Below are 112,837 nucleotides of genomic sequence, written 5' to 3' on the forward strand. Positions count from 1 at the left end.
CACGGCCGTCTCGGCCTCCGCGGCATCCGCCCGCAGGAGGTCGATCTGCTCGGCGGCCCGGACCGCCCAAGCGTCGTCGAGGCGGGCCTCGCCGCAGACGGGGCAGGCGGGATCGCCGCGGTGCCGCTGGTGGTGCCGGAGCGCCCTGTCCAGCAGGTCGGCGCGGGCGCGCGCGTCACCGGCGTCGGTGAGGCGGGCGTCCGCGGCGTCGGCCGCCGCGATCCGCAGCCGCTCCGCCGCGCGGGCGACATCGTCGACGCGGGGTCCTTCCAGCCCGGCCAGGCGCCGCAGCCGGATCGGCTCCGCCGCGTCGGCGGACCCGGCGCCCGCGAGCAGGGCCCGTACCCGCTCGGGGTCGACGGGCCTGGCCAGCGCGGCGAGTGCCGTCCGCGCCCGCGGGTCGTCGGTCTCCGCCAGGGCCGCGAGGAGACTGTCCAGTCCGGCCTTGGCCCGCTTCTCGGGCTCGGCGAGCTCCTTCTCCCGGTCGGCGAGGCGCTGCCGGGCGTCGGAGAGCTGCCCGAGGCCGAGGATCGTGGCGAGGGCGTCGTACATCCGGACCGGCTTGGCGGTCAGCATCTGGCCGAGTTCGCTGTACGACAGGATCGGGCGGTACGTACGCAGCGCCTCGTCCCAGCCGAGAGCCGACGCCGGTACGGGACCGGGGCCGGGCCCGGGGCCGAGGCCCTCGGCGACGGCCTGCGAGTCGGTGAACGCGTCCCCCGTCCACGTCCTGGTGATCGTGACCGGAGAGCTCCGGCCGGGCACCAGCACGTCCAGGTCGATCCGCGGGTCCCGCGGGTGGTGCAGGTTGCGCCAGCCGCGCTGCTGGAGGGGGTGCGCGGGCTTGCCGTCGTCGCCGAGCCAGCGGCGGTTGGCACCGGTGAGGGCCACCTCGATGGCCTCGGCGAAGCTGGACTTGCCGCTGCCGTTGCGTCCGGTGATGACGGTCAGGCCCGGCCCGGGCGGGAGTTCGACGGTGCGGGACGGGCCGATGCCGCGGAAGCCCCGCACGGTGACGGAGCCCAGCACGGCCCCCTTCCCGAGGGAGGCGGCGGGCGAGCCCGTGCCGGTGCCCGGGGCGGCCAGCGAGTCGGCGACCAGGGACCGCACGGTGTCGTTCAGCCCCGAAGCGTCCAGTCGCCGGGTGACCTCCACGAGGAGGCCGCCGGCGGCGCCGTCCTCGTCCGTACGGGTCTGCTCGGCGGCGCCGTCCTCGGCCGTACGGGCCTGCTCCGCGGCTCCGGCGCCGGCCGCGTTCTGTGCCGGGTCGGCCATGGTCAGGCCACCTTCTTCCAGGTCTGGCAGCCCTGGGTCTTGAAGACCTCGCCCATGCGGACGGTGACGCGGCCGCTGCCGCTGAGGTTGTCGTTGGCGATGATCGAGTCGAACTCGCCGCTGGAGTCCTTGTCCCGCTCCCAGTAGCAGCCGAAGTCCGCGGGCCCGGCGGTCCTGTAGGTGCCGGCGGCGATGTCCTCGCCGACCAGGTACTCGCCGTCCCCGTCGAAGGACGTGGGCGGGCCGGGCTTCGCGGTCGGCTTCGGCTTTACGGCCGGCTTCGTGGTCGCCGGCTTCGGGGCCTCGGTCGTCGGAGCCTGGGTCGTCGGGGTTTCGGTCGTCGGGGTTCCGGTGCTGGGGGCGGCCGTGGGCGCCGGCGACGGCGCGGTGGCGGCGGGAGCCGTGGCCGCGGGACTGGTCGTGGTGGAGGCCGCGGCCTTCTTCCCGTCGTCCGCCGAGCCTCCGCTCTGGCCGATGCCGACGCCGATGACGAGCGCCACGAGGGCGACGGCGCCGTGCGTCAGCACGGGACGCCGCTTCTTCGGGGCGATGGGGGAGGGGACCCCCGGACCCTGCGGGCGCGGGGCGGCCGGCGGGCCGGAGGGCGTCGCCCAGGTCGGGCCGGAACGGGGAGCGGGGGGCGGGGTCGGGCCGTCGGTCATCGTGCCGGCTCCTTCGCGAGCGGTGATCGGTGGTCAGTGGTCGGCGGTGGTGGCGCTCACCGAGGAGCGCGGGAGATCCGGGCAGGCGCGAACGCCGCGTGCGGCGAGTCGATTCGAGAAACCTGCCGGGCGGGGCAATCGGACCCTGGGGTCGACTGCAAGCGGGACCAGGTAAGCATGACAGTGAAAGCACTGTCAATCACTATCGGGGCTAGCGGTGATGGTGTACGGTGTGACCACAGCACGTGACCCCGAACGTCAGGAAGGCCCATGCCGAAGCCCTCCGCGCAGGTGACCGCCGCCGAGATCTCCCGGCTGGCCGGGGTGACGCGCGCCACCGTGAGCAACTGGCGTCGCAGGCACCCCGACTTCCCGGCCCCGAGCGGCGGTACGGACGCCAGCCCGCTGTACGACCTGCGGACCGTCCGCACCTGGCTGGCGGCGCGCGGCCACGGGGCCGCCGCCTCGCCGGCCGAGGAGTTGCGGTCCGCCCTGCGCCTGGCGCCGGGCGGCAGCGCGACCCGCCTCCTCCCCTTCGTCCTCGCCGCCGCCCGCGGCGGGAAGGACGACCTCACCGACCTCGCCGCGCTTTCGGACGCCGACCTCGCCGCCCGCGCCCGCGGGTCCGTCGCCGCGCTGGGCGACTCCGTCCCCGCCTCGGACGGCATCGCCTACAAGGCCGCCGACGCCGGTCTGCTGCGCGGCGTCGTGCACTGCGTACGCGACGAAGGCGGCCAGAGCGCCCTCGATGTCCTCGCCGAACGCGAACTGGAGGACAGCGCCGCGACCGGGGCCTACCGGACCCCCCTGCCCCTGGCCGACCTCATGGCCCGCCTTGCCGCGCCGGCCGCGAAGCCGTACCCGGCGCGGGTGCTCGACCCCGCCTGCGGCAGCGGCTCGCTGCTCGCGGCTGCCGCCCGCCTCGGAGCTCGGCACCTCTACGGCCAGGACGTCCTCCCGGTCCAGGCCCAGCGCAGCGCCGTGCGGCTGCTGCTGACGGCGCCGGACGCCGAGGTGGTCATGCGGAGCGGCGACAGCCTGCGGGCCGACGCGTTCCCGGACGTGGCGGTGGACGCCGTGCTGTGCAATCCGCCCTATGCCGACCGCGACTGGGGCCACGACACTCTCGCCTACGACCCCCGCTGGGCGTACGGTGTGCCGCCCCGGGGCGAGTCCGAACTCGCCTGGAACCAGCACGTCCTGTCCCACCTCGGCTCCGGCGGCCTCGCGGTCATGCTGCTGCCCCCCGCCACCGCGGCCCGCCCCGCGGGCCGGCGCGTCCGCGCCGAACTCCTGCGCGCCGGCGCCCTGCGCGCCGTGATCGCGCTGCCGCCCGGCGCCTCGGCCCCGCTGCACATCGGGCTGCACCTGTGGGTCCTGCAGCGCCCGGAGCCGGGCGGCCCCGACCACGCCCGGGTGCTGTTCGTCGACACCGCGGACAGCGCGGCAACCGAGCAGCGCGGGCGGGACGACCGGGAGGGCGGGACCGTCGCGCAAGCCCCCCGGCCGTCCCTCGACTGGGACGCGCTGACCTCGAACGTCCTGCGGCACTGGCAGGCGTTCGACGCCGACCCCGAACGGTTCGACGGTGAACCCGGCACAGCGCGGGCGGTGCCGGTCCTCGAACTGCTCGACGACCTCACCGACATCACCCCGGCCCGCCATGTACGGACCACTCCGGGAGCCGTCGACCCGGACGAGGTCGCGCACCAAGCCGACGACCTTCACGAACAGTTGACGGACAGCGTCACGGCACTCGGCGCAGGGACGGCCGCCGTCAGCACATGGCGGTCCGCGGGAGCGGCCTCCCGTTCCTGGCGCACGGCCACCGTCGCCGACCTCGCCCGCGGCGGTGCGCTCACCGTGCACCGGACGGCACGTGCCGCCGGGCAGGACGCGGAGGTCCCGGCGGACCACGCCGGGCGTGCCGTCCTCACCGCACGCGATGTCGCCGCCGGCACCCGCGCCTCGGGAGCGGCCGACGGCCTCGCCCTCGCGCACGCGGTCGTCATCGAGGAGGGCGACGTCCTCCTGCCCGCCGTCGGCAGACGGCCCGTGACGGCCCGTGTCGCCGACGCGCAGGACGAGGGCGCGCTCCTCGGCCCCAACGTCCACCTCTTCCGGCCCGACGCGGAACGCCTCGACCCCTGGTTCCTCGCCGGTTTCCTGGCCGCGAAGGACAACGTCAGCAGCGCCACCGTCGGCAGCACCGCCGTCCAGATCCAGGCCCAGCGGCTACGGCTCCCCCTCCTGCCACTGGCCGACCAGCGGCGGTACGGCGAGGCGTTCCGCCGCCTGCACCAGCTCGGCGCCGCCACCCGGCGGGCCGCCGACCTCGCGGGCCGGACCACCGACCTGCTCACCACGGGCCTCACCAGCGGGGCCCTGCTGCCCGCCGACAGCGATTGACACCGCCTGACACCGCCTGACACCGCCGATACCGCCCGGAACCGGCCGGGAGCAGAACTGCTCCCGGACCGACGCGAATCCCGCACGATTCCGCGGATTGCGCGCCGGCGCCCGCCCGATGTCGGCGACATCGACCACACTGGCTCATCCGCCCCTTTCGGACGGAGAAGTGAAGGGAACCCGAGCCCGTTGAACAGCAGCAAGCACACGGAGCTGGCGAACCACGCCTGGTCCGTCGCCGACCTCCTGCGCGGCGACTACAAGCAGTCCGACTACGGCAAGGTCATCCTGCCGTTCACCGTGCTGCGCCGCCTGGAGTGCGTCCTGGCGCCCACCAAGGACAAGGTCCTCCAGGTCGCCGAACAGTACAAAGGCTCGGAGATGAACCCGGACCGCTTCCTGCGCAAGGCGTCCGGGCACAGCTTCTACAACACCAGCCCGTACACGCTGAAGGCCATCGCCGGCGACCCCTCGCAGGTCGCGAAGAACCTCCAGGCGTACTGCGCCGCCTTCTCGCCCAACGCGCAGGAGGTGCTGGAGCGCTACGAGTTCGCCCAGCAGATCAGGAGGCTGGACGCGGCGAACCTGCTCTACCAGGTCGTCGGGCGCTTCGCCGACCTCGACCTGCGACCGGTGCGGACCGACGCCGAGGGCGTGCCCGTGCTCGGTGAGGACGGCCGGCCGGTCGAGGTCGTCTCCAACCACCAGATGGGCTATGTCTTCGAGGAGCTGATCCGGCGCTTCGCCGAGCAGTCCAACGAGACGGCCGGTGAGCACTTCACGCCGCGCGAGGTCATCCGCCTGATGGTCAACCTGCTGGTCGCGCCCGACAGCGACGTGCTGGCCCTGCCGGGTACGGTCCGCACGGTCATGGACCCGGCCTGCGGCACCGGCGGGATGCTCAGCGCGGCGGAGGAGCAGATCAAGAGCTTCAACCCCGACGCCACGGTCGGCGTCTACGGCCAGGAGCTCAACCCGGAGTCGTGGGCCATCTGCCGTTCCGACATGATGATCAAGGGGCAGAACCCGGAGAACATCAAGTTCGGCAACTCCTTCAGCGACGACGGCCACAACGGCGCCCACTTCGACTACCTGCTGGCCAACCCGCCGTTCGGCGTGGAGTGGAAGAAGGTCAAGGACGAGGTCGAGAGCGAGCACGAACGCCTCGGCGAGAGCGGGCGGTTCGGCGCCGGCCTGCCGCGCATCAACGACGGCTCGCTGCTGTTCCTCCAGCACATGATCTCCAAGATGAAGCCGGTGGACGCGAATGGCGCCGGCGGCAGCCGGATCGCGATCGTCTTCAACGGCTCGCCGCTGTTCACGGGCGCGGCCGAGTCGGGGGAGTCCCGCATCCGGCAGTGGATCCTGGAGAACGACTGGCTGGAGGGCATCGTCGCCCTGCCTGACCAGCTCTTCTACAACACCGGCATCTCCACGTACTTCTGGGTCCTCAGCAACCGCAAGGCCGTCGACCGGCGCGGCAAGGTCGTCCTGCTCGACGCGCGCGACTACTGGCAGAAGATGCGGAAGTCGCTCGGCGACAAGCGCAAGGAACTGGGCGAGCAGCACATTGCCGAGATCACCCGCCTCTACACGGAGGCGCTGGCCGTGGTGGACGCGGCCGAGCGCGGCGACGGCCACGACCTGATCGAGAAGGCCGGGAAGATCAAGGTCTTCAGGAACGAGGACTTCGGCTACCGCCGGATCACGGTCGAGCGGCCGTTGAAGCTCCGCTTCGAGGTGACGGACGAGACGCTGGCGTCGGTCGCGGCCTCGAAGCCGATCGCGCGGGCCACGGACGTCGAGGCGTTCGTGGCGGCCCTGCGGCCGCTGGTCGGCAAGTCCTGGCCGACGAAGTCCGACGCGTGGATCGACCTGAAGGACGCGGTGGTGGCGGCGGGCCGCCTGTGGCCGACGGGAGCGCCGTTCGCCAAGGCCCTGCGGGAGGTGGTCGGCGTCCGCGACCCCGAGGGCGAGGTGCAGATGGTCAAGGGCGAGCCGGAGCCGGACCCGGAGTTGCGGGACTACGAGAACGTCCCGCTGGACGAGGACGTGGACGAGTACCTGCGGCGGGAGGTGCTGCCCCATGTGCCGGACGCGTGGATCGACCACACGAAGACGAAGGTGGGCTACGAGATCCCGTTCACACGGCACTTCTACGTGTACAAGCCGCCACGGCCACTGGCGGAGATCGACGCGGAGCTGAAGTCGCTGGAGGCCGAGATCCAGGCGTTGCTGGGGGAGGTGACGGCGTGAGCAATCCCGCCCATCGCAGTTATTCGCAGTTCCCACTTCGGCGTTTCGTCCACGAGATGACCGATGGCCCCTTCGGGAGCTCACTAACCAGCAGTCACTACTCTGACGAGGGTGCTCGCGTCATTCGACTCGGCAACATCGGATCAGCGCGCTTCAAGAACTCCGATGAAGTATTTATTTCCCTGGACTACTTCAATGAATTGAAGCGTCATGAAGTCAAATCCGGAGATCTGCTTATCGCAGGACTCGGCGACGAACGGCACCCCGTAGGGCGTGCCTGTATTGCGCCGGACGACCTTGGTCCTGCCATCGTAAAAGCGGATTGTTATCGAGTTCGATTGGACGAGAAGAGGCTCACGCACCGATTCGCCGCTTGGGCTCTCTGCTCGTCATACGTCGCGGATCAAGTCTCGGCATCGAGTCGCGGATCCACGCGCTCGCGGATCAACCTTGAAGTGGCGCGCGAGATCGTCCTGCCTGTGCCGCATGTAGAGGAGCAGCGCCGTATTGCCGACTTCCTCGACGCCGAAACCGCCCGCATCGATCGCCTATCCAGCTTGCAGCAACAGGTCGTGCATCTCCTGGACGAGCGCGAATCGGCCCAACTGGACCTTGCCATTGACGAACTCGTGGGGCGGCATAGCGATGTGCCGCTTCGGCGCTTTCTGTGGGGAGTCGACCAAGGAACCAGCCCTCAGTGTGAAGCGGTCCCCGCCGGGGAGAATGAGTGGGGCGTTCTCAAGGTCAGCAGCCTGCGCCCGGGGCTCTTCCTGCCTCATGAAAACAAGCGCCTTCCCGAAGGTGTGGAGCCCGATCGTACAAGCGAGGTCCACGACGGCGATCTGCTGATCACGCGGGCGAATACGCCTCAGTTGGTCGGTTCAACGGCGGTGGTTCGGGGCGCCCGGAGCAAGCTGCTGCTCTCCGACAAGATTTTCCGGGTCCGCTTGACCCGTGAGATGTCTCCGGACTTCGTTGCCGCCGTGGCACGCGGAAGTCGGATCCGAGCGCTGTGTGCGGCTGGCTCTAATGGCGCTTCACAGTCGATGGCCAACATCAGGTTCGATGAGGTGAAAGCATGGCCTCTCCCGGCAGTTGGTCCGGATCTGCAACGCGACTTGGTGCATAGATCTTCTAGAGCCCGAGCGCAATTGGATGCCCTGCGAAAAAAGGTCAATCGTCAGCTCCACCTCCTCGCCGAGCGGCGCCAAGCGCTGATCACCGCCGCCGTCACCGGTCAGATCGACGTGTCCACTGCCAGTGGCAGAGATATCGAGGACTGAATGTTCGCAGTTTATAGACAGGTCACTTGGATCCAACGCGCAAACAACCAGAAATGATCTGGTCAAAGTCAATGATATTTGGATATGTTGACCGTGGTGTCATCGAGTCCAATTCAGTGCGAAGGTGGGGGGATTGTGGCTACAGCAAGGGATGCAGAACGCTTCGCACGCCAGGTGGCAGTTGCGCTGGAACGGGATTACGTTCAGCACCTTGACATCAGTGACATTGCGTCGCTCAGTGAGGAAGCGCGAAGTCCGCGTGTGCTATCCCGAGCGATGGCCGCCCTCGCCGTGCGCAAGGTGACTGGCTTCTCTCCCGAGAACGCAGCAGCGTGGGTCATCGACGGTGTGAACGACCAGGGTTTGGATGCCATTGCCATCACAACCAATCCCGAGCATGTCTATCTTGTCCAGGCGAAGTGGAGTAAGAAGGGCACAGCTACGCTGGACCGAGCGGCCGCACGAGAGATGATCGGCGGTCTCGACCTCATCGACCAGGAGAGGTTCGACCGGTTCAACGCCCGTGGTGAACGGCTCGCTGAAGAGGCCAGCCAATTGATGATTGACGCCATGGCGCCCGCCACCCTGGTTATCGCTCTGATGGGAATTCATGAACCAGGGCCCGGTGCCACGCAATTGTTCGAGGATGTGCGGGCCAGGTACGACAATGTCGGCCGTCCACTTCTCAATGTGCGCTATCTCTACGCGGAAGACCTCGTCGCGCAGATCCGCGATGATCTCGCGCCAGCGCCGCTGGACCTCGACATCGAGATGGAACGATGGCACAAGCACGACGGTGTGCACGAGTCTTTCGAAGGCGTCGTGCGTGTTGAGGATGTCGCTCAGTGGTACGAGGAACACGGGAGTCAACTGTTCAGACTCAACATCCGCAACCCGCTCGGCACCACGCTCACCAATCGCGGCATTGTGGAGACACTAGAAAAATCTCCCGCGCATTTCTGGTATTTCAACAACGGCATCACGCTGCTGTGCGACACCATTCAGGCACGTTACAGGTCACGATCCGCTCCGCAGGGCGCACCCGTCTCTCTCACCGCAGGGAACGCGAGTATCGTCAACGGTGCTCAGACGGTCCGGGCCATTGCACAGGCGATGGAGTCCAGCCCGGCCACAGCAGCCAACGCGCATGTCACTGTGCGTGTTATCGCCACGCATGGCGTCGCTGAGTTCGCGAACGACGTTACGGAGGCCACGAACCAGCAGAACAAGGTGGAACCGCGGGACTTCGTTTCGCTCGATTTGGCTCAGAGTGTCATCCGGGATGATCTCGCGGCAGAGTTGGAGAAGGAGTACACGATCAAGCGTGGCGCCCCGGATCCGGCGCCAGAGTCCGGCTGTTCTATCACGGAAGCGGCGTTCTCACTGGCGTGTTTCCACCCTGATGCCAAGTATTGTTGTCTAGCGTCTACCTCTCCTGAGCTTCTGTGGGAACGCGGAAATCGCGGTATCTACGACGTGCTGTTCGGCGCGCGCCCCACGGCCTATCAGGTATGGCGGTCGGTGCTCACCGTGCGAGCCGTCCGTGCGGCTCTGCATGTGTCGCGCGCCACACGGGAAGGTCGCGCGGACACTTTGGCCCAGAAGGGCGCCTACATCATCGCGCATCTTGTCATGCAGGTGCTTGGCAGGGATGACATCGCCGAACCTGGGTTTGACTGGGATGACGAAGTCCTTCGAAAAGTACCGACGGTCACGGACACGGTGCTGGCGTGGCTCATACATCATATCGACGCAGAGTGTGGAACGGACGTCCATATCGGCCGTATCATCACGGATTCGGAGCAGGTATCCACGCTCGCCGAACTGGTACTCAGCGACGTGATGGCTGGCGCCATCGTTCCGACCCTCCAGGCCGCCTACATCAAGGAGAGGAAACCCCGTAAGCGCCGACGTCCCAACACCGTGCCCTACCTCGTCAAGGCGCGGGCTGTGGCTGAGGGGGCGGCTCTCGTCTATGTCCCGTTGAGCAGTACGGAGCGGGAGGCCGAGGAACTGGTGGCATGGCTTTCCGCCGACCCCCGCCGTCGCCGGGCGATCTGGACGAACGACAGCAGGCGTCCTCTCCTGTGGGAGGCGGACCGGAAACAGTACGCACCGTCGGCGCTCGTTCAGGAGATGTGGCGACTCGCCGGCTGGAAGAAGCAGCCGGTAGCTAACCAGGGCACAGCACGGTGGCGTGTTGAGGGGGGCGAGACGTTGTGGGAGTTGGCGTTGCGGCTACAAGCAGAAGAGGCTCCGGACAGCGACTAGAAAACCGGTCCTCGCCACAGCCATAGCCCTCAGCTTTCGGCGTCTGAACCGTTCACTAAATGAGAACATGGATACGCATTATGGCCGTACACCACGAATCCGCCTTCGGTAACGCCATCGTCGCCGCCATGCTGGAACGCGGCTGGCGCGAGGCCGTCGCACAGGACTACAGCCCGGACCTCGGCCTCGACACCGGACAGCTCTTCGCGTTCATCGGCGCCACCCAGGCCGACGAGTTCGAAGAGCTCAAAGCCCTCTACGGCGGCGACCCCGACGCCGCCCAGGCCGGGTTCGCCAAGCGGGTGGACAAGGCCATCGCGGAGGACGGCGTGCTGGACGTACTCCGGCAAGGCGTCAAGGACCACGGCGTACGGATCAAACTGGCCTACTTCAAGCCGAACCTCGTCGCCTCCGACGCCATCCTGGACGACTACCGGGCGAACCGGCTCACCGTCGTCCGGGAGCTGGAGTACGCCACCAAGCAGGCGGACAAGGGCAACCGCCTCGACCTGACCCTCTTTCTCAACGGCATCCCGCTCGCCACCGCCGAGTTGAAGAACCCGCTGACCAAGCAGGGCGTGGAGCAGGCCAAGGCGCAGTACCGCCTCGAACGCGACCCCACCGAGCTGATCTTCACGCGCCGCGTGATCGCGAACTTCGCCGTGGACCCGGACCTCGTCTTCGTCGCCCCCGAGCTGAGGGGCAAGCCCACCCGTTTCCTGCCGTTCAACACCGGCTCCGAGGGCCCGGGCAGGCCCGGCGGCGCGGGCAACCCGGCGCCCACCATCCCCGGGACGTACGCGACCTCGTACCTCTGGGAGCAGATCTGGCAGCCGGACACATGGCTGGACCTGATCGAGCGGTTCGTGCACCGGAGCAAGGAGAAGGGCCCGGACGGCAAATCCCACAAGCGGCTGATCTTCCCGCGCTACCACCAGTGGGACATCGTCACGAAGCTCGCCGCGCACGCGGCCCGGCACGGGGCGGGCCACAACTACCTCGGGATGGCGTCGGCCGGCTCCGGCAAGTCGAACACCATCGCCTGGCTGGCGCACCGCCTGTCGTCCCTGCACACGCCCACCGACCCGGCCGCGCTCGACCCCGACGCGCTGGCCGCCGGCCTCAAGCCGGGCGTGCCCGTCTTCGACAAGGTCGTCATCATCACCGACCGCCGCAACCTGGACGCCCAGCTCCGGGAGACCGTCGGCAGCTTCGAGAAGACCGCCGGACTGGTCGTGAAGATCGACGAGAAGCACGGCGCGAAGTCCGACCAGCTCGCGAAGGCACTGTCCCGCGAGACCGGGAAGATCATCACGGTCACGCTGCACACCTTCCCCGCGCTCATCGACTACCTGCGCCGCAACCCCACCGAGATCCAGGGCCACACCTTCGCGATCGTCGTGGACGAGGCGCACTCCTCGCAGTCCGGCGACGCGGCCACCGCCGTCCGCGCGGCCCTGCGCGAACTCGGCCTGGACTCGGACTCCGACGACGCCGGCGCGACCGAAGAGGCGGCGGAAGGCGCCGCGGCGACCACCGACGCCAAGCTCGTCAAGAAGGCCGTCCAGCGCAGCCAGGCCAAGAACCTGTCCTACTTCGCGTTCACGGCCACGCCCAAGGCGAAGACGCTCGAACTCTTCGGCACCCTGGACACCGTCGACGGCAAGCCGGCGTACGTGCCCTTCCACACGTACTCGATGCGCCAGGCCATCGAGGAGGGCTTCATCCTCGACCCCCTGCGCAACTACGTCACGTACAGCACCTACTGGAAGCTGGTGAACAACAACCCGGACGAGCGCGAGGTGGACCCGTCGAAGGCGAGCAGCCTGCTCGCCCGGTTCGCGTACACCCACGAGTCCACGGTGAGTCAGCATGCCGAGGTGATCGTGGAGCACTTCCGGGCGCACACCGCGGGCCGGCTCGGCGGGCGCGCCAAGGCCATGGTGGTCACGGGCGGCCGGGACAGTGCCGTGCGGATGTCCCGCGCGATCAAGCGGTACATCGGCGACCGGGCGTACGCCGACCCCGGCGTACTCGTCGCGTTCTCCGGCAGCCTGACGTACGACGGCGAGGAGACGACCGAGCCGAAGGAGAACGGCGGCCTGGCGGAATCCGCGCTGCCGAAGGCGTTCGCGTACACGCGCAAGGACGACAAGGCCGTGCGCACGGGCGCGAAGGCGACGCAGCGCGAGTACCGCATCCTGGTCGTCGCCGAGAAGTACCAGACCGGCTTCGACCAGCCGCTGCTCACCACGATGTACGTGAACAAGAAGCTCGCGGGCATCAACGCCGTCCAGACCCTCTCGCGCCTGAACCGCACCGCCGACCGCAAGTCCCAAGCCGACCTGGCGGTCCTGGACTTCGTCAACGACGCCGAGGACATAAAGGCGTCCTTCGTCCCGTACTTCGAGGAGGCGAACACCCTCCCCTCCGACCCCAACCTCCTCTACACCGCGCAGAGCCGGGTCATGCGGCCCGACATCCTCGTCGACGCGGAGATGCGGGACTTCGCCGAGGCGTACCTGGCGGCCGAGGAGAAGGCGGCGGGCTCGGCGGCGCGCTGGGAGAAGCTGCACGCGGAGCTCTACCGGCTCCTCGCGCCGGCCGTTTCCCGCTTCACCGGCCTGCTGGACGCCAAGGACGAGGCCGGCGAACTGGACGAGGAGGCCCGGGAAGTGGCCGAGGAGTTCCGCGGCGACCTCAACGACTACGTACGCAAGTACGGCTTCCTCGCGCAGATCGTCCCGTACCGCGACGCCGACCTCGAACGCCTCTACCTCTACGGCCGCCACCTCCTCAACCGGCTGCCGAGGCGCGGTGACGGCGGCGTGGACATAGGTGACGTCGACCTCAGCCACCTGCGGGTGCGGAAGACCGGTGAGCACGACCTCGCGCTGACCGCCGAGGGCGCGGCGGAACTGCCCGGATTCGGCGACGGCCCGGGCGGGGCGAAGGAGCCGGAGAAGTCGCCGCTGTCGGAGCTGATCGAGAAGTTCAACGAGAAGTTCGGCACCGACTTCACCGAGCAGGACGTCATCACGCCCTTCACGGAGGCGAAGGCCGACCCGAAGGTCCGCGCCGCCGCCGTCAACGACGAGGAGAACTTCGGGCTGGTCTTCGACGAGGTCTTCGAGGACAAGATGGCCGACCACATCGACACCATCGCCGACATGGGCCGCAAGTACTTCAGCAACGACGACAGCTTCAAGCGGACGCTCAACCGCAGCGCCCGCCGGGCCGCGTACCAGATGATCCGCCGCGAGGAGAACATCGACGGCGACGCCGCCTGACCTTCATTTTGGCCGGCCGCCCCGGTGGAGCGGGAGACCGGCGACCACGGAGGTGCCGCGAACCGGGCGGGGGACGACGGCCCAGGCCGCCGCGAGCGCGTCGACGAGGAGCAGGCCGCGGCCGGCCTCGGCATCCGCGCCCGGGTGCCGCGGCTTGAGGGTGCCGTCGGCGCATCCCGTTCCCGGGTCCGAGACGGCCAGCCAGTAGTGGCCGTCAGCGGGCCAGAGGACGAGTTCGACGAGAGCGTCGTCCTCCGGCCGCGCGCCGTACCGGATGGCGTTGGTGACCAGTTCCGATGTCAACAGGCCGAGGTCGTCGCCCAGATGGGGCCGCAGGCGGCGCGGGAGCGCTTCGGCGACCGCCCGCCGGGCTCGCGACACGGACGCGGGGTGCGCCGGGAAGCGCCAGAGGGAGGGGACGGAGGGGATGTCGGGCATGGCGAACTCCGTTGTGGTGCTGAGGGTTTGGGGCCGCCGGTGGCCTACCGCCCTGGTCGCGGACACCCCCGCCCCAGGGCAGGCGGGCATGTTCGCGCGGTGCGCTTCCGGCATTGCGGTGTGTTGCTTGCGCGCTACTTACAGTAGGACATGAGGGAGTACATGTGCTACCTAGACTGGGATGTCCGTTTGGACCCCGCTCAGTACCGCGAGGCAGACTGAGCCGCACGCAACGAGAGGGAGGCCATGCCGCCGAGAAGCCATCCGACTGCCCGCCAGCAGCGTCTGGGCACGGAGCTTCGCCGACTCCGGGAAGCCGCTGGGCTGTCGACCGAGCAGGCCGCGGCCCTGCTGGACACGAAGCGGACGGTCATCACCAGCACCGAAGCGGGACGCCACGGGGTCAGCGCGGAGCGTGTGCGGCGCATCGCGTTCGAGTACGAATGCACCGACCAGACTCTGGTGGACGCGCTGGTCAACATGTGTGGTGACCGCACGCGCGGCTGGTGGGAGGAGTACCGCGACATCCTGCCGGCGACGTTCCTGGACATCGCGGAGCTGGAGTGGCGTGCGGAGGGCTTGCGCGTGAGCACGATGACGCACATGCCGGGGCAGTTCCAGACCGAGGCTTATGCGCGGGCTCTGTTCGAAGCCGCCATCCCGCCTTTGCCCGCGGCCGAGTTCGAGGCAAGGGTGGCTCATCGCGTCCAGCGGCATCAGGCGGTCGACCGTCCCGAGGCTCCACCGTACGTACTGATCATCCACGAAGCCGCGCTGCGCATCGAGGTTGGCGGGAGGGGTGTGCTCCGAGACCAACTTGCTCACCTTATGGAAGCCGCTGATCGCGACAACGTCACCATCCAGGCCATCCCCTTCTCAGCCGGTGCGTTTCCGGGCTCGGGTCAGGCCATCCTGTACGCCCAAGGCGAGGTGCCGCGACTGGACACCGTCCAACTGGATCGCACCTCGGCTGGGGAATTCCTGTATGCCGAAGCGCACTTGGACAAGTACCGGCTGCAGCTCGACGAGATGCAGCGGATCGCGCTTGCGCCCAACGAGACCCTCGACCTCATCCACTCCATTACGCAGCAGCTCTAGGAGAGCCCGCCATGCCTGACATCACCTGGGAAGCCCCCTTCTGCCAGGACGCCAGCAACTGCTTCCGCATCGGCACCGACGCCGAGGGCAACGGCTACATAGCCGTCGCCGGGCAGGAGGACCGCCCCCTCACCGACTCCGTCGACGCCCTGCGCACCCTGATCGTGGACATCAAGGCGGGCAAGGCGGACCACCTGCTCTGAGCTTGGCGTTCAACCTCGGCGGTGACCCGAGCTGCTGCTATTGGTCCCTGTACACCCGCGGCGATGCGCTCTTCGAGCTGACCGGCGCGGTGCTGTGTGCGGACGGTCCGGTCAAGTCGCTGGTGGAGCTGAGGCCGGCGGCCGAGCACCGGCGCGGGGCGATGTACGACGCGGTCGATCACGGCCGGCTGGAGCCGGGCCGGCCGCGCGGGCTGCCGGTCTCCATGAGGTCGTCACATCCAGCGGATTCCTTGTGGCCGGGACGGCCGGACCGTATGTTGATCGGCGCCAACAGTCCACAAAAGTAGGGGAGTTCAGGAGTATGAGTATGCGTCGAAGCGTCACGGCGTTGGCCGTTGCCGTGGCAGGGACGACAGCCATCGCCCTCGCGCCTGGTACCGCCTACGCCTCGACGGGCGGCGGCTGCATGACCAATGGACCGCTGAGAGCCTGCATCAGCGCCAGCGGCAGTAACGTCGAACCCGACTTCTACATCATCGCCCCCACTCCGGGATGCACGCACCTCAAGGCGGAGGTCGATGACATGACGACAAATACGGAAAAAGGAGAATGGAACGAGTGGGCCCCGTGCGGGCCCATAGGGCACTTCGGCCCTTGGCCGTTCGCGGGTCAAAACGGACACTCTTACCAAATTTCCCTCACGGAGAGCGGCGGCGGTGAGTACATAGTTTGGAGTCCATATTTCGTGTTCTCGAATTGATGGGACTGCGGGACGACATGAACCGCCTGGGCCCGGTTCGTGACGCGGAGGAAGCCGCCGAACTTTCGCCAAGAGCCTCGTCCTGGACAGGCTGAGGTCCGCGCGCTGATCGCCCCCCGGGGGCCTTCTGGAGCTGGTCGGCCGGGTTCGCAGCCCCGGGCTGCCACGAGGCCCTGCCCCGATGCCCCGACCACCGCCACGTCACCCGAACAGGACTCCTGTTCGGCTCAACCGCACCGCCGAACGGTGAGCGGACGGTTTCCGAGGCGTGACTCCCGCCGGTCAGAGCTCCGCGGACCGGTCCTTGGCCCACCACAGGAACGCGGAGGCGTGCTCCTGGTCGGCGAAGCCCTCGCCGGCCAGGGTGCGCAGTACGTCGTTGCTCCACAGGATGAGCCGTCCAAGGGTCCAGTTCACCGACTCGGGCGCCGGCAGCTCCAGCCCGTAGACCTTGTGGGCGATCTCGCGCTTGCCGCCCGCCTCCGTCGTGTACTTGAGGATCGGCAGGAACGCGTCGGGCTGCACCACGCACAGGACCTTGGTGAGGAGGGCCTCCTTGAAGCCCTTCATGGCGAAGGGCTTGGCGCCGGCCAGCAGGTGCTCCAGCCGGTCTTCGAGAGGGACGGAGTCAGGCCCGTACAGGAGGTACTCGATCGTCCTGCGGGTGGACTCCGCCGCCGCTGCCTCACCCATCTCGTTCCACGCGGAGTTGAACACGGACTGGTTGCCGGGGTGCGCCCCCACAATGGTGTTGGCGAAGTCCTTCAGCAGCCGCGGCTCGCACGTCCACAGCCCGCCGGGGGAGAAGACCTCCTGGTACTTCGCCCAGTAGGCCGTCACCTTCGGGTCGGTGCCCGGCCTGGTGGTGGCGAGGTACCGCGCCTTGAGCCGGTTCACCCGCTCCATCCGCTCCGGGTCGACGTCCTCGGGCTTCGGGAAGCGGGCCTTGAGATCGTTGAACAGGTAGGACGGCTTCTTCCCTTGAGCGAGGGGCTCTCCGTCCGCCCACTCCAGGCCGCACCGGTGTCTCATCAGCCGGCGCCCGTCGTCGAGGACGCGGACCGGCTCGATGTCCTCGTCGTCGCAGCACACCGGGCACATGGCCAGCCCCATGGTCCACCCCACGTTCCCGCACGCCGTCGCCCCACCGCGAACCGGCGCACTTCACCGGCCGGCCGCGCTCCCACCCTAGGCCACGGCGGCGACCGCCGGGGCGGTTCCGCGCGCGAGAGGCCGACTTCGCACGCGGCAGGCGCCCGCTCGGCCATCATGGTCGGTGCCGCGCGAAAGGCATCGCGCCGACGGGTCGTCCGCCCGCCGGACCGGCCCGGCGGGCGGCGGCGGAAGAACGGGAAACGGGAGAGCGGGACGAGGGGACGGCGGGCACACGGCGTGGCGCAGGCACCGAGGATCGGGGACCAGGGCCGCTACGAGCTGATCGAGGAGATCGACTCCGGCGGCATGGGGATCGTCTGGCGCGGCTACGACACCGTCCTCGACCGCGAGATCGCGGTCAAGATCATCCGCCCGGACGCGATCGGGTCCCCCGCGCACGCCCGGGAGTTCGCGCTCCGCTTCCGGCGCGAGGCGCGCGTCACCGCCCGGATCGGCCACCACGGGGTGCCGCAGGTCTTCGACGCGCTGCTCGACCAGTCCTCGTACGACCGCCTGTACCTGGTGATGGAGTACGTACGCGGAACGTCCCTGCGCACGGTCCTCGCGGGCGCGGGCGCGGGCGCGGGCGCGGACGGTTCCGGGACGTCGCTGCTCCCGGTGAGCTGGGCCGCCTCGATCGCCGCGCAGATCTGCACGGTCCTGTCGTACGCCCACGCGATCCCCGTCGTGCACCGCGACCTGAAGCCGGACAACGTCCTCATCGCCGCCGACGGCACCGTAAAGGTCCTGGACTTCGGCATCGCCAAGATCCTGCGCTCGGACGTCACCCGGCTGACCGCCACGGGCAACCCGATCGGCACGAGCCGCTACATGTCGCCCGAGCAGATCAACTGCGGGCGGATCACCCCGCTCAGCGACCTCTACGCCCTGGGCTGCGTGCTGCACGAACTCCTCTCCGGGCAACCGGTGTTCAGCGGTGACAGCGACTTCGAGCTGATGCGCCGGCACGTGGACATGCCGCCGGAGAGGCTGCGCACCCTGCGCCCCGAGGTGCCGGAGGGGCTGGAGGCACTGACGCTGGAGCTCCTGGCCAAGGCGCCCGAACAGCGGCCGGCCGACGCCTACGCGGTGTACGAGCGGCTGGTCCCGCACCTGCCGCTTCCGGGGACGGACGACGGGCTTTCGGCGCTCCCCGGCATGGACGGCCGCGCACCGGCCGGGGTCGCCGACCCGACCGTCGTCTACCGGCAGCCGAACGCGCCCCTGCGGCGTACCGCGGTCCCGTCACCCGCCGCCGAGCCGGCGCCCCCGGTACCCCCGGCACCGGCCCCCGTACCCGCCGACACGGTCCTGCGGGACGCGATCCGGGACGCGTACGCCCGCTCCGCGGACCTCGCCGACGACGGCCGGTTCACGCAGGCCGCGGACGTCCTCAAGGCGGTCATCGGGCCCGCGGCCACCGCGCTCGGCGTGCAGAACCGGCGGGTGCTCGGCCTGCGGCGCCAGCGTGCGGCCGTTCTCATGGCGGGAGAGGACTACCGGCGCGCGCTCCCGGAGTTCGAGGCGCTGGCCGCCGTCTACGCCCGTACGGCGGGGCCTTCGAGCCGCGAGACCCTGGAGTGCCGCCGGTCGGCCGCCGGCTGCCGGGCGAACCTCGGTGAGACGGCGGCCGCCCTGCGCGAGTTCCAGGAGGTCCTGGAACTCGTCATCAGCGCCGAGGGAGACGCCTCCGTGACGGCCATCGACCTGCGCCGCAACATCGGCATCCTGCTGTACACCGAGGGCGACCGGGTCACAGCCGAAGGCGTCCTCGACGCCCTCCATGAGGACATGTGCGTGGTCCTCGGCGAGGACGACGAGGAGACCCGCGAAATCGCCGACCTCCTCCTCCGGCTGCGCCGGCCCGAGGGCTGAGCCCGCGCGACGAGACGCTTTTCCCCTTCTCCCTGATCACGCTCGCGCAGACCGCCAAAGCGCTGGAGCCGCCGAACGTCACCGTCGAGGTCGTCGGTATCCCCGAGGCATTGCCCGCTTCGAGTGGGCGACAGCAGTCGCCCGCCGCCGCGTAGCCGACGGTGAACCCCGGGCTCGGTAGCAGTGTCGCTCGCTGCGGCCCCAGTCCAAGAGGGCGGCGGCGATCAGATCACCTTCGCGGAGCGGATCGAACGCGCCTGCCCTCCCGCGAGGAGGTCTGGTGCGTCAGCGGTGCCCGACCCGTTCGTGATCACGACCAGTCGGCCGACGGCTTCGAGGGGGCCGTGCAGGTGACACCGCACCCGGTCAGGCCGAGGCCGTCACCAGCAGGGTGCCGGCGCTGCGTGGTCCGTCGGCGGAGGCCGGCAGAACGTCGGTGCCGACGTCGGAGAAGCCCGCCTCGTACAGGAGCTTGGTCCATACGTGCTCCTGGAGTACCCAGCGGCGCATCGTGGTCGTCCCGCCGTCGGGCGTTCTGGCGGGGATGTCGGCGTGCGTGACGTCGGTCCTGGCGGGGGCGCCCCCCAAGCCGTGGGCGAGGGTGGAGAACACCAGGCGGCCGCCGGGCCGCAGCGCGCCGGCGGCCGCCGGCAGCAGAGTGCGCGGCTCGGTGAAGTCCACGGCACCGAAGACGGAGTACAGCACGTCGTAGGCGCCGGCCGCGGTCCGCAGGTGGTCGACCACGTCGGACCGCACGATGCGCAGGCGCGGTGCGAGATCACCGAACAGGTCCGTGGCCATGGCGTGCTGCGCCGTTGAGGCGTCGACCGCGTCGACTCGGCCGGGCCGCCCCGGCGCCGAGGTCGCCGACACCCCGCCGTCCCAGGACGCCGGACCGCTGGACGTTCGCCTGGCGACCGCCCGCGGCCTCTACGACTGCGGCGCGCACGGCAGACTCCTGGCCGCTCTGCCCGGTCTCATCGCCGACGCCCATTCCGCCGCCGCGACCCGCAGGAGCCCGGACCAGGCACGGCTGTCAACTGTGTACAGCCTCACCACCGCCGTCCTGGTCAAGATCGGCTCCCACGACCGCGCACGTCTCACCGCCGACCGCGCCCGCACCTGGGCCGAGATCTCCGGCTCCCCACTGGCCGCGGCAGCCGCCGCCCGCGAACTCGCGATCGTGCTCCGCCACCAGGACCGGAATGCCGCTGCCCAGCGCATCATGACGAGAGCCGCCGCCGACCTCGAATCCACGGGCCTGCGCACCGACGCCTCGACGTCCGCGTACGCACAGATGCTCTGCACCCTCGCCTACACCGCCGCCCGCGGCGGCAGGCGCTCCGAAGCACTGACGCTGACCGAAGAAGCCCGCCGAGCCGCCCGCCGGCTTCCGACAACCGCCCCCGCCGGCCGCCTGTTCCCCCTCACCCCCGCAGCCGTCGACCTCTACGCCGTCAGCGTCCATTGGGCCCTCGGCGACGCGGGCGCCGCACTGGAAGCCGGAAGGAACCTCCGAGCGGAGCAGTTCCCCACAGCCGAACGCAAGGCCCGCATGGGCACCGACATGGCCAGAGCGTGGTGGGCCTGGAACCGGCCCGAGCAAACCGCCCGCGCGCTGCTGGACGCCTACCGCGCCAGCCCCGGCGAGGTCCGCGACCGGCCCGCGATCCGCGCCATCGTCCACGAGTTGGCGGACCGCCACCCCCACACCAGCGGCGCCGCGAACTGCGCGCCGCCGTGGCGCGGGCCGTCTGAATTTCCACCTGATCACCCGGGCGTGGCAGCGCCTGGCGCTGCGCTCGCGGGGCGGCCATATTGTGCCGGAACATCGTCTTCCGCCCGTGTCGGCGGATCAGAATGGTGGGCATGGTCGCGATCATCAGGTGTACAGAGGCCGAGACGAAACATCTCGAATTCAAGGAGAGGCTCTACCCGCCCGCCGGACGCCATGAGTGGGTCTGGACGACCACACGGCCCAAAGAGTTCTGGACCAAGGGGCGTCACATCACCCTGGTCGCTACTCCGGACAGGTACGGCCGACCGATGGTGAGCCGACTCGGGCACACCAAGCGGTTGCACCAAGCGGCCGATCTGGAACAGAAGCTGGAGATTTCGCAAATCACAGTGCTCACCCATGCGGTGCCGCTGGACGATGTCCTGGGGATGCTGAGCGGGCGCCACAGCGCCCATCTGGTCGCGGAAGGCCAGCAGACGGAGGCCACGGGCGAGGCGGTGCTCGCCGCCCTGGCCGAACTGCGGCCCGAGGCCGGCGATGTGATCAGTGGCCTCAGAGCAGTGATCGACGGCTATCGCGTGCGGCCCGGTTCCAAGGCCGACGAGGCACTGGCGACCCAGCGGGACGCCGTCCTGGGGCTCGGGCGCATGGCCGGTATGACCATCCCGCAACTCGCCCGCTGGGATCCGCCGGCGGAAGCGCTGTACGACGACACCCCACCGCCCGCGTACATCGATCTTCTGAGCCGGACGGGACGGGACGCTCACCCGGACGCCAGTGCTTCGCAAAGAACGGCGGCCCCTGAGCACGACATCGCGATCGAGGACCATCACATCGGCCGGGACTTCGAGACCTTCATGGGCTGGATCGGCGAGAACACCGGCCACGTGGCCTGGCGGCGGTTCCACCAGAACGGCCAGTCGCTGCTGATCGCCAACGTCAACCGCACGAGCGCAGAGGCCATCTCCGGCGCGGACCTGCTCTACTACCACGAGACACGCGGCAGTCTGATCCTCGTCCAGTACAAGAAACTGGACCGGCACGTCGGCGGCTACTACTACCCCGACAGCGACCGCAATCTGGCAAAAGAGCTGAAGCGGATGCACGACGTGGACACGTACGCGGCCGTGCTCAGGAAGCCGACGGACGACCACCGGCTCAACGCCGATCCGAGCTGGATCAAACTGTGCCCGCCCGAAGGGGTCATCCCGCAGGCGAACGTCATGGTGCCGGGCATGTACTTCTCCCGGCAGCACTTCGAGCGCCTTCGTGACGATCCCCGCCTGCGGGACGGCCGCACGGGCGGGCCTCGCTTCGGGTACGCCAACGTGCCCAGCTACCTCGACAACACCATGTTCACCAGGCTGGTTGAGACCGGAATGATCGGCACGACGGGAGCGAGCACGGAGCTGGTGCGGCAGCAGGCCACCCGGAGCGTGAACGAAGGCCGCATGCTCATCGCGGGCCTGGTCATGGGCGAGGACCAGCCGCAGTCGGCACGCAACACCGCTCGCCGGCAGGGCCGTTGATCGTTCCTGAACCGGCATGTGCCCGTCGAACTCGGCGGCTCAGTGGAGGTCGGGGCCGCCTGCCTCGGTGAGCTCGCCGAGGACGCTGACCTCTTCGCCGGCGTCGTCCTGGACGTCGTCCGTGCCGGCATTCGAAAACGGTCCGGACGCTTCCGTGTCGGCGAGGTGTGGGTACTTCTCCAGGAGGAACCGCCGCCGGAACGCCATGTCGGCGAGGTCGACGGTCGACTCCAGCGTGGTCCAGTTGAGGGCGCTTCCCACGATGATCCCGACTGCCGGTACGGCCTTGCCGAGGCCCTGCTTGGTCAGGCGGAACTCGAAGGCCTTCGCGAACTGCACGTAGACCTTGGCGACGACCGCGTCGTTCAGGACCTCCCACGTCTTGCCGCGGACGAGCGCCTGGGTGAGCCGTGAGATGTCGCGCATGGCAGCGGTCTTCGCGGTGGCCGTCACGGCCGTCCCGGCGTTGACTACCGACATAACGAAGAGCTTTTCGGCGGGCTCCTCGGGGTCGTAGCCGTAGCGCAGCGCGATCTGGCCGACGGAGCGGGAGACGAGCCCGAGGACGGCCGCGGCATCGGCAGCGAGAGCACCGACGATCGCGCCCCCCGAAGGCGCGGCCGCGGCACCGGCGGAGACCGTGATGACGAGCTCTCCTCCCGAGATCACCAGCGCCGCCGTCGCTCCTGAGAGCGCCGCGGCGGCCGGGTAGTACCAGCTCGCTGCCCGTCCGCGCACAGCGTCTATCTGCTCCAGGTCCAGGCGGCGCAGGTCGTGCAGCGAGGCGACCTCATGCCCGCGCTTCTGGTGGAGCGTCACCACCCTTTTCGGGGACAGCCCGGCTCGCGAGACCCGCCCTACCGTCTTCCGCAGGGACTGGAGAGCGGTGTCGCTCCATTCCGGGAGGGCGTCGGCGGCTCCGCGCGCCCCGGCGCTGACCTTCTGAGCACCCTTGGCGACGAACTCCTGCCCACGCGAGACCGCCGACTGCGCCCGCGGGTGGTTCTCCAGGCGCTTGGCGGCACGCCTGCCGAGTTCTGCGGCGCCATGGGCCATGCGCTCGCCGGCGATTTTCTGAACTCGCGACAGCGGACGACCCTTGAACCGCTGAATGTCACGCCATGCGTCGAGCTCGTAGTCCGAAGGAATCGCCATACCGCGATGGTAGGGGCCGGGGCCTTCGCGTAAGGCCGTAATGGTGCACAACGGTGCACTCGCACCGGGGGGTTGCCGAATCGCGGGCCGGGTGGACGCGTCCGTGTCCTGTCTTCGCCGTCCACCGCGCGGCACCACCCGCACGGACGTGGCCTGCTCCAGCCGGCCCGGAGCGCGCCGGCCAACAGCTGGTCCTCTGTCGTGGGCAGCCCGACGGGGTCCTGGCCGTGCGTTCGAGGCTCAACGCGGGGCGAACTCGCACCAGACGACCTTGCCGGGCACCCGCTCGCCGACGTCCCACTTGTCCGCGAGCACGTTGACCAGGAGCAGGCCGCGGCCGGACTCCCGTTCCTCCGGGGCTGCGGGGCGGGTCTCCTCCGGCGGGATGGGCAGGTGGGGGTGGCCGTCGCCGCTGTCGTGGACCTCGACCCGCACGACGCCGCCTACGTGTCGGCTGAGGCGGAGCAGGATGCCTCCCCCGTACGCCGGGCCTTCCGGGCGGCGCTCAGCAAGGCGGAGGGGACCGATGCTGCCGAGTGGACGCCTCGGGAGCTCCGGCACAGCTTCGTGTCGCTGCTCTCGGACAACGGGGTCCCGCTGGAGGAGATCTCTCGGCTGGTCGGGCACTCCAGCACGGCCGTCACGGAGGAGGTCTACCGGAAGCAGATCAGACCCGTGATCCAGACGGGAGCGGTCGCCATGGACAAGCTTCAAGCGTGATCCAAAACCGTAGACACTCACTTTGACACTCAACGCAGGTCAGGCCCGGTTCCTCTTTCGAGAAACCGGGCCTGACCTGCGTTTTCACCAGTCGGGGTGGCGGGATTTGAACCCACGGCCTCTTCGTCCCGAAATATGGATGCTGCGTAAAAAGTCGAGAGCCGCAGCACTCTGACCTGCGGCCTGACACCACATAGTGGCAGGTCAGAGGCGTGCGTTCAAGGTTTCCGCCCGGCTGTCGTACCTATCTGCGACTCCTCGGATACTTCTCGCGTACGTCTCGATCCTTCAAGATCACACCCGGTTCACACCCAGAATCGGCAGAGGTACCCCAGAAGTAAGCCCAGGTCAGCGAGCCTGCAACGCGGGCGCCCACCCCGGGACCGCACCCCGAATCTGGGTGCCACACCCGGAACGCGAAGGCGCGGCCGCCCCCGTGGGAAAGTGGTGGCCGCGCCGGTCTTGCCCTACGAGCCCATACACGCCGGCCAGGCTCGCGGCGACACGGCCGCGCAGCGTCTCGTCCTCGATGTTGCCGACCGGTCACCAGGTATACCCGCTGACCTCCTCCTTCCGGAGCCGCACGTCCGCGCTCCGGTCCAGCCGGAACCCGAACCGGAAGTCGGCGTGGAAGTGCACCGGCTCCCCCTTCGCGTCGCTCGCCGGGATCGGGTGCACGTCGAGTTGTAGCGGTGTCCGAGGGGAAAAAGGAACAAGTCTATTACGCGGACTACCAGCTCAGTACGTTGGAGGCGCTGACGCGCATGCTGGCGGAACGCGCCCAGGAGGCCCAGGACGGCCACACCCCAACCGCGGCGGTGCACGGCATGTGACCAGCTCGTAATATCGGCCGCGCAGGCCCGCCTGGCCACTCAGACCGCGACGGCGCGCAGGCGGCTCCCAGCGGATCTCCTTTGGATCCGCAGGAGCATCCGGGGTTACGCGATTGTCCCCCAGAGCTTGGCGACGGCCGAGTTCAACCGGCCCCGACCAGGGGCATATGACCTTCGTAGGTCAGGTAGCAATAGGCCCCCCAGACGCTGCACCAAACAGTGCAGGCGATGGCTTGATGGCGAGCACGGGTCGCGGACGGGGTGGAGGCGATCAACCACGTGCCGACCGCCACGCCAACGAGCGGCGAAACCCACCACAGGTACTGCTCCACGGATAGGTACTTCCACGCGCGCTGGCGAAGCATGATCACGTAGACGCAGTAACTGATGGGAGCTGTGGCGTAGCCGAAGCCCAACAGGTTGCGCTGCCAGCGGCGGAGTCCCGGTTGTCTTGGCGGCCCGGATGGCCGGGGCGGTGCTGCCGGAGGCCGGGGCGGCGGCGTGCTCCGAGAGGGCGTTGCCGGGTGCTGGGAGACGGGAGGTGTTATGGCTGCCGTGGTGGCCTCGTGGCCGCCCGCCGCTGGGAGGAAGGTGAAGGCATCGTGGATGTCGGTGACCGCACGCAGCTGCTGCGGGTTGCCTCGCTTCTGGTACGCCTGGTGAAGTAAGGACACCCGTTCTTGGGTGATCTGTCTGAAAGCGTCCAGGGTGAGCGCGCCCTGGTGGGAGGCGACGACGTCCGAGACCGCGCGGGAGAAGAGGCTGAATGACTCGCCGGGGACCGTGCCGTACGTGACACCGTCGACCATGGCTTCGTGATCGCGTACGTAGAGGGAGAACTGGGCGGGGGAACAGCCGTAGACGTACCCCACCTTCCGCCGTAAAGCGGCGGCCGTCTTCTGCCGCCCCCATTCCGTCACGCCTGCCACGCTCATTGAGGCAGTTGCTTCGATGCCTTCCCGGCAGGCATCGATGAGGAAGACCACATGGTCGGCGAGTGTCTCGTCCAGCTGTGGCCGCCAGTCGATGGGCACGCAGCCGGACTCGAAGGGATGTGTGTCCTCGTCAATGTCCTCGGGGACGAGGTAGTCCCTGCCGGCAGCGTGAACACCATGCCCGCTGAGGAAGATCACCAGGGTGTCGCCTCTGCCTGCGCGGCGCAGGAATCCGGCGACGCGGGCATTGATGAAGTTGGCCGAGATCTGTTTGCCGCCCTCCCGTTGGGAGAGTATCTGCACATCGTGGAAGCCTCTGCGCCGGAAGGCCGAGCCGAGGCGCGCAAGGTCGGCGGGGATGAAGGGGAGTGAGTGGATTCCCCGCATGTCGTAGTTGCTAGCCCCGATCAGCAGGGCGCGGTGCTGTGGCATGACTGACTCGCCGGCGCTTACGGGCGCTTGAAGGTCAGGGTGAGGCCGCGCGTACCCTGCACCTGGCCGGTGCCTATGAATTGAACACCGCCGGTCGCAGTGACTTGGAAGGACAGCTGTGCCTCGGCCAGCGGCAGGGTGCCCCCGCGGTTCGCCACATCAGCAAAGACCTGTTGCAAGGCGTCAACCGCCTCGGCGAGATTTTGACGCAGCGGGCCAAGCGGGACGGGTCGGAGCACCGCGTCCCCATTGCGGTTGAACAGACCCATTGAGTCGTGGTCGGCGTGTTCGTCCTCGTCGGTGACCTCGACCCAGAAGGGAAGGGTGCGCTCGTCGAGTTGCGTGAGCCGATCCGCGCCTTCCATGTCATACCCCCCAGTAGGTGTGGCGGCGAAGCGGAAACATATTACCGATCAGGACTTCCAGTTGGGCCCCCAATCGTCCGCTTACAGGCGTTCCTCCTGCGCACCCAGAAGAGCGGCCAGGCCCTCATCCGAGATCAGCCGTTGATGTTGATTGGACACACCCATCCCCTGCGCCATGATCCACTCCGTGGACTGGGCGGTGTGCTCGTGCATCTTCGGCAGCCCGATCTCGCCGGCCGCCGCCCGAGGCCGCCGGTGCGCGCGACGGTCACCCCCAGAGCGCGCAGCTCCATCTCGATCCGGCGCAGCAACAAGGTCTTGCCGGTGGAGTGCGCACCGGTCACGCCGATACGCACAGGCGTCTTCACCACAGCGTTGGATCCTCTTCTGATTGGGGGGCACCGGGCAGGCCGGCAGGCACGCCCGCGGCAGCGAGCTGCTCCCACGTCGGGAAGTGCTCGGCCAGGGCCACCAGCAGCAGCGCGGTGGCGTAGGCGTCATAGCGCGCCCGGTGCCGCTGGTCCGGTACGTGGCTGAGGTCGGGCTTGAAGTGGCCGATCAGGGCATCAAGGCGGTACGAGGCAAGGCCCGGCCACGCGACCCGGGCCAGGCGCAGGGTGTCCAGGACGCCGGCAGGCTGCCAGCCGGGCAGGTGCGCGGACAGCACCCGGTAGTCCACGTGCGCGTTGTGAGCGGCGATCCACGCGCCGCCGAGCTTTCCGCGCACCTGCCCGGCGATCTCCTGCCAGGAGGGGCAGGAGGCCAGCACCTGGTTCGTCAGACCGTGCACCTGGACCGCGAAGGGCGTGACCGGCCGGGGCGGGCGGATCAGCCAGGCCCCTGCCGTACTCACGTCCGGCGCGCCCCCGACGACGGGCAGCACGGCGACCTCCACCAGATCAGGCGGGTTGGCCCCGTTGCCTTCGACATCGACGACGAGCAGGGGCGGCCAGGTGCTGAAGTTCATGACGCGGTAGGTCCGTTCTCCGCCTCCCAGCCGATGGGCGCCCGGCCGTGCTGGCGGTAGTGGTGGGGCTTGCTGCGGTCATGGCACTGGAACCCGTAGCCGTGCTGGAGGTAGTAGCGCGGCGGCTCGTCCAGGCCCTCCACGATGATGGCCCGCTCATCGACCTCGACCCGGCCGGTCGCGCCGAGCTCGCGCGCCGCCGCGGTCACTTCCTCAAGGTCCGGCCGCACCCACGCGCCCCGGCAGCGCTCCACCTGCGCAGGTGGGCAGATGTCGCACAGCTCCTGGATGCCGAAGTGGCCGTTGTAGTCGGCCTCCGCGTGCGCGTAGGCCACCGCGCAGCTCGTCTTGCGGAACAGGGCACCCCACGGGGCCTCGGCATGTTGCGGCCGGTGGAAGTAGTACAGGATGCGCCGCTCTGCGACCTCCGGCATGATCTTGCGGCGCGCGGTGTCCTCGTACGGCACCGGCAGCCCGTGCGCGGCGTAGTAGTCGGCGATTTCCTGCCGGAAGAACAGGCCCGTGAACACCGTGGCGTGCGCGTGCGCGGACAGCTCCCGAGCGCGCTGCAGGTGGGCCTGCGAATCGTTCAGACCCGGCACGATCGGCCGCCAGTACAGCACCGTGCGGTACCGCTCGGCGTGCTCGTACAGCGTGCGCAGGCTGCCCGCGGCAATCTCGGAGTCCACCGGCTCGATCGCAGGGTGGTCGATGCCGGAGTGCGTGACCAGGACCGTCAACCGCAGGTTGCGGAAGGAGTTGAGGACGGCGCAGTCCTCGGCGTCCACGCGCCACCGGGTGATGATCAGCACGTGATTGGTCAGGCCCTGGTCGTCCAGGGCGCGCAGCACCGCGAACAGGTGCGGCTTGACGACCGGCAGCATCGGGTCCGTGGCCCTGTTCAGGAGCTGGATCGGCGTCTTGTGCGGCCGGAAGTACCGGTGGCCGGTCAGCGCGGTGACAGCGTCCTCGTCGCTCATCAGCCGCCGCGGCACCTTCATCTCGAAGTTGTCGAACAGGTGCCGGACGCAGTATCCGCAGTCCAACGGGCAGCCGACGATCCAGTTCAGCGACAGCCCGGACTTGCGGTACTCGATCACGTCCGCGAGGGACGGCCGCAACCCGGCGATCTGCTCACCGGTCAGCAGCGGGAGCGGTCGCCGGGCGTGCGGGGCAGGTGTGTACATGGCACCTCCAAGGCAGGGGGGATGGTCAGGTCGTGGCTGCGCGCTGGTGCGGGATGAGCAGGGCGCGGCGGCCGGCCCCGAACCAGATGCCGAAGTCCCGGCACGCCGCGGCCGGGTGGTCGGAGGTGTGGACGAGGTTGCGGACAAGCCGCTGCTCGGCAATGGCGCGCGTAAGCGAGTCCTCGCCGAGATCGCCGCGGATTGTGCCGGCCGCGGCCACCGTGGGGTCGAAGTGGCCCAGTTGGTCGCGCATCCAGCTGTGGACACCGCGGCGGCCGTACGCGAGCGCCACCACCACCGTGCGGCCGGCGTACTCCGCGTCCAGGCACGCCGGGATGTCCCGGCCGGGGAACCAGTCGCGGTCCACGAGCAGGTCCCAGTAGTGCACGTGGATCTGCCACGGCTGCACCTTCACCGTCATCCGGGCGATGATCTCCACGCTTGGCGCGGCCAGCCGGCCGAGGACGTCGTCGACCAGGCCGCGGTCCACGGCGTCGGGCTTGCACAAGATCACCGACCAGCGTTCCCAGTCCACGCCGTCCACGACCGCGCCGCTCTGGCGCGGCTTGCCATTCACCGGACGCCCTCGGGCCCGGCGCACGCCGCCCAGCGGTGCCCCACCAGCCAGCGCAGCCCCGGCTCCAAAGCGGCCAGCACACCGGCGTCGACGAGGCCGACCTGGTCGTGCGTGATCTGCCGATGCACCTCGAACAGCAGCAGTACTTGCTGCCAGTACGGGTCCAGGTCGAGCGAGGCGATGTCATCGACGCTGTAGGCGGCCTGATTCGTCCGAAGAGCCAGCTCGTGCTCCAGGACCTGGGCAATGGTGTCCGGCCCCGTTGTCGCCGGCATCGGCGGGAACGGGAAGGCGGAGGGAGCCGGCCGTGCGGCCACTTCGGCCATGATCCGTCCGACATCGTCGGCGTTGACGTCGTTGACGTGCGCCGACCCCATGTAGTGGGTGTACGTGCCCAGCTCCAAGCCGAGCTGCACCGCCGCGTACTCCTGGATCACCGTGAACGAGAAGACGTCGCTGACCAGCCCGCGGTACAGGTCATTCGCGCGCATCGAGCAGACCATGTGCAGCCGCCCGTCGCGTGGCAGGAAATGCAGCCCCGCCAGGCACGGCATGTCCGGGTTGGCCTCGATTCCGGCCAGGTCCCCCGGGTGGAACACTGGGACGAAGGCTCGTTTGCTGTCCGGCTCGCGCCGCAGCAGCTCCAGGACACGGTCGAACGCCGCCGTCTCCTCACCAGGGGCCGGGGCGAAGATGCGGTGGCCGTAGGCCGAGCCGTCGATGGTGAGGCCGTCTCGCGAACTGGTCGCCAGCCGCGGCGCGTAGTGTCCGATCATTGCGAGATCCGTGCGGCCGGCCAGGTACCACAGGGCCTCGGCCCATTGGAACACCGGGTTGGCCTTCCGCTCCGCCAGGTAGAGGAGCCTCTGCCGCGGGTCCGTCAGTCGGAAGGCCACGCCGATCACCTCGTTCGCGGCATTTCCGCGCGGCGAGACGCGGAACTGGTGCGCGTCGGTGGCCAACCGCAGTAACTCCACGTAGGCCGCCTCAAAGCTCGCGAAGCTGACAGGCGCCAGCGCCTGAGCTTGCCCGGGCCGGTTCGGAAGCGGTTCCATACAACCTCCTGGAGGGGACGAGATAGCAGGCCCTGCCTGTCGGGGCGGCCCGATGGGCATAGGAGTGGCCGAAGCGGATAACGGCGCGGTCGCCGTGCGCACCGGTCACGGGGCCGGCATCACGGAGAACACCAGCAGCGTGTCGGTTGCGGAGACGTAGACCGGCGGGTGCCCGGTCAGCTCCACCAGGCGGGCGCCCACGCCGACCTGGCGGAGGTTGACGATCCGGTAGGCCTGACCGTCCAGGCACACCCACTGCCGCAGATGGAGAGCCGTGGGGCCCCGTGGCTCGGGGTTGACCAGGTACGAGCCGTCGGACAGGGCCCAGCCTCTTGGCTGCTGGCCGGTCTGCACGTGCTGATTTCCTTCCTGACGGAACGTGGGGGACCGTGTCCGGCACGCGTCGCCGGCGCGGTCGGCGCCCTTCCCCGGTGCGGCCGGCCCTTCCCCCGGCCGCCGGGCGCTGGTGGCGGCGTGGGGAGACAGGGCGGGGGTCAGGCGGGCAGGGCGATGTCCATGAAGTGCGGCAGGTGGTCGGACAGGGTGAAGCCGGTGCTGAACGGGTGGGTGAAGACCTGCCGCACGTCCAGCCCGGCGACCAGGGCGTAGTCCAGGGCCCAGGGCACCCGTTCGGTCGGGAAGAAGTGCCCCACGGTGGGCTGACGGGGCAGGCCGAGGAGGTCGTGCGGGTCGCGCCAGCCGCTGTTCAGCAGAGCTCGTACGGCGCGCCGGTCGACGGCGCCGAACGAACCGTCGTTCAACACCAGTCGGTAGCGGCTGTGGAGGTTCGTCGGTACGGCGGTCCACGACACCGGTTCACGGTCGGGGGTGTTCAGGTCGCCGAGGAGGACCGCCCGTGGCGGGAACTTGGGGGACTGGCCGGCGTAGTCGGTCATCCACCGGGCCTCGCCGAGCCTGGCGCCCGGATCGAACGGGTTGAGGTGGGTGGCCAGCACCACGAAGTCACCGCCTTCGTCGGCCACGCCCGCAGGCCGGAACACCGCGCGGATCAGGGCGTGGTGGAAGGCTTCTTCGGCGCGCCGCACCGGCTCACCCACAAGGCGCACCTTCTCGGAGTTGAACATCAGCGCTGTGGCGTTCACGCCCTGCCCGGTGGCGGAGCGGGCCAGCATCGCTGTCTTCAGCCCGGTGGCGTCCTCGGCCAGGTGCAGCAGCCGATCGTCCTGTTCGTGCCAGCGCGCGGCCTCCGGCAGGCACAGCACGTCTGGCGCGTACGCGCTGATCAGCGTGAGCTGATCCAGCAGGCGGTCGCTGTTACCGTCGTCGAGGCCGCCGAGCAGCAGGTTCCACGTCATGCAGCGCACCGTGTTCTCCGACGGCGCGGGAACAGTCATGTTGATCCAGGTCACGGATGGTTCCCCTTTCACGGGGTTCGGGTGGTGGCCGGGGTGAGGACTTCACGCAGAATGGTCAGGTCGAATCGGCCCAGGACCAGGGCGCGTGATCGGAGACGGCCTTCACGTCCTCGTCGTCGACGACCTCCAGCGGCGCCAGCGCGTCGGCCACATGCGCCGTCGCGTAAGGGTGGTCGATACGGATGCGGCGGCCCTGGCCGGTGCGCCACCGGGGATTCGATCTCGACCATGAGCTGTTCGCTGATGCCGCTCTGGCGGGCGGGTGCGGGACTCGGTCATTGCTCGTGTGCTGCGGGGTCCCAGGGATCGTCCACCTGCCACGTGTGGCCGCCACCGTGGGACTCGTACTCGGAACAAGCCGCGTTCTGCTCGGGGTCGGTGGCGGGGCAGTCAGGCAGGACGAGGACGATCTCGGGGCCGGCGTTCTCATTCCATCGGGTCCACGCGCTGGTCGCCTCGGCGGTGTCCACGATGAACCCGTAGTGGTCGCCAGTCGGATGTGCCTGGAGGGTGCAGCGCACGTTCCGAATCTCGGTCGGATCGATTACCGGGCGGCTGGCGTACCGCACTGCGGTCATGGCGACGCTGGTGGGTATGGTGACCAGCTCTCCGCAGATGGGCGGCCGGCCGGCGTCGGGATCGGTGGGCTGCTTGTCGGCCGAGCTGCGAATTTCCTCGGTGGTGATACTTGCCATCGCGGTGAATCGGTCCCTCGAATCGGTATTCCGGTGGAGCCCGGCCTCGGCTGATGGAACGTCAGCCAGGTGGGGCCGGGAGTCATTCAGCGCTGCCCGGCCGCCGGAGCGCGTCGGCGGCCGGGCGCGAACCGGTCCCCGGGGACCGGTTGGGCCCACCCCGGCCCTGCCACGGGGGGAGGCAAGTGGCCGGGGTGGGGGTCTCATCTGACGGTGACGTCGAGCGCCAGGGCGATCACCATGCAGACCGCGGCCACCATGCAGACCATGTGCTCGGTGCGCTCGTTCACAGCGGCCCTGCCTTGACGACGTGCAGGTGGCGGCCGTCCTCGCCGTGCAGCGTGGCCAGCCAGCACCGGCGGCAGGCGTGCGACTGGTAGCCGGCGCCGCTGGCCGCGGCGAACTCCTCCACGACCACCGCGTCGCGGGTCGGCGTACCGCAGTACCGGCACACCGTGAGCGGGCCGAGCCGGGCGGCGTCCTCCAGCGGCCCCGCAACGAACTCGATCGCCGCGCGCAGCAGGTCAGGATCGGTGAACAGCCGGCCGGGGATCGGTGGCCGCAGCCACCGGGTGCCGTCGTGATAGCCGCCCAGGCCGGGCATCACGAGAAGAGCGCCAGGCCCGTGCCAGGTGATGGCCGCAGCACCAGCGTCGGGCCAGGACGCGCCGCCACCGGGCGGCAGCGGCCACGTCAGCAGCCGCAGCGCGGGATCCTCCATGACCGGCCCGCCCTGCTCGCCCAGGACGTCCACGACGAGTCCGCCCCACACCGACGGCACGGACACCGCGGTCCACGACCGATCGACCTTCATCTGTGCGAGCGGGACACCACCCGGCGGCAGATACGGGGCCGTCATGACGCAGCCTCCAGCACGGACCACACCCGCTTGCCGCCCGGCAGCATGTCCACGCCCCACGCGAACGACATCGCCTCGACCAGCAGCAGCCCCCGCCCGGACACCCCGTCCGGTGTCGGCGGCTGGACCTGCGGCCGGGTGGGATCCCGGTCCAGGACAGCAAGGTGGACCCGCCCAGTGGGCAGCCGGTGCACGGTGATCCGCATACCCTCACCGGTCGCATGCCTGACCGCGTTGGACACCAGCTCACTGACCACCAGCGTCGCCGGATCGGCCAGCTGCGACAGCTCCCAGGCATCCAGAGCAGTGCTGACCAGGCGACGGGCAGCGGTCGCGGCGCCCGGGACGCGCTCGAAGTTCTCGGCGTACACAGCCGGCACACTCGGCGGGGCCAGATGAGATGCCAACCGGACCCTACGCACGGCTGTCCCCCTCCAGGGCGGTCCACCTGGCCAGCAGCGAAGCCAGAAGCGCCGGAGTGCACAGCGTGCCGGCGCCATCAGGAGGCACCACCCACCACGGGCCGTCCTCGGCCAGCTCGCACCTGTCCGGAGCCGGCACCAACACCAAAGCGACCTGCGGCACCACCACCGTGCCGCGCACCCGCCACACCCGCGAAGCGCTCGTGGGCAGCAGCACCGTGTACCCGGCCTCGGGCCCGAACTCGTTGAGCCGGTAGAACACCGGCCCGTCCAGGACAGCCGCCAGAGCGGGCGCTGACTGCCCCGGGTCGGGCTTGCAGACTGCACCGTGGATCAGGTCGGCCCTGACGATGACCGCGGTGAACAGCGTGCTCGGCCGGAGCCAAGCCGCCCCCGAGGTGGCCCACTGTGCGCGGGTCTGCGAGCTGGACGGCGTGGCTGATGTCAGCCACTCAGCGACGTCGTGGCGTCGCGCCTGCGGTGTTCGCTCTGCCCCGGGGGCATGAGCCGATCGCACGGACGGTCGGGCTCTGTCCTTCATGGGAAGCTCCAGTGACACGGTCGATCACGCTTAGACCGTGACGCTACGAGCAGCAGAACAGCCCCAACAGGCACGCCCCGTAGCCATTTGCGTTGCCCAACAGCCATAGGGGCTACGGAACATGCACCTTCATGGTGTGTCGAAGAAAGCCGCTAGAGCACGATGCCGGTTCGTCACTCGGCCGCTCATATGCTGGATCTGCTGAAAGATGGATGTAGCCATCTGCTGATGCCTCAACCAAGCCGGCGTCTCGGCGCGCAGCCGCTCCAGGATGCCCGTTGCCTCGTCCCTGTGCTTGAGCATCACGTGGGCCTGGGCCACGTCCAGGAGGTGCCGTCGCATGAACACCGTATCCCCGGCGCCCTCGACCCGTTCTGCCAGGCGCAGCACCCGCTCCGGGCGCTCGGCGACGAGCTGGTTCTCGATGTGCTGGAAAACCACCGTGCGCCAGTCGAAGCGCCCCCAGCTCGACGGCGCGACGGCGGTCTTCCCGGCGAGCGCGGCACTGGCCGTGCGGCCCAAGGTCAGCATCTCGCGAGCCTCCCGCACCCGATTGTTCCTCGATGCCGCTGCGCTCGCGTGAACCAGGAGCTTCCCCCACGCGCCGAGGTCCTTCCGAGACGCCCGGGAGATCCGCGGCTCGACGGCTTCGGCTGTGCTGATGCTGACCGCCTCCGCCTCGTCGAGGCGCCCCTGACGCATCAGCAGCCAGCCCTGCTGGTAGACGGCGCTCGCAACCGCATCAAAGGCGCCAGCGGTCAGGGCGTCATTGGTGGCGTCCCGCAGCGCCACGTGCGCCAGATCGTAAGCACGGACCTGTGTCAGGTAGCGGCCGGCCATTTGCAGGACGTCGGAGCGGATCCGAAGGGCCTGCGTGTGGTCGGAGCCCGCACTGAAGTGCGCGACGGCGACGTGGGCGGACGACACGAGTGGCGGCAGCAGCTCGGCAACCTGGGCGTAATCATCGGTGTGATACGCCAGCGCGACCGTGCCTGCGGTCTCGCCCAGGCGCACGAGATCCGGCTCCGGGTCGAGGCTGGACTGCGCCGCGACGGGGCCAAGCGCTCCGACCGGCGGGGTGATGACCTGCCGGAACGACAGCAAGTCGATCTTGTCGGCGTCGCTGCGCCGGACCTGGTGCGGGCCGGCCGACTCCAGCAGAGCAGATGTGCGCACGTTCAGGGCGCGCGCCAACGCATGGTAGGTCTCCAACCGGCCTGTGCCTCCACGCTCGAGTTTCTTGATCACACCAACGCTGAGACCGGCTCGTTCGGCAAGGGCTTCTTGGGTGAATCCGCGGCGCACGCGGGTCGCCCGAAGGCGCTCCCCGGGGACCGAGCCCACCTCGTACATGGGGTATGGCATGCTGGCTCCGTTCTGACCTCGACACTCAGAACGCTACTCCGGACTGTGCCTCCGTGGCTCCCGAGCTCACGGAGGCACGTCCTGAGGGCCTGCCGGTGCCGCACCCTACGGTGCGAGCTGTGCCCTGTTCGCTCCGGACTCGCGCCCGTCGCGCCCCACCGCATCCACCGAGGTGAACGACCGGATCCGCCGTCTCATGGACCGGCCCAACGGCGACGAGCGTGCCCAGGAACACCCAGCTTCTCGCGCTGCAAGCGGAAGCTACCGCTGCGCGCACTGACTGGGACACGCGGCCTGACTCCCCTCGGCATCCCCAGCGTCCGTGCCCGGCGCGGCCTAGGAACACCGCTGAAACAAGGCCGTTCCAGCTTCAGGATTCGAGAGAGCCATCCATCTACGCAGTGCCGGCTTCCTGCTGCGGTTCGTCCGGGCCCGGCTCCGGGTCGTGATCCGCCGGGCATGGCGGCTCGTCGTCGCCAGCCATCGACGCCGTCCGGCAGTCCACGCGGTGGATCGCGTCCCGCAGGCTCGCGCCGCCGTTCGGCCGGACCTCGTGCGCGACGACGCCCATCATGCGCTCGATGGTGTCCAGCCGCTCCATCACTCCCGGCCGCGCCTCGACTCCGGGCCGGCCGGGGACGCCCAGCCAGTCGTCGATGAACTCGTCCACGCGGTGCGCAATCTGCCGCAGCCGCCGAAGCCGCCGCCACCGGTTGGCGACCACGCCGAGCACCGTCACGATCGCGGTCGCCCACATCGCGGCGGCATCCAGCGCCCCCACCCCGGTGCTCTGGGCGTCGCCCAGGGGCCACATGGCGGTCAGCTCGCGGGGGCGGCGGCCATCGCCAGCACCGTGGAGATGGGGAACGCGCCCGGGTCACCGTGGTCGTTCTCCGGCACATGACAGTGCCCGGCGACACCCTGGAAGGCAGTCCAGGCCGCTAGGGACATGCGCGCCGAGGTGGCTCCATAAGCGGCGGGCACGACTCCGGACCGACGAGAATCCGGGCCATAGGCCAACCACAAGGCCGGGGCCACCAGCGGTACACCGTGGTTCGCGTGCAGCCAGCGCAGGAAGTCCGCGACGCCCTGCAGCGCCCAGTGCGGGGCATGCGGCCAGTACACGTAGTCGAGGCCGGCGTGCTTGGTCCCCCACAGGGCACGGTGGGCGTAGTCGCAGGTGCCGCCGAGTTCGAGCTGGGCGACGTTCAGCGTGTTCGTCTGCACTCCGCCGGGCTTGTTGGCCAGGGCGCGGGCGGACACGTCGATGTCGAAGTGCTGCCACCAGATGAGCCGCTGGGCCTTCATGTCCGGCATTGCTGTCAGCGTCGGCGCTACGGCGCCTTGCTCGTAGTCCGGAAGACCCATGGTCTCGGTGGTGTGCAGGACCAGCGTGTTGACCGTCATGTGGTCGCCGGGCCAATCGGCCTGCCACCAGTAGTCCGTGCGGGCCCCCGGGTACCGCTGCGGGCGCGTCATGGCCGCTCACCTCCGTTGACGGGCAGGCACACCGGCCCGCCCCAGCCCTGGTCGTCCTGATAGGCCGACAGGCACCTTGCGGTCGGCGGCGCGACCCCGCCAGCCGCGATCGGCGCCCGGTCCTCCTGCTTCGCGGACTGGCCCACCGCTTTGACCGGCGCCAAGCACGACCCGTCGCCCGACAGGCCGCAGCGGACGTTGACCATGGCGGCTCCAGCCGGCGCGAACAGCCCACCGTCTGACCGCAGTATCACGTTTCCAGTTGGCCCAGGCACGGCCGCGCCGGCTTGGTCGTAGGCGCCCGCAGTCGTGCCGTGCAGGCAGGACCGCACCTGCGTGCAGTCGGTCTGCCCGTTGATGACGTACGGAGTCGCCGTGGACCCCGTGCCGCTGACGGCCGCGTTGTCGCTGGCGAGGTTCGAGTACCCGCACTGATTGTCGCCGCATTCGCATCCGGCCAAGACGACCACCTCTCGGTGTCTCGGCCCGGCCCACAACCAGCAGCTCACCGCAAGTGTAAGCCCCTAGGCGGGGGCTGGTCCGGCTTCAGCCGTACAGCTCCACGATCACCAGGCCCGCGCCGCCGTCCGCCCCGTTCACCGGGTGCCCGAACGACAGGGCGCCGCCCGCACCGCCACCGCGCCCGCGGGGCGCTGTGCCGCCGCCCTCACTGGCCCGCGGTGTTCCGCCCAGGCCGAGTTGGCTGTCGCCGCCGGCTCCGGCCAGGGCTTGCGTACCGGACATCCGGATGGCGCCCCCGGAGTTACCGCCGCCGCTGGTCATCTGGCCCGTACCGCCCGTCGGGCCGACAACACCCGACGTTGCCTCCATGGACGTGCCGGTGCCCATGACGGCCGTGCCTCCCGCACCTCCGGGGGCGAGGAGGAAGCCGCCGAAGCTGCTGTTGCCGCCCTCGCCGCCGGTCTGGTTGCCGACCCCGCCAGTGCCCGGTGCGCCCACCACGATCGTTTCCACCGCGCCGAGCGCGGAGACCTCGATCACGGACATGGACCAGCCTCCGCCGGTGGCGCCGGGGCGGACGATGCATTGGCCGGCGGCGGCGTCCGCGCCCGCCGAACCGCCGCCTGCGCCCTGCACCTGGACGCGGATGCGCGCCAGCCACGGGTAGTCCGCTTTCTTGAACTGGAAGGTGCCGACGTTGTCGTAGACAAGCATCTGCCGAAGTCCCATCGAGCCCGGTCTCAGGCACAGCTCTCCGGCGTCGTCGACCACGAAGTAGTGGGGGCACACACAAACCTTGGACACCAGGGCACCTCACAGCAGTACGCGAGAGCCCGGCCCACAACCAGCGGCTGGCCGCGATTTTAGGCCGGGGTCGCCTGGACGGCCCGCAGATGCACCGTCACCCCTGGTCCGGCCGGCAGGCCCGGGGCCGCCCATACCCGCACTGTGGCCGCCTCGGCGGTGACCTCCTCCACCACGGCCAGGTACGGCCCGTCCGCGACAGGCAGCGCCGAGAGGACAGGCACGTCGGGGAAGGCGACGCGGAACGCCCATACGATGCGGCCGAGGCTGTCGGTTGCCAGCACCGCGGCCGCCGCGGCCGGCTGCCTCGCCCACACCGGCTCCTGCTGCTGCGGCCCCCGTGGGTTCTCGGCCGCGACTCCAGCCGCCGGGCCGGCGCGCCGACGGGTCGTCGACCTCGTACGCCGGTCAACGTCCCGCAAGATGCCGCCCAGCGGGTTGCCGACGATCCGCCGCGCCGCACTGCCACGCAACCCCATCAGCCTGCCTCCGCGCCCGTGACCGCCACCTGTACCTGCACGCTCTCCCCGCCCGGGTCGCCGTCGGTCCCGCCGTCCTCAGTGACCTTCAGGCCGACGATCTTCAACCGCTGGGCGATGTTCCGGCACGTCAGCGTCGTCGTCACGTCCAGGCACCAGCCGGGCACCAGGTCCGGGACGCGGATGGCGGCTTGCGGGTCAATCGTTACCTCCTGGGTGTCGATGAACACCGGCACCGGCATGCTCGTGCTCACCTTGGAGCGCGCGGCCTGGATAGCCGAGTCGTCGGTGAGGATCGACGTCTGCTCCTCGTACCGCTCCAACAGCCCGTAGTACGGGTCGGTGCCTCCGGAGGACCCGAGCACGTCGCCCTTGTCGTCTCCGGCGATGACCCAGCGGGTGGCGAGGCTCGTACCGTCCTCGGCCACGACCAGGCCGTCCGGCATGTCGGCATCGGTCAGCCGGCCCACGCTGACCGTGTGATTCTCCGGCAGGAGGATGATCGTGGACCCGACGGCGGTGTAGTCCAACCCGGTCTCGGCCAGGTCCCGCAGGTGGTCGCCTGTCTGCCCCGCGTCTTGCGTGTAGGCCCGGCCGCCGGTCACCCCGGCCGGGCCGACGACCTGCACCGTGTGCCCGGGGTCGTCCGGCGCGAAGCCGTCCTCGATCAGCCACTGCGCGATCGTCGTCAAGTCCTCGCCGTCGAAGCTGATCGACTGGTGCGGCACCCGGCGGTCCAGCCACCCCAAGACGTCGTGTGCGTTGATCTCCACCTTGCCCAGCGACCACTCGACCTGGGTGATCGGCCCATCCCACACGGGCTTGCCGTCACGCCAGATCAGCAGCCGGTGCCGCCAGGAGCGGACATCGGACAGGCCGCGGCAGCAGCCCACGTCAGGATTGATCACCACCCGGGCCGTACTGACCTCGTCCAGGACGCGGGTCCACTCCACATGAGTCAGTACGTCGGCTGCCGACACGGTCGCACCTGACCGGTCGATGATTGCGGCCGCGTGCCTGCCGCAGCCTGAAACAGACATGAGCCGGGGCTCCTCCCTCTGCTAGAGGTGTTGGCCCGGCCCACAACCAGCGGCAGGCTCAGGTTAAGGGCTGTCCCGTAACTGCTGGTCGCAGTGAGCCGGTACCGACCGCGTGAGCTAGCCGAAGATGAGGTCGACGTCCTTCTCGATGCAGAGTTGCAGGACGACCACCAACTGGCGGGCGTCGTCTATGTGCCGTTGGAGAAGTGGGGCGGTGCTTGCGTCTTGGGGCTGGCCAGCGATCTCCTGCAAGCGGGGCAGGATCGCGGCGCACTGGGTCGGTGTGAGGTCGGGGCCGTCGTCATCGGGATGGTTGAGGAGTGGTTCCAGGGTGGTGAAGACGTCGTTCCAAGGGCGCTGTCCGCCGAAGCCGTGCATCTCCTCCAGCGTGAATCCCTCGGTCTGTGCCAGCCACCGTCGGAACACCCCAAAGCCGGTGTAGGACCAGGAGACGTCCGGGCTGGTGATGTCATCGTCTCCTGGGAACAGATTGAGTCCCACCAGCCCCTCCTCGTTGACCGAGTACACAGGATCGGCCGCAGGAAAGGTCGACGGCAACTGGAATGATCTCGCCGTGGCTGGTGTTATCACGGCGTCGCAATCGTCTTGGGAAGCCCCGTTCACCGGGTTGAGCCCTCAGCAGTTCGGCAAGCCGGAGCCAAGGCAGTCGTGGGCAATACCCTCACGATCGCCGACGGCGGCTATCCGGGCACCGGACTGCTCATCCCACACCGCCGGCAGCGTGACCAGACGGAAAGCAGCCAGAAGATCAGCGTGGTGATTCGATCTCCTGGCAAGCGGAGAGTGAGGAATGCGCTTACGGTAATTGGTGTAGCTCAATTTGCGCACACCCGGCTCGAACAATGTCAGTATCCGCGTCCCGAGACTCCGACCGTGATCACCGCGTCGGCCGCCGGGGGGTTGGCGACATCCGATTCGATGCACAGGCAGTACTGCTCGCAGTCCAGCACGGCGAAGCTGGGCGGGGCGCCGTCGTGACCGTACACGTCCGGGCTGGACTCGCAGGTGCCGGCGCACTCGACGGTGGCCCGGCCGACCTGCCCGTCCAGGGTCACCGCCCCGCCGGCCGGTACGTACTTCACGACGTACACCGAGTGCGGGTCGCACCGGTTCGTGCTGGCGATCTCCTCGCACGATAGTGCCGCCTGCTTGTCCTCGTGCTCGTAGAAGGTGAGCACGAGGTTGCGCAGGTCGCTGCTACCGGCCCGGATCGTGATGATTGGCGCGTCGGAGGACCACAGCGGTCGGTGCGTCAGGTCGATCGCGTGACAGTCCCGTTCGACGGCCAGCGGCAAGCAGAAGCATGTGTCGAGGGTCTGCACGGTGGGCGGCGTCGGAGGGCGGCACGAGGGGTCGGCGCAGGCCGTTGCGGGGTCCGGGCAGTCCGCCAGTCGGCACCCGCCCACACACCCCGGGTCTGTGTCGTGCAGGCACCACGTCACGCAGGTATCCGAGGAATCCGCCGGTGGCGGGACCTCGAGGACCGGCATCGTGTCGGTGTAGAGCCACGGCACGGCCGCGGTGATGACGAACTCCACGGTCAGGATGTCGGCACCGATCTGGCAGGCGCCGGCAGAGCAGCCGTCGCCGGTGCGGGCGGTGACGCTCGGCCCGAATGCGAGCGCCGCCCGGCGCAGGGTGCGCCGGTGCGCGGCGTTGAAGTCGGCGGCCGTCATGGTTTGGCCGGGGCAGCAGTTGTACAGCGTCAGGCAGCTGCCGTCGCGGTTGCCCTGCGTACGGCCGGCCAGGGCCTCGCTCAGCCAGTGCAGCCCGTAGTCGACCGCGCAGCATGTCGCGCCGAGCAGGATGCCGGTGACGGTGATGGTGCGCGGCTGCACCCGAGCCGGGCCGATGGATGCGCCGCCGCTGACTGCCGCGGTGGTCGACCGCCGCACCGGGTAGTCGTTCAGGCCGTCGACGCTGAGGACCATCAGCCCGGCGAAGTCCGCGGACTCCGGGACGTCCGGGTCGTACCAGGGGGCCGGGTCGGACACCGGGTCGTCGTACGGCGGGTCCCCGACCAGGTCGGCGGTGAACGTCGGGCAGTCGCACGCCGAGGACGACGTGAGCGGTGAGCCGACTGACTCCAGGTACGCCTCCAGGCGGGCGTGGTTGGCGATCTCCACGCCGTTCATCGACAAGTACCAGTTCAAGGCCATCTACCTATAGCCACCCTCCTGCCGTGGCGAGTCGCGAGACGACGCGGTGCGCGGTCACGTGGCCGTCGCCGACCTCGTGGATCGTGAAGTGGTTGACGATCTGCGGCCCCACGGCCCGCTGCCCGCCGTTGCGACCAGGCATCGTGTTCAGCAGCGCCGTCAACCCGGACTGCTCGGCGAGCTGGACGGCGCGCTGAGGTCGCGTCAGCGGGATGATCACCTCGGGGCCCGCCTCACCCGCCAGGAGCTGGGTGGGGCCGAACACCATGCCGCCGTTGGCGAAGCCGGGCAGCAGATTACGGACGGCGGACGGCAGCCCGGACCTGATCTTGCTGGCGATCTGGCTGCCGATGTCGCCGATCGCGCGGGCGACCACCCCGGGCAGGCCGGAGAAGACGCGGGCAATCGCGGAGATGAGGCGAGCCGCAGCGCGGCTCGCGGCCCCTGTCGCCGAGGAGATCGCGCTGCTGATCCGGGAGCCTAGCCCGGAAAGGGCCGACCCAACGCTACGGGGCAGGCCAGACAGATACGACACGACCTGGGCGGTCAGTGTCGACGCTGCCTCGAGCGCCGCCGACCCGGCCGACCGGAAAACGCTGGCGATCCGGCCGGGCAGGACAGCGATCGCCCCGGCGATCCGGCCCGGCAGCGCGGCGAAGAACTCCGCGGCCTGGCCGATGAACCGGGTCGTCGCCGTGAGCGCCGCGGTGAACCCGCGGGAGAACGCCAACGCGATGATCGAGCCGAGCGACACCAGGGCGTTCGTGATGTCCCCGGGCAGTCGGAAGAACAGGAACACCAAGCCGGCCAAGGCGGCCAGGACACCGATCACCGCGAACGCGATCGCCGAGGTGAAGGCACTCAGCAGCAGGCCGGGCAGCGCGACCAGGCCGGCGACGATCCGGCCCGGCAGCGCCACGAAGAAATCCACGACGACCTGCAGACCGACACTCACCGCGGTGGCCGCCGCGGACATCGCCGCGGTGAAGGCACCGGCGATCGCGGAGCCGAGCGCGGTCAGCCCGGTCACCACCAGCCCGGGCAAGGCTTGGATGCCGTACAGAACCGCGGTCAGCCCGGTGGCCAGACCGGCCAGCACCGACACCAGCCCGGACACCAGTGGGACGACGGTGCTGATCCCCAGCCAGGCCGCGAACGCGGCCGCGATCTGGAGGATCGGCGCCTCGATCCGCAGCAGCAACGACACCAGCGGCACCATGGCCGCGACCAGATCAGCGAAGGGCGGCAGGAGCGGCACGAGCGACATCACGAGCGCGTTGAAGAGGTCGACCAGCGGCGGCAGCACCGGCAGCAGGCTGGCCAGGATCAGCCCGACGAACGGAGCCAGCGCCGCGACGACGTCCGACAGCGCCCCGCCGACGCCGTGCAGCAGCGGCACCAGGGACTGCGTCGCCGAGGCCAGACCGTCCCCCAGGGCCGCCGCTACCTGAGTGAGGACCGGTACCAGCGGCAGCAGCCCATCTGCCAGGTCGGCCGCGAACTCCACCAGCGGAGTCAGCAGCGGAACCAGGGTCCGCATCGCCCCGCCGAGGAAGACGGCCAGGAGTCGGCCGACCTGCGTGATCACCGGGGCCAGTACCACCCCGAGAAGCTGCACCAGTGGGGCGACCGCCGTGACCACCTGGGAGAACGCGGGCAGCAGCGAGCCGGTCAGCACCGGCACGAGCTGAAGCAGAGGCGGCAGCAGCGCGGCGAGCGCGTCGGCGATGCTCTGCCCGAGCTGGGCCGCGATCGGGGCGAGCGCGGACGCGAACGCCCCCAGACCCGTCATGAGCTGCGGCAGCAGCGGTACGAGCGTCTCGGTCAGCGCGTCGACCACCGGACCGATAGCCGCCGCCAGGACCTTCAGCGCGCCGCCCAGGGCGATGTTGGCGAGTGCCGACAGCTCGGTCAGCAGCGGCAGCAGCGGCTGCAGTGCCGTACGGATCGAGCTGAGGACCGCGGCCAGTCCCGCGAGCTGCCCGCCGCCAGACGCCTGGAGGGCATTGAAAACGTCGGTGGCGATCCCGCCAACCTGAGACAGGACGGCGGAGAGCCGCTGGAAGACCGACAGCGCGCCGGAGACCCACGAGACGGCCTGGCCCCCGATGGCGATCTGCTGGAGGAACGAGCCCACCCGGGTACCGATCGTGGCGATCAGCGACCCGAGCTGCCCGCCGAAGGTCTGGGCGATGATCCCGCCGAGCTGGAGGAACCCGGAGACGACCGGCGTGATCGCCGTGGCCAGGCCCCGGGTGGCGTCCTGCGTGCCGGCGAGGACCTGCCGGATCGACGTGATCACCGTCGCCGACCTCAGCACACCCGCGATGGACAGGCCGACCGCCGCGAACTGGCCGGCGATGCCGGTCAGGCCACTGCGCAGAGTCCCGTTCAGGGCGTCCGCGACGGCCGTGATCTGCCCCGCGAGAGGGGCGAACAGGGCGTCCTGGACGCTGTTGCGCAGGGAGTCGAAGGCGGGCTTGAGCGCCCGGACTTCCTTGGCGGCGGCCTGGGCCTTGGGCGACAGGTCGGCCAGGGCCTTGGTGAAAGCCTTCGGGTCGTCCCCGAGGGCCGCCGTGAATGCGTCCGAGACGCCGAGCAGCCCCAGCCGCAATGCGCCAAGTGCGGCCTGCGTGCCGAGGATCGCCGCGGGCAGGGCGGCGAGGATGCCGGCGGCCGGGGCCAGCGCCGTCGCCAGCGACGCGATGTTGCTGGCCGCCGACAGCGCCCCCGCGCCGATCGCGCCCAACTTCAGGACCTTGCCGAGAGCCCCGCCGACGCCGCCCGCGAAGGACAGCAGAGTGCGCAGCGAGCGGGTAAAGGCGTTGGTGTCGGCGGTGACCGACACCGACAGCGTCGGCAGGTGGTGCGCCCGCAGCCGCGCGTCGAATCCCGTGAGATCGGGGGCGACCGGGATGCTGATGCTGCCGATTCCGCGCAGCCCCGCCAGAAGCTGGGCGTCAAAGCGGGCCAGGTCCGGCGAGACCGGGAGGTTGATGCTGCCCAGGCGGGACAGACCCGCCAGCAGCTCGGCCTCGAACCGCCGCAGGTCCGGGGAGACCTGGACCCGGATGCGGACGGTGCGCAGCTGCCGTTCGATGCTGCGGCCGAGGCCGTCGATCTGGCCGTTGATCGCCGCGGCGATCCGGTCGCCGAGCGCGCGGGCCTCGGCGGGAATGCCGGAGTCGTCGAGCTCGATCCGGATCCGTGCCGAACCGTCGACGTCGTCGGCCACCGGGCATCTCCACGTGTGACGTGGTGGATGCCCGGCCCACAACCAGCGGCAGCCCGGCCTTCACGGCCGGGCGGTATGCCCAGGTTAGCGGCCCGTCTGGCGCATGGCAGCAAGCTCGGCGTCCTCCGCGGCGACCTGGGCGAGCAGCGCGGAGGCAGGCAGGCCGCCCAAGGGCGGACGACGGACGGCAGCCCTGTGGCCAGCGGGCGGGGCGTAGAGCTGGGCGCGGATACGGGCGCGCTCCGCGTCGTCCTCAGCCGCCTGGTACATCGCCACCTCGGCCGCGTTGAGCAGGCGCCTCAGCGTCCACGTACGGGGGTCGATGCCCTCGAGCGCGAGGACCCCGTCCCAGGTGTCCCAGCCCGCGGCGATGTGGTCGCAGAGGCGGGCGACGACGTAGGAGGGCGCTGGCCGTCATTACCCCCGTAGATCTCCATCGCCCACTCCAGCAGCTGCATGACGATCCGGTTCGGCAGCGGCGTGCTCTCGAACCGGGCCACGGAGCCCGGCAGCATCAGCGAGCCGAGGAAGGCGCGCACGGCGCCGATGGCCTCACGCAGATCACTGGTCTCGATCGAGCCCAGGTCCCCGCCGGCGAGCTGCAGGCCGCTGTAGCGCTCCTTCAGCGCATCGTAGGCGTCCAAGAACTCGTCGCCGTCGACTTCGGGGCGGAACTCGAAGGCCAGTTCGTCGCCGATCTCGGCGACGTGCGGCTCGGTGTGCAGGGAGAAGCGTTTCGTGGCCATGCGGCATCTCCACGTATGGCGTGGTGGATGCTCGGCCCACAACCAGCAGCACGGCAAGAGTATCGCCATCAGGTCAGGTGATCCGGCACGAGTTTGTGGTCATTTCCGATAGCTTTCTGACATGTATGTGCAGATAGATCCGGGGCGGGCTTGGGACAGGCTGAGGGGCAGCCGAGCCAACCCGCCAGGGCGGGCAACCCGCGGAGCCCGAGCCAAGACTTACTCCACCTCGTTGGAGCAGGCCCAGCAAATGTTCCACGCTGCTGAGGGAGCGGGACCTCAGACCCGGGCTCTGCTGATCTTCTACGGGTTGAGCCAGGCTGGGCGGGCGATCGCCGCAGCGGCCGTCGACCTCAAGGACCAGGCGTCGTGGAACCTGAACGGACACGGCATCCACGCCTCCGGATTCGGCAAGACATTCGCGGAGATCGAACTGCGGACGGAAACCTCTGGCAACGCCGGGAGCTTCGTGCGGCTCAGCGAGTTGCTGCAATCTCCCATCTGGCCCAAGAGCACCGTGATCCGGCTCGGAGACGTGTGGGACACCCTCCCGCTTGACATGCCGTACCCACTGACGAAGGGCGACCGTACGCCGCCCCTGCACGCCAGCCCCAGCGTCAGCGAAGCCGCTCACCCGCTGCTCACCGCGTACGTGGAGGGGTTCCCGGACCACGTCGTAAAGGCAGGCACGCGGATCGCGCTCGACGAGTTCCTGACGGCGTACCTCGGAACAGTCGGGTACGACAGCTACGTCAGAAGCGGGATGGGCAGCGAACCCCCTGATTTCGAACGCCTCGGCCCAGATAGCAGCGCACTGTTCATGAACTGGAGCATGGGCTGCGCAGACGGGTTGGGCGCGCTTGGCTCGGAGAGGATGCAGCGGCTCCACTCCATGACCCGTGGCTACGCCGGGTACAGGTTCTTCTTCCCCACGATTAAAGGACTCGTGCGCGACCTCCACCCGCTCATGGCTTGGTGGGCCGTGCTCTACACGCTGTCCATGCTGACCCGCTACCAGCCCGCGCAGTGGGCCGGCCACATCAACATCGACGCCGCGGCGGAGGCTATCCTCATCGAGAAGCTCCTCGCCTTGGCCATGGAACAACTGCCGGCCCTGATTGTGGACACGATCGACGAGGTCGCGGCCTGGCCGAAGGATGACGCGGCCCAAGACGATCGATAGCCGAGATTGCCTGGCGCCAGCCCCGGCCGCAGTCGGCGCCACACCTGGAACTGGGGAGATTCGCCCGGAAGGACGTACACGTCGTTCGAGGCCCGCCACCTGCCGCTCGGCCGATCGGCATGCCCGCTGAACTGCGTTGGGACGGGTTGCGTCAGAATGGCCCCGCGTCTCGTTCGCCGCACGTCTTCCACCGGCGTTGCGGTCTCAGCAGAGGGAGTGGAATGTCCGCAGCACCGCAGAGCAGCCTCGAAAAGCTGCTGGCACGGCTCATCGACCGCAAGCCCATGCGATCCGAGGCCACGCTGCAGGCGGACGTCAGGCAACTACTACTTGAGGGCGACCTGAATCTTGACGAGAATGACCTCAGCGTCGACCTGGAGGCCCAGGTTGGTGACGGTCGGCGGATAGACATCGAGATTGGCTTCACGGCCATCGAGACGAAGAAGGACCTCCGCAGCGCCAAGATCCTCAAGGACGCGGAGAAGCAGCTCGAAGGGTACGTGCGCACCCGTACCGACCAGGTCGGCCAGCGGTACGTCGGTATCCTCACTGACGGTGCTGACTGGCGTGCCTACAGCCTCACTGGCGACAAGCTGGTCTTGGTCAGCCGTTTCGAGGCCAAACAGCGCACAGCGCCGACCGACCTGCTGATCTGGCTTGAGGGCGTTCTTGCGACTTCGGAAGGCATCAAGCCGACCCCTGAGGTCATCGAGGGCCGCTTGGGCGCTGGAAGCGTGTCTCACCGGCTCGACTACGCCACGTTGGGGGCGCTGTACGAGGAACACAAAGATCGCCCCACGGTGAAGCTCAAGCGTGATCTGTGGGCGCGTCTGCTGCGTAGCGCGCTGGGCGCCCAGTTCGAGGACTCCGACGAGCTGTTCATCGAGCACACGCTGCTGGTCAACACCGCGGGGATCATCGCCCATTCGGTCTTGGGCTATGAGGTCCGGAACATCCCTCCAGCTACCCTCGTCCTCGGCCAGCTCTTCGAGCAGTCTCAGATCTACGGAGTGGTCGAGTCCGACTTCTTCGGCTGGCTGATAGAGGTCCCAGGCGGTGACGACTTCGTCCGTCTGGCGGCCCGCCGACTGTCCCGCTTCGACTGGTCAAGCGTCGAGCACGACGTGCTCAAGGTGCTTTACGAGTCGGTGATCGCGCCGGAGACGCGGAAGAAGCAGGGCGAGTACTACACGCCGGACTGGCTGGCCGAGAAGATGGTGTCTGATGTTGTGACCGATCCGCTGAACCAGCGGGTTCTCGACCCGTCTTGCGGCTCCGGTACGTTTCTCTTCCACGCCGTACGCCGCTTTTTAGACGCCGCCGAGGCAGACGGTCGACCGCTGGGGCAAGCTCTTGATGAGGTGAGCGACCACGTTGCCGGGATTGACCTTCATCCGGTGGCGGTGTCTCTGGCTCGAGTCACCTATCTACTTGCCGTCGGCAATGAGCGTCTGCTGTCCCCAGAGCGCCGTCAGATAAGAGTCCCGGTCTACCTCGGCGACAGCGTCCAGTGGCAGCAGCGGACCGACTTGTTCGACCACGGTCACCTGGTGATCCGTACGGGCACCGGCGACACGCTCTACGAGCGCGAGTTGCGATTCTCCGAGCACCTGCTGAAGGACGCCTGGCGTTTCGACCGCTTGGTCAACGATCTCGCTGACCGTGCCGCGAATCCCAGTCGCCAGGCGGGGAGCAAGCCATCGTTGTCGAGTCTGTTCAACGTGCTCGCCATCGAGAAGGACGATCAGGAACAGATCACCGCGGCCTTCGCACTCCTATGCGACCTCGTCGATGAGGGGCGCAATCACATCTGGTCGTACTACGTCCGCAACCTCGCCCGCCCCATGTGGCTGTCTATGACAGAGCATCGTGTAGATATCCTGATCGGCAACCCGCCGTGGCTTTCGTACCGGCATATGCCCACTGACATGCAGGACCTCTTCAAGGAGATGAGCCAGTCCCGGAACCTGTGGCGGGGCGACGAGGTAGCAACTCACCAAGACCTTTCAGGTCTTTTTATCGCACGAGCCGTGCAGCAGTACCTCAGAGTGGGCGGCGGCTTCGCATTCGTCGTGCCGAACCCGGTCCTGGACCGACCGTACTGGAAGGGTTTCCGGGCTGGCGAGTATCCGGACCCTAACGAGCCTGTGCGGGTCCACTTCACTGGCTCATGGGATCTGCGACGGCTAAGGCCACACTTTTTCCCGCGTGGCAGCGCGGTGATCTTCGGGCAGAGGATCTCGGCGGCGGTCGGCGACTCTGCCCTCGACAATGTCGCGGTTCCCCTCCCTAAGGCTACCCAGCGGTGGACCGGGAAGATCTCGCCGACGGCTCACGACTGGGCGCAGGTCCAGGAGTGGGTGACGCGGGGGACCGCCGAGCTGCGGTATGTGGGCGAGGATTTGATCTCGTCGCCGTACAGGACACGATTCTGGCAGGGCGCGACCATTGTGCCGCGTGTGCTTTTCTTCGTTGAGCAACAGGAAGCCGGGCCGTTGGGACTCGGCGGGGGGCGTGTCCGCGTCCGATCCCAGCGCAGCAGCACCGAGAAGCCTCCGTGGAAGGATCTTCCGGCTCTGGAAGGTGTGGTGGAGGCGCAGTTCGTCCGACCAGTTCTGCTCGGTGAGAGCGTACTGCCTTATCGGCTCCTTGCCCCACGCAAGGCGGTCCTGCCCATCGAGGGCAGCACGACACTTCTCCACGGCGAGCACGAGCACATCGACCGCTATCCGGATCTCGCGAGGTGGTGGCGCGGAGCGGAAGAGCTCTGGATAGCGCATCGGAGCAGTGAGCGGCTGACGCTCCTTGACCAGCTTGAGTTCCGCCGGAAGATGTCCATGCAGCTTCCTGGAACTTCATTGCGTGTCGTGTACGGTAAGGCCGGGATGCATGTTTCGGCTGCGCTGGTGGACGATTCGAGCGCTGTCATCGACCACAAGCTATATTGGGGAACGGTGTCGAGTCGCCAAGAGGGCATGTACCTTTGTGCCATCCTCAACGCCCCGGCGCTGACCGAAATCGTGCGCCCATTGATGTCGTATGGCAAGGACGAAAGGGACATTGATAAGGCTGTATGGCAGCTTCCCATTCCTCAGTTCGACGTAGCCAATGTCAATCATCAACGTCTCGCCGAAATCGGCGCGGCGGAGTCTCAGCGCATTGCGGCCTTGGAGCTGGACGAGACTAAGAACTTCGTCAAATTGCGGCAAATAATCCGCTCGGTCATCATGGATTCGCCGGACGCTGAAGAAATCGACCAGTTGGTCCGTCTGCTGCTGGAATAATAGCCCGGTTGGGGCTGGCAAGTTCAGGATGAGTGTCACCAACGCCGGACCAGGGCTTCGCGCAAGGCCCTGCCTAGGAAGTCGTTGGGCCGTGTACCTGGGTGCCGTACATACGCCGCGTACACCACCCGTCCGCCCACCTCGAATCGCAGGGCCCGGGTGCGGCGGGGGCGGATGATGTGCGGCCGGGTGCCGTGGATGACGTACTGGCTGGCCGGGTGTTCGGAGACCACATAGGCGGCAAGACCCCGGGCGGTGCCCTCCATGTGGGTGGTGATGTGGTCTTTCATCGTGCCGGGTGCGAGTTCGCGGGCCCGCTGAGCGACCCGCTCGGCTCGGCGCAGCAGCAGGCGCTCGCCGATGCCGCCAGGCCGGCGCAGGGCCTGCTCGATCAGGGTGGGGTCGATGGTGACGGTCACGCTCACGGCGGCTCCTGGCTGGTGCAGGTGTAGCAGCCGGCCAGGGCGACGGTGACGCGCTGCTCCACGCCGACGCAGCCGCCGTCCGGGCCGAGGACGCGGGATGGGCCGAGGACGAAACGGCGGCCGCGCGGCGTCGTCCCGGGCAGGCAGCAGGTGAGGGTGTTGGCAACGGTCGCCATGTCTGTGTAGAGGATGCGCGCGGAGGAATCCAGGGCCTCGCACGGCGGCGGGCACCCGTTTTCGTCGAGGGTGGGGGTGCACCGCAGCAAGATAACGACGATCTCCGCAGCGGTCGTCGTCGGCTGGGTGAAGCCGCGCAGGCCCAGCACCGTCTGGTCGACGGCGGGGAAGTTCGTGGACGGGTAGATGCGAGCCACATTGACCGTGAGCTGCCCGCACGAGCCGAGCCCGTCACAGGCCCCGTCGCAGCCGTCCCACGCCGGCGGACCCGGCACGACGCAGGACCGTTGAGGGCAGCCGGGCTGCCCTGGGACCACGCCTGCGGCGGCGTCGAGTTCGGCGCACACGGAGCCGAGGACGACCTCCGCCAGGTCGTAGATGGCGGTCGGGTTCAGGGCCATTGCCGCATCCTGGGCCGCCGCATGTCGGGCGAGTAGGCGCGGGAGGCGTACGGCTGCCCGTACGGGTTCACCGAGGCGATCCACAGGTCCACGGCCGGAAGTCCGGTACGGCCCTCGGCGAACACCGCGGTCGGATCGAAGCCCTCCACGGTCACGCCCTGCCGGTACGCCAGCACCGACCCCTGCCGGGCGAGCCTGGTCGTGTTCCCGGGCAGCTTGCACTGCTGCCCGGGAAGGCACGCCTTCACCAGCTCGCACGTCAGCTCGCTGACGGCGGCGATCGCGGCCTCGTCCAGGCGCAGGCCGGTTCGGTAGGTCACGCACACCGTGCCGGGAGATCCGCAGGGCTCCGCCATCTCCTGGCGCGCTGGCCAGCGCTCACCGTCCGTACGCACCAGCAGGTTCGGCACGTCCACCCGGTACGCCTCCGGCACCAGCGCCTCGCCGTCGACCAGGACCTCGACCACGTCGTACACCGGCCCGTCCAGGCGCATCTCGGACACCTGGGAACGGGAGCAGTGCGTGCGGAAGCCGCACACCCCCGCGTTGAACCGCTGCCCGCCGACGCCGAGGTACGGCACTAAGCCGCCGGCCTGCACCCCGGCCGTCGTCCACGTCCACGGTCCGTCACCGCGGGCCCGGCCGCACAGCCGCACCGTCACCGGGCACGACGGGCCCCAGCGGCGGCCCGACAACCGCCACAGCGTGATCGAGGCGATGCGTTGCCACCGCTCGGTCAGTTCGGGGTCGGTGCCGTCCGGCAGGTCGCAGCAGCGGGGGTCGAGCGGCCACGGGTCGCACACGTCGGGGTTCATCAGGACCGCCCTGCCTCGTAGGGGCCCGGCGCCGCGAACTGCCGGCGGATGAACTGGCCGACGGAGCCGGCGGCGAACGTGTCGGGCGCCGTGGACAGGAACGGCGCGTTGTGCGGGAAGCGCGGCGAGCGGGTGAGGACCTTCGGGTCGAAGATCTGACGGCCCCCGACCTGATGCAGGTTGCCGTACAAGGTCCGCTTGTGCAGCAGCTGAAGGCGCTGCCCGGCCTCCAGCGTCTCCCGTGCGCGGGTCTTGCTCATCGGCATGGGAACGTGCAGCTCGTACGACAGGGGCCGTTTGTGCCCCAGGTCGGCCAGCAGGGCGCGGGTCTCCCGCAGCCCCTGCGCGTAAGAGCCGGTCGCTCGGTGGGCGCAGCGTCGCTCCACCTGCTCCAGTGGCCCGCGGTGCAGCACCGGCATGGCCTCGACCGGCTGCATGACGAAGAAGTCGTCGTTGAAGTACAAGAATTCCTCGGCGATGTCCGGGTGCTCCACGGCCGCGCGCAGGTTGGCCGTGGAGCTCAGGTACTTCGTGGGTTGCGGCGGCACCGGGATGTGGCCAACTCCGCGCACCCACGGCGGCATGTGCCCGGCGATCCACACCCGGCCGTGCGGCAGGTTCGCCAGGCTGCGCAGGGAGTAGCGCAGTTCGTGGTTGTCGTCGCCCGGCCGTACCGGGTAGACGATGTCAGGTGGGGTCATGGTCGTCAGGAGGCGGAGTCGCAGAGAACGGGCAGGTAGTCGGCGGACGGCTGCGGTGGGGCGACGGTGGTGATGAGGATGCGCCGGTGGCAGTCCGGCCCGAGCGGGGCCGGCATGGGGCCTACGGCGCCGGTGGCGTCCTTGGCCACTACGTCGTATGGGCCCACTCCCCACCGGCCGCCCGCCCTGGTGGCGCCGGTCAGCGACAGGTTCACCGCGGAGTCGTTCAACGTGAGGTCGCCGATCTGCCCGTTGGTGACCCACGGCACCAGCAGGTAGATCCACGCGCCGTCGCCGGTGGATTCCTCCGGGCACACGTCCTCGCCGAGAACGTCCGCCCACACCTCCAGCGCGAAGCCCGACCGGCACGGGATCGAACAGGAGTCGAAGCCGATCGGCTTGCCGTCGAAGCCGAACACGACCGGCGCACCGGTCATGATCTCGATCATCTCCGGTGACGCCTGAAAGAAGGTGTACGTGATGTCGAAGCCGTTGAAGGTCGGGCAGCCCTTCTTGTACCCGCAGGTGCGGCCGTTGGCTGCCGTGAACTTCACGTCGGCGCCGTCGTCCACGTTGGCCTTGTACTCCACCGAGGCGAAGCAGTCGGTCACGTACGAGTTCTCCGGCCCGCACACCGGCCGGCCGCAGCCGTCCACGCGGGTGATCCGCACCGTGGCTGCATTGGAGATCAGGGGTCCCGACATAGGGGGCCTCCACCATGTGACGAGGTTGAGGCCCGGCCCAGAACCAGCGGCAGCCCGGCGGTTGACTGCCGGACGATACTCCCAGTTTATCGGGACAGCCCGAGCCCACGTGCGGCCGCATGCCGGGATCGCAGGCTGAGACAGGCGGCTTCGAACTCGGCGAGGTTGCCGGGGTAGTCGAGGACGGCGACGTGCGCCTTGGCGCGGGCCGAGGCGGTGGCGTAGGCGCGCGGTGCCGACAGGCGGCGGATCTCGCGCACCCACCCGTCGATATCCTCGGGCGACACGTACACAGCGGCCTCACCGAACGCCTCGCACATGCCCGCCAGGGGAGAGGCGATGACCGGAATTCCCGACAGCATGGCCTCGACACCGACGCGACCGTACGACTCCGTCGCCGAGGGCATCAGCAGAAGACGCGTCCGGGCGTAGAGCTCCCGCGGCGGCAGGCGGTCGATGACGCTGACGTTCGGCGGGAACGGTCCAGCTGGGTGGCCGGCGGACCGGACGACGAGGAACGGCAACTCCGGGATGCGCTCCGCGATGGCGGAGAGCACGTGCGCCCCCTTGGCACGCGTGGACCCGTTGAGGGCAATCATCTGTCCAGGGGTGGTCCGGTAGCGGTCCGGATTGATCGCCGGCGGCAGGACGAGGGACGGCCCCCGGTAGGCGTAGTGATCGCGGCAGGCCTGCGAGGGGAACCAGGCCAGGCGGGGCCGGCGAAGGTTTCGGTCACGGGCCATTCCGTGGACCATCAGCAACTGCGGGACGGTACCCAGCTGAGGGACGAGCTTCGCGGCGCGGCGGTCGCCGTGGTGGGTGATGACCAGCTCGGGCTTCAGCTCCTGTGCGGTCTGCCACCAGTACGGAAGCGGCCACACGGATACCCCCTCGTCGGTACGGGGTTGGCCGGGCTCGGCGAGGCTGGTCACCACGTGGACGAGGTGGCCGCCGGCTGCCAGGGCTTGGAGGTACTCGCGGGTGGTGACGAAGGCGCCCGTCGGGTCTGCCGGTCCGTATACCGGCAGGAAAGCCAGGACGCGCATCGGGGCGGGCGCCGTCATTTACGCCTCCGGGTGGGCTTGGCGGCGGGCAGCGGACCGGCCTCGATCTGTGCCGAATCTGCGCGAGCACATCCCGCACCGGTCGTTCCGGGAACGCTGCCGGTGGCGGCCCGGCCCTCGCTCTCAAGGGGGTCTGCGGGAGGCGCGACATCTGTGCCGCCCATCGGTGCCGGGCTGGGTCTCGGGCCCAGCGGCTTCGGCTCTGCGGCCCCGGGCTCAGAGGCCCCGGGCGGGGCCGCGCCGTGGACGGTGTCGTCGGTTGGGCTGACGTAGCGGTGGCCGTCGACCATCGAGCCGGTCAGCAACTCCTCGGGCACGATGGACAACAGTCCGGCGGGAACAGCGAAGGCATGTGCGCTGATCGTCCGGACCTTCGGCCTCTGCGCGGTTGCCCAGCGGGCGAAGTCGCGGCGGCGAGCCGGGACGGGGTGGACTTCGACCACGGGTTTCACGGGCGGGTCACCACGTGGACCGCGGAAACTGTGCAGGTTGTGGCCACCACGTAGGTGCGTTCGACGAGGACCCGCCTGTCATTGATGCCGGTGTTCACGGACGGCCCGGGCTGGTCGGGCAGTGTCTCGGCCGGGCCGCGGCGGATCACCAGCGGTCCGGTGGCGTACAGCCATGTCGTGCCAGGCGGGGCTGGCAGGTTGCCGGGGCCGGTGTTCATGGCCGAGTAGCCGGCACCGACGACGACGCCGTTCCCGGCAAGGGTGCGCAAAGTGCCGGTTGCCTGGTCCTGGTGGACGAGGTTGTAGCAGCTCAGGAGGGCGGCGCCGCCTGTTGGAACGTGCAGCACGCCCTGGCCTCCGTACGTCTCGGCCAGGAAGGCTTCCAGCCTCGCCACGCCTTCCGCGATGTGGACCGGTCCCTCGCGGGGGGTGAGGTCGGCTGCGGCCATGGCCAGCGTGTTCGTCCAGAACCCGGCCTCGACAGCTCCCTGCTCACCGAGGAGGAGAGAGGCTTGAGCATGGGCGCGGGCCTCGGCGTAGGTCGAGCCCAGGGCGCTGCACTCGGCCCCCGCGTACACGGTGATCGGCTCGGCGTGCTCGGCCCGCGGCCGGCAGAACTCCTTGCGAGCGGGCTCCCCGGGAGACTCGTCCCCCGGGGACTCCTCATCGTCCAGGCAGGGATCGTGCCAGACGTTGACCGGGCAGCAGCCGAGCGCCAGCCACTCCACGCCCAGTAGCTCGTGGACATCGGTGACGTCGCGGATGTCGGCGCAGCCGCCGAGGATGCCGTGGGGCAGGGGCTTACCCGGGATGGCCTCGACCGCTTTGAGCATGCTCGCCACTGGCCACCTCCTCTCAACTCGGGGGCCGGCCCGTACACCCGTGCGGGCCGGCGGGACAGGGGGATACATCAGGCAGCGGGGCAGGACACCGGGGTCTGGGCGCCGGTCTCGCCGCTCGGACAGACGGGTACGGTCACCAGGCGGGTATCCACCGACCTGTCCACGAGCGCGATGCACTCCTCCGCGAAGAGAGCGGTGTAGTCGTTGGTGCTGAACTTGGCCGAGTCGTGGATGACGCCGAGATTGACCTCCTCGCCGCGGCCGATGACCAGGCCGCCGGCCGGGTAGATCAGGAACTGCACCTGCGACGGCCAGACCGTGGCAGGTGTCGTGCCGCCGATGCCGGTCGGCGTCGCGGGGGACAGGCCCCGCGCCCACTGGATACGCACGCCGAGTGGGGTGAACAGGTCCTGGACTTGCGCACTGGTGACGTCGTCGACCGAGACGCCGTTGCGGCGCGCGAGATCGGTGAGGAAGAGGTTCTGCGACCACCAGGGGAAGACGACCTCGAGGGCGGTCGTCTCACACAGGGAGTGCCGCTCGATGACGTCGGCGGCCTGAAGAGCGACCGCGGCGTACACCGCGGACAGTGCGCCCATGGTCTGGGTGAGGGTGACCGGGGTGGCGGTGGTGAGGGCCTGCTGGAAGAGGACCTGCCGGACGCGGATCTCCTGGGCGACCATGGCGTTGCGCAGGTACCAGTTGATCAGCTCGGGGAAATGGCGGGCGGTGAGGATGCCGGATTCCAGGCACACGCCGACCGCGTCACAGCGGACCTCGACCGGCGAGGGGCAGGGGATGCGGAAGCACGGCTTGGTGTTGCCGGCGATGTCGTCGGCCTCGGTGTGCACCCACGTCATGCTGGCTACGTCCAGGCTCAGCGGCTTGTAGTAGCGCAGGCCGCCGCGGGCGAGCTGGATCTCGGGGGCGTCCCACAGCATGTCCGGGCACGAGGTGTCGGTCAGCTCGTACAGCGTCTCCGAAGGGGCGCACCAGCCGCCGGACGCGACCAGGTCGCCCTTCGGCAGCCGCTTCTGGCTCGACGCGGCGAGCGCCACGGTGGTGCCCTCCGGCGCCGAACTGGAGTCGGTGACGATCAGCTCCTGCGGGTACGGGTGCCGGTAGGAGATGACCTGGCCGACGCCGCCTCCGGCGGTCTTGAGGGCGGTCGCACGGGAGTTGATGCCGCGCACCACGTCGTCCATGTCCAGGCCCGCGCCGGGCGTGTAGCCGGGCACGTCGACTGCGGCGGTGATGACCGTGCCTGGCGCCGGGGGCTCGGGCAGGACGCGCGGCTGGCGGCGCCGTACCCCGGACAGGTCCAGGGCCGGGCGCTGGATTACTGCGGCGGCCACGACAGGGGCGGGGTCGGGCTCGGCGACCGGCTTGGGCTCGGCCGCCGCGGTGGCCTCGTCTTCGTCGGCCCCGCCGCCCTCGCGGTCGCCTCCGCCGCCGGCCGGTTCGGCGTCACCGCCGCGGACCTGCGCGGCCAGCGCGTCGATCTCGGCGGCTGCGGCCTCCGCGGCCTCGTGACGGGCGGCTTGCTCGCCGCGGATCGACTCGATGCCCTTCGCGAGCGAGCGGAGCGCTTCGAGGTCCTTCGGGGTGATGCTGGTGGACTGGCTCTTCGCGTCGAACGCCTCGACCGCGCCAGCGAGAGCGGTACTCAGCTCCTCGTCGTTGAGGGCGGTGATGTCCTCGGGAAACTCGAACTCGGCCATGGCCGGGCACTCCGTAGATCTCGTGGAAGTGCCCGGCCCAGAACCAGCAGCAGAAGGGGGCGGTCGGCTCTGTGACCTGCGACGCCCCGCGGGGCTCAGTGTAGTCCTGAGGCGCCGTCGGCCAACGCTTCGCGAGCGCAGCGTGATGCAGCCCAACGTCCACTGGCCTGCACGACGGGTCAGTCACCGTAGAAACCGGAGGGCCGAAGGTACGGCAGTAGCTTAGGAACGTCCTCTGCCAGACGGTCGGCCAGGCGCTGTGAATCCTGGTCCGTCCACCGATAGCAAGAGTCGATCATCAGGGACTCAGAAGCAGCTCGAACACGGTCATATAGTTCAGTACGGTAGGAGAAACTGGGCCGGGCGAGGGTGACACACCAGGTCAGCTGGGTCGGACGTGGCAAGATCAGTACCGGATGACGGGGATCGAGGCCCGTCCTCGGTTCTAGGGGAGGCGCCCCCCAATCCACCTGATCGGCCCAAGTCCACAACTGGTTATTGAATTCACACCCGAGGTGGTCTCTGAGCAAGTACAAGAGGCTGCCGTCGACTGCGACACCGGCGTTGATCTCTATCCAGTCAGCGGCACTCTCGAAGTCCGGGCCCATACGCAGGTCCCAGGTGCCAGCTTGAAGCCCTTCCTCACTGCCCCAGTACGTCACTCGCGGCGCGGCGCTGTCCATGCGCAGAGGGGCCAGGACCCTCTCCAGAGGGTCGAGTAAGTCGGTGTACGCCGCACGCAGGGCTTGCCCCGCGGAAAGCCTCAGGGTGTCCCCTACATGAGGCGCGACGAGCCACGGCTGTTCTGAGGGGACTGCACAGCGCAGGTATTGCCAAATCTGTTCGATAACCGGCGGGTGGCTGGCCGGGCCACGCCGCTCGTGTTCGGACCTGGGCAGGAGCACTCGCCATTCGTACGAAGCGTCGGAGTCAATCTCGTCGCTCTGGTACAGGAGTTCGCAACCCAACGAGGTGACGAGCTCCTCCAGCTCCGGCGACTCTGCCGCTATCTCCCAGGAACCGAGGAGCGGTTGCCGTGCCGTGAACTCCCACACGACCGGATCACAACCGGCCAGAGCATCTAAGTCAGAGTGCATGCCTTCCATGCTTCCCCGTGACCGCACTTCTTGGGCCTTGTTGGTAAAAATCTCGGCCGCCACGGCACGCAAGCTGTCGCCGACGATGTGATGTCGTCGCGAGCTGGCGACGGGCGGCCGATCAAAACGACCGAGAACCGGAGACAAGCGATCAGCTGGCGGGCCCGTTAGCAGGGGCCTGCTGGGATGGCTCCGTTCCCTTCTTGCGTACGACGCTGTTGGTATAGCGCTTGGACACGGCTTGCGCGGTGGCCTCGGTGCCGGTGAACAGCACCTTGCCGGTGCCACCGTCGGCGACGACCTCCCACTGCGCGCGCTTTCCTCCGCATGAGCAGCCCATCAGCTGGTCCCTTCCTGGGTGATGGTGCGGCCCGCGACGAGGTCCGCGCGGGCCGGGGCGACGATCGAGGTGGCCAGCGCGGCGGCCTCGTCGCGGGCGGCCTGCTGCCGTTGCTCCTGGCGCCGGTCCAGGGCGGCCAGAAGCTCGTCCAGGAACCGGCCGTCCGCCAGCAGGCCCGCGGGGTCCTGGCCGGGCCGGACAGGGGTGTCCGGGTTGTCCGGACGGTGTCCTCCCAAGCCGCTGGGGATGCGCCCGTTGGCGTCAGCCCCGGCGTCCGCCCTGTCCGCAGACGTGTCCGGGCTGTGTCCGGACAGGTCCGGGACGGTGAGGGCGCCGGCGGTGGACGCCGCGAGCGCGAGGTTGGACCGTTCGGCGACGGCCACAGCGGTGGCGAGCAGCGGCGAGGAGTGCCCCGGGACGGGGACGGACAGCACCGCGCGGAGCTGCCACCTGCCGTCCCGGCCCTGCTTCATGTGGTAGCTGGGCTGGCACGCGGCGAACACCTGCCGATCCCATTCCGACAGCCACGGGGCGGCAGCGCCGGAGAACCACAGCCCCTTGTCGGACATGCCCACGGTGACGATCCCGGCGACGGTGCGGGTGTCATCGAACTGGCAGGCGGCGGATTCGCACTCGGCCCCGTCGCGGTGGTGTGGGGCGTTCATCGTGAACGCCCCAGCGCGAACCTCCGAGCCGTCGTCCAGTCGGAACCGGGCCCGCAGGAAGTGCGTCAAGTCCAGGTCTCCGAGTGACTCGATGGTGAGGTTGCGACCGGTGTACCCCGCGTGCGGCTCCCCGGCTTGCGCCACCCACCCGTACACGCGGCCGTCTGCGTAGTGCACCCCGCCCGACCCGGGCGGTAGTTCGTCCTCGGTGGGCTCGCGGAACCAGGCGGCGGGCATCGGGTCGGCAGCCTTCATCGCCGACCACGCCGACGCTTCCAGATCCTCCAGTTCCGTCCCGCTGGTGGCCGACAGGTCCGCGTCGGGGCCTTCGGTGACCGGCCCCACGTACAGGCCCATGGCGATCCGCACGATCCGCCCGGCCTTCGCCGCCCGCGCCAGGTGCCCGCGGGCGGTCTCCATCCGCATGCCCAGGCCCTTGGCTACGTCGCGGGCACCGACCGGCACGGGGGAGCTCTTCACGTAGCGGACGACTTCCCTGTGGGCGTCGCTCGGCCCGGATGCCGCTGCGATGGCCTGGGCGCCGGGTTCGGCAGCGTCGTCCAGAACGATCCGGGCCTGGGCGTAAGCGGGCATCGCCACCAGGGTCGCGCCGCGCAGCCGGGCCCGGGTGATGCGCACGATGAAGTCGCCGGACTCCTCCGAGTGCACCAACACACCGTCTGGGCTGTCGGGATCGCCGGCCGCCGCGGTGAGCCGGCTGCCGAATGCGGCTTCCAGCGCCTCGCGGGTGACGGTGCCGCCGGGGCCGGTGATGAGCTGCATCCCGGTCGAGGTGCGCGACAAGGTGGCGCCGGACGCGGTCCACTCGGCAGTGGCGGTCGCGGTGATGGCCCAGGAGCCGTCTTCCAGGCGCAGCAGCGATCCGCACGGCAGTGACGCCAGGAGCACCAGGTCGCCGTTCTCGTCGGTGCCCAGCGTGCGGTCCACGAACTCCATGCTTACGTCGTCCAGGTCCACGGAGACACCGAGCGGGGCGCCCTCTTCGAGGAGCATGAGGGCGTCGGCGCCGGCCGGGCGGCCCGGGTAAAGGACGCCGGTTGCGGTGATGCGGTCGCCGTCGCGGGCGAGGGCCTGGATGGATCCGGCGAGTTCGGCTCCCTGGTGGCCCATCAGCATCTCTTCGGCGTGCTGCAACGGCCACGGGCCGGGCCCTTCCCAGTACAGGGCGCCGGGTGCGAAGACGCGGCCGTCGCCGGTCTCCTGGTTCTCGAACGCGATAGCCGTGTCGCCGGGTGTGGACCAGACGCGGGGCCCGGCGTCCGGCGGGGCAGTCACGTGCTCGCTGGGCTGATCGGCCACGGCTGTCTCCTGGGGCCCGAGGGGAATATCTGTGGTATCGCCGGCGAACGCGACCCGCAGCCGGTCGAAGCGGATCGGGCCGAGGCGCTGGTTCATCGCGGTCAGCAGGGATGGGGAGCGGGTGTATGCCGCACACACATGGGGCTGCCACGGCGTCTGCTGCGCCGGCAGTTCGGGCTGGCGATGCATGTCCTCCAGGGCGTAGGTCGCTGCCCACCGGGCCGTCTCGAGTGTCGGGGCGTCCTGTGGGCGGTCGCGGTCGTCGCCGACGGACCACACCCAGCACGGTTCGTCGCCGTCGGCGTTCCACTGGTTCGCGCCGAAGGCCCGCGCAGCGACCGCCTCGCCGACGTCGGGGGCGCGGGCACGTAGCCGGTCGATGAGGTCGGCGCGATGCTCGTCATCCCAGTCGGCACCCTCGCCGAGGTAGAACAGCGTCAGGTGCAGCTCGTCGGCCGGCTCGGAGCCGGTGGCGTTGAGGGCGAGGCGCTCGGCGTCCTCCGCGGTGGGCATCAGGGCGATCATCGCGCCGGTGTGGCCGCCTGCTGCTGCGGTCACCGACCGGGAGACTTCCACACTGCCCTCATTGGCCCGCTTGTCGATCACGACATCTCCGTCCTGCCAGGTGACCCGCTCTTGGAAGCCGGGATCTCCCGCTGCAGCGCTGACATCTGTCCTCGGTGCCCGTGGGCTACCGAGGGTGGAGGTCACGGCGTTGATGACCTCGACCTCGTACCGGCGGGGCTGGGTCGGGTCGTTATCGCCGACTTTCCGCACCCGGAACTTCGTGCCGGGCGGGAGAATCACCTCGGCTTCGTCGTCGTCCTCACCGACCGAGGCCACGTCCAGCATCTGCGCCCCCGCGGGCACCGTGATGGTGAAGAGGCTGTAGTTCGGGTCGTCGGCGTCCATCCCGGCGATGCCGCCGATGTCACTTCGGGACGACGTGGACAGGAACCCCCGGTCGTGGAACTCGTCACCCTCGTTCAGCTCCAGGCGATGGTTCTCCATGCGCCGATACAGCGTCGTTTCGGACCTGCTCGGGTCCTGAATGTTGATCAGGTCGTTGAGGGCAGCCACCCGCTGCTCGACGAGCTGCTGGGACTGCTCGTTGTCAGATGGGGTCCGCGTGCGAAGCCAGCTGTTCATGCGGCCGTACCAGCTGCGCGTGTACCGGTAGACGGCCTGCTGATGCTCCTCCTCCGTGAAGCGGCTGCTGCCGAGCCATCCGCCGTTCTCGTGCAGGGTCTTGCGGCTGGCCCGGGCACCGCCCTTCCCACCAGGGTGGTACTTACGGTAGCTGGGGCGTCCTTGGGTGCCGTGAAAGGACATTGCTGATTCCCTAGGTCCCGCCGCAGAGCGCACCTCCAATCCGTAGGCGCATGCGCGCTGCTGGGGTGCCACTGCAAGGCGACAGCGGCAGTGGATGACGAGGGAGGCGGGCGCGGCCGGGTCGCCAGGGTGCTGCATCGGCACCCCGCCCACCATGAACGCCTCATTGAGGAGGCGGAGCTGACCGTCGGCGTCGCTGTGCGCGGTGCGCACCTTTCTGTCGTGCCGGGTGATCCACTGCTTGACGACCGGCCGGCCCGGGCCGGCGGCGGCCTGCGCGGCCGCCAGCGTCGCCGCGTTCCACACCCTGCTTGCCTCGGTGCGGGCGATGCGGGCCTCCCGGCCGGCCCCGAGCTGCGCCCCCTCCCGGTCGAACGCCGCCCGCAGGCGGTTGTGCAACTGGGCGATGTCCTCCCCGGCGTCCAGGCCGGTCGCCAGCTCCCGCCGCGCGGCCTGCGCCAGGCGGTCACCGACCGCCCGCAGCAGGTGCTCGGTGACGGTCACGTACTGGGCCATGCCGTCCGGCAGCGGCCGCCCCTGGCCGTACCGGCCGGGCAGGTCGTCCCACCCGGCGGGCAGCTCGCCGTGGACATCCTCGGCGGCGGCTCCGGCGGCGGTCTGCGCTGTCCCCAGCAAGCGCCGCACCAAGCCGTGCACTCGGCCGGTCCACATGCTGGCGATGCGGCCAACCGAGAAGCGGGCCGCGACCAGCTCGCTCGCCTCCCGTACGGCGTCGGCGAACTCGTCGGCGGTCGCGGCCAGAGCCTGCGCCACGGCCTGCGCGAAGTCCTCCTCGGCTCGTGCGAGGTCGTGTTCGCGGTCAGCCATGGGCGGCCTCCAGTGTCGGATGCGGAGTGGCGCCGCAGGCTTGGCGCACCGCCCACCCGCCCGCGGCCCGCGAGGTGCCGTCGCTCGTGAAGGGGAGCATCGTGAGCCCGTTCAGCTTGTTCCGCCCGCAGGTTGGGCATGGCTGGTCGTCCTCGGCGCCGGCGGTCAGGTCGGTCACGCCGCTTCCCACATGTAGCGGGTGATGTTCTCCGTGCCGGTGGGTTGCCGGGGCCGTGACGGGGTGTTCCAGCCCGGCCGGGGGCGTCGCTCGGCGACCAGGGCCCAGCCCGCTGCGCGCAGGCTCGCCCCGGTCTCGCCTTGCTGGGTGTACGTGATCAGCCGGGTGTATCCGAGAGCGAGGGACGCCCGCCTGGCCGCCCCGTACAGCATCGAGTTGCCGTTGAACACTCCGTCCGTGGCGACGCGGGTGACCTCCAGGGTGCGGCCGTTGTCGTAGTGCCGGGCGACGGGCCGGCCAGCGACGAGGACGCCCCGCAGGGCCTCTTCGTCGTCGACGACGCCCACGGAGAAGATCAGGCCGCGCGGCGGGCCGTGGTGCCGGTGGTGCTCGGCGACGAACGCCACCGCCTGCCGGAACCGCACAGGAACCAGGTGCAGACCGCCCGTCATGCCGCCGGCCCGATGCAGGAGGTCAGGACGGCCGGCACGAGCCGGTATTCGTGCTCGACCCCCGCCGCGATCAGCTCCCGGGCGTAGTCGTCCAGGGACGCTGCCAGGCACTCCGGATCCAGGCCGTAGCGGGCGGCGATCTCCGGCACGCGCGTCCACGCCCCGTCCAGGAGCCGCCACTGCTCGACCTGGCCCGCATCCACAGTCAGGAGCGTGTGGAGGCGGGCGGCGTCGACATCGCGAGCCCGTGTCCGTTCCGAGCGCGGGCAGGCCGGGGTGCGGCGCAGCTTCTCCCCGGCAGTGGTCAGCGCACCCCAGATCAGGCCGTCCGCGGCGGCCACCAGGCCGACACCGGGCCGCGTTGGACCCGCGGCGGCGGGAAGGGTGTCGGGGTCGTTCTGCGTCTCGTCGACCGGCAGGTCGGGTGTGGTGGCGGGCGGGTTCGGCTGGCTGCTGCTGTTCTGCTTCTGCCGTTCGGCGACCTCGGCCGGCGTGGGCTTGTCGGCGTCATCGAATCCGGTCTCACGGCGCAGCGCCTCGGCGGAGATGACGCCCCGGTCGTACGCCTGCAGGGCGGTCTCGGAGCGGTTGGTGCGCACCCGCAGCGGGGCGGTGTCGTACCAGACCAGCCACCGGTGCCAGTCCTCGACTCTCTCGGCCTCCAGGATCGGGCGGAGCCACTGCTGCGTGAGCGCGTACGAGACGGTGGCCAGCTTGGGTTCGATCCCGAGGCGGATGGCCTCGGAGGTGAGCGCCCACTGCCCCCAGTGGTTGACGTCGCCCATGCCGAGCAGGATCTCGGCGGGGATCTCCAGGCCGGTCGCGAAGCGCTTCACGGCCTCCTCACGCAGCTTGATCGCCAGGTCGTCGAAGTCCGACTCGAACGTGATCAGCTTCCAGTTGGCGATCGTCTCGGCCGGGACCTCCAGGATGATCGGCACCGTGGCGGCGGCGCTCTCCGGGTCGCGGATCGCCGTCTCGGCGATCTGCATGAACACTTCGATCAGGTCGTCTTCGGCGTCCCCGGCCCCGCCGGGTCTGGTCGGGAAGCGGGTGCCCTTGGGGATGAGGAGGACACCGCGGCCGGTGATCCGGGACCGGGCGATGGCCTTCACCGCGGCGTTGAGGAGCAGCAGCTCTTCCAGTAGCTCCAGGCTGGCCCGCACCGGTGAGTCCGCTTCGATGGCCCGCTCCGGGTCCGGCTCCCACACACGGATAGCCACCGGAGCGTTGGGGTCCATGCTGTCGGGGTCGCCCTCGGGAACGGCGACTTCCTCACCGTCGATTTCGGCTGTGAGTTTGCCCGCGGAGGCGTGGACCTCTCGGACGGACAGAACTCGCCAGTCGTGACCGTCCTCGGTGGCGTACGGACTGAGCACGTCGGCGTTGGGGCGGACGATGATCCACCCCTCACCGGGCACGGTCAGGTGCTTGCCGAAGGAGCCGAGAAGCTTGGACTGCCCGTCGGGGCCGCCGGCGATCTGGGACACGATCTCGGCGGCGCGGTGGTTGTCGGGCGCGGCCTCGATTGTGCCGTCGTCGGCGCGGCGCCCGGCGAACAGGCGGGCACCGGACATGGCGTTACTGATCCATGAAGCGGCGAACCTGACCTCGGGCACCAGGTGGTACATGTCGTAGGCGCGCTGCTGCCACGACTGGTCACCGAGCCCGCGCCCGCGGATCTTGCGGGAGGTGTAGCGGGACGCGGCCGCGGTCAGCTCGGCCCGGGGCATCAGCCGTTGTCCTTGCGGGAGTCGTCCCAACGGTTCAGCAGCGCAGCGGCGCCCGCGACGGCCAGCCACTCCACGCCGTGGACGACGAGGGGGGCGTTGTCGAACTGGCCAGCGGCGAGCAGCCAGGTCGCCAGGAGCGCCCCGGACACCCACCAGCCGGTGCAGTAGACGCAGGAGATCAGCGTCACCACCGCCTCGCGGGCCGCCGAGTCGGGCCGGTGTTGCTGCCAGACGTCCACGCGCTCGCGGGCTCTATCGAGGATCGCGTCGTGGACGAAGAGTTGCGTGCCGCGGTACCCGGCGAGCGCCAGGGTGGCGAGTTCTGCGGAACTGATCATGTGCGTCCCCTGTATGGAGATCATCCGGCCGATGCCAGCGGTGCATGATAGGCCAACTCGAATGATCAGTTCCGGCGGGAACGTCGCAGTTCAAGCCCAGTTTTTCAGATCACAAACCGTGGGCTTGGGCGATTCTGGCGGAAGCAGCTCCGACGCCCTTTCCCGCTCCTGTGCACCCCCCGCACCGAGGTAAGAGGGGCGCCCGCAAGCTCTCATACGGCCCACCCACGGCGCTGGCGTTCGGCCCCCCGCCAGGACAGTCAGACCCGGACAGTGAAATCCGGCCTCATCCGTCCAGCGGTCCGTTTCCCTGTGCGCAGCTGGTCATGCTTGCTTGGCCATTTGCGTGAGGTCCCCCAACGTACGGACGCATTCGCCAGGATGCGGCTTCTTGAAGCGCCTGGCGATCGTGGCCGCGGTCATCGGGCTCGTGCCTGCCCGTTCCCCGAGACGCGGCCCCGGAGGCCGGAGCGTCGCAGGTGAACAAGTACGTTGGCCCACACAGGTCTTCGGGTTCGCAACCGGAGGAGATTGGCTACTGAGTCGACACTTCGCTCACCGGCGGTTCCCCGGGCTCGGATTCGAGTAGCCAGAGGGAACGTCCGTCGCCGCACACGACCTGAGGCCCGTCGCCGGGTTCGAGGCTGGTGCGGATGATGTGCAGCCATTCACCGTCACTGGTCCGCGCGAGCGGGTGGAGGGCGGATCGCATGTAGCGGTGGGTTCGGACTTGATTGTGGATGTCGCGTGCGCTGTGCGACCAGTTGATGACGGAGAAGGCGTCCTCCATGAATCCCGCGTAGGTAGCTGCGTCGTCATCCTGCGGCTCGCCGGCGCAGCCGTCGGCGGCCAGATCGAGGCATTTCCTCAGCAGGTTGTAGATGACGGGCATCGCGACGTCGCAATAGTTCTTCCAGGTGATGTCGTCGGCGAGGGGAATGCCGTCCTGCTGAGCGAGGATGTTCCCTGTGTCGAAGTCTTCGTCCATCCAGTGCACGGTTACCCCGCCTGTCGCATCACCGTTACGGATCGCCCACAGCAGCGGAGCGGGCCCGCGGTATTTCGGCAGCATGGATACGTGGACGTTCATCACGCCGAGCCGCGGAATCGTCAGGACAGCCCGCGGAAGCTTCCAGCCGAAGCCGAAGACGATCACCAGGTCAAGGTGATAGCTCTCCAGGGCGAGAGCGAGTCCGTCCATGCTCCCTGGGAGCAAGAGGTCCATCCCTGGCGGCACGGCGTCGAGGATCTCCGCGGTCGTCTCGGCGGCATCGCTCAGATTCGGCCCCCCGGAGCGAAGGGACCGGCCGTAGAAGTAGGCGACCGGAAGGTGCCCGGCGTCGGCGCACGCGGCATGGATCGTAGCGAACTCGGTAGGACCGGAGGAGATCACGCCGATCCTCAGGGGCTGTGGCAAGCTCTCTCCTCAGCTTGAGTGGGTCTGAACTCACGACGGGATGTGCACCCCGTCTGCTCAGGTCAGCTTGTACTCGCTGTGGGGGATCCCTAGCTTCCAGACGCTTTCGAACGCGTCTGCGCAGAGCCTCGCCACCTCGGGGTCTGTGGTCAGTTCGTTGCCGACCCAGCCTCCGTCTCCGCTGAAGTGGTTGAACAGCACTGTCCTGCTGTCGAAGACCCAGCAGTCGTTGCCGGGCAGGGCAAGCGCGGAGGCTCGGGTACGAGGCAGCCAGCGCACGTCTTCTCCCGCTGCGATGTTCTGCGGCGTCCCTTCGTACTCGAAGCGGATGTACTCCGATACCGGCTCGGAAACGATGCGCGCTCTGCGCAGCCTCACGCCCCGGGCTGCGGTGGCCCTCATCAGGTCGAGCCAGCCTGCCTTGCTCTCTGCGTCCTGCTCAGGTCCCCACTCGCCGGCGCGCCACTTCTCGATGTCGGACTGCTCTTCCTGCACCGCATAGCTGTCGCGCATCTCGAGGTGGCTTGCGGACCGGCGGCAGGCGCTGAACAACCGGGCCCAGCCGTCCGCGTCAAGAGACTCCACGTGCACCGTCCTTCGGCAGGTAGGCGAACAAGGATGCGGGGACGCGCACGACGGTTTCGCCGGCGGGGATCTTCATCTGGTCCAGGTCGGACGGATCATCGATGACGTAGCCCTGCACGATGAAGTCGCCGCTCTCCTCGTCCCGGTACAGCCGCGGAGAGCCGCCCTGACCTGTGGAACCACCGACAAACTCAATCTTCATGATCGATCCTCATGTCTCAGCACGGATCCGGGCGGGCATGGCGCAGGACGCCTGACGTCGCTGCGACGGCGCACTTGACGCATCGATCAGCACACCCACCCACCGCACGCTGCGGCCTGATCCGGTATTGCAGAGACGGAGAGTGTGTGTTGCTATCACCAAGAGCGATGTTAGCCAGTCACCGGATCCGGCAAACGCCGTTCACGAGGATGTCCGGGGTATTTGCCTCAAACTCGTACCTCGGGGGAGGGGTCACTTGACGGGGGAACCGAATGGTCCCAGCAGTGCGCCAGCGCCCATAGAACATCATGGGACACGATCCGAGATGTCAGGTTCTGCGGGCAACCTTGTCCAGGGCCGGGACATCAGCGGGGGCGTCCACTTCCACTCCTCTCCCGTCACAGCCGGACCCCGCCCGGCGCAGCTTCCCGGAGAGGCAAGAGGATTCGTCAACCGTATCCGGGAGCTGGAGAGCCTTGACGCCGCTGTTGCGAGTGCCGCAGCCCGGGGAGGAACAGCGCTGCGTCTTGCCTTGATCGTCGGCACCGCAGGAGTAGGCAAGACGTCCCTCGCGGTTCGCTGGGCCCACCAGGTCAGAGACCTTTTTCCCGATGGTCAGTTGTATGTCAATCTGCATGGATACGACCCAGGACCGCCTGTCGCTGCGACGGATGTACTCGTACGGTTCCTGCGCGCCCTGGACATCCCGGTGGAACGCATTCCCACCGGAGAGGAACCGCGGGCGGAGCTCTTTCGCTCCTCCATGGCCGAACGCCGTATCCTGATTGTCCTGGACAACGCCGCCACGGCAGGACAGATCCGTCCGCTGCTGCCCGGGGCCCCGAACTGCCTGGTGGTCATTACCAGTCGCACCCGCATGTCGGGACTGGTGGCACGGGAAGGGGCATATCGCGTGAGTTTGGAGACTCTCTCGCAGAGCGCCTCGGTTCAGTTGCTCCGCACCGTCCTCGCGGCATACCGCACCAGCGACAATGACGAGGAACTCGCTGAGCTGGCCCGTCTGTGCGCCCGGCTGCCACTGGCGCTGCGTATCGTGGCGGAGCGCGCCGCCGCCCGGCCACGGATGCCGCTGCGCGACCTCATCGCGGACCTGCGTGATGAGTCCGGCCTGTGGGACGCACTGTCGGCTGAGGATGAGCAGAACCCGGAACAAACGGATGCGGTGCGTACGGTCTTCGCGTGGTCCTACCGTTCGCTCACGCCCCAAGCGGCACGTATGTTCCGGCTCCTGGGACTGCATCCCGGACCAGACTTCAGCCTCGAAGCCGCAGCGGCCCTCAGCGCTGTCCCTCCCGTCACGGCGCGTCGACAGCTCGACACTCTGGCAGGCGCGCATCTCCTGGAGGAGAGCGGACACCACCGATATGAGTTCCACGACCTTCTCCGCGCGTACGCTCTCGACCAGGCCCAGTCCGAGGAGACCGAAGAAGGTCGGCAGGCTGCCTCGGAACGCGTCCTCGGCTGGTACCTGCACAGCGCGGCCGCAGCCGCCCAGGCCGGAGCAAACACCTACACACTGCCTGTCGCTCTGCACCCCCTGCCCGAGAACGTCACTGCGGCGAACTTCCAAGACGACAAGGCGGCCATCGCCTGGTACGAGACCGAACGAGCGAACTTGATTGCCGCAGTCCAGGTCGCGAGCGCAGGGGGCATGGACCGGATCGCCTGGCAGATTCCCGCCGTCCTTACGATGATCATCGCGGATCGGGAGCCCGCCGACACGTGGCTCCCCACCCAGCAGATGGCGCTCGAAGCGGCTCGCCGGGCAGAGGACCGATACGGGGAAGCGATCACACTCGACAACCTGGGCATCGCCTATCGCCATCTGTTCCAGCTCCCGCAGGCGGAAGAGCACTTCAGCAGGACGCTGACGGTATTCCGCGCTCTCGGTGACACGCTCGGCCAGGCACGGGCCGCGAACGGCCTCGGCGTGACCCACATGCTCGCGCACGACATCGACCAGGCCGCTGTCCGTTTCGAAGAGGCCCTGCGCCTGGTGCGCGAACTCGGCAACCCGCTCTACACCGGCGCTTTCACCCGTAACCTCGGATGGGCCCTCCTCGAACGCGGCGACCTCCACCGGGCGGAAACGGCGCTGCGCCAGGCAGCTGACGTACTGTCCGCAGCGGGGGAGTCCTTGGAACAGGCAGAGACACTCACCCTCCTCGCCGCCGTGTACAGGCGCTCGCACAGGTTCGACGAGGCCGACGGCGCCGCGGAGCAGGCGCTGGCCATCGCCGGCGATTCCGACGCCACTCTCTTCGAGGCACTCGCCCTGCTCGAACTGGGCCGCAACGCCATCGCACGGGAAGAAGCCACCGAGGCGTTAGGCCATCTCCAGCAGGCGGCAGCTCTCTTCCAACGGGCGGGCCGTCCCGATCTGCAAGCTGCCGCGTGGGACGCGACCGGCGAGGCATACTGCCTGCTCCAGCGCACCGAGGACGCTGCCGGCTTCCACCGCCAGGCCGCCACCGCACACCGAAGCCGGGGAGATCAGTGGTCTCTCGCAGCAGCCCTCGCCCACCTTGCAGCCACGCTGGTCCAGGACAGAAATTTCCTTGAAGCGCAGGAGCACTGCCGCGAGGCACTCCAACTCCTTGCGAACTTCTCCGGACCCGAGGCCGAGGCGAAGCGCAGCCATCTGGAAGCGCTGCTTCACTCGGGATAGACCACTTTTTCGCGTGAGGTCGAGGTCGCAGATCGTGGGGCGAGTACCCGAGTGAGGACCACGGGCGTCTGCATTCACTGGGATCGCCTCCGCCGCGCCTGCCGGCGACTCGCCGAGTTGTAGCACCGGGAGTGTTCTGACCGGCTTGCGGCGCCCAGCGGTCATCGACCGATGCGTCGCCCGTACGGGCCGGGTCCCGGGCCGGGATGGCGACCCAGGGGGTTCGGGGCCTGCGGCTTTGGCGCGTGGATGATCGCGCCCTGGTTGGCCTCGGGGATCAGGCCGTAGACCAGGACGCAGGAGGCGTCGATGCGGCCCGGCGAGTCGGCGTCGGTCGGCATCCACGTGGCCCACTCGTTTTCCAGGTCGGTCATCATGCCGCGCAGCCGGACCCGGTCCTCGACCATCTGCTGCGCGATGGGCTCCGCGCGCAGTAGTTTGCCCTGCTTGGCGTGCACGGGGTCGATCAGCGGCATGAGACTGGCCTTGGGGATGCGGCCCTCGTTCTGCAGGGCCTCCCACGCGGTGGAGATCGCCAGCACGCACATGTCGCGGCCGAAGTTCCACTCGACGTAGATCACGGCGGCGTTCGTCTCGTGGGCCAGCAGCGCCGCTGTGCGCGACCACTCCACCGACGACATGGCCGCCGACCGGTCGTGCGTGATCCACACCCGGTTGTCGGCGCCGAGGAAACCGCCGATGATGCCCGCGGTGTCCCGGCCGCCGCCGGACGGGTCGATGGAGACGGCGACCTTCTGCGGCTCGACCTTCGTCACCCCGTCGCGGATCGAGCGCAGCAGCGCCCTTGTGACGAGGGCGCCTTCGGCGGGTTGCGGGTCGCCCTGCGACAGGGCGTGCCAGTCCCGCACGTTGGATGTGTTCTTCACGTCCCGCCACCATGCGAGCAGCGCGCCCCGGTTACGGGTGGGGACCTTCGGGTGCGGCAGCGGATCCCCGTCTCGCCGCCCCAGCGGGTCGGGCCCGAACTTGGTCGGGTTGGCGATCGCCGGCAGGTGGATGACCTTCCACCGGCCGCCGTCCTCGAGGCGGCCGTCTTCCTCCAGACGCCGCCCGGCGAAGTCGTCGGGGTGCCAGCGGGTCATGATGCACGCCACGGCGTTGCGGTCCGGCTGCAGGCGCTTCAGCGCGGCCGACGACCACCAGTCGTGGACGCGCTCGCGCATCTTCGGCGATTCGGCCTCAGCCCGGTCCTTGTGCGGGTCGTCCAGGACCAGGAAGTTGATCGGGAAGCCGGTCAGGGAGCCGCCGAGCGGCACGGACCGGACGCCGCCGCCCTTGTTCGTGTCGTAGTCCTGGGCGGCCTCCGACCCGGTCAGCAGCGACAGGTCGTACTCGCCGCCGTACTCCTGGATGTACCGGCGGATGGCCTTGCCGCGGCGCAGCGCCAGGTCATCGGAGTACGAGGTGACCGCCACCCGGTCCTCGCCATGCAGGCACAGCCACCAGAACGGCGCCCACTCCGCGACCGTCGTGCTCTTCCCCACCTGGGCGGGAGTGAGGACCAGGAGCCGGTCGTAGTCGCCGCGCTCCAGCCCGACGAGGGCCTTGCTGATAACGGCCAGGTGCGGGCGCATCCGATAGCCGGGGTCCAGGCCGCGGGCGAGCGTGGCCGGGTCCCGCAGCAGGTCCCTGGCGGCGGCCCTCTTGGCGGCCTGGAGCCGCCGGAACACCTCGGCGTCATCGAGGTGATCCAGTTCGCCGGCTGCCAGCGGCGTGCTCACGTGCAGGTGCCGCCGGCGTCCCCGCCCGCGGCGCCGTCCTGCCCGCCGTCGTCCCGGTCGTCGCCGCCGGCGGGCCCGTCCTGCCCGAACCAGTCGTCGTCTTCCTCCTCCTCGCGGCCCGCGTCGAGCCAGCCGTCGCCGTCCTCATCGTCAACGCCGTCCAGGGCCTGCACCCGCCGCGTCACCGATGCCGCCAGCTCCGCCAGGCGCACCCGCCGCTGCGCCGCTGGCATCTGCTGGAACTCCGCCAGCTGCACCGTCAGCGGGTCCCCGCCCGCGCCGGTGACGGCGATCGTGTCGGTCGGATCACCGAACAGGTTGCGCCGCAGCCGCATCGTGGTCTCCACGAACCGCGTGAACTCGATGACGGTCATCTCCGTGGCGCGCTGCTGCACGAACGGCAGGGCCTGTCCGACCATGCCCGTCATGATGCGCAGGATTTTCGCGTCGTCGCGGGCCGCTCGCCGCCGCTCCTCTTCCATCTCGGCGGTGTACTGCCGCTGCTGGTGGGTGTCCCAGGCTGCGGCACGGTCCTGCCACCTGTACTCGGCGGCCAGGGCCCGTACGTGGCTGTACGAAAGTGCAAGCTGTTCTGCTGCTTTTGCAAGGGTGCGGGTGAGGCCGAGGTCGCGGAACGCGAGGAAGCGGGCATGGCGTTTCGGGGTCTCGCGGGGCTGGCGTTCCCAGGGGTCGAGCGTGGGGTCCAGGGGGATGCGGTCGTTCATGGGCGCTCACGGTGCGGTGCGGGCGCGGCGGGGGCGCGCAAGGTACGGGGACGCTGAGTGCAGCCTGCGGTGCCGGGGCGCGGGCTGCTGTCCGGGTCAGGTGGCGGGCTGGTCGTCCGGCTGCTGGGCGGCTTCGTGTTCGGCTTGTTCGACTTCGCGGCGGGCGAGATCGGTGAGGAGCGCGATCATGGTGGTGAAGTTGCGGACATCCTTGCAGCGGCCGAAGGCATATACCGCGGAGGCGAACTCCTCGAACTGCTCGACGGGGGCGACGCCGACCAGGTCGGTGCCGTTCGCGATGGCGGTGACGGCCGCCTTGAAGTCGTCCATCTGGTGCGGCAGGAACATCAGCGTGGCGGCGCGCCAGTCGAACTCGCCGTGCGGGATGGCCAGCTTGGTGTCGTCCGGCTCGACGGTGGGCAGCTGGGTTTCGTCCAGGCCGGTGGCGATCAGGTCGTCCACGTTGTCGATCATTGCGACGAGCTGGGCGAGGACGTCCTTGTCGGGGTTGCCGTGTAGTTCGTTGTGGGCGATCTGCTTGGCGATGACCTCGGAGCGGCGCATCGTGCGGGTGTCGATGATGGCGGGAATGCGCTGGAGGCCAGCGGCGCGGGCCGCGCGCGAGCGGTGGTGGCCGGAGATGACCTCGATCGGGCCGGTGCCGCCCGGCTGGTGGCAGTAGGGCAGCGATTCGACCATGCCGCGCCGGCGGATGTTGCCGGTCAGCCGCTCGAAGTGGCGGGGCTGCATCACCTGGGCGTTGATGTCCTGCTCTCGCAGTGAGGTGACGTCGACCCAGCGGATGAACAGGTCATCGCCGATCTGCATGACGTCGGCCGGGGGACTGGTGGTCGACCAGTCGGCAGCGGTGCCGCCGGGGTCAGCCGCACCGGCCGGCTCGGCTGGCAGGTCCTGCTCCGGGGCGGTCACTTCTTGGTCTTGCTGCGGCTTGCGCGCCATGCCTGCTCCTTGGCGAGGAAGGTGGTGAGGGTGATCGGGAGGTCGTGGCTGGACCAGTCGGCGCGGTACGACAGCTTGTAACCGTCCGGGTGCTTCGCCCTGGACTCCAGCTTCATCAAGCCGCGCAGGCCCTTTGCTTCGGGGTGCCGGGTGTACTCGACGGTGACCAGGCCGTTCGACGCGGCCAGCAGGATCTCCGAGGCGCCGGTGAACACGAGCTTGGCGGTGTCACGGCGCAGGGCGAGCATCGTCGCCAGGCGGGTCAGCCGCAGCTCGTGGTGCGGGGCGCCGAACGCGAACCGCATCAGCAGGTGCGTGGTGTACTTCGTCGCGCCCGGGTACGGGCGGGTCATGGTCTCCGCGCCGTAGCCGATGACGCCGGCCACGAAGCCGTCGACGACGACGAGCATGTTGTACGAGCCGGGCGCGGCGGCCAGGCGGTGCATCCACAGGTCCCGGTAGTAGTCCACCTCCGCGCCCTTGGCGGGGATGACCTCTACACGGGACCGGTCGGTGACCTGGTAGTCCGGCGGGATGATCGGTAGGGAGGTAGGGGCGGTGGACCGGGACATGCCCAGGGCGACCTTGGGCCCGCCGGTGAGGGCGAAGATCTCGTCCGGGCGGTTGGAGATGACGAAGGCGCGGGCGACGTCGCCGAGCGGGTGGGCGAACACCGGGCGCGGGTGGGCGGCGATGCCGGAACGCTCCTCCTGGAGGAACATCAGCAGCGCGGCCTTGCCCTCCATGCGGTCGGCCAGCCGCTTCATGTCGACCTCCGGGTCGAACACGGAGTAGCTGGGCTCGTTCCATTCGATACGGCCGCCGGTGTCGAAGAACTTCTCGAAGCCGGCCTTGTACGTCGGGGGCGCGGCGATGATGATCGCGTGCGGGTCGTCCTCGGCCTCCGCGATGTGGTCCCACATGCACTTCGGCTCGAACCGGATGCCGGGGAGGCGTTCGGCGATCTGCGTCAGCGACCCGACCAGGCGCGCCTTATGGTCGGCCTCGTGCTCGATCATGTCGGTGACGAGGTTGGTCCAGTAGTCCACCTCCGGTTTGGCCTGCATGCGGGCGAGCCAGTGCACGTACAGCAGATGCGCGGCCTGCTCGGCGGGCGGCGCGTCGGGCAGTTCGACGGGTTCGCCGTCCAAGGTCATGCCCAGGGCGGCCAGGTCGCCGCCGGAGACGTACGTGCCGACGATGCCGGTGTAGAGGGTGACGTCCGAGGTCTCCATGGAGGCCGGGGGGATGCCGGCGTTGGCGGCGACCAGGGCGGCGGCGAAGGAGCCGACGCCGACCTCGACGTAGCGGGTGTACCTGTCGCGGGGGAGCTTGTTGAAGACCTGCCGGTAGAAGGCGCGGTCGGGGGCGGAGGAGTTCCCGGCGAACAGGACGCCAGGGGCGGCGAACCCAGCGGGCATGGGCGTTCCAAAGGGGGGATGCGGTTCGCTCGGCCCACAACCAGCAGCGTTCGGGGGCACAGGGTAGCTGCTGGGCTGATCAGTACAACGGCGCCGGCCCCCGCCCTGGCGCTGGGGTGAGGGCCGGTCATGTCGTGATCAGGTCGCTGAGGTGCTATCGGGTGGTGCTGGGTCGGACTCCTGTCCGTCCCCGTCGGTGTTCGCTGAGGGGCGGGCAGATGGGACGTCTCCTTGAGGTGATTCAGGGGCGGGCGGCAACTCGTACCAACCGCGCTGGACGCGAAGGTACTCGGCTTCTGCCCGCCGCATCTCTGCCTGCGCGCGGATGACGGCCGCTTGGCCTTCCAACTGGGCCCGGAGCACTGCGGCCTGTCCTTCCTGCTCGGAGGCTTGGCGCGCACCCATGTCCCTGGCTTTGGCACCCATGGCGCGGATGATGCGGGGGACCGCTGCAATCACTGCAACGATAAGCGCGGGAAGGCCGACTGCAGCGCTGACGATGGCTGGCGCGTCCGAGGGCCCGAGACGTCCATGGGTGTCGAGAGAAGCGAGTACAGCCTTGAGGCCCCACAGGCCCAACGCCAGGAAGGTGATGAGCCAATACGCCTCGATGGTGGGGAGCCGTCCAGGTAGGAGCGTGTGCCGCCACCGCCCCGACTGCCGACCATGTTCCTCCGGGGGGCGCTGTACGTCTGCCTCGTAGGTCGAGCGAGGGTATAGGCGGCGGTAGCTGGCAACGAGCCCTATGAGGATCCACAGACTGAGAAGAACCGAGCCAATGACTCGGGGCAGCACCCCGATGTAGACCAACTGACCGAGCGCCACCGCGAAGCTAATTGCCATCAGTTCAGCTACGTCGAACGGCGACGGGTCAGAATTTGGGTTCTGCACGAGCACCAAGGGTGCCCTATGGGCGCGGTTGTCGGCAGGCGGTGACGGGAACCGGCGGCAAAGTTGTCACCTGCTCCAGTCATCGCTCCTGCGGAAGGCTTGTGGACCGCGAGGGAGGACTCGAACCTCCAACCTCCGGCTACGAGGGCCGGTGCTCCATCCAGTCGAGCTGCTCGCGGGGGTGGCTGCTGCCGGAATGGTAGCAGTTAGTCCGGTCTGGCCTGGGTTGTTCCGCGGCAGGGCCGAGGGCCGGGGTGCTGGTGGCTCCCCGACCCTCGGCCCCGCCGCCGTGGCAGCCGGTCAGAACAGTGTGGTGTCCGCGGTTTTGGCGGGCTCGGTGCCCAGTTCCGGCACGGTCCAGCCGTACTCCTCCTCGAACCACTTGGCCGCCCAGCGCCGGTGGCACGCCTCGCCCTTGTTGACGTCCTCGAAGCACAGCAGAACGCCGGTCTGGTCGGGGTGGGCCTGGGCAATCGCGGTCAGATCGGCCAGGATCTCCTCGCGGTGGGTGACCAGCCGCTCCCGGTACACCTGGCGCTCCACCGGGATGTCGTCGATGTCCTTGTAGGGGGGCTTGAACAGTTCGTGCGGGGCCAGCGAGCTGACCCGCAGGAACTCGTAGCGGACAAAGCGGGGCCGGCCCACGGTGATGCCGATGGGGATGCCGTGCTCGGGCCGCCAGTTCTGGTAGCGGCTGGTGGCCAGCGGCATCGGCTGAGCGGGCTTGCTGTCGGTCATGTGAACTGCCCTTTCTGGTGGGAGTTGTCCTGCAATCATCATTCACCGGTCTATCTGGTTTATCCTTTTTGCCCCAGTCAAATTGGATACGGGGTGGAGCCCGGGCCGGCTGGGGTCGTTGCCGCCTGCGGTCAGGCGGCCGTCTCGGTGCTGTCGGCGGCTTCGACGGCTTGGGCGTCCGGGGCGACCCGCAGCGCCCCGGCCCTCACCTGGGCGACGGCCGCGGCCTGCCGGATGTTGGTGGACGCCTTGGCCGCGACCGTCTTGAGGTGGTCGACCTTGAGCCGGTTGCCGGGGATGCCGCCGTGTGCGCCGGACAGGAGCAATGCCAGCTCGGCCGGGTCCATGGCGGCGATCTCGGTCAGAATCTCCCCGGCCACGCTCAGCCGGTCGATCTTGCGGACGAGCTTGGCCCGCTCGGTGGCGACGCGTTCGCGCTCGTCGACCGGCACCTCCAGTTCGCCGAACATGCCCTCCTGCATGTCCGTGCTGGTGTGGGCGGCCTCCTCGGCCAGGACCAGCAGGACGCCCTGGCTGGCTGCGGCCTGCTCCTCGCTGCGGACCTTCTGGCAGAACGCCTCCGCGTCGCGGGGGCCGGAGAAGAGGCCGCGGGTCCAGCGGGCCAGGAAGGCGTTCTGGTTGGGCTGGCTGACCTGCGCCACGTACCAGGCAAGGCCCACCGGGATGTGGCCCTTGAGGAGCGCTTCCTGCACGGCGGGCACGAGCTTGAGGAGGGACAGCCGCAGGTCCACGTGGTTCCAGCTCTTGCCGCAGACGCTGGCGACCTTCTCGATGCTGTAGCCGAAGTCGATGAGCCTCTGGAAGCCGCGGGCCTCCTCCAGCGGGGTCATGTCGGCCCGGCCGACGTTCTCGGCCAGAGAGCGGGCGAAGGTGTCGGCGGTCTCGGAGCCGCCTTCCAGACCGTGGACGATGACCGCCTGCATCTCGGTGAGGCCGGCGAGCCGGGCCGCCCGCCACCGGCGCTCGCCCATGATGAGCGTGTACCGCTTGGTCGCCGGGATGTAGCGGACGCTGATCGGCTGGAGCTGGCCGAGTTCCTTAATGCTGTCGGCCAGTTCCTTCAGCTTGTCCGGGTCGAAGACCTCGCGGGGCTGCTGGGGGTCGCGGTCGATGCGGTCGGTGGGGATGGTCCGCAGGGACGTCCTGACCTGCTCGGTCGCTTCGGGTCGCTTGTCGTTCTTCGCGGGTGGGGCCGTCTTCTTCGCCGGCGCCTTCGCGCCCGCCTTGCCCGGGGGCTTGGCCTTGCCGGTCTTCTTGGGGTCCGCGGGGGTGGTGGCGGTCATCGTGCCCTCCGTGGTGGCTGGTGGTTTGTGATCTGTCGTCATCATTCCGCAATAACAACCGGATTAGCCTCATTGACCAAATAAATTTGGTCAAAGGTCTCGTCGAGTAAACCGCAGGTCAGGCATGGTTTCATCGGCGAACAGCGCTTGCTGCTCTGCGGGTTCCGTGACCGGCTGCGCCACTTGCGGGGCGCGGTGGTCCAGGTGCCTGGCCACGGTCCAGCCGGCCCAGTCCGGGAGCCTGCGGCGGCCGCGCCCGTCGCGCGGGATGCCCAGAGCCGAGACGTCGAGGATGAGCAGGCTGGGCCGCACCCGGTGCACCGTGCTGTCGAGGTACACCCACACCTCGCACCGGTCCGTGCCCGGAGCGGTCAGCATCGCCAAGTGGTGGATGTCGCCCCAGCCGGGATGCAGTCCACCCGGGCGGACCCAGCACCAGGTGCCCGGAGCGACGTCGCCGGGCCCGCCGGGGGTGTGCCGGTAGGGCGGCTTCTGGCGGCGCCGGCGGGCGGGCTTGGGCGGGTAGTAGTGACTTGGCGGGTAGTGGGGGTGGGCCTGGTGGTACTCGTGGGCCTCCTTGGCGGCTTGGGCGAGGAGGTCGGTGGAGGTGTAACAGCGCGGCCCCACGTGCCAGCGGCGCGGCCCGTGCTTCTCCCAGTAGCTGACGGAGCCGCACGAGCACCGGCCTGGCGACAGGTGCTCGGTGGCGGTCTCGCACGGCCAGCTGGTGCCGCACGTCCGGCATGTCGGCTCGTGGTCGAGGCTGCGGGGCAGGTGGGCGTCGGGCAGGCGCAGCGGGCGCGGGAACCAGGCGGATGCCATCGGGACCTCCTTCGGGCGGTGGGGGTGATGTGCGTGAGGTGGGGGAGTGCTGCCTGCCTTCCGGTGCCGCGGCCGCTCACACCGCGGGGGCGGTCCGGTTGAGGACGTCGATCGCGTGCCGCAGGTCGCGCACGCCCTGCACGGTGACCGCGACGGGCACCTCCAGCCGGGCCGCGTCCTCCTCGGCCACGACGATTTCGGTGACACCGCAGTCCAGGGCGGTGCGCACGCTGCCGGTGAGGCCGCGCACGGGCCGGACCGCGCCGTCCAGGCCGAGTTCGCCGAGCAGCGCGGCCTCCTCGAGGACGGCCGGGTTCAGCTGCCCGGCAGCCGCCAGCACGGTGCACGCCAGCGTCAGGTCCGCGCCGGGGCCGGTCGGGGCGTTGTCGTGGGCGGCGAGCATGATGCGGCCGGCGGGCCAGACAAGACCGGAGTTGAGGACCGCGGCACGGATCCTGTCGCGGGTCTCCCTGGAGTGGCGGACGTTCGCGCCGTCGAAGGTGAAGGCGCCCTCGCCGGGGGTGAAGCAGGCGGTCACCGTGGTCATGCCGTCGGGGGCCGGGTAGTGGCCGCGGGCGGTGTGCTGCGGGCCGGCCGCCGTGTCGGGCAGCGTCTTGTACAGGTACGGCCGCCCCTTGGCCGACAGCGACCAGGCGGCCTCGCAAGTTCCGCGCCGACCGAAGCCGAGGGCGTCGTGCAGCATGACGTCCACGGCCGCCACGATCGGGTCGGGCAGGCCGCGGCCGGCGCTGGCAGGCGCGTACCAGAGGGTGGAGCCGGTGGCGTCCGCCACCTCGTGCAGCTCGCCCTCGTCGGCGTCGATGACGATGACGGCCGCGTCGGGCAGCGACGAGCGGATGAGGCGGGCGGCGCAGTGGAGAGTCGTCTTCCACAGGTCCCGGCGGGCCTGGCGGGCGCGGGCCAAAGCTGCGTCGCAGGCGGCGTTCAGGGCGTTCAGGTCGGCCACGGTGGCGGGCAGGTCGGTCATGGGGGCGGTCCTCTCATGGTGGTGGCGGTCCTGGATGGCGATCCCTGGGTGGGCAGCACGCCGGGTAGCCGTCGTGCTGCCCGCTCACGGGCGGCCGGGTGTCAGTGCCGGGCGGACGCTTGGATGCCGAGCCGGTGGTCGAACCCGGCCGCGCCCGTGCCGCTCTGGAAGTCGTGCCACCAGGCCGTTAGCTCCTCCTCCATCCGGTGGTTCTGGCGGAACCGCTCGTGGGCCAGTTCGTGCGGGGTGGCTCCGCAGGCGCCGCATCCGTAGCTGCCGCCGCCCCAGGTGAGGCGCTGCGTCTCGGGGTGCGTGCAGCGCTGTCCGTCCCGTCCGGTCATTTCGGGTGCCTCCTAGTGATTGGTGGTGTGTTGTCCTGCATTCATCATTGACCAAGTCCCCCGGTTTAGCCTCATTTATCCAAATAAGTTTGGTCAACGAGGGGCAAGAGTGGCGGTCAGGCGGCCGTGGCGAAGTCGGCGCGGGCGGGGTCGGCGTAGCGGCTGATGTCCTCGCCGGTGATGCACTCGGCGAGCGCGCAGATCAGGATTTCCGCGGCGGGCGGGGTGACGGCGTTGCCGAGCTGGCGGACCTGCTCCCGCTTGGTGCCGAGAATCTCGTAGTCGGCCGCGAACGCCATCGCCGCCTGGATCTCGTGCGGCTGCAGCATCCGGAAGAGCACGTCCTCGATGCGGACCCGGCCGGTCACCAGGGCGTACCGGTCACGGGTGCTGAGCGCGCCGACCGGTTCGCTCACGGGGCGGGCGGTGCCGGTGCCGTAGTAGGGGACGAGGAGGTCCAGCATGTCCTGGCCATCGGGGGTGACCAGGCCGTGGTGGTTGCCGGAGGCGCACACGGTGGCCAGCGGGTCGGCGGTGGAACGGGCGTCGCTGCCGCCGCCCCGGATTTCGGTGATGAACGGCAGCCACGCCAGCCCGGCCTCCGCGCGGGTGGTCTGGGTGGCCAGCGGCTCGTAGGCGGTGCGGGCGTTCTTGCCGTCGCGTCCGTCGCAGGGCACCAGCAGCGGCGGGACCACCAGCGCGTCGTTCCCCCTCGTCGTCCTGGTCGGCATCGGTTCGAAGATGCTGGTGGCCGCCTCGCGCCAAGTGCCGCCCGTGGGGACGAGGAGCGGGCGGGCGAAGCGGTCCAGACCGGCCTGGATACGGCGCAGCGTCTTGTCGGCCAGCGGTGTCTTGCGGTCGCTGATCCGCGTGCCCTTGATGCTCCAGTCGATCGCGGCCAGCGCGGGCAGCACCTCGGGCTCCACGATCTGCCGCCCGCACGCCGTGTTCGGGCAGCGGTAGTCGTACTGCTGCTTGTACCGGCCCATGTCGATGCCGGGCCGCCGCCACGTCTGGACCGCCTGCACCCAGGTGCCGCAGCCGCTGCACCAGGCCCGCGGGTTCAGCCACTTCGCCCAGGTCGGGGAGCGGCCCAGACCCTTGTGCCAGTACGCCAGGTACAGGCGGTCGCGGGACTGCGGGGCCCGGCGCACGCTGCGCGGGTCGGCGTGCATGCTGTTCAGGGCGATCAGCCGGGTGCGGTAGCCCATCGTGTGGAACTCGGCCAGCCAGCGGTCCCACTCGAACCACGACCGGACGTCGACCACGTTTTCCACCACGCCCGCTTTGACCATCCGGCCGCGGTCCATGCAGCCGCGCAGGTAGAGCGGGATCTCCTCCATCAGTGCCCGCGAGGCCTCTTCCTCCTGCGTCGGGCCGCTGTCCTGCTCGCCGGCCTGGAACTTCTCCTCCTCCAGTTCGGCATACAGGTCGAGGAGGTCGCCCTGCACGGCCTTGGCGAACGACCGCTTCTTGCCCTGGGCGATGCTCCACTTGGTGCACTCCGGGGAGCCCCAGTGGATGTCGGTGACGGGCCAGGACCACACCGGGGCTTTGCGGATGTCACCGATGTAGTGGGCGACGTCGCCGAAGTTGCGCTGGTGGGTCTCCATGGCGCGCCGCCAGTGGTTGGCGGCCCTGGTGACCTTCACACCCGGGACGGCGTCCGCGCCCTGCGTGCTGCCGCCCGCGCCGGCGAACCAGTCCATGACGGTCAGCTCGGTGCCGTCGTGCTTGTACGCCTTGGCCCGGCCGGCGTGGCGCTTGGGCCGCCGGGCGGGGCTGGAGGCGGTCGCGCAGGCGGTGGAGGGGGAAGGCATTCGATCTGCTCCGTTCCTGGTGGGTAGTGGTGTCGTCCTCATTCATTGACCCGGCACATTTGGATACCTTGTTATCCAAATTGATTTGGTCAAAGAATCGACAAGAAAGCCGCAGGTCAGGCGATGGCGAACAGGTCGAGCTGCCGCGGCTGCCGCTGGAGCCAGCCATGGGTGGGCAGCGGCCCGCCCGGCTCGCCGTCCAGGATCACCAGCACCGTCCGCATCTGGGTGCCGGAGACCTTGAACGAGTTGTCGGGCAGCGGCTTGATCTCCCCGTCCGCGCGGGCGATCAGCTCACGGAACTCGCGCGTCGCCCGGTCGGTGTGCCAGGTGATGTACTCCGGCATCACCGCGACCAGCGTCCCGTCATCGGCCATGAAGCCGAGGGCGTGCATGACGTGCTCGATGGCCGTGGCGAACGGCGGGTTCATCACCACCAGCCGGTAGCCGGTCTCCACCGCCAGCGGGTCGAGGTCAAGGAAGTCGCCCTCGGTGACGCTGCGCGCCGCCCCCTGCTTGCGCAGGGCCTGCACCCGCCGGGTGTCGATCTCGACGCAGTCCACGATGCCGCCCCGGCCAGTGGCCGGACCGGCGATCGAGCCGGTGCCGGCGGACGGCTCCAGCACCGTCGTGCCGGGCTGGATTCCGGCGTGCTCCAGCACCTCATGCACCACCGGCGGAGGGCTCGGGTACCAGGCGCGGTCATACGTCGACGGCCACTCGCCCGCGGCCAGGCAGGCCGTCAGGAAGCTCTCCACGTGGAAGGGGAAGACGTGGGCGCGTACGGCCTTGCGTCCGTCCCACCGGCCGCCGACGTCCACGAGCATCCGGTTCACCCGCATGTAGAGCAGGTCATCGAGGTGGAACGGGATCTGTACGCGGTCGCCACTGATGATCGTGCGGTCGTCGGTGAGAACGGCCAGAACGTCGCCGGGGATCTGCATGGGTTCCTCCGTGGGTGGGTTGTGGGCGCTGCCCGCCCGGGGCGGCCGGGCGGCGCCGTCGGAATGCCGGGTGAGGGTGATTCAGGACGCGGCGGCCAGGTCGCGGGCGGCGGCCTCGGCAGCGAGGAGACTGGAGAAGTGGCCGCCGAGCCAGCGGTCGAGCAACGCGGTCTGGGCGCCGGGGGTGAGTTCGGCGATGCGCTCGGCCAGTTCGACGGGCAGCTTTTCGTCGCGGAGGGCCTGTTCGGCGGCGGGGCAGAGGGTGAGGAGGCGGAGACGGTTCTCGACGTGCTCGGCGCTGACCCCGCACTTGGTGGCGACGTCGGACACGTCGTGCCAGGCCGCGAGCCGGAAGAACAACTGCGTCTCTTCCAGCGGGCTGCACCGGCCGCGGGCCATCCGTTCGGCGACGGCCGCGGCGAGGACGCCGGGGACGTTGTACGCGGAGTCGTTGAGGACCAGGACCTTCACGACGCCGTCGCCGCGCCGCCGGGCTTCGCGCAGGGCGGTCTCGCCCATGACGAGGACGTAGCCGCAGCGGCTGGGTACGTATCGGACGACGATGCGGTCACCGGCGACCGCGTCGACCAGGTCGTCGAAGTCGACGGCGTCCAGGCGCTGGCCGAGTGGCGCGGTGTCGGTGTGGATGTTGCAGGTGGCGATCAGGTAAGTGCTGGCGGGCACCGGCGTCTCCTTCGTGCGTGCGGGCATGGCTGAAAGCGCCCGCCCGCCGAGGAGGGCGGGGCGCTGTGGGTGGGTCGGGGTCAGTGGGTGGGCGCCTGCTGGGCGTCGAGCAGGGCGCGGGCGGCAAGGCGGGCTTCGGCCCAGGCGTGGATGAGGGCGACGCCGGCGTCGGCGGCGGCCTCGCCGGGGGCCTTGCCGCTGTCGAGCCCGTCCGCGTACCGGGTCGCGAGTGCCGTCAGGGCGCTGTCGCTGGTGAAGGTGGCGACCAGTTCCTCAAGGTCCAGGTGCGGCCACTGCTCATGGAGGGTGCGCGCGGCGAACGCGGCGATCTTGCCGACGGCTTCGCCGAGAACAATGGCTGAGAGGGCGGGCCGGTTGTCCATCGCTACTCCCTGGTGGTTGGGGATGGTCACACCTTCATCCTTGTTCCCGCCTCTCTGTTTAACCTCCATTGTCCAAATTGATTTGGATATCGCGAGGATGGTTTAGTGCTGCTCGCTGAAGAGGCCCGACTGCCCGCCGGGCTCGGGAGCGGGAGGGTCCTGCGGGGCGGGCTGGATCGGGCAGGTGATGCCGCGGCCCGGCGATCCGGTCCAGCCGCTTCGGAAGGCATGGCCGCGCGCGGCCAGCAGCTCGGTCACCGCGGTCAGCAGGGCCTCCGACCACACCGACTCGGTGAACTTCCGGCCATCCGGCGCGGTGACCGTCTCCGGCTCGTAGCCTGGGTGCGGCCGGCCGCATCCGTCGAGCCAGATCACCACCGCCTCGGTGGCGTCCCACTGGCATTCGACGCGGACCCGCTTGGGCGTCTTCGGGTCCGAGTGGCGCTTCGTCTTCGGAACCGCGGCCAGGGCCTGGCGAATCGACTCGGCCGGTGCCGCCTCGGCCGCCTGCCGGGCCGCCTTCGCCCCCGGGACCTTCCCTTCGGCGAGGAAGGCCCGCATCGCCTCGCCCGGGCAGCGACCGCCGACCTGGGTGTAGTCCGCGGTGTGCGTGCCGACCCGGCCGCCCTGAGTGGCGTCCTCCAGCGTGACGACCGGGGAGGAGCGCCGCAGGTTCCACGCCACCGAAAGCGACTTGGGGTTGACGCGCCGCACCTCCAGCCAGGACCCGATGTACAGGACGAAGTCGCCGGGCACGAAGTCCTGCGGCCCCCACAGCTTCACCCCCTCTGCCTTGGCCTTGGCCACGAGGTCTTGCCAGTGGGCGATCTCGTCGCACAGGTCGAGATGGTCGAAGTCCAGGCGGGCGAGCCGGTCGACCAGTGCCTCCGGCGGCACCGGCTCGCCTCGCTCGGCCGCACGGACCGCGGCGTCGACTGTCCGCTCCAACTGGCGCTCGACGTCCCGTCGCCGGGCGCCGAGGCGTTCCAGCCGGCGCAGCGTGACCCGCGGGTCTTTGCGGTGTTTCTCGTAAGCCGCGGGGGCCTCCGCGCGACGCTGGAAGTAGTCGGCTGTCTTCTGCTCGGCGATGGCCTGGCCGTCGAGCCGGTGCATGCGCTCCAGGTCGCGGCGGTGCCGCCCCTCCGAGTGGTGCCCGATCTTGATGGGCTCGCCCTGCAGAACGTGGCCGATGCGGCGGCCGGTCTCCCACTTGGCGTCCGACGACGCCTGCTTGCGGCCTGCCGCATCGTTGTACCATTCGGCGCGCCGGTCCGCCCGCTCGTAGCGTTCGGCTTCGGCCTCGGCGAAGGAGCGGCGGGTGGTCTCGTCAATGTCGAGGGTCACCGCGTGCCCGGCGGCCTCCAGGGCGGCCTGTGCGCGGCCGATGCGCCAGGTGTCGGCCCGCTTGTCGCGGGAGTGCCGCAGGTAGATGCCAATCGACCGGGAGTACCGGAAGCCGTGCGGGGCGACCAGCTGGTAGACGCCGTCGCCCTTGCTGGAGCCGTCGAGCAGCGTGCCTTCGGCCCGGGTGTGGGTGATGGTGATGTCGGCCATGGCCGTGCCTCCTTGATGGGTGTCAGCGCCGGTCCTGGACGGCGTCGGTGTGGATGCCGAGGAAGTCGGCGAGCGCGGCGGGGCCGGTGAAGGTGTGCTCGCACGCCAGCAGCAGGTCGTCGTCCGGGCCGCCGATCTCCACCTGGGTGTCGTAGAGGGTGATGGAGATGTGGCTGAGGCTGATGGCGGCCCGGGCGGCCAGGGCAAGGAGCTGGTCCGCGGTCGGGTGGATCGTGTCGTCGTCGGGCTGGTCGGTCATGGTCGTCGTTCCTTCCGGTGATGGTGGGCTGGCCCGGCGGGCGCCGGGCCAGCGGGGGTCAGTCCGTGTACATGTCGGTCGCGGCCAGGAAGTCGCGGTAGCCGGCGAAGCGCTGCCGCTCGATCTCGTTGGTCATCGCGCACGAGGTCTGGGCGTCGCCGGTGGAGAGGAGCTGCCGGGTGAGGCGCTTGCGAAGCCGGTTGAACGCGGTGGCGAAGTCCTCGCCCTCGGCGTCTTCCAGGAGCATCCGGTAGGGGAGGGCCTGCCCTGCGGCCCTGGCCGCGTGGCGGTAGTCGCTGCCGTCGACCAGCCTGCTCGTGTCGGTCAGGCGGGCGGCCAGGTCTTCGCGGGCCTTCTTCTCGCGGGCGATGGCCTTGTTGGCGAGGTCGGTGAGGATGGTGATGGTGCTGGCGTCCATTTCGGGCCCCCTTGGAGGGTTGTTGGTGGTTGTTGTGACACCTTCATCATTGACCAAGTGCCTCAGGTTACCCGCGATAGCCAAATTGATTTGGTCAAAGAATCGGCAAGCTAGCCGGCCAGGCCGCTGTTTGTGTCGGCCGTTGCGAACAGGTCGAGCTGTTCCGCGTCGGGTTCGGCCGCCGGGGGCGGCGGCAGCTCCTGCGGCCTGCGGGAGGAGCGCGGCAGTTCCGGTTTCGGCTGCGGGTGGGCGGCATCGGCCCGCAGGTCTGCCACCACTGCCGGGTGCAGGCGGTGTTCCCCGATCTCCTGCGCGGTGGGTACCCGGCCGGCCTGGCGCCGCTGGAAGCGCAAGCGGACGCCGTTGACGGCCGCCCACGCCGCCCGCATCCGCTCCTCGCGGTCCTTCCAGGCGTGCAGCCGGTCCACCGCCTCGTAGAACGCCTCCCGGTCCGCGCGCCGTTGCTGCTCGTCCTCGCGGGCGCGTTCGGCCAGCCGAGCCTCCTGCTCGCCGCCGAGCAGGGGTCGCAGCCGCTCCCGCCATTCCTCCTCGCGGGCCTTGGCGGCCGGTGCTGGCCGCCACCGCTTCCACACCGCGACCGCCTGACGGCCGTCCCCGGTCACGCGCACCGGCCGGCGGCCGAGCGCGTCCGGTTCGCCGAGGGCGAGGAAACCGGCTTCAGTCAGCCGCGGTAGCCGGTGACTGCTGACGGCGCGGCCGGGCTGTACCGGGGCGGACAACTTGCGCAGTGTGCCGTCCGGGTAGTGGTACAGGCATCCGGCCGCGGCCGACGCCATGACGGTGGCCTGTCCAGCCGACCAGCCGAGCGTGCGCGCCTGGGCGCGCTGCAACCGCAGCTCTTTCGGGTCCGCGGCCGGTGCGGGTGGCGCCGGTTCCTCGAGGGCGGCCGGCCGCCGCGCGGCGGAGGGAACTGGCGTACCCGCGTGCCGCTGTTGGCGACGACCGCGTGCGGGCGGGGCTTGTCCTCGTAGTACACCGAGACGTGGAACGGGAACGGGCCCGCGGCCAGGCGCGCTTCGATGTCGTCGGCGCGGGCGGCGATAGTCTCGTCCGCGTGCCGGGTGAGTGTGACAACCCAGGTGCCGGTGCGCTCGCCGTGGCGGTACTCGCCTTCAACGCGAAGCCCTTGCCACGGCCCTGGGTGAGGCCGAGGTCGCGCACGACGCAGGCGACCGCGACGGACGGGGTGCGCCGTGCGGGGACGGGGACCATGGGAACTCCCTTCGGGACGGGTCGGGACCCAGCCCCCGTGGTGGGGGGAAGGGCCGGCAGGTCACAGGAGGCGCGTGGCGGACATGGCGGCTTCCACGATGGGCATGGTCTGCAGCCAGGTCGCCACGACGCAGGCGGACATCTCGCAGCCGTCGCCGAGGACGCCTGGGATGCACGCCCGGCCGCTGTCCGGGGGGAGCTGGACTGTCCACTCCGAGCCGGCGTAGCGGACCTTGGTGCTCAGGCCGAGGTCCGTGCGCTGCCAGTCGGTGGCGCCGGCGGCCGCGGTGAAGATGGCGTTGATCCCGTTCTGGTCCATAGCTGTCCCTTTTTTGCTGGTTGGTGGCGACATCTTCATCATTGACCTCCCACTTCCGGGTAACCTCCGTTCTCCAAATTGTTTTGGATAGTGCGGGAATGGTTATGCGCGGCCGTCGCGGATCACGGCCAGGAACTGCCGCTGGTAGCCGATGCCCAGACCCAGCGGGGGCGCGTCCGCCAGCGGCCACACCGCGCGGCACGCCTGGACGTAGGAGCGGCCGGCGAGCACGGTGGCGTCGGCCCGCGCGAAACCCAGACGCCGCGCCTGCTCGCGCAGCTCGCCCGCGGTGATGCTGCCCGGGCCGCCCAGGCGCACGTCGTACGGGGCCAGGATGCGGGCCAGGGGCACGAAGCCGTGCAGGCCGGAGAGGATGAGGAGGAACCCGCCGCGGGCGGTGAGCTATTCGGCCGCCACACGGCAGGAACGGTGGTACTGGCCGGCGTACAGCTCGGCGGTCGGTGCGGGGTGGCCGAGCTGGGAACTGAACTTGGACTCCCTGGTGTCGGTCGGCTCTTGGTGGCGGTGTGAGGGTCGGAGATCACCGAGTCTTGCTGGCTCGGGTTCAGGACGGTGGCTGCAGCCAGCGCCGCGCCAGAGCGAGATTCACCTCGGCGTTATCGCTCCAAGAGCAGACCTCCAGCCACAGGAGGCCCGGGACAGGGCCGGACCCCGGTTTGTCGTCAGGACTCCGAAGGGCGTGGAGCAACCTGGTCGACCCATTCCTGAGGAATGAGCTTCTCGCCGTGGCGCCAGTTGTGCACCACGGACTCCTGGAACCAGTCCTCGGCGAGATTGGCGTGGTCGCAGATGATCACCTGCAGATGTGGGGCAAGCTCGTGCACGACGTCGTAGATGAGCCGGAACAGTCGGCTTACCGCTTCGCGGTCGGTGTCGCTGCGCGGTTCGCCAGAGCGCTGGTCGACCTCGGAGCGGTACCAGACCTGGGTGGGCTGGTCGAGCATCAAGATACGGGGAACGGGTCGATGCTGGCGGACGAAGTAGCGGTGAAGGGCGAGGTGGGCGACGAGGTGGTAGCCGACCCAGTTCTCGCCGCTGCCGATGCGGAAGAGCGGAGCGGGACCCTGTTCAGTGTCGGCGACGACGGTCAGGCGGCTTAGGTCCAGGCGCACGCTGCTTCCGCCGTGCTCGAGTTCGAGGTGGTTCGCCCAGGCGGTCATGTCCTGGCTGACGGCCACCAGCCGGGAGGTCACCTGCTCGCGCTCCTCCGCCGGGTCGAGTTCCGCCTCCAAGACGGACACTCGTTGTTGTGCGAACTCCAAGAGCTGCCGCAGTCGTTGAAGCTCTGCGTCGGAGGCGGCCGGCAGGGATGCGAGCGTGGCGTGGATACGCCCGCGGGTGAAGTTGCGGGCCGCGTCCTGGGGCATCTGGTCGGCTGCGGAGGTCGCCGCAGTGATCTGCCGCAGGGCCGCCTCGACGGTGCGCAGCTGGGCGCGGAGCTCGTCGGCTCGCTCGTCCAGGGCGGTCAGTGCTGTGCGGCGGGCAGGGCGGGCCGACTCGATGCCGGTCAGCTGCTCGCTCAGCCGACGTAAGTGCCGGTCCAGGTCGGCGACCGAAGGATCGGGGTTGTCCATCGTGTTGCCGCACAGTGCGCAGGCCGTGAGCGGGCTGGTGCCGTCGGGATCGAGGCCCAGCAGGTGCAGGCTGGTTAGCCTGGCTCTCTGGGTGTGCACGGCGCCTTCGAAGCCGACCTCGGTCGATTCCTGCTGGAGCAGGATCTCCCGCTCGGCCGCGACGCTGCGCAGCTGATTGCGCAGGTTGTCGCGGGTCTGCAGCAGCTGTTCCGTGCGCGATGCGCTCTCCCGGTCGGTGGTGGGGGCAAGGTCGGAGGCCGCCGGCGCGACGGCGGCCTGCAGAGCGGCGACGGCGGTGCCCCGTTCGGGCTCTTCGAGCGTTGCCACCATGCCGAGGGCGTACGCCTCCTGCCACAGTGCCGACAGAGTCGCTCCGGCAAGCTGGGCGGCCTCCTGCGCCCTGCGGAAGGCAGTCTCGGCGGTCTTCAAATCGCGTCTCGCTGCCGAGAGTTGGGCGCGTCGGAGGGCCTGGTCACGCGGGACGGCGCCGAGGAAGTAGGGGATGGTGTCCTTAAGGGTCTGGGCCATGCCGGGCTCACCCTGCCGGTGGAACAGCAGGGTCTGGTTGGCGATCTCGCTCTGTCGCTGCAGGCACAGCAACGCGGCGTGACCCAGGTGGGCCTCGACACTGTTGCGGGCGGATCCGGGCGGCGGCTCGTGGAGATTCTCCTCGATGCCGATCCTGCGCCCCAGTTGCTCGCGGACCGCGTTGGAGTCCACGTCGGCTTCCAGCTCCGCAGCCTCCAAAGGCTGCAGGTCCTGGCCGAACCGCAGCATGGCGCGCTGTGTCGAGCTCTTGCCCGGCAATGGGGCGGGGCGGGCCACGAAGGCCCGGCCGGCGCCGAGATCGAGCAGCGCCGCGTACCAGGTGACGGTCTGGGTGATCGGTCCGATCGGCATCTGGAGGCTGTCGCGCCCCAGGCAGTACTCCAGGATGTCCAGCAGTGCGCTCTTTCCGGTTTTGGACTCGCCGGTGACGACGTTCAGCGCGCCGGGCTTGAACTCCAGGATCCGCCGGTCACCGGAGTTGTTGTAAAGGGCGATAGCGAGCAGTTGCACCGGATCAGGGTGCCACGCCGAGCAGTGCAAGCACAGTTGCCGGACTGTCGGTCTTTGCCAGCCATCGGCCGACAAGGTTGGCTTTCCGCAGGATCTCGTTGAGTTGGGCGGGTGGGCGCATTCCGCGGGGCCGCTTGCGGGCGACGGCGAAGAGGCGGTCCTGCTCGATGCTGAGCACTTCGTGGGCCAATCCAAAGCGAAGGCCTGCCCGGACTGGTTCGACGAGGCCAACCGCGCGCTGCGGAAGTCCGGCGCGCGGCACCGGGTTGCGAGATACCCACGTGGCCAGGTGTGTCGCTGTGGAGGCTGGCAGGGCTTCGCGGGTGCCGCGGTGCAGCACCATAGGGGCGACAACGAACGACAGCACAAAGGGAACACCCTGGCCGGTCTCCTTGGAGTGTCCCTCGGCGGCAGTGGCCAGTAGCGCGGCGATCAGTGCCGGATTGAGCATCGCTGCGACCACGGAAGGCTGCTCGCTCCATCCCGTCATTTCCGCCTCCCCCCGGTCCCTCGCACACCCGGCTCAGGCGTGCACGTGCAGCAGTTGATTGATGCGGTCCTCGAAGTCAGCATGCCAGCCGACCCTGCCGGAGTCAGCCAGTGCATGGCGGTGACCGCGGGCGAAGAAGGGATCGTTGTAGCGGGAGCGGACGGTGATGCCCGTCTGCCCCAGCAAGGTGCGTAGCAGGCTCCGACCGGCTGCCTGCTTGGCCTTTTCATCGGCGCCCTCGTCGAGCCCTTCCGTCATCCACTCGAACTCACGCTCCCACTCGTCGACCAGCTCGGCCTCGAATCGCTCGAGTTCCGCGATACCGATGAGATCCTCATCCACCCACTGCACGGCCTGGGCGTAGGCCCGGTAGTAGTCGACAATCGCCTTCTGCAGGTTTCTGGGCGGGTAGGCCACCCACTCCATCTGCTGCACGAACGGACGGGTGCGGTGCTGCTCGCTGATCTCGGCCTCGTCCACATCCGCCAGGTGCACCAGGGTGGGCAGGTTCTCGCTGGTGAACTGGTCTCGGATCTCGGCGATGGCGGCCTGGGCCGAGCCAACGTCCAAACTGGCCAGGCGACCCTGCAGCAGAGCCAGCGCCTGCCCGTCCCACCACTTCCACACCATGGCCATGAACAGTTCCTCGTGGCCGGGGGGCAGCGTCCACTGCAGCGCCGTCCGGGCTGCCGCGTGTACATCCTCGGCGTGCGGGGAGCCGTCAGCTACGCGCATACGATGCACGAAGGTGCGCCGTGCCGAAGCCTCGAGCGCGAGGAACTGCTGCCGTGTCTTACGCGTGTCGTCCGCGCCCTCTTCAGCGGCCACAGACTCGAGAATCGCGAGGGCGGACGCCTCGTTCCGGTCGTCGGCGCGCAGGAGGGCCATGGCGCTTCCCGGCGCCGCGGTCTGTGTGGTGACCAGGACCAAGGACGGCCCGCTGATGTCAGTTGGTGAAGAGTGATCCATCCACACCTGGATGGTTTTCCACACGTCCATCGCCCGGTCGGTCAGGCGCCGAGTGTTTCCCTGGTGGTGCTTGATCTGCAGCAGCTCGGTGGGCGTTCCTGAGGCATCCCAGGCGATGTCGTCGTACATCTCTAGGGTGAGGGACGAGTCCGGACGCTCAGGGCCCGAGCGAAGCAGTTCCACCAGCGCCCACCACGTTTGGTGCTGGTAGCCGACCGCGCTGTGAGCGGCGTCATGCGATCCCTGGGCCATGCTCCTGAGTGTCCAACAGCACAAAGCACGGAGTCCAGACGACAAACTGGATATCCAGGTAGTGTTCGACCTGTTCGAGCTGGAAAGTTGATCATTGCGACGGTGGGGGCCCAGCGGCTCGGCGAAGCGGCAGCACATAAGACTGGGTCGGCCCTCGAAGAATTCTTCTCAGGCGACACGGCAGGGCGGCTTCTGCCGAACCGAGGCATCGCCCTCCTGCAACTGCGCCGTCGGGGCTACACGCTCAGCGCGGTAGCTTGGCAGCGCGCCCGGGGTGGGCGGTCCGGGTGCCGTCCGGCCAGGCCGGGCGGGCCGGCCCGGATGAGCCGTGCGGCCAAGGGGACACTGTCCGGACAGGTCAGGCGACGGGGCAGGCCTGGTCGGTGTGCTCGCCGCCGTGCTCCTGGATGAGCGCCCGCACGTCGGCTGTGGGTACCTCGTAGAACGGGCGGCCCTCCTCCTGGCCGCTGTCGCCGGAGGTCAGCCAAAGCTCCACGTGGTCCTCGATCTGCCAGCCGTCGCCGTCGGGGCGTCCAGACCGGGCCACAAATACACCTCGTCGACGCCATGCGGGCAGCCGGCCCGGGTGGGGTCCATGGAGGGTGGTCTCTTCGCGAAGTCGTGGGCTGGGTTTCAGCGGGCGGCGGCGACGGCTGTGGTGTAGGCGGTGCCGAGCTGGTTGACGAACGCGGCCGCGGCTTCCTGGCGGTGGCGGTGGATGCGGGCCTGGTCGATTCCGGGGGCGTGGACGGTGAAGCCGCAGGCGCACTGCCCGTCGGGGCCGGCGGTGTGCGCTTGGGCGAGCAAACCGAGCCGGGCGGTGAGGGTTAGCCGGACCGGCGCGGCGTCGTCGGCGGTGACCAGGGCGCGGGCCCGCAGGCGGGCGGTGTCCAGCGCCGGGATTTCGTACAGACCGACCGCGATGATGCGGCGCTTGTCGCGCAGTTCGTAGTGGGCGCTGGCGCGGGAGTTGATGACGCCGAGGTGCCGGACGGTGTCCTCGGTGAGGATGCCGACCGGAATGTGGGGGGTGAGGGTGATCGAGCGCAGGACAGTCCGGCCGCCCATGCCGGCGCGGGTCCAGGTGATGACCGCGCCGCCTGCCTCGGTGGCCTCGATGGCGTAGCCCTGGCGGGCGGCCCGGCGCAGGAGGAACAGTGCGTGCGCTTCGCTGGCGGTGCCGGTGCTCTCTCCGCTGGCGTGGGTGACGGTCTCTCGGAACATGCCGTGGTCCTTCCGGTGGGGCCCGGCCGGAGTTCCGGGCCGGTGATTGTGCGGGGTTGGTGGTGTGCCCCTGACCAAAGTCAGCCGTTTTACCTTTCTTAGCCAAATTAATTTGGCTAAACAGTTCCGGCTCAGGCGGTCAGTGTGACGATGTGGGCCGCGATGCGGTGCTTGCAGTCGTAGGCGGCCCGCAGGCCGGCCGGGCAGGTGCAGGCGGCTGGGGCCGTCTTGTAGGTGGTGGTGCCGTCGCTGCTGACGGCGAGGAAGACGCTGTTCTTGCTGCTCTTGCGCAAGGGGATCAGGCCGCCCTGCTCCAGCAGTTCGATCGCCTTCTCCACCAAGTGTGGCTTGTACTGGCCGATCTCGGGTCGTCGCCCGGCGCGCCGGACCTTGGCCCGGCACTTCGGTCCGTACCCGTCGGGGCTGGGCTTGCGGAGCCGCCGCCTGCACTTGGTGCACCGGGTCTCGGGGGTGGTGGCCATGGCAACTCCCTTGTTTTTGAGTGGTTTGTCATATTTCAGTCATTGACCAAATGATGTTGGATTACTCATCTGCACTTGTGAACTTGGCTAAAGTGATCGTCAAATTGCCCGGTAGGAACACCGTGCCCCGCCCGGACCGGAGGGCGGGGGCGCGGGGAGCTATGGGGCCTGCTCCGGGCGCGGTCAGGCGGGCAGGCAGGGGATGCGGCGCTCAACGGTCACCGTGTCCCACAAGGCCGGCCCGAGTGCGAGGCTGATCGTCCACGGCTCGCGGTAGGTGCACCGCCGGTCAGCGTCGGTCACGCCGAGTACGTCGGCCCACCAGGTGGCCTCGTCCCGGTCCGTGCGCACCCCGGTGTCGCGCACGTGCAGGCGGACGCCGAAGGCGTGCAGGAAGTCCCCGGGGGTGACGAGGGCCCGCGGGATCTCCATCGCCAGAACCCGGCTTGGGCCGCTCATGATCTCCTCGACCGTGTCTGGGTCGGCCTTGACCAGGTACCTCAAAGCCTCGCTGAGGCCGATAACCGCCTCGGTCCACGCCGCATTGTCCGGGTCCGGGCGGGTGCAGATGCGGGTGGCCGCCCGCCGTACGGCCGTTCGTGCTTCGGCGATGCGGGAGGCGTCGACCTTCCCGCAGTGGTCCAGGCGCCACGCTGTGCCGTCCGTCATGAACGCCCAGGCGAAGCCGTCGGGGTCGCCGGCGCACACCGGGTGGCCGGTGAGGGCCTGCTTGATGCAGGCGACGGTGCGCACGCGGTCATCGCCGCACACGGCCCGGTCGCCGCCGGTCAGGGGCGCGGCAGCAGCGCGGGCGAGTGGCTCCGGGTGTGCGGTCGTGGTGTCCGTCATGGCCAGCTCCGTTGCTTGGATGGTGAATTGTCCTACATCATGCATCCCCGTCCAGCCACTGGCCAATCACCATTGGATAAGAAATATGCAGGTCAATGGCAGTGTGAGATGATCTGAACTGCGTCGGCCTCGTTTCCCCAAAGCTTGTTGTGGAACACTCGGAGGTATGGCCGACAACAACACCCCCCGCGTCTACAAGCCCAGCGAGAACCTGCTCAGCCATCGGGCCGCCTGGCGTGCCCGGCTTGCCGAGGCGGACAAAGCGCGCGAGGCGTTGGAGAGGGCCGTCGCGGACGAGTTGACCGGCGACCTGGAGCTGACCAACCGCGAGGTCGCCCCGCACCTGGGGTGGAGCGAGGAGCAGATCCGGCTCATCGCCCGCAAGTACGGGGTCCCGCGGCGCCGCAAGCGCCCCGAAGACCACAAGATCATCGAGAAGAACGGGCAACCTGCCCAGGTCGTGGTGCCGTACGACTGGTACAAGGAGCACGGCGGCGAGGGGGCCTGAGCCGCTGCTCAGCGGGCCTGTTTCCGTCCGGCCTCCGCCTGGACACGGGCGATGTCCACGCGCGCCATGGCGATGACGGTGACGCCGGCCCAGCGCAACTGGACGCTCCTGCCCGGCCGCCGCGGCGGCGCCTGAACCACCAGATGGCGAACGTCAGGGCGGTCAGTACTGCGAGCGTCACGAGGCGTTCCTCTTCTTCGGGTTCTGGACGCGGGCGCGTGTCCGGCGCACCGTCTCGGCCAGGTTGTTGTGGTGGCCGTGGACGGCGGCGACGCGCTCGGTCAGCTCGGCGTTGGAGATGCCGGGGTCCTGCTGCAGGACGTCGCGGACCGTTGCCGCGATCGGCAGGGATGTCGGTGCCGCCTCCCCGGCGCCGTGCCCGGAGGTGCCCGGGCCGTCCGGGACAGCTCGATGGTTCGCGTTCGGGGCAAGCACGGACACCGGCGGGACGACCGGGGGCGTGGGGACGCGGACCGGCCCGGACACCGTCCGGACAGGCTCCGGGTCGGCTGTGTCCGCACCGTCCGCGCCGGGAAGGCCGCGCTGCTGCGCGGCACCGTCGAGGATCGCGGTCACGGCCTCGAGTTCCTGGCCCCCGACCGCACGCTGGTAGGCCGCGCGTCGATTGAGGCGCAGCAGCCTGCGACCCAGCAGTTCCCGCCCGGCCAGCTCCTGCTCCCGCTCGGTGACCCAGTGGGCGACACCGGCGTCCAGCGGCACCGCGTGGTAACCGACTAGCAGGGCCCACAAGCCCTTCGACAGCAGGTCAATGCACGCGCCGACACCGCCAGCGACGGGCTGGCCGAGGGTGTAGCCGTAGGCGGCGATGGCGGCCATGCTCAGCGCGAGCGCGACCCAGCCGCTGACCTGGGCCGGCCGCGCCCGCTTCGGGCTGACCCGGTTCAGCCACTCGATACCGAGGCAGGCCATCCACGCGGACGTGAAGACCGCGCCCATGGCGTAGGCGACCGGGGCGGGGACCATACGGGAGAGCAACCCGCCGACGCTGGCGGTGGTGCCTGCTACGGCGATGACCGTCACGGTGATCGCGAGCGCGGTGACGCCGCGCAGGATCAGCTCGTCCCACTCCCGGGGTGGCACCGGCTCACACCTCTCATACGGCACGCTCCGCGTAGAGGGCTTCCCGTCGATAACGGTGGTCACCTCACGGGTGCGGATCACCCTGCGATACCGCACGCCCGGGATGCGGGTCTCCTGCGTGCCCTGATCCATGGTCGTTGCCCTTTCTGTGATGGCGATGCAGGTGGAGGCCGGGCCCGCTCCCCTGGAGCAGCGGGCCCGGCCGGTGTGCCGCCGGCTGCCTCAGGAGCGCCTGGGGCCGCGGATGTCCCGGACCACATCGTCGGGGCGTTCCCACGCCTGGCCTGCGGTGGCGGCCTTGGGGATGCCGTGGGCGCGGTGGCGTTCACGCCGCCTGCGGGCCGCTTCGGCGCTCGCGGACTCACGGCCCGCGTACGCGATGGCGGCGAGCTTGCGGTCGTTGCCGGGAAGCAGCCAGTCGAAGGCGCCCACGTCAGCACTCCCGCTTCTCGCCTCGGGCGGCTTCGAGAGCCTTCTGGGCCCGGTAGTCCGTCTGTGCGCGCTCGTGCAGCTCCTCGACGGTGGCGTTCGCGTCGTCCGCGACCGGTGTCGGCTCAGCCACGGTGGCGGCTTCGGCCTGGACGGCTGCGCCGCCGTGCTGTCGCGCGGTGGCGTCCGCCGCGCGCGTGGCCTGCGGGTCTCGCTGGGGGGCGGAGGCCGCGTAGTCCTTGCGGGCCTGTTCGTGGAGGTCGGCGGCACTCATCCCCCCTCACCGCCGTTGTCGACCCAGGCACCGCACTCGCCGCAGACGAACTGCTGCCCTTCGCGGCGCATCGGCCGCCCGCAGCACGACGGGGCGCCCTGCTGTGGCGGGTCCTGCTGCTGCGGCGCTTGCCGGGGCCCCGGGATGATCGGGATGACCGGCTGGTTGTCGTCGTCAGTCCAGTCGTGTCCGGACGCGGTGAACTGGCGCCGCAGCCGGAGCGCATACTCGCCGCGGGTCATCTCCTCGGTCATCTCGGGCGCGGCGGCGTGCGCGGCAAGGGCCAGCGAGGTGGACCGGCCGTCGATGCTGCGCCCGCAGGCGTCGTAGGTCTCGGCGCTGATGACGACGACCAGGCTTTCGGTGTCCAGGGCCTCGGTGGGCCGGACCTCGGCGAAGTGGTCGGCGACGGCGAGAAGAATGCGGACGACGTCGTCTTCGGCGTCCGGGCAGGTGTGATCAGTAGAGTTGGGCACTGCGTCAGCTCCTGTAGTGGCAGGTCTGGCGTGGCCCCCGGTCGGCGTTTCTCAGGCCCCGACCGGGGGCCGACTTACGAGGCCAGTGGAGGTGACCTCACGACACAAACCCTAGGGCTTGTTCACGTATGAATACAAGCCCTAGGGTTTGTGTCGCGCGGTCATGCTCTCGCATCAAGGAGGGAGCGGGCATGGCGAGCGAAGCGGAGGGGGTCCCGGAGGAGGTGAGGAACCTGCGAGAAGCCATCAGGGCATTCGCTGCCATGGAGGACGATGCCGAGTGCACCGCCGCAGTCTCCGAAGCGCTGCGGCAGTGGCCTGACTGGCACGCGGAGTTGCGGGAGCTGCGGCAGTCGCGCGTGCAGGTGCTGCGGGAGAGAGACAGGAGAACGTGGCCGGAGATCGCCGCCATCATCGGCGGCGTGACTCCAGAGCGTGCCCAGCAGATCGGGAAGGGACTCCGAGGCGCGAAGCGGCCAGAGCCGGTGAACCCGCGCAAGAAACGATCGGCGGACCCGCCGCCTGCCGAGGGACCCACCAGCGGGTGACAGTTCGGTCGTTGACGCCTTTCCGTGGCCACCCGGTCACTACCGTGATCTGGTTCGCAGTGCCAGTGGCCGGAAGGGGTCCGATGAGCGTTCGTCTGTCAGGCGGTTTAGGGCCACTACGGGTGTCGATTCCGCTGTTGCCGCGCTGGCCCCGCCGGCGTGGATCGAGCGGCGGCGGTAGGGCGCTTGTGGCCCTGGTCAAGGGCATCGGGCTGCTGTACTGGTGGATGATCGTGTACTGCCTGTACTGGCCGTTGCGTCTGCTGTACTGGGAGCTGCCGCGGTGGGTGTGGCGAGAGGTGCGGCGGCGGCGTGGCGCGGCTGCACCAAGAGGTCAGGGCTCGTCCGTCTCCAATTGGCGGGCGTAGTCGGCGCGCAGGCGGTCGAGTGCCCCGGGCGGCGGTTCGACGGGATCGCGAACCAGCCGCGCGCGGTCGAGGAGCTGCACCAGCTTTCGACGGCTGACGCGCCGCCACCACCATTCGCTCACGCGGTAGGCGGCGCCGCTGACCCGGTCGCGGAGTGTCCGGGGCGGCGGGTTCAGGATGCGGGCAACGTTGCGGGCGCGGTTCTCCTCCGGGGTCGGCACGTGCTGGCGGAGGGGCATGGCGGCCCTGCTTCCTCGCCCGGGGCGGGCCGGGGGCCGCAGTATGAGGGCTGCGGCGCCCTGGCGGTCAGGCGTTCTCGATCAGCTTGTTGAGGAAGTCGGCGTTGGCGTTGACGTCGTGCCCGAGCACGACGGAGTGGTGGGGGAGTGTGGCGAGCCGTTCGGCGACGGCCTGGCGGGCCTCGGCGGTGCCTCCCCCGTCGACGCGGGCCAGCTCGAACACGTCCGGGTACCGGTCCTCCGTTGCCCCGCTCATGAAGTCGTCCGCACAGAGGGTGCGCTTGCCGTCGGCCGATGCCGGTTCGGCGCCCGACTCGATGCAGGGGAACAGCAGAGTGGCGGCCTGTCCGCCGGCGGCCATTCCCAGGTTGAACCACTTGGGGAACTGGTCGGGCCAGATCTGCGCCTTGAGTTCCCGCTTGCCCTCCCACAGCGGGGCGCGCTGCCCGCTGAGTAGGGCGTCGGTGACGCGCTGTTTCTGTGTGGGGTGCAGGACCTCGCCCGCTTCCAGCCTGGCCTTGACGGTGTCGTACCAGCCGAGCGCGTCGAGCAGGCCCAGGCCGAGCGCGGCGGCGGAAGGCCAGGGCAGGACGCACACGCCGCTGGCCAGGCTGGGGCGGACGAACACGCGGTCGTTGGCGAGGAGCTGCCAGCCGTGGCGGGCGGCCAGGGTGACGGCGGTGGTGGTCTTGCCCGCGCCCTTGGAGCCGAAGGTGAGCGCGACGCGGTCCTTTTTGACGACGGCGGAGGCGTGCAGGACGGTCCAGCCGGCGCGCAGCAGCACGCCGCGCATCGCCTCGCGGGCCAAGCGGGCGGCGGCGGTCGCCACCTGCTCGGGGTCGCAGCCGTAGATCGTCAGGCGGCCGGAGGCGGGTTCGGAGCGGTAGGCCAGCTGTTCCTCGCGGGAGACGCCCGAGATGGCGTAGTCGTCGCTGTCGCGGGCCAGGAGCATGGGTGCGCGGGCGTATTCAATCGTCGTGTGCGGGGCCGAGCTGACGGCGGCGGCCAGGTCGGCCCACTTGGTGGGGTTGACCTCGGCGACGACCAGCGGCTCGTTGCAGATCTGATCGGCAGGGAGATCCGTTGCTTCCCACCAAGGCCGGACGTAGCGGGCGCACCAGTCGGTGACGGCCCGGTCGTTGGAAGTGACGGCTACTGCCGCGTCGGCGGCAGTCAGTCGGGTGGCGTGCATGGTCAGGGGGTCCTTACGGTCGAGTGCGGGTCGGGCTGGTCGCCGCGCAGAACCTGGTAGGCGGCGCGGAGTTTGATGTACGCGGTGTCGAGCTGCCGGGCCTCGTCATCGTCCAGGTGAGGAATGCACGGCACGGGCCGTCCGGCGGTGAACCGCAATGGAATTCCGAGCCAGCCGTCCTGATACGGGGCGGACAATTCGACGGTGCCGTCTTCGACACCGAGTGCCAGGCGCAGCGCGGAAAGGACGGCACCGGCCGGGCCGGTACGGGTGCGGCCGACGCCCGCGCTGATCCGCCGGGGCCGGTTCGCGAGTTCGTCGCGTACTTGCTTTACGGGGACGTCGAGGGGGCTGCCGTGGACGGTGGTGCTGGAGGTGCACACCACGGCGGCGTCGCCGTGCTCGCCGATGACGCGGCCTTCGACAGCGTGCAGCGGCACGTCCAGCATCCGCGCCAGGGTGAGGCGGTAGCGGGCGGTGTCGAGGCTGCAGCCGATCCCGAATACCCGGGTGCAGCCGGACGTTTCGGCCACCAGTTGGCTCATGAGGTCGACCGGGTTGGTGACCATCAGCAGGGTGCCGGTGTGGCCGCGTAGCGCGGCGCCGATACCGCGTATGGCGGGCGCGTTGGCACGCGCACCGCCCATGCGCACGTCCTGGCTGAGATTGTTGGTGAAGGAGACGCGGGCGGCGACGACAACGGCCTGGCAGCCGAGCATGTCGACAGACCGTGCGGGCCGTGGGTGCACGGGCGAGCCGGTGGCGGCGCACATGTCGGCGAGGTCGGCGGCCAGGGCCGCGGCCTGCTCGCTGGTGCGCGAGGCGATGAGCAGGTCGCGACACAAGCCGGTGACGACGAGCGCGCCGGTGACGGCTTGGCCGACCGCTCCGGCGCCGATCACGCCGATGGAGTGCACGGCGGGTGAGGAGGTCATGAACCAGCAACCTCGATCCGCTCCAGAGCGCGGTCCCACACCGCGGCCGGATCAGCGTTGACGGCCAGGTCACCGCTGATGGCGTCGACCAGGGCGCACACCGTCTCGGCCCGCCCGATCAGCGCCATGGCCTGCGCGGGCAGCGGCAGCGTGGACGGTGCGGACAGGTAGGTGGTGAGGATGTTGATGGTGTCCATCAGCCACAGCGTCAGGACCTCCCGCAGCCACGTCCGCCGCGTGGACCGCTCTGTATGGCGCTCGGCGACGTCGGCGAGCCCCTGGGCGATCGAGCCGGCGATGGCGGAGCTGGGGCGGCGCGCGGCCAGGAGAAGCACGGTTCGGCTGGCCAGCTTGGCGTAGTCCGTTGCCGGGCGGGCGCGCAGCAGACCCGGGTCGAGCAGCACCGGCCGCTGGCCGGGCCCGTCGGGGAACAGCACGTGCTCCGGCTTCAAGTCGCCGTAGACGAGCGCCGGGCGGCCGGGGGTCAGCTCGGTGCCGAGGCGTTGCAGCCGCGCCACGGTGGCCCGCAGCAGATCCACCACGTCGTCCCGCTGGGCGGGCGCACACCGGTCGATGCCGAGGCGGTTGAGGTAAACGCTGCCGGTCACGCCGGTGAACTTCCGCAGGAACGTGCCGGTGATGCTCCGCTCGGAGATAGGCGCGAACGGCCGCAGTCGGTGAACGACCGAGGGGTGGCGCAAGGCGCGCAGCTCGTCCAGCGGCACCTGCAGGAGGACGGCGGCGTCGCCGGGTTGCAGCAGGAGGAGTTCGCCCAGGGACGAGCCGGCTACGGGCTCCGTGAATAGTACGCCCCGGGCGACGCCGGCCGGGGTGCACACGCGGGGGTAGCGGGCGGCGGCCAGGGCGTGCAGCTGTGCCGCTTCCCGCTCCAGCAGACCGTCGCCGCTGTCCTGGTAGACCGACTGGGCGGCCTGGACGGCGGGCCAGGTGCCGCACGCGCCGCGCAACAGCGACACCAGCGAGACGCCCAGCAGCGACACCTTCGCGTACAGGGGCCGGTCGCCGACCCGCAGCCGCTGCACGTAGCTGGTGGGGCTCGGCACCTGCTCCACCAGGTGCACAGGCTGGTGCGGCCACAGGTCGGCGGCGGCTCGATGGATGGTATCGGCGGCCTGCGCGAACACAGCATGGACGGTGGGAAGTTGTAGCGGCTCGGGTAAGGATGGAGCGGGGGCTGTGTCGGTCACTGACGCTCCTTCGAGGGTGGGCGTCCAGTTCAACAGCGCCCCGTGCTCGGCGGGCAGGGCCGGAAAAGGGTGCATTCTGCGACCGGGGGGCCGGCAGGGGGGCCAGGATGAATCCTCCGAGGAAGCGCACGAGTGGGGACAGGCGCATGATGAGTCCGGACGGCATCGGCCACCTGCTGCGGGCCTTGCGGGACGGGACCGGGCGCACCAGGCACGAGCAAGCGCGCCACTTGGAGCAGGTCAGCGGCCGGTTCGTCGACCCGGAGAACCTCAAGCGGTGGGAGACCGAGAAGCGGCTGCCGGTGCCGTTCTGGCATGAGGTGATCGCCCGCGGCTACGGGCTGACCGTGGACGAGGTACGGCGGGCCGTCGCTGCCAGCCGGCGGCACCGCACCCTCGTGTCAACATCGGTACCACTGGATGACCCAGAGGAGGTATCTCCCGTGGAGCGACGTGGATTCCTCGGTGCCTCGATCGTGGCGGCCGGAATGGCCGCCGAACCATGGGGGCGCCTCGCTGCCGCGGTCGCCGGCCTGCACGTCGACAGTGCGCTCGCCGACCAACTGGTGGACGCCACAGCGGAGTTGTTTGTCAGCGAGCACCACGTGCCCGCCCGGGTGCTGGCGCAGCGGCTCGGCACGCACCTGGAGACGCTGACCGCGCTGCTGCCCCGCTCCGGTCCGCACCGGAGGGCTCTGACGGTGGCTGCGGGTGAGACAGCCGCGCTGGCGGGGTGGGCCGCGTACGACGTCGGCGACCTGGAGACCGCCCGCAACTACTACAAGACCGCGGTGCTGGCGGGGCGAGAGGCCGGGCGCCCGCCGGTCGTCGCCCTGTCCTTGGGGTATGCCTCGTATGCGCTGCCCTCGAATTCCGCGCGCGACATGCTGGCCTCGGCGCAGCAGCATGTGCGCGGCCCCGGCTACGCGACGGCCCGCTCGTGGCTGGCCGCCCGAGAGGCCGAGGAATCCGCCGCAGTGGACGACCGCGAGGGCGCGGTGCGGGCCCTGGACCGGGCCACGACGGCGTTCGACTACGCGAACCCGAACGTCGAGCAGGCGTGGATGCGGTTCTACCAGCGCCCGCGCCTGGACTCGCTGATGGTCTCGACGTACGCGCGGCTCAGGCACCGTGACCTGGCTGCGACCGCGCAGGCCGCACTCGACCACCTCGGCGACGACGACTCGAAGGTTCGCATCGCGGTCCTCGCGGACGTGGCGACCGGCTACCTGGTGTCCGGTGACGTCGACCAGGCCGTCGACGTCGGCCGCCGGTTCGTACAGGCCGCCACGGCGACACCGACGACGATGGGCCACGAACGGCTGGCGGCCCTGGCCGGGATGCTGCCCGCCCAGCACTCGGCCGCCCGGGATCTGGCGGCCAGCGTGCAGGCGGCGCTGACCGCCTGATCAGCCCTCAGCGGCCCCGGTGGTCTGGGCGTTTACCCACGACAGGTAGTCGGCGCTGCCGTGGGTGACCGGCGTGGCGATGATCTCTGGGGTGTCGTAGTCGTGCTCGGCCTTGATGTGCGCCTCCAGAGCCGGGTACCGGTCGGAGGTGGTCTTGAACAGGATCCGCCACTCCTGCTCGGTCTGCACCGCCCCTTCCCACCGGTAGACGCTGGTGACGGGGCCGTCGATCTGCGCGCACGCGGCAACCTTCGCCTCCACCGCGCTGCGGGCGAGCGTATCCGCCTTCTCGGGGGCGTCGGTCGTGGTCAGGACGGTCAGGTACTCGGCCACTGGCGGTCTCCCTCGTTTGCGCGCTGTGCTGCGACAGTACCCATATCGCCGGCGGGTGAGCAGTCGGAGGGCCCGTGTGATCCCATCTTGGATGCTCTTGTGCGATCTAGGAGCGCGCTCAGGCATGGGTCAACTACGCTGCGCGCACACGTTGTTCAAGGGGGGCGCATGGCGACACCAGCACATCGAGGTTCGTTCACAGGGCGAATTGTCGCCGCATCCATTGCTGGCATTATCGGCCTCGTCATCCTTGTCAACCTGCTTGCCAATAGTCCGCTCGTAGGCGTCGTGGTGCTTATGCTGGTGGGCGCAGGGGCCGGCGGACTCATAGTCCGGGGCACCCGCCGTGCTGAACAACGGCGCTTGTGGGAACGTCACCAGGCGCAGGTCCGAGCGGCCCAGTCGATGGAGATTGCTCGCTATCACGCCATGGACCCGCGCCAGTTCGAGGACGCGATTGCCTATCTCTGTCGGCGTGATGGTTGCCTCGACGCCCGCCGAGTCGGAGGCGCTGGCGATCTGGGTGCCGACGTGTTGGCGACCGCACCGGACGGGAGGCGAATCGTTATCCAGTGCAAGAGGTACGGGCCCACGACGAAGGTCGGGTCGCAGGATGCGCAACGGTTCGGTGGGACCTGCTACACGGTGCACGGCGCACAGGTGGCGGTCATCGTAACCACGAGTCTGTTCACTCGACCAGCATTGGACTACGCGGTGCGGCAGGGGATTCGCTGCTTCGACGAGCGGGCTCTGGCGGGGTGGGCGAGTCGCACTGGTCCCGCCCCGTGGATGTGAGGCCCTACTGAAGAAGCGCCCCCACACGATCCTCCGGGGCTGGATGATGGCGTTCCTCCGGCGGTTCCTTGCAGTGTGATCAAGAACGCCCGATCGCCATGCGTGATCCTCGCCTGGCGGCGCCCCTGGCGCTGACCTGCTGCTACTCACCCTGGCCCCCACTACGCAGGGTGAGAGCCAAGCTCATCCACGCCGGATCCAACGCGTCTGCCGGAGGTTGCTGTCGATCCGGGGCAGAGACGGCGGAGCCTGGATGGAACCGGAGATCGATGCGGTGGGGAGCTGAGGCGCTGTACGTGCGAGCAAATCACGCCGTGTTGTTCCGGGCGCGGCCAGGACAGGCGGGCGCGTGCTGCTCGCCGAGGCTGGTCCACCAGGTGTCGCAGGTGCAGCCGGGTGGCAGCGCGGTTGCGTAGTCGATCGCGTCGCGCAGCGGCCCGGACATCTGGCCGTGCCGGTAGACGGCGACGGTGCGGAGCAGCCGTGCCGAGTGGCGGAGTTCGCGGTGAGCGGCCAACAACAGCACGATGGACGCGGTCAGAAATACCGCGGCGTATCCGCTGTGCCCGTGCGCGGCTGCGTTGGCGCTGGCCAGCGTCGCGGTGAGGTAACTGATGCCGAACAGGCAGACCATCAGCGAACTGGCCCGGGTCACCGCGATCCTCCCTGCCGAGTGCGGGCGGGTTCCGGGCCGGGAGGGATGTCGGTGATCCGGGCGCGGGACGCAGGCGACCAGTTCTTTTCGGAGCAGGTCAGACACGGCCACGGACCGCCGGCCGGGTGGCTCCACACGGCAAGGGCAGTGTCCGTGGTGGCGGTTGCGTCGCAGTCGGGGCCGCTGCAGGTGAACGTGGCGCCGCGCGGGTTGGCTGGTGTGAGCAGGCCGAGGTGGTGCAGGCGCTGGGCCATGGCCCGGTACTGGTCGGCGGGGCGGCGGCCGACTCCGGACCAGTTCAGGGCGATCTCGACCAGGGCGACCAGTTCCTCGGCGGCCGTGACGTCGGCGTGCATGGCCACCAGGTGTGGGGCGTGCTCGGCGAGGTGGCCAAGGAGCCAGTCCGGCATGACCATGGTGAGTTCGGTTGGGGTGCGCCGATGCCGGTCGGGACCGGGGGCGAGGCACATGCGCAGGAATCCACGCATTTCGTCGGGAGTGCTGAGCGTCACTTCGCTCCTTCGGTGTCGTCGTGCGGCCCGGCCGGTTCGCCGGGCCGCGGGGTCGAGGAGGGGCGGTGGGCGGCGACCAGGGCGCGGGTGACGGCCTGCGCTCCGTAGCGGCGGGCGGCGGCGTCCTGCCCGTGGGCCTGGAGGAACCGCAGGACCTCGCCGGACGCGATGCCCTGTGGCAGCGGCCGGGCCGGCCGCCGTTCTTGCGTGCCGCACAGCAGGCAGCCGTTCGGTGCGGTCGGGTCGACCGGCCCGCCCGGGTGGCGGGGGCAGGCGTTGGCCCGGTGGGCGCCGCGAGCCTGCGCGACGAGCTGCCGGGCCCGGTCGACCTCGCCGGCGATCTCCGCCAGCGTCTGGTCGTTCACCTCGTGCCTGGCTGCGTACTCGCCCAGGGCGCGTAGCGACCGCTGCAAGGCGGGCAGGAAGTCGGGGTTCATCCGCCGCTCACCGCCGGGTCGAAGTGCTGCTGCCGTGCGGCGGGCGCACAGTCTGGGCAGGCGTCGGAGCCGGGAAGGCGGAATGCGCGTCTGCAGACGCAGACCCGGGCTTGTGCCGCAGGGTCCTCGCACGGCCATTGGGCGTGTCCAGAAGGCTTTGAAGGATCTTGACGGGCTCCTCCGATCAGGGGCAGCAGGAGAGTGCCTTGCACAGGTTTCTGGGCTGTTTGCCGGAGGCATCCGGCGCACTGGTCCCGGTCCGGTCTCAGCAGCCGCTGGCCGCACGCGCAGAATCGCCGGGTGTCGGCCGGGTCAGCGCCGCCGTGCCGCGCAGCGGTCCCGGCTGCCTCGTCGTACTCAGAGGAATCGTCTTCGGCCCGCGCGCCCGCGCGGTCCCGTGGCTGAGGTACTACCTCAGCCACCTCTTGGGTTAGTTCCTGGTTGCTTCCTGGGTTATTCGGGCCACGGCGGCCCGAACCAATCAGGCCGCCGTGGCCCGAACCCATACGGGCCGCTGTGGCCCGAACTTCGTCCGCGTCAGTTCGGGCCGCTGTGGCCCGAACCCAGCCCTCTCCGGTTCGGGCCGCCGTGGCCCGGACCTCCACCTGGAAGTTCGGGCCGCTGTGGCCCGAACGCTCGTCGGGCTTGGGAGCCTTGCGGAGCCGCGCGGTCGCCCGCAGATGAGCGGCCGCTGCCTCCCAGTCCTGCACCGGCCCGAGCACCAGCGCGTACAGAGTCGGCTTGCCGCGGCGCCGCTCGCCGATGACCACGACAACACCGGCGAGAACCGCAGCCTCCAGGTAACGGCGGGCGTCCTTCTCCCGGCAGCCGGCGGCCTTGGCGATGTCCTGGATGCGGATCGGCCTGCCGTCGCCGGAGAACCGCAGCTCACCGGACGCGGCGGCCATCGCCCGCATCGCGTACAGCAGCGTCAGGAATCCGCCTTTGAGCGTCGGCGGCATCTCCCGCGTCCACTTCCAGGCCAGAGCGTTGCCGAACTCATGCGGCGGGCAACCCGTCAACCGCCCTGGCGGCTGCTCCTGGTCGTTGCTCACGGCATCTCTTCTCGGTCGCTGTCGAGTAGGGGGCCGGTCGCCGGCCTCGGGCCTTGCGTCGGTAGGCGGTGAAGTCCGCAACTCCGAGCGGCAGCACCGGCGGTGTTGCAAGCGCCTTGCCGGCTGTGGGACGTACATCCGCTCCCACGGCGCGACCGGCGGCTCCTCGGTCGGGCGGCGCGATCGGTAGGTATCGGTGCCGTCCCGGAACACCGCGGCGTTGCCCTCCTGCGAGGGCTCCGGGTCCACTGCCGCCTGGCGGCCTCGGTCACCATCCACAGCACTTCGCCCTGGCAGTGCCAGCAGTGTGTGTCCCCCCAGCCGTGCCTGCCTGACGGTGGCCGGGCAGGCACGACTGAGGCAATGGGCGTCGCTCACTCCGGCCCGGAGGGCTTGCCCGTGCGCAGCTCGACGCCCGCCTCCAGCAGCAGCACGCGCGTCAGCCCGAAGCTGAGGTCGTGCTCGGCGGCGAGGGCACGGATCGACGCAGGCCGTGCGTAGCCCTCCTTGAGCTGGTGGCGCAGCAGCTCCCGCTCCTCGCCCCTGCGCCTCGGGCGCCGCTTCTGATGCCGCGTACGGTCGGTCAGATCACTGGCCATGGTGGTGCTGTCCTTCGCGCTCGTTGGTGTCTTGGGCAGGCCGGGTGGCCGGGGCGGGGCTACGCCACAGCTCCGGGCGCTCGCTCGCGCTCCCTGGCACGGCGGCGCTGCCGCTCTGCTGCCAGGCGGGTCTGGCGGATGAGGTCGGCCCGCTCGTTCTCGTCCAGGCCGCCCCACACGCCGTAGTCCTCGCGGTGCGCCAGGGCGTGCGACAGGCAGGTGGCGCGCACCGGGCAGGCGGCGCAGAACGTCTTGGCGTACTGGGCTTCGGACTCGACCGAGGCGCTGTTCCTCCCGGCCGGGAAGAACACGGAGGTGTCGACCCCGCGGCAGGCGGCGTCGTCCTTCCACGTTCGGGGGCGGGGAAGGGTGTCGGGGGCATAGCGGCTTGGTCGCGGCATGATCAGCTCCTTGCTTCCTGCTGTCCGGACACGTCCGGACCGGGCCCTTCGGACACCTCCTGGTAGGTGTCCGTGCTGGTCAAAGCCCCCAGATGTCGGCCTGGCCCGCGGGCGCGGGCGGAGGCCCGGCGTCTTGTCCCGGACGTGTCCAGGCAGGCCCGGACACGTCCGGGCACTTCGCGGGCCGGACTCGCCGACTGATCACCCCGCGCCACGCCGCGGCCGTCACCGCCCCCAGCAGCAGCACGGGCAGCCACAGCCAGATCCACGTCAGGGCTGCGTCGACCGCTGCTGCGGCCAGGTGGCCGGTCTGCTGCCGTGTCGAGGGCTGCCGCGATCTCCTCGCCCGTCACGGCCCGTCACCGCCCGGCGGGGCGCTCGCCGCCCGGTACAGCCGGATCACGGCGCCTTGCAGCGCCAGCACATCCGGCACCCGGCCGTGGTCGGTGGTGTACCGCTTCTCCAGCCGCCGGTAGCCGACGAGCAGCGCGTCGTCGCGGTAGGCGCCAGCCACCGCCAGCGCATCCTCCGTACTGCGCGCCAGCTTGATGAGGTCCGGCGTGACGTCCGGCCGGGGCGGTGCCGAGGCTCGCAGCAGGCCCGCGTCCCAGCCCGTCCCGAAGTGCTCGCGCGGCCGGGTGAAAGAGAACACCATGCTGGCTTCGAGCAGGCCGGTCAGCGCGCTCCAGCCACGCTTGCGGGTGATCGCCTGACGAGTCGCCCGCACCACAACCTCCGGCCATGGCTTCACGGCCGCTGCTGACTCGACCACGCGGTCCCCGACCCTGGGGGACTTGCTTCCTTGTGGCGCCGGAAGCCCGAGTACGGTCACCGCCAGCACCGCGTCGTCGTCCGGCGCCAGCTCGGGCCCGGACCGCTGCCCTGGAAGCATCACTCGTCTTCATCACCGCCCACGCCGATCGCCTCGGTGAGCGGCAGCGCGGACTCCCGGAATCCGGTCAGGATCAGGGCATCGGCGGAACGTGCTCGACAGTTGGCGTCGGCCGCCAGCCAGCGGCCCGTCAGCTCGTCGGCAGGCACGCCTGTGTCGGCCACGACCTGGTCGAGCAGCACGGTCACCGGCTCGTTGGGCCTCCACGCCGAGACTTCCACCAGAACGGTCCGCGTGCTCGTGTCCACGCACGCCACCCGCACCGCGGTGGCGGCCCGTACTTCATCGCGGGCGGCCAGGTACGTACGGCCCAGCTCGGTGATCTCCGGCCGCCGGGAATGCCCAGCCCGGGCCAGCCCCCGCACCCGCAGCTGCGGTAGGAGCCCACCTGGATCCATCACGGACTCGGCCAGCACGTCGCCCCACAGGGAGCGAAGCAGCATCTCCGCCTCGGCCGTCAGCGGCCGTTCCCGCGCGAGCCGGGTTACGCGGACTTGCGCCGCCCGCCAGGCCGCGGTGTGCCTGGTCGTCTCCGCTGAACACGGGCACCCCGAGACGGTGTCACGAAAGCGGTCGGGCGTCAGGCCCGCGCACTGCACGATCCGGTTTCGGCCCCGCTGGCACAGATCCTCGGTACAGCAGCCGCAGTGCGGGCAGTCTCTCTGCTTCGGCCGGACGTATTCCGGTCCGAACACCTCATCCATGAGCCCACTCCTCGGGTGTCGTGCTCGTCTTGCAGGACGGACAGCGGCGTCCCTGCAACACGCCGGGGTCGTCCTCCGCGGCAGCAGCGTCTGCCTCATGGCCGATCGGGGTGTGTAGCGGCATCAGCTGCCACCCCTTCCTTGACGCTGGCCGACGCGGCTCTGCCGCGGGATGGCGGAGAGTGCCCGGCGGGCTGTGAGCTGCGACGGGTGGCGCATCGCGCTGCACACTCGGCAGGTGCGCGGGCGGTGCTCGGGTCTACAGTTCTGGTTCACGGTGCCTCAGTTCGCCTAGTGGTTGAGGTTCCGGGGCGCCGGGGGCGGCGATCAAGGCCGGGCTAGGGCCCGCCGTCCACCGGTGTCTTCGTAGATGCGGTCGCTTATGCGCTGCGCGCCTGGACGGTCTCCGCCAACGGGCGCACGGCCGTCATCTCGCTGATCTCGCAGACGTTCCGGCCGGTGAAGGTCACCCGGGCGCCACCGCCGTTGAACGGGATCTCCCTGGCGTACGCCTTGCGTTTGAGCTGGAGAGCCGACCAAGGGAGGAACAAGGCCGCCTCCTCGGGGGTGTAGTGGAAGAACGCGCCCTCCGGTGTGCCCGGATACGGCACGGCGCGACTGCCGGTCTTCGTCGCCGCCGGCGTGGGCCGCCTCTTCCTCGCACCCTGTTGAGGTCGCGTGTCCTCGTTGGCCTCCGCCAACTGCGTCTCATTCGTGGCCACAACTTCTCCTCGGGTGATGTCGACCACCGGGACGGCCAGTGCCTCGGCCAGCCGGAGGGCCAGGTCATCTCCGGCACCGGCGCGCCCCCGCTCGATGCGCGAGAGCTGGCTCGGTGATGTCTGCGCGAGGCGGGCCAGGCGCCGCAGACTCAGACGCTGACGTTGCCGCAACGCCCGAATCGCCGTTCCGTTCAGTGTCATGCTCAGTAACTGTATGTCTACTATGCGCAACAAGAGAGGATTTTGGGTACTTCTGCGTTCAGTTTCTGAGCATTCACTCGGGTGGTCGCATCTGACCGCTCGACGCACCTCTGGCACCCTCCCTGCAACAAATGCGCCCGTCCGCGCTGTTCGTGCGCCCCTGCTGTTGCACGGGCGTGGGGCATGATGAGTCCCATGGACAGGAACTGGGCCCGCCTCGGCGAGACGCTGAAGGCGGCACGGTCTGAGCGCGGCATGGAACAGCAGGACGTCGCGGGACGGATCGGCGTGAAGCGCGGTGCCCTCCGCAACATCGAGCGGGGCGCGATCGTCAAGGTCACGCCCACCGTCCTTGCCTACGCCCGGCTGGTCGGATGGGCAGAGGACTCCGTCGAGCGCGTCCTCGGCGGTGGCGCCCCCGTCCTCCGCGAAGACTCCGGCCCGAATCAGGCAGTCGTGCCCGAACCGGCAGCGGAGGCATCGGACCTGTCCATCCGCGTACGGCAGGCGCTCAAGGAAGGCCCGCTGATCGATTCGCGTGTAACCGAGGTGACCACGCCGTCGGGGCGCGTGAAGGCGACGATTGTTGTCCGAGGTGAGGAAGGCACCCCAGCAGACCAACTACTGGCCGTTCTCAGGTCGTTGAAGATCGACGTGACCATGGAAGGTTCGTAGTAGGAGTCAGTGGGTGGGGAGTGCAGAGCAGGTCTTGATCACCTGTTCATCCCCCCGCTGGGCCCTCAAAGACAGGCCTTGATGGCGGCGGCGAGGTTGGCGAAGCGGGTGTCCGTGGTGACGCCGTGGCTCAGGCGGTTCATGACGTATCCGACAGTGATTCCGGTGGGCGGGTGGGCGCAGCCGACGGACCCCCCGCGACCGCCGTGGCCGAAGGAGCCGGGACCGAGCAGGGGGAAGGCCTGCGACGGCAGTGCGTAGCCGAGAGCGAAACGCGTGGGGAATCCCAGCGTGAGGTCTGGCCCCTCGGACTGGGGGCGAAGGGCTGTGGCGAGGGTGGCACGGCTGAGGACGCGCATGGTGTCGACCTCGCCGATGAGAGCGGCGTACAACCGGGCGATGGCGTGAGCGGTGCCGATGCCGTTGGAGGAGGGGATCTCTGCGGCGTGGACCTTGGGGTCGTTGGGGTCGATGGGAGGAGTGGTGACGGCGCTGGCCCGGCGCAGGGTGGGGGCGTCGTCGGGGTCTGTGGCGGGCGGGGGGAGGATGAGCCGGCCGACGCGGGGTTCATGGCTGGCGGGTAGGCCGATATGGAAGTCGAGCCCCAGGGGTTCGGCGATCTCGGCGGCGAGGAAGGCGCCGACAG

112 protein-coding genes, 1 tRNA gene and 4 pseudogenes (2 of these 117 only partly in view) are annotated in these 112,837 nt (G+C 69.6%); 21 read left to right on the plus strand and 96 right to left on the minus strand.

The genetic code is table 11. The features are described from left to right. Positions 1-1,275, minus strand: partial view of an AAA family ATPase gene (locus K7G61_RS12565; protein WP_225846851.1) — the 5' portion only. 1,239 nt of this gene lie to the left of the window's left edge; only the first 1,275 of its 2,514 coding nucleotides appear in the window; its start codon is at positions 1,273-1,275; the stop codon falls past the left edge of the window. A gap of 2 nt (positions 1,276-1,277) precedes the next feature. Further along, on the minus strand, positions 1,278-1,937 hold the full coding sequence (locus K7G61_RS12570; RefSeq protein WP_225846852.1) for a hypothetical protein: 660 nt from the start codon (positions 1,935-1,937) through the stop codon (positions 1,278-1,280). 270 nt (positions 1,938-2,207) lie between these two features. Between K7G61_RS12570 and K7G61_RS12575 the strand changes: the two genes are divergently transcribed. The 5 genes from K7G61_RS12575 (at position 2,208) to K7G61_RS12595 (ending at position 13,446) form a co-directional block, all read left to right on the plus strand. Further along, entirely contained in the window at positions 2,208-4,346 is a 2,139-nt protein-coding gene (locus tag K7G61_RS12575; protein WP_225846853.1) for an N-6 DNA methylase, read from the plus strand. Between the two features lie 189 nt (positions 4,347-4,535). Beyond that, positions 4,536-6,602 carry a class I SAM-dependent DNA methyltransferase gene (locus K7G61_RS12580; protein WP_225846854.1) on the plus strand — a complete coding sequence of 689 codons (2,067 nt, stop codon included), beginning with the start codon at positions 4,536-4,538 and terminating at the stop codon, positions 6,600-6,602. Next, on the plus strand, positions 6,599-7,885 hold the full coding sequence (locus tag K7G61_RS12585; RefSeq protein WP_225846855.1) for a restriction endonuclease subunit S: 1,287 nt from the start codon (positions 6,599-6,601) through the stop codon (positions 7,883-7,885). Before K7G61_RS12580 ends, K7G61_RS12585 begins: the two co-directional genes overlap by 4 nt. Before the next feature lie 135 nt (positions 7,886-8,020). After that, complete coding sequence (locus tag K7G61_RS12590; RefSeq protein WP_225846856.1) at positions 8,021-10,156, plus strand: AIPR family protein; 2,136 nt, start codon at positions 8,021-8,023, stop codon at positions 10,154-10,156. 80 nt (positions 10,157-10,236) lie between these two features. After that, complete coding sequence (locus tag K7G61_RS12595; RefSeq protein WP_263984286.1) at positions 10,237-13,446, plus strand: type I restriction endonuclease; 3,210 nt, start codon at positions 10,237-10,239, stop codon at positions 13,444-13,446. Positions 13,447-13,449: 3 nt separating this feature from the next. Here the strand turns inward: K7G61_RS12595 and K7G61_RS12600 are convergent, their stop codons facing one another. Next, positions 13,450-13,884, minus strand: a complete 435-nt coding sequence (locus tag K7G61_RS12600; RefSeq protein WP_225846857.1) for an ATP-binding protein — start codon at positions 13,882-13,884, stop codon at positions 13,450-13,452. A gap of 246 nt (positions 13,885-14,130) precedes the next feature. On the opposite strand from K7G61_RS12600, the gene K7G61_RS12605 reads away from it, so the two are divergent. The 3 genes from K7G61_RS12605 to K7G61_RS37285 are packed head-to-tail and all read left to right on the plus strand — an operon-like array spanning position 14,131 to position 15,493. Continuing rightward, complete coding sequence (locus tag K7G61_RS12605; protein WP_225846858.1) at positions 14,131-14,982, plus strand: helix-turn-helix transcriptional regulator; 852 nt, start codon at positions 14,131-14,133, stop codon at positions 14,980-14,982. 11 nt (positions 14,983-14,993) lie between these two features. Then, complete coding sequence (locus K7G61_RS12610) at positions 14,994-15,185, plus strand: hypothetical protein (RefSeq protein WP_225846859.1); 192 nt, start codon at positions 14,994-14,996, stop codon at positions 15,183-15,185. A 2-nt stretch (positions 15,186-15,187) separates the two neighbouring features. Then, positions 15,188-15,493 carry a hypothetical protein gene (locus K7G61_RS37285; protein ID WP_374204120.1) on the plus strand — a complete coding sequence of 102 codons (306 nt, stop codon included), beginning with the start codon at positions 15,188-15,190 and terminating at the stop codon, positions 15,491-15,493. Positions 15,494-16,188: 695 nt separating this feature from the next. Here the strand turns inward: K7G61_RS37285 and K7G61_RS12620 are convergent. Beyond that, positions 16,189-17,019: a hypothetical protein gene (locus K7G61_RS12620; protein WP_225846860.1), complete on the minus strand. Its 831-nt coding sequence runs from the start codon at positions 17,017-17,019 to the stop codon at positions 16,189-16,191. Between the two features lie 279 nt (positions 17,020-17,298). Here K7G61_RS12620 and K7G61_RS12625 point away from each other — a divergent pair, with 279 nt between their 5' ends. Beyond that, positions 17,299-18,936: a serine/threonine-protein kinase gene (locus K7G61_RS12625; protein ID WP_225846861.1), complete on the plus strand. Its 1,638-nt coding sequence runs from the start codon at positions 17,299-17,301 to the stop codon at positions 18,934-18,936. 366 nt (positions 18,937-19,302) lie between these two features. Here K7G61_RS12625 and K7G61_RS12630 read toward each other — a convergent pair. Beyond that, positions 19,303-19,782: pseudogene (locus tag K7G61_RS12630) on the minus strand (cyclopropane-fatty-acyl-phospholipid synthase family protein); the annotation flags it as partial. A 1,023-nt stretch (positions 19,783-20,805) separates the two neighbouring features. On the opposite strand from K7G61_RS12630, the gene K7G61_RS12640 reads away from it, so the two are divergent. Then, positions 20,806-22,203 carry a hypothetical protein gene (locus K7G61_RS12640; RefSeq protein WP_225846862.1) on the plus strand — a complete coding sequence of 466 codons (1,398 nt, stop codon included), beginning with the start codon at positions 20,806-20,808 and terminating at the stop codon, positions 22,201-22,203. A gap of 39 nt (positions 22,204-22,242) precedes the next feature. Here K7G61_RS12640 and K7G61_RS12645 read toward each other — a convergent pair whose 3' ends face one another. Beyond that, positions 22,243-23,358: an EcsC family protein gene (locus tag K7G61_RS12645; RefSeq protein WP_225846863.1), complete on the minus strand. Its 1,116-nt coding sequence runs from the start codon at positions 23,356-23,358 to the stop codon at positions 22,243-22,245. A gap of 240 nt (positions 23,359-23,598) precedes the next feature. Further along, positions 23,599-23,838, minus strand: a pseudogene (locus K7G61_RS12650) (ATP-binding protein); the annotation flags it as partial. Here K7G61_RS12650 and K7G61_RS12655 point away from each other — a divergent pair. Beyond that, positions 23,827-24,078 (plus strand): annotated as a pseudogene (locus tag K7G61_RS12655) (tyrosine-type recombinase/integrase); the annotation flags it as partial. The pseudogenes K7G61_RS12650 and K7G61_RS12655 overlap by 12 nt on opposite strands. Positions 24,079-24,770: 692 nt before the next feature. Next, the gene (locus tag K7G61_RS12660; protein ID WP_225846864.1) at positions 24,771-24,911 is read left to right on the plus strand and encodes a hypothetical protein; all 141 of its coding nucleotides are present in this window, start codon (positions 24,771-24,773) and stop codon (positions 24,909-24,911) included. Positions 24,912-25,054: 143 nt separating this feature from the next. Here K7G61_RS12660 and K7G61_RS12665 read toward each other — a convergent pair whose 3' ends face one another. From K7G61_RS12665 to K7G61_RS12760, 20 genes are all read right to left on the minus strand, one after another. After that, a complete protein-coding gene (locus tag K7G61_RS12665; RefSeq protein WP_225846865.1) occupies positions 25,055-26,278 on the minus strand; it encodes a caspase family protein in 1,224 nt (407 codons plus the stop codon). Positions 26,279-26,295: 17 nt separating this feature from the next. Continuing rightward, positions 26,296-26,643 carry a hypothetical protein gene (locus K7G61_RS12670; protein ID WP_225846866.1) on the minus strand — a complete coding sequence of 116 codons (348 nt, stop codon included), beginning with the start codon at positions 26,641-26,643 and terminating at the stop codon, positions 26,296-26,298. A gap of 364 nt (positions 26,644-27,007) precedes the next feature. Further along, the gene (locus K7G61_RS12675; protein WP_225846867.1) at positions 27,008-27,610 is read right to left on the minus strand and encodes a 3'-5' exonuclease; all 603 of its coding nucleotides are present in this window, start codon (positions 27,608-27,610) and stop codon (positions 27,008-27,010) included. Beyond that, positions 27,607-28,797 carry a radical SAM protein gene (locus tag K7G61_RS12680; RefSeq protein ID WP_225846868.1) on the minus strand — a complete coding sequence of 397 codons (1,191 nt, stop codon included), beginning with the start codon at positions 28,795-28,797 and terminating at the stop codon, positions 27,607-27,609. The genes K7G61_RS12675 and K7G61_RS12680 overlap by 4 nt, the downstream gene beginning before the upstream one ends. A gap of 25 nt (positions 28,798-28,822) precedes the next feature. Beyond that, positions 28,823-29,374, minus strand: a complete 552-nt coding sequence (locus K7G61_RS12685) for a nucleoside-diphosphate kinase (protein WP_225846869.1) — start codon at positions 29,372-29,374, stop codon at positions 28,823-28,825. After that, positions 29,371-30,429: a thymidylate synthase gene (locus K7G61_RS12690; RefSeq protein ID WP_225846870.1), complete on the minus strand. Its 1,059-nt coding sequence runs from the start codon at positions 30,427-30,429 to the stop codon at positions 29,371-29,373. Before K7G61_RS12690 ends, K7G61_RS12685 begins: the two co-directional genes overlap by 4 nt. Before the next feature lie 105 nt (positions 30,430-30,534). Further along, a complete protein-coding gene (locus tag K7G61_RS12695; RefSeq protein ID WP_225846871.1) occupies positions 30,535-30,783 on the minus strand; it encodes a hypothetical protein in 249 nt (82 codons plus the stop codon). Positions 30,784-30,923: 140 nt separating this feature from the next. Continuing rightward, positions 30,924-31,799 carry an endonuclease/exonuclease/phosphatase family protein gene (locus tag K7G61_RS12700; RefSeq protein WP_225846872.1) on the minus strand — a complete coding sequence of 292 codons (876 nt, stop codon included), beginning with the start codon at positions 31,797-31,799 and terminating at the stop codon, positions 30,924-30,926. Between the two features lie 281 nt (positions 31,800-32,080). Further along, on the minus strand, positions 32,081-32,500 hold the full coding sequence (locus tag K7G61_RS12705; RefSeq protein ID WP_225846873.1) for a hypothetical protein: 420 nt from the start codon (positions 32,498-32,500) through the stop codon (positions 32,081-32,083). Positions 32,501-32,786: 286 nt separating this feature from the next. Further along, positions 32,787-33,359 (minus strand): hypothetical protein, encoded by a 573-nt coding sequence (locus tag K7G61_RS12710; protein ID WP_225846874.1) that lies wholly within the window; start codon positions 33,357-33,359, stop codon positions 32,787-32,789. Beyond that, positions 33,356-33,730 (minus strand): ATP-binding protein, encoded by a 375-nt coding sequence (locus tag K7G61_RS12715; RefSeq protein WP_225846875.1) that lies wholly within the window; start codon positions 33,728-33,730, stop codon positions 33,356-33,358. The genes K7G61_RS12710 and K7G61_RS12715 overlap by 4 nt, the downstream gene beginning before the upstream one ends. A gap of 43 nt (positions 33,731-33,773) precedes the next feature. Further along, positions 33,774-34,043, minus strand: a complete 270-nt coding sequence (locus K7G61_RS12720; RefSeq protein WP_225846876.1) for a LarC family nickel insertion protein — start codon at positions 34,041-34,043, stop codon at positions 33,774-33,776. A 408-nt stretch (positions 34,044-34,451) separates the two neighbouring features. After that, positions 34,452-35,675, minus strand: coding sequence for a helix-turn-helix domain-containing protein (locus tag K7G61_RS12725; protein WP_225846877.1), 1,224 nt, complete (start codon positions 35,673-35,675; stop codon positions 34,452-34,454). Positions 35,676-36,081: 406 nt separating this feature from the next. Beyond that, positions 36,082-36,501: a hypothetical protein gene (locus tag K7G61_RS12730; protein WP_225846878.1), complete on the minus strand. Its 420-nt coding sequence runs from the start codon at positions 36,499-36,501 to the stop codon at positions 36,082-36,084. Between the two features lie 5 nt (positions 36,502-36,506). Further along, on the minus strand, positions 36,507-37,166 hold the full coding sequence (locus tag K7G61_RS12735) for a hypothetical protein (protein WP_225846879.1): 660 nt from the start codon (positions 37,164-37,166) through the stop codon (positions 36,507-36,509). After that, positions 37,163-37,627 (minus strand): hypothetical protein, encoded by a 465-nt coding sequence (locus tag K7G61_RS12740; RefSeq protein ID WP_225846880.1) that lies wholly within the window; start codon positions 37,625-37,627, stop codon positions 37,163-37,165. The genes K7G61_RS12735 and K7G61_RS12740 overlap by 4 nt, the downstream gene beginning before the upstream one ends. A gap of 85 nt (positions 37,628-37,712) precedes the next feature. Beyond that, complete coding sequence (locus K7G61_RS12745) at positions 37,713-38,432, minus strand: hypothetical protein (RefSeq protein WP_225846881.1); 720 nt, start codon at positions 38,430-38,432, stop codon at positions 37,713-37,715. A gap of 59 nt (positions 38,433-38,491) precedes the next feature. Beyond that, entirely contained in the window at positions 38,492-38,749 is a 258-nt protein-coding gene (locus tag K7G61_RS12750) for a hypothetical protein (RefSeq protein WP_225846882.1), read from the minus strand. 161 nt (positions 38,750-38,910) lie between these two features. Then, entirely contained in the window at positions 38,911-39,891 is a 981-nt protein-coding gene (locus K7G61_RS12755) for a hypothetical protein (protein WP_225846883.1), read from the minus strand. A gap of 177 nt (positions 39,892-40,068) precedes the next feature. Next, a complete protein-coding gene (locus K7G61_RS12760) occupies positions 40,069-40,452 on the minus strand; it encodes a hypothetical protein (RefSeq protein ID WP_225846884.1) in 384 nt (127 codons plus the stop codon). A 147-nt stretch (positions 40,453-40,599) separates the two neighbouring features. On the opposite strand from K7G61_RS12760, the pseudogene K7G61_RS12765 reads away from it, so the two are divergent. Continuing rightward, a pseudogene (locus K7G61_RS12765) lies at positions 40,600-40,707 on the plus strand (IS5/IS1182 family transposase); the annotation flags it as partial. A gap of 110 nt (positions 40,708-40,817) precedes the next feature. Here K7G61_RS12765 and K7G61_RS12770 read toward each other — a convergent pair. The 4 genes from K7G61_RS12770 to K7G61_RS12785 form a co-directional block, all read right to left on the minus strand. Beyond that, a complete protein-coding gene (locus K7G61_RS12770) occupies positions 40,818-42,131 on the minus strand; it encodes a hypothetical protein (protein ID WP_225846885.1) in 1,314 nt (437 codons plus the stop codon). A gap of 4 nt (positions 42,132-42,135) precedes the next feature. Then, positions 42,136-45,366: a hypothetical protein gene (locus K7G61_RS12775; protein WP_225846886.1), complete on the minus strand. Its 3,231-nt coding sequence runs from the start codon at positions 45,364-45,366 to the stop codon at positions 42,136-42,138. Between the two features lie 84 nt (positions 45,367-45,450). Beyond that, positions 45,451-45,636: a hypothetical protein gene (locus tag K7G61_RS12780; RefSeq protein ID WP_225846887.1), complete on the minus strand. Its 186-nt coding sequence runs from the start codon at positions 45,634-45,636 to the stop codon at positions 45,451-45,453. 29 nt (positions 45,637-45,665) lie between these two features. After that, entirely contained in the window at positions 45,666-46,112 is a 447-nt protein-coding gene (locus K7G61_RS12785; RefSeq protein WP_225846888.1) for a hypothetical protein, read from the minus strand. A gap of 121 nt (positions 46,113-46,233) precedes the next feature. Here K7G61_RS12785 and K7G61_RS12790 point away from each other — a divergent pair, with 121 nt between their 5' ends. Beyond that, positions 46,234-47,295 carry a YaaC family protein gene (locus tag K7G61_RS12790; RefSeq protein ID WP_374204121.1) on the plus strand — a complete coding sequence of 354 codons (1,062 nt, stop codon included), beginning with the start codon at positions 46,234-46,236 and terminating at the stop codon, positions 47,293-47,295. Positions 47,296-47,516: 221 nt separating this feature from the next. Then, positions 47,517-50,579, plus strand: coding sequence for an N-6 DNA methylase (locus K7G61_RS12795; RefSeq protein ID WP_225846890.1), 3,063 nt, complete (start codon positions 47,517-47,519; stop codon positions 50,577-50,579). 35 nt (positions 50,580-50,614) lie between these two features. On the opposite strand, the gene K7G61_RS12800 is transcribed toward K7G61_RS12795, so the two are convergent. From K7G61_RS12800 to K7G61_RS12885, 18 genes are all read right to left on the minus strand, one after another. Further along, entirely contained in the window at positions 50,615-51,004 is a 390-nt protein-coding gene (locus K7G61_RS12800) for a hypothetical protein (protein WP_225846891.1), read from the minus strand. Then, entirely contained in the window at positions 51,001-51,582 is a 582-nt protein-coding gene (locus K7G61_RS12805) for a hypothetical protein (protein ID WP_225846892.1), read from the minus strand. Before K7G61_RS12805 ends, K7G61_RS12800 begins: the two co-directional genes overlap by 4 nt. Continuing rightward, positions 51,573-52,397, minus strand: coding sequence for a hypothetical protein (locus K7G61_RS12810; RefSeq protein ID WP_225846893.1), 825 nt, complete (start codon positions 52,395-52,397; stop codon positions 51,573-51,575). The genes K7G61_RS12805 and K7G61_RS12810 overlap by 10 nt, the downstream gene beginning before the upstream one ends. Further along, complete coding sequence (locus K7G61_RS12815) at positions 52,397-53,098, minus strand: hypothetical protein (protein ID WP_225846894.1); 702 nt, start codon at positions 53,096-53,098, stop codon at positions 52,397-52,399. The genes K7G61_RS12810 and K7G61_RS12815 overlap by 1 nt, the downstream gene beginning before the upstream one ends. 5 nt (positions 53,099-53,103) lie before the next feature. Continuing rightward, on the minus strand, positions 53,104-53,802 hold the full coding sequence (locus tag K7G61_RS12820) for a hypothetical protein (RefSeq protein WP_225846895.1): 699 nt from the start codon (positions 53,800-53,802) through the stop codon (positions 53,104-53,106). Positions 53,803-53,888: 86 nt separating this feature from the next. Continuing rightward, a complete protein-coding gene (locus tag K7G61_RS12825; RefSeq protein ID WP_225846896.1) occupies positions 53,889-54,866 on the minus strand; it encodes a glycosyltransferase family 4 protein in 978 nt (325 codons plus the stop codon). Between the two features lie 448 nt (positions 54,867-55,314). Further along, positions 55,315-56,151 (minus strand): cupin, encoded by an 837-nt coding sequence (locus tag K7G61_RS12830; RefSeq protein WP_225847030.1) that lies wholly within the window; start codon positions 56,149-56,151, stop codon positions 55,315-55,317. Positions 56,152-56,228: 77 nt separating this feature from the next. Further along, positions 56,229-57,881: a major capsid protein gene (locus K7G61_RS12835; RefSeq protein WP_225846897.1), complete on the minus strand. Its 1,653-nt coding sequence runs from the start codon at positions 57,879-57,881 to the stop codon at positions 56,229-56,231. Between the two features lie 179 nt (positions 57,882-58,060). Beyond that, positions 58,061-59,041, minus strand: coding sequence for a hypothetical protein (locus tag K7G61_RS12840; RefSeq protein ID WP_225846898.1), 981 nt, complete (start codon positions 59,039-59,041; stop codon positions 58,061-58,063). Positions 59,042-59,129: 88 nt separating this feature from the next. Then, positions 59,130-59,318, minus strand: a complete 189-nt coding sequence (locus K7G61_RS12845; protein WP_225846899.1) for a hypothetical protein — start codon at positions 59,316-59,318, stop codon at positions 59,130-59,132. Further along, positions 59,318-63,463 (minus strand): ADP-ribosyltransferase, encoded by a 4,146-nt coding sequence (locus tag K7G61_RS12850; RefSeq protein ID WP_225846900.1) that lies wholly within the window; start codon positions 63,461-63,463, stop codon positions 59,318-59,320. The genes K7G61_RS12845 and K7G61_RS12850 overlap by 1 nt, the downstream gene beginning before the upstream one ends. Further along, the gene (locus tag K7G61_RS12855; protein ID WP_225846901.1) at positions 63,456-63,641 is read right to left on the minus strand and encodes a hypothetical protein; all 186 of its coding nucleotides are present in this window, start codon (positions 63,639-63,641) and stop codon (positions 63,456-63,458) included. Before K7G61_RS12855 ends, K7G61_RS12850 begins: the two co-directional genes overlap by 8 nt. Further along, positions 63,638-64,093, minus strand: a complete 456-nt coding sequence (locus K7G61_RS12860) for an XF1762 family protein (RefSeq protein ID WP_225846902.1) — start codon at positions 64,091-64,093, stop codon at positions 63,638-63,640. Before K7G61_RS12860 ends, K7G61_RS12855 begins: the two co-directional genes overlap by 4 nt. Beyond that, on the minus strand, positions 64,090-65,826 hold the full coding sequence (locus K7G61_RS12865; protein WP_225846903.1) for a hypothetical protein: 1,737 nt from the start codon (positions 65,824-65,826) through the stop codon (positions 64,090-64,092). The genes K7G61_RS12860 and K7G61_RS12865 overlap by 4 nt, the downstream gene beginning before the upstream one ends. Then, entirely contained in the window at positions 65,826-66,164 is a 339-nt protein-coding gene (locus K7G61_RS12870; RefSeq protein WP_225846904.1) for a DUF1360 domain-containing protein, read from the minus strand. Before K7G61_RS12870 ends, K7G61_RS12865 begins: the two co-directional genes overlap by 1 nt. A 535-nt stretch (positions 66,165-66,699) precedes the next feature. Then, positions 66,700-67,581 (minus strand): methionyl-tRNA formyltransferase, encoded by an 882-nt coding sequence (locus K7G61_RS12875; protein ID WP_225846905.1) that lies wholly within the window; start codon positions 67,579-67,581, stop codon positions 66,700-66,702. A 57-nt stretch (positions 67,582-67,638) separates the two neighbouring features. Continuing rightward, positions 67,639-68,166, minus strand: coding sequence for a DUF6879 family protein (locus tag K7G61_RS12880; RefSeq protein ID WP_225846906.1), 528 nt, complete (start codon positions 68,164-68,166; stop codon positions 67,639-67,641). Further along, positions 68,153-68,368, minus strand: a complete 216-nt coding sequence (locus K7G61_RS12885) for a hypothetical protein (protein WP_225846907.1) — start codon at positions 68,366-68,368, stop codon at positions 68,153-68,155. The genes K7G61_RS12880 and K7G61_RS12885 overlap by 14 nt, the downstream gene beginning before the upstream one ends. A 532-nt stretch (positions 68,369-68,900) precedes the next feature. Here K7G61_RS12885 and K7G61_RS12890 point away from each other — a divergent pair. Continuing rightward, on the plus strand, positions 68,901-71,057 hold the full coding sequence (locus K7G61_RS12890; protein WP_225846908.1) for a tetratricopeptide repeat protein: 2,157 nt from the start codon (positions 68,901-68,903) through the stop codon (positions 71,055-71,057). A gap of 161 nt (positions 71,058-71,218) precedes the next feature. On the opposite strand, the gene K7G61_RS12895 is transcribed toward K7G61_RS12890, so the two are convergent. The 27 genes from K7G61_RS12895 to K7G61_RS13025 form a co-directional block, all read right to left on the minus strand. Further along, a complete protein-coding gene (locus K7G61_RS12895; RefSeq protein ID WP_225846909.1) occupies positions 71,219-72,799 on the minus strand; it encodes a hypothetical protein in 1,581 nt (526 codons plus the stop codon). Continuing rightward, positions 72,796-73,524, minus strand: a complete 729-nt coding sequence (locus K7G61_RS12900; RefSeq protein WP_225846910.1) for a hypothetical protein — start codon at positions 73,522-73,524, stop codon at positions 72,796-72,798. Before K7G61_RS12900 ends, K7G61_RS12895 begins: the two co-directional genes overlap by 4 nt. A gap of 96 nt (positions 73,525-73,620) precedes the next feature. Further along, a complete protein-coding gene (locus tag K7G61_RS12905; RefSeq protein ID WP_225846911.1) occupies positions 73,621-74,484 on the minus strand; it encodes a ParB/Srx family N-terminal domain-containing protein in 864 nt (287 codons plus the stop codon). Next, positions 74,451-75,905, minus strand: a complete 1,455-nt coding sequence (locus K7G61_RS12910; protein ID WP_225846912.1) for a hypothetical protein — start codon at positions 75,903-75,905, stop codon at positions 74,451-74,453. The genes K7G61_RS12905 and K7G61_RS12910 overlap by 34 nt, the downstream gene beginning before the upstream one ends. A 993-nt stretch (positions 75,906-76,898) precedes the next feature. After that, positions 76,899-76,975 (minus strand) — tRNA-Arg (locus K7G61_RS12915). Positions 76,976-77,096: 121 nt separating this feature from the next. Then, positions 77,097-77,534 (minus strand): hypothetical protein, encoded by a 438-nt coding sequence (locus K7G61_RS12920; RefSeq protein WP_225846913.1) that lies wholly within the window; start codon positions 77,532-77,534, stop codon positions 77,097-77,099. Positions 77,535-77,665: 131 nt separating this feature from the next. Then, positions 77,666-78,838, minus strand: coding sequence for a ParB/RepB/Spo0J family partition protein (locus K7G61_RS12925; RefSeq protein WP_225846914.1), 1,173 nt, complete (start codon positions 78,836-78,838; stop codon positions 77,666-77,668). A gap of 90 nt (positions 78,839-78,928) precedes the next feature. Next, positions 78,929-79,660, minus strand: coding sequence for a hypothetical protein (locus K7G61_RS12930; protein WP_225846915.1), 732 nt, complete (start codon positions 79,658-79,660; stop codon positions 78,929-78,931). A 76-nt stretch (positions 79,661-79,736) separates the two neighbouring features. Further along, positions 79,737-80,648: a magnesium chelatase domain-containing protein gene (locus K7G61_RS12935; RefSeq protein WP_225846916.1), complete on the minus strand. Its 912-nt coding sequence runs from the start codon at positions 80,646-80,648 to the stop codon at positions 79,737-79,739. Between the two features lie 101 nt (positions 80,649-80,749). Beyond that, positions 80,750-80,989: a hypothetical protein gene (locus K7G61_RS12940; RefSeq protein ID WP_225846917.1), complete on the minus strand. Its 240-nt coding sequence runs from the start codon at positions 80,987-80,989 to the stop codon at positions 80,750-80,752. A gap of 116 nt (positions 80,990-81,105) precedes the next feature. Beyond that, complete coding sequence (locus K7G61_RS12945; protein ID WP_225846918.1) at positions 81,106-82,809, minus strand: DNA cytosine methyltransferase; 1,704 nt, start codon at positions 82,807-82,809, stop codon at positions 81,106-81,108. 116 nt (positions 82,810-82,925) lie between these two features. Beyond that, a complete protein-coding gene (locus K7G61_RS12950; RefSeq protein ID WP_225846919.1) occupies positions 82,926-83,753 on the minus strand; it encodes a class I SAM-dependent methyltransferase in 828 nt (275 codons plus the stop codon). 81 nt (positions 83,754-83,834) lie between these two features. Next, positions 83,835-84,437 (minus strand): hypothetical protein, encoded by a 603-nt coding sequence (locus tag K7G61_RS12955; RefSeq protein ID WP_225846920.1) that lies wholly within the window; start codon positions 84,435-84,437, stop codon positions 83,835-83,837. Between the two features lie 80 nt (positions 84,438-84,517). Further along, positions 84,518-84,850, minus strand: coding sequence for a hypothetical protein (locus tag K7G61_RS12960; RefSeq protein WP_225846921.1), 333 nt, complete (start codon positions 84,848-84,850; stop codon positions 84,518-84,520). Between the two features lie 72 nt (positions 84,851-84,922). Next, positions 84,923-86,374, minus strand: coding sequence for a DUF3560 domain-containing protein (locus tag K7G61_RS12965; protein WP_225846922.1), 1,452 nt, complete (start codon positions 86,372-86,374; stop codon positions 84,923-84,925). A gap of 22 nt (positions 86,375-86,396) precedes the next feature. Then, positions 86,397-86,633, minus strand: a complete 237-nt coding sequence (locus K7G61_RS12970) for a hypothetical protein (protein ID WP_225846923.1) — start codon at positions 86,631-86,633, stop codon at positions 86,397-86,399. 58 nt (positions 86,634-86,691) lie between these two features. Continuing rightward, positions 86,692-87,051 (minus strand): hypothetical protein, encoded by a 360-nt coding sequence (locus K7G61_RS12975; RefSeq protein WP_225846924.1) that lies wholly within the window; start codon positions 87,049-87,051, stop codon positions 86,692-86,694. Between the two features lie 110 nt (positions 87,052-87,161). Further along, positions 87,162-87,902 carry a hypothetical protein gene (locus tag K7G61_RS12980; RefSeq protein ID WP_225846925.1) on the minus strand — a complete coding sequence of 247 codons (741 nt, stop codon included), beginning with the start codon at positions 87,900-87,902 and terminating at the stop codon, positions 87,162-87,164. Positions 87,903-88,345: 443 nt separating this feature from the next. Beyond that, positions 88,346-88,603 (minus strand): hypothetical protein, encoded by a 258-nt coding sequence (locus K7G61_RS12985; RefSeq protein WP_225846926.1) that lies wholly within the window; start codon positions 88,601-88,603, stop codon positions 88,346-88,348. A gap of 102 nt (positions 88,604-88,705) precedes the next feature. Then, positions 88,706-88,954, minus strand: a complete 249-nt coding sequence (locus K7G61_RS12990) for a hypothetical protein (RefSeq protein ID WP_225846927.1) — start codon at positions 88,952-88,954, stop codon at positions 88,706-88,708. Positions 88,955-89,286: 332 nt separating this feature from the next. After that, a complete protein-coding gene (locus K7G61_RS12995) occupies positions 89,287-91,257 on the minus strand; it encodes a DUF3732 domain-containing protein (RefSeq protein WP_225846928.1) in 1,971 nt (656 codons plus the stop codon). 4 nt (positions 91,258-91,261) lie between these two features. Beyond that, entirely contained in the window at positions 91,262-91,747 is a 486-nt protein-coding gene (locus K7G61_RS13000) for a three component ABC system middle component (RefSeq protein WP_225846929.1), read from the minus strand. Between the two features lie 33 nt (positions 91,748-91,780). Next, positions 91,781-92,968, minus strand: a complete 1,188-nt coding sequence (locus K7G61_RS13005) for an ABC-three component system protein (protein WP_225846930.1) — start codon at positions 92,966-92,968, stop codon at positions 91,781-91,783. Between the two features lie 358 nt (positions 92,969-93,326). Further along, entirely contained in the window at positions 93,327-93,515 is a 189-nt protein-coding gene (locus tag K7G61_RS13010; RefSeq protein WP_225846931.1) for a hypothetical protein, read from the minus strand. 86 nt (positions 93,516-93,601) lie between these two features. Further along, entirely contained in the window at positions 93,602-94,192 is a 591-nt protein-coding gene (locus K7G61_RS13015) for a hypothetical protein (RefSeq protein ID WP_225846932.1), read from the minus strand. Positions 94,193-94,323: 131 nt separating this feature from the next. Beyond that, on the minus strand, positions 94,324-94,674 hold the full coding sequence (locus K7G61_RS13020; RefSeq protein WP_225846933.1) for an SWIM zinc finger family protein: 351 nt from the start codon (positions 94,672-94,674) through the stop codon (positions 94,324-94,326). A 183-nt stretch (positions 94,675-94,857) separates the two neighbouring features. Further along, positions 94,858-95,523 carry a hypothetical protein gene (locus K7G61_RS13025; RefSeq protein ID WP_225846934.1) on the minus strand — a complete coding sequence of 222 codons (666 nt, stop codon included), beginning with the start codon at positions 95,521-95,523 and terminating at the stop codon, positions 94,858-94,860. A gap of 166 nt (positions 95,524-95,689) precedes the next feature. Between K7G61_RS13025 and K7G61_RS13030 the strand changes: the two genes are divergently transcribed. Beyond that, on the plus strand, positions 95,690-96,031 hold the full coding sequence (locus tag K7G61_RS13030) for a hypothetical protein (RefSeq protein WP_225846935.1): 342 nt from the start codon (positions 95,690-95,692) through the stop codon (positions 96,029-96,031). Between the two features lie 8 nt (positions 96,032-96,039). Here K7G61_RS13030 and K7G61_RS36410 read toward each other — a convergent pair whose 3' ends face one another. The 5 genes from K7G61_RS36410 to K7G61_RS13050 form a co-directional block, all read right to left on the minus strand. Next, positions 96,040-96,171 carry a hypothetical protein gene (locus K7G61_RS36410; protein ID WP_263984291.1) on the minus strand — a complete coding sequence of 44 codons (132 nt, stop codon included), beginning with the start codon at positions 96,169-96,171 and terminating at the stop codon, positions 96,040-96,042. Positions 96,172-96,208: 37 nt separating this feature from the next. Next, positions 96,209-97,132 carry a hypothetical protein gene (locus K7G61_RS13035; protein WP_225846936.1) on the minus strand — a complete coding sequence of 308 codons (924 nt, stop codon included), beginning with the start codon at positions 97,130-97,132 and terminating at the stop codon, positions 96,209-96,211. 222 nt (positions 97,133-97,354) lie between these two features. Continuing rightward, complete coding sequence (locus K7G61_RS13040; protein ID WP_225846937.1) at positions 97,355-97,564, minus strand: hypothetical protein; 210 nt, start codon at positions 97,562-97,564, stop codon at positions 97,355-97,357. Position 97,565: 1 nt separating this feature from the next. Continuing rightward, positions 97,566-97,835 (minus strand): hypothetical protein, encoded by a 270-nt coding sequence (locus tag K7G61_RS13045; protein WP_225846938.1) that lies wholly within the window; start codon positions 97,833-97,835, stop codon positions 97,566-97,568. After that, the gene (locus K7G61_RS13050; protein ID WP_225846939.1) at positions 97,832-98,311 is read right to left on the minus strand and encodes a hypothetical protein; all 480 of its coding nucleotides are present in this window, start codon (positions 98,309-98,311) and stop codon (positions 97,832-97,834) included. Before K7G61_RS13050 ends, K7G61_RS13045 begins: the two co-directional genes overlap by 4 nt. 191 nt (positions 98,312-98,502) lie before the next feature. Here K7G61_RS13050 and K7G61_RS13055 point away from each other — a divergent pair, with 191 nt between their 5' ends. Next, positions 98,503-98,859, plus strand: coding sequence for a hypothetical protein (locus tag K7G61_RS13055; protein WP_225846940.1), 357 nt, complete (start codon positions 98,503-98,505; stop codon positions 98,857-98,859). Between the two features lie 334 nt (positions 98,860-99,193). Here the strand turns inward: K7G61_RS13055 and K7G61_RS13060 are convergent, their stop codons facing one another. The 4 genes from K7G61_RS13060 to K7G61_RS13075 all read right to left on the minus strand — a co-directional run bounded on the left by K7G61_RS13060 (position 99,194) and on the right by K7G61_RS13075 (position 102,738). Further along, on the minus strand, positions 99,194-99,466 hold the full coding sequence (locus K7G61_RS13060) for a hypothetical protein (protein ID WP_225846941.1): 273 nt from the start codon (positions 99,464-99,466) through the stop codon (positions 99,194-99,196). 67 nt (positions 99,467-99,533) lie between these two features. Beyond that, positions 99,534-100,658: an isopentenyl transferase family protein gene (locus tag K7G61_RS13065; RefSeq protein ID WP_225846942.1), complete on the minus strand. Its 1,125-nt coding sequence runs from the start codon at positions 100,656-100,658 to the stop codon at positions 99,534-99,536. A gap of 2 nt (positions 100,659-100,660) precedes the next feature. Further along, positions 100,661-101,593 (minus strand): NAD(P)-binding domain-containing protein, encoded by a 933-nt coding sequence (locus K7G61_RS13070; RefSeq protein WP_225846943.1) that lies wholly within the window; start codon positions 101,591-101,593, stop codon positions 100,661-100,663. After that, positions 101,590-102,738 (minus strand): hypothetical protein, encoded by a 1,149-nt coding sequence (locus K7G61_RS13075; RefSeq protein ID WP_225846944.1) that lies wholly within the window; start codon positions 102,736-102,738, stop codon positions 101,590-101,592. The genes K7G61_RS13070 and K7G61_RS13075 overlap by 4 nt, the downstream gene beginning before the upstream one ends. Positions 102,739-102,947: 209 nt before the next feature. Between K7G61_RS13075 and K7G61_RS13080 the strand changes: the two genes are divergently transcribed. Next, on the plus strand, positions 102,948-104,210 hold the full coding sequence (locus K7G61_RS13080; protein WP_225846945.1) for a helix-turn-helix domain-containing protein: 1,263 nt from the start codon (positions 102,948-102,950) through the stop codon (positions 104,208-104,210). Here the strand turns inward: K7G61_RS13080 and cutA are convergent, their stop codons facing one another. Next, positions 104,211-104,543 carry a divalent-cation tolerance protein CutA gene (gene cutA, locus K7G61_RS13085; RefSeq protein WP_225846946.1) on the minus strand — a complete coding sequence of 111 codons (333 nt, stop codon included), beginning with the start codon at positions 104,541-104,543 and terminating at the stop codon, positions 104,211-104,213. It lies immediately after the preceding gene. Between the two features lie 168 nt (positions 104,544-104,711). On the opposite strand from cutA, the gene K7G61_RS13090 reads away from it, so the two are divergent. Then, on the plus strand, positions 104,712-105,338 hold the full coding sequence (locus K7G61_RS13090) for a restriction endonuclease (RefSeq protein ID WP_225846947.1): 627 nt from the start codon (positions 104,712-104,714) through the stop codon (positions 105,336-105,338). Between the two features lie 307 nt (positions 105,339-105,645). On the opposite strand, the gene K7G61_RS13095 is transcribed toward K7G61_RS13090, so the two are convergent. The 9 genes from K7G61_RS13095 to K7G61_RS13135 form a co-directional block, all read right to left on the minus strand. After that, the gene (locus K7G61_RS13095; RefSeq protein ID WP_225846948.1) at positions 105,646-105,993 is read right to left on the minus strand and encodes a hypothetical protein; all 348 of its coding nucleotides are present in this window, start codon (positions 105,991-105,993) and stop codon (positions 105,646-105,648) included. After that, positions 105,990-106,505 carry a hypothetical protein gene (locus tag K7G61_RS13100; RefSeq protein ID WP_225846949.1) on the minus strand — a complete coding sequence of 172 codons (516 nt, stop codon included), beginning with the start codon at positions 106,503-106,505 and terminating at the stop codon, positions 105,990-105,992. Before K7G61_RS13100 ends, K7G61_RS13095 begins: the two co-directional genes overlap by 4 nt. Beyond that, positions 106,502-106,942: a hypothetical protein gene (locus K7G61_RS13105; protein ID WP_225846950.1), complete on the minus strand. Its 441-nt coding sequence runs from the start codon at positions 106,940-106,942 to the stop codon at positions 106,502-106,504. The genes K7G61_RS13100 and K7G61_RS13105 overlap by 4 nt, the downstream gene beginning before the upstream one ends. Further along, complete coding sequence (locus K7G61_RS13110) at positions 106,939-107,997, minus strand: hypothetical protein (RefSeq protein WP_225846951.1); 1,059 nt, start codon at positions 107,995-107,997, stop codon at positions 106,939-106,941. The genes K7G61_RS13105 and K7G61_RS13110 overlap by 4 nt, the downstream gene beginning before the upstream one ends. Before the next feature lie 374 nt (positions 107,998-108,371). Then, positions 108,372-108,596, minus strand: a complete 225-nt coding sequence (locus K7G61_RS13115) for a helix-turn-helix domain-containing protein (protein ID WP_225846952.1) — start codon at positions 108,594-108,596, stop codon at positions 108,372-108,374. Between the two features lie 59 nt (positions 108,597-108,655). Beyond that, positions 108,656-108,997: a WhiB family transcriptional regulator gene (locus tag K7G61_RS13120; RefSeq protein WP_225846953.1), complete on the minus strand. Its 342-nt coding sequence runs from the start codon at positions 108,995-108,997 to the stop codon at positions 108,656-108,658. A 349-nt stretch (positions 108,998-109,346) separates the two neighbouring features. Then, positions 109,347-109,889, minus strand: coding sequence for a RusA family crossover junction endodeoxyribonuclease (locus tag K7G61_RS13125; protein WP_225846954.1), 543 nt, complete (start codon positions 109,887-109,889; stop codon positions 109,347-109,349). Further along, a complete protein-coding gene (locus K7G61_RS13130; RefSeq protein WP_225846955.1) occupies positions 109,889-110,332 on the minus strand; it encodes a hypothetical protein in 444 nt (147 codons plus the stop codon). The genes K7G61_RS13125 and K7G61_RS13130 overlap by 1 nt, the downstream gene beginning before the upstream one ends. Before the next feature lie 641 nt (positions 110,333-110,973). Next, entirely contained in the window at positions 110,974-111,516 is a 543-nt protein-coding gene (locus K7G61_RS13135) for a helix-turn-helix domain-containing protein (RefSeq protein WP_225846956.1), read from the minus strand. Positions 111,517-111,711: 195 nt separating this feature from the next. Between K7G61_RS13135 and K7G61_RS13140 the strand changes: the two genes are divergently transcribed. Beyond that, positions 111,712-112,191, plus strand: coding sequence for a helix-turn-helix domain-containing protein (locus tag K7G61_RS13140; protein ID WP_225846957.1), 480 nt, complete (start codon positions 111,712-111,714; stop codon positions 112,189-112,191). A 65-nt stretch (positions 112,192-112,256) separates the two neighbouring features. Here the strand turns inward: K7G61_RS13140 and K7G61_RS13145 are convergent, their stop codons facing one another. Next, positions 112,257-112,837: the 3' portion of a serine hydrolase domain-containing protein gene (locus K7G61_RS13145; protein WP_225846958.1), read on the minus strand. The gene runs 529 nt beyond the window's last position; the window shows 581 of its 1,110 coding nt (coding positions 530-1,110); the start codon falls outside the window, past its right edge — the gene reads right to left on this strand; its stop codon occupies positions 112,257-112,259.

Origin of the sequence: Streptomyces sp. HPF1205 (assembly GCF_020400825.1) — a bacterium.
GTDB lineage: Bacteria > Actinomycetota > Actinomycetes > Streptomycetales > Streptomycetaceae > Actinacidiphila.

Coding starts and splice junctions, on each gene's coding strand:
- K7G61_RS12620 (WP_225846860.1), bottom strand. CDS start 17,019: ATGGGGCTGGCCATGTGCCCGGTGTGCTGCGACGACGAGGACATCGAG.
- K7G61_RS12810 (WP_225846893.1), bottom strand. CDS start 52,397: ATGAACCCCGACGTGTGCGACCCGTGGCCGCTCGACCCCCGCTGCTGC.
- K7G61_RS12575 (WP_225846853.1), top strand. CDS start 2,208: ATGCCGAAGCCCTCCGCGCAGGTGACCGCCGCCGAGATCTCCCGGCTG.
- K7G61_RS12815 (WP_225846894.1), bottom strand. CDS start 53,098: ATGACCCCACCTGACATCGTCTACCCGGTACGGCCGGGCGACGACAAC.
- K7G61_RS12905 (WP_225846911.1), bottom strand. CDS start 74,484: ATGGCGCGCAAGCCGCAGCAAGACCAAGAAGTGACCGCCCCGGAGCAG.
- K7G61_RS13005 (WP_225846930.1), bottom strand. CDS start 92,968: ATGGCCCAGGGATCGCATGACGCCGCTCACAGCGCGGTCGGCTACCAG.
- K7G61_RS12605 (WP_225846858.1), top strand. CDS start 14,131: ATGCCGCCGAGAAGCCATCCGACTGCCCGCCAGCAGCGTCTGGGCACG.
- K7G61_RS12965 (WP_225846922.1), bottom strand. CDS start 86,374: ATGGCCGACATCACCATCACCCACACCCGGGCCGAAGGCACGCTGCTC.
- K7G61_RS12725 (WP_225846877.1), bottom strand. CDS start 35,675: ATGTACGAGGTGGGCTCGGTCCCCGGGGAGCGCCTTCGGGCGACCCGC.
- K7G61_RS13020 (WP_225846933.1), bottom strand. CDS start 94,674: ATGGCCACCACCCCCGAGACCCGGTGCACCAAGTGCAGGCGGCGGCTC.
- K7G61_RS13090 (WP_225846947.1), top strand. CDS start 104,712: ATGGCGACACCAGCACATCGAGGTTCGTTCACAGGGCGAATTGTCGCC.
- K7G61_RS12610 (WP_225846859.1), top strand. CDS start 14,994: ATGCCTGACATCACCTGGGAAGCCCCCTTCTGCCAGGACGCCAGCAAC.
- K7G61_RS12780 (WP_225846887.1), bottom strand. CDS start 45,636: ATGTACCAGGCGGCTGAGGACGACGCGGAGCGCGCCCGTATCCGCGCC.
- K7G61_RS12860 (WP_225846902.1), bottom strand. CDS start 64,093: ATGACGGGCGGTCTGCACCTGGTTCCTGTGCGGTTCCGGCAGGCGGTG.
- K7G61_RS12935 (WP_225846916.1), bottom strand. CDS start 80,648: ATGACCGACCTGCCCGCCACCGTGGCCGACCTGAACGCCCTGAACGCC.
- K7G61_RS12790 (WP_374204121.1), top strand. CDS start 46,234: ATGTATGTGCAGATAGATCCGGGGCGGGCTTGGGACAGGCTGAGGGGC.
- K7G61_RS13120 (WP_225846953.1), bottom strand. CDS start 108,997: ATGCCGCGACCAAGCCGCTATGCCCCCGACACCCTTCCCCGCCCCCGA.
- K7G61_RS12885 (WP_225846907.1), bottom strand. CDS start 68,368: ATGAAGATTGAGTTTGTCGGTGGTTCCACAGGTCAGGGCGGCTCTCCG.
- K7G61_RS12845 (WP_225846899.1), bottom strand. CDS start 59,318: ATGGGCTGCTCATGCGGAGGAAAGCGCGCGCAGTGGGAGGTCGTCGCC.
- K7G61_RS12595 (WP_263984286.1), top strand. CDS start 10,237: ATGGCCGTACACCACGAATCCGCCTTCGGTAACGCCATCGTCGCCGCC.
- K7G61_RS12985 (WP_225846926.1), bottom strand. CDS start 88,603: ATGGACCAGAACGGGATCAACGCCATCTTCACCGCGGCCGCCGGCGCC.
- K7G61_RS13000 (WP_225846929.1), bottom strand. CDS start 91,747: ATGACGGGATGGAGCGAGCAGCCTTCCGTGGTCGCAGCGATGCTCAAT.
- K7G61_RS12770 (WP_225846885.1), bottom strand. CDS start 42,131: ATGGCCTTGAACTGGTACTTGTCGATGAACGGCGTGGAGATCGCCAAC.
- K7G61_RS12925 (WP_225846914.1), bottom strand. CDS start 78,838: ATGACCGCCACCACCCCCGCGGACCCCAAGAAGACCGGCAAGGCCAAG.
- K7G61_RS13055 (WP_225846940.1), top strand. CDS start 98,503: ATGGCGAGCGAAGCGGAGGGGGTCCCGGAGGAGGTGAGGAACCTGCGA.
- K7G61_RS13140 (WP_225846957.1), top strand. CDS start 111,712: ATGGACAGGAACTGGGCCCGCCTCGGCGAGACGCTGAAGGCGGCACGG.
- K7G61_RS12870 (WP_225846904.1), bottom strand. CDS start 66,164: ATGATCAGTTCCGCAGAACTCGCCACCCTGGCGCTCGCCGGGTACCGC.
- K7G61_RS12835 (WP_225846897.1), bottom strand. CDS start 57,881: ATGGCCGAGTTCGAGTTTCCCGAGGACATCACCGCCCTCAACGACGAG.
- K7G61_RS12795 (WP_225846890.1), top strand. CDS start 47,517: ATGTCCGCAGCACCGCAGAGCAGCCTCGAAAAGCTGCTGGCACGGCTC.
- K7G61_RS12930 (WP_225846915.1), bottom strand. CDS start 79,660: ATGGCATCCGCCTGGTTCCCGCGCCCGCTGCGCCTGCCCGACGCCCAC.
- K7G61_RS12910 (WP_225846912.1), bottom strand. CDS start 75,905: ATGCCCGCTGGGTTCGCCGCCCCTGGCGTCCTGTTCGCCGGGAACTCC.
- K7G61_RS13105 (WP_225846950.1), bottom strand. CDS start 106,942: ATGAACCCCGACTTCCTGCCCGCCTTGCAGCGGTCGCTACGCGCCCTG.
- K7G61_RS12645 (WP_225846863.1), bottom strand. CDS start 23,358: ATGGCGATTCCTTCGGACTACGAGCTCGACGCATGGCGTGACATTCAG.
- K7G61_RS13070 (WP_225846943.1), bottom strand. CDS start 101,593: ATGACCTCCTCACCCGCCGTGCACTCCATCGGCGTGATCGGCGCCGGA.
- K7G61_RS13135 (WP_225846956.1), bottom strand. CDS start 111,516: ATGACACTGAACGGAACGGCGATTCGGGCGTTGCGGCAACGTCAGCGT.
- K7G61_RS12805 (WP_225846892.1), bottom strand. CDS start 51,582: ATGGCCCTGAACCCGACCGCCATCTACGACCTGGCGGAGGTCGTCCTC.
- K7G61_RS12705 (WP_225846873.1), bottom strand. CDS start 32,500: ATGGCAAGTATCACCACCGAGGAAATTCGCAGCTCGGCCGACAAGCAG.
- K7G61_RS13065 (WP_225846942.1), bottom strand. CDS start 100,658: ATGCACGCCACCCGACTGACTGCCGCCGACGCGGCAGTAGCCGTCACT.
- K7G61_RS12665 (WP_225846865.1), bottom strand. CDS start 26,278: ATGCCACAGCACCGCGCCCTGCTGATCGGGGCTAGCAACTACGACATG.
- K7G61_RS13130 (WP_225846955.1), bottom strand. CDS start 110,332: ATGCTGCTTCGCTCCCTGTGGGGCGACGTGCTGGCCGAGTCCGTGATG.
- K7G61_RS13115 (WP_225846952.1), bottom strand. CDS start 108,596: ATGGCCAGTGATCTGACCGACCGTACGCGGCATCAGAAGCGGCGCCCG.
- K7G61_RS12785 (WP_225846888.1), bottom strand. CDS start 46,112: ATGGCCACGAAACGCTTCTCCCTGCACACCGAGCCGCACGTCGCCGAG.
- K7G61_RS12830 (WP_225847030.1), bottom strand. CDS start 56,151: ATGCTCAAAGCGGTCGAGGCCATCCCGGGTAAGCCCCTGCCCCACGGC.
- K7G61_RS13060 (WP_225846941.1), bottom strand. CDS start 99,466: ATGCCCCTCCGCCAGCACGTGCCGACCCCGGAGGAGAACCGCGCCCGC.
- K7G61_RS13030 (WP_225846935.1), top strand. CDS start 95,690: ATGGCCGACAACAACACCCCCCGCGTCTACAAGCCCAGCGAGAACCTG.
- K7G61_RS12680 (WP_225846868.1), bottom strand. CDS start 28,797: ATGTACACACCTGCCCCGCACGCCCGGCGACCGCTCCCGCTGCTGACC.
- K7G61_RS12900 (WP_225846910.1), bottom strand. CDS start 73,524: ATGAACGACCGCATCCCCCTGGACCCCACGCTCGACCCCTGGGAACGC.
- K7G61_RS12975 (WP_225846924.1), bottom strand. CDS start 87,051: ATGGACGCCAGCACCATCACCATCCTCACCGACCTCGCCAACAAGGCC.
- K7G61_RS12735 (WP_225846879.1), bottom strand. CDS start 37,166: ATGACGCGCCCGCAGCGGTACCCGGGGGCCCGCACGGACTACTGGTGG.
- K7G61_RS13025 (WP_225846934.1), bottom strand. CDS start 95,523: ATGACGGACACCACGACCGCACACCCGGAGCCACTCGCCCGCGCTGCT.
- K7G61_RS13045 (WP_225846938.1), bottom strand. CDS start 97,835: ATGAGTGCCGCCGACCTCCACGAACAGGCCCGCAAGGACTACGCGGCC.
- K7G61_RS12940 (WP_225846917.1), bottom strand. CDS start 80,989: ATGACCGGACGGGACGGACAGCGCTGCACGCACCCCGAGACGCAGCGC.
- K7G61_RS12710 (WP_225846874.1), bottom strand. CDS start 33,359: ATGACGGCCCCGTATCTGCCGCCGGGTGGTGTCCCGCTCGCACAGATG.
- K7G61_RS12950 (WP_225846919.1), bottom strand. CDS start 83,753: ATGCAGATCCCCGGCGACGTTCTGGCCGTTCTCACCGACGACCGCACG.
- K7G61_RS12825 (WP_225846896.1), bottom strand. CDS start 54,866: ATGACGGCGCCCGCCCCGATGCGCGTCCTGGCTTTCCTGCCGGTATAC.
- K7G61_RS12970 (WP_225846923.1), bottom strand. CDS start 86,633: ATGACCGACCAGCCCGACGACGACACGATCCACCCGACCGCGGACCAG.
- K7G61_RS12670 (WP_225846866.1), bottom strand. CDS start 26,643: ATGGAAGGCGCGGATCGGCTCACGCAACTCGACGAGCGCACCCTTCCC.
- K7G61_RS13080 (WP_225846945.1), top strand. CDS start 102,948: ATGATGAGTCCGGACGGCATCGGCCACCTGCTGCGGGCCTTGCGGGAC.
- K7G61_RS13015 (WP_225846932.1), bottom strand. CDS start 94,192: ATGTTCCGAGAGACCGTCACCCACGCCAGCGGAGAGAGCACCGGCACC.
- K7G61_RS12920 (WP_225846913.1), bottom strand. CDS start 77,534: ATGACCGACAGCAAGCCCGCTCAGCCGATGCCGCTGGCCACCAGCCGC.
- K7G61_RS12945 (WP_225846918.1), bottom strand. CDS start 82,809: ATGCCTTCCCCCTCCACCGCCTGCGCGACCGCCTCCAGCCCCGCCCGG.
- K7G61_RS12675 (WP_225846867.1), bottom strand. CDS start 27,610: ATGAACTTCAGCACCTGGCCGCCCCTGCTCGTCGTCGATGTCGAAGGC.
- K7G61_RS12820 (WP_225846895.1), bottom strand. CDS start 53,802: ATGTCGGGACCCCTGATCTCCAATGCAGCCACGGTGCGGATCACCCGC.
- K7G61_RS12850 (WP_225846900.1), bottom strand. CDS start 63,463: ATGGCTGACCGCGAACACGACCTCGCACGAGCCGAGGAGGACTTCGCG.
- K7G61_RS12865 (WP_225846903.1), bottom strand. CDS start 65,826: ATGCCCCGGGCCGAGCTGACCGCGGCCGCGTCCCGCTACACCTCCCGC.
- K7G61_RS12730 (WP_225846878.1), bottom strand. CDS start 36,501: ATGTGGCCCCTGGGCGACGCCCAGAGCACCGGGGTGGGGGCGCTGGAT.
- K7G61_RS12640 (WP_225846862.1), top strand. CDS start 20,806: ATGGTCGCGATCATCAGGTGTACAGAGGCCGAGACGAAACATCTCGAA.
- K7G61_RS12600 (WP_225846857.1), bottom strand. CDS start 13,884: ATGCCCGACATCCCCTCCGTCCCCTCCCTCTGGCGCTTCCCGGCGCAC.
- K7G61_RS13125 (WP_225846954.1), bottom strand. CDS start 109,889: ATGCTTCCAGGGCAGCGGTCCGGGCCCGAGCTGGCGCCGGACGACGAC.
- K7G61_RS12690 (WP_225846870.1), bottom strand. CDS start 30,429: ATGGAACCGCTTCCGAACCGGCCCGGGCAAGCTCAGGCGCTGGCGCCT.
- K7G61_RS12570 (WP_225846852.1), bottom strand. CDS start 1,937: ATGACCGACGGCCCGACCCCGCCCCCCGCTCCCCGTTCCGGCCCGACC.